The organism is Brevirhabdus pacifica (assembly GCF_002797755.1).
In the GTDB taxonomy this organism is placed as follows: Bacteria; Pseudomonadota; Alphaproteobacteria; order Rhodobacterales; family Rhodobacteraceae; genus Brevirhabdus; species Brevirhabdus pacifica.
The window spans coordinates 1,685,059-1,795,583 of sequence record NZ_PGFI01000011.1 but is presented as its reverse complement, the minus strand read 5'-3'; the positions used below and the strand labels follow the sequence as shown (position 1 = coordinate 1,795,583).

Sequence of the window (110,525 nt, the reverse complement as noted above, 5' to 3'; positions counted from 1 at the left end):
GCGACGATCTTCTCCCGCGCCGCCCGGATGCCGTCGATGAAGGGCGCGGGCGAGGACTCGGCGAAGCGGCTGAGCGCCGGGGCGGCCTCGTGCGCGAAACGGGAGGCCGCGTATTTCGAGTGCCGGATCGTGATCTCCTGGAAGTCCTCGACGCCCCAGAGGTTGCGGTTCTGACAGACCGCGCGCAGGTAGAAGCTGGCGATGCCGAGCGTCTTGGCGCCCACCTCGGAATTCCAGCAATAGAACCCCCGGAAATAGAGGTCGGGCGAGCCGTCGGGCAGCAGCCCCGCCTCGATTGGGTTCAGGTCGTCGACGAGGAACAGGAAAACGTCGCGGTCCGAGGCGTAGAGCGTCGTCGTTTCCTTCGTCACGTCCACGCGCGGGTTGTAGATGCCGGTGGACCAGTCGAGCACGCCCGGCACCTTCCAGCGCGTGTCGCCCGTGCCGTTGCCCGCGATGCGCTGCACGGCGGAGACAAGTTCGTGGTCGTAGATGCGGCCGTAGTCGGGGCCTGTCACGGCGCGCAGTTCCGTGCGACCATCCGCGACCTCCATAGTCTTGACCTGCTCCGCGCGGTGGTTCGTCAGCCCGTACTGCAGGTTGATGCCCGCCAGCGGCGCTGGAAGCTGCCGCAGATAGGCTGCGGGTGCGCCGACGAGGCTCGAAAGCTGGCCGAAGGACCAATGCGTCGGCGCGATCGGTTCATCCCCGCCCGGCAGGAGCAGCCCCAACTTCTCCGGGTTGTCGCGATGCGCCTCGACCCGGATCGCCGCACTTTCAACCGTCTGCGTCCGGCTCCGCTCCGCCCGACCTTTGACGGATGCGAAGAGATCATCGAGCGACAGATACCGCTCGTCATCCGGCCTCGAGAACCACTCCGACGAAACGCGGTCCACGTTCTCGCCGCGCGACACATCCACTTTGTAGCCGCCGCTCATGTCACGCCCGGCATCGATAATCTCGGTGTTCATGGGTTTTCTCCCGCGACGGGCGGCCGAAAGCCTCTCTCTCGACCTCCAAACCCGTCACGGGCCGGGACGGCACCCCTCTGACTCTCGGATCACTCGGCTGCGCGGGTCTCGAGCGGGGAAGGGGTGCGCGACGCGGCGAGCCGGTGCAGCGTTTCCGGGCGGATATGCGTGTACCGGCGCAGCATTTTCCAATCTTTGTGGCCGGTGACCAGCGAGACTTGTTCAATGGCGAAGCCGGCCTCGAACAGGCGGCTTGTGCCCTCATGGCGCAAATCGTGGAAATGCAGGTCCTTCACGCTGACCTCGACGCAGGCGCGCCGGAAGGCCGTTCCGACCGATTTCGAGTTGTAGGGAAAGATCCGGCCCCTTGCGTGCCCGAGTTCCTTGGCCTGTTCGATGACCAATGCCCAGGCATCGAACCCCGTGGCGGCGAAGAGTGGGATCCGCTGGTCGTTCCCGGTCTTGTTGCGCGGGTCCTTCCTATCGCGGATCATGAGCATCCGGCGGTCGACGTCGAGATCGGTCCATTCGACGCGGCAGATTTCGTCGAGCCGCATGGCCGTGGCCACCGCGAACTTGACGATCCGCGTCATCGGCAGGGTCAGGCGTTCGTTGTCATCGAAGCAGCGGAAGAGGCGGTTCAACTCGTCCGTGGTAGGGCGACGATCCCGCTCTGTGCCCTTGCCGATCAGGCCGAGACGTTTGAGCGCCACGCGCGCCAGATCGACGGGTTCCGGAGAGATGTCGAGCCCGTGCACAGCCGCGGCATGGGTGATGATCATCTTGATCACGCCGATATCGATCCCGAGAGTGACCGGGCCCGCACCTTGCTCCGCACGCATCTTGCCGTAGTCGATCAGCTTCTGCCGGTCGAGGTGCCCGATCTTCTCCTTGCCCAGATCGCGCTTGAGCGTCGTGAGCGTGGCGGCCTTGCTGCGACGCGGCGGTTTCCCTACCTCGCACATATCGGTTATATGAATATCGATGAGGTCGCCAAAGGTCTGGAGGCGGGAAACGGACGTGCTTGTAGGCGCCAGCCCCTGATCGACCCGGGTCTCCGCCTGGCGGGCCCAGCGATGGGCGTCGTCGCGGCGGAGGAACGTCTCGCTCGCGTAGCGGCCCTTTCGTCTGATCTGGACCCGGTAGGCACCGGAGGGGAGCTTGGTGATGGAGGCCATTTTCGTGTGCGCTGTGTGTGCAATGAGTCGTCGTAGAGGGGCAAATTCGGGGATATTGGGGCGTGTTCCTGCGTAGCAGCATCCGCCGCCAACAGTTTGAAGATACACAAAAAATGCAAATAAATCAACACGCTAGATTATCTATTGCGCCGATGATGGACTGGACCGACCGCCATTGCCGCTATCTGCACCGGGTGATGAGCCGTCGCACGCTGCTTTATACCGAAATGGTGACCGCGCCGGCCGTGGTTCACGGCAAGCGCGAGATGCTGCTGGGGTATGACCCGGCCGAGCATCCGGTGGCCTTGCAGCTGGGCGGCTCCGAGCCCGAGCTGCTGGCCGAGGCGACGCGCATCGCGGTGGGTTATGGCTATGACGAGATCAACCTCAATGTCGGCTGCCCTTCGGACCGGGTGCAGTCGGGGGCGTTTGGGGCCGTGCTGATGAAGGATCCGGGGCTGGTGGCGGAATGCGTCGCGGCCATGCAGGGGGCGGTGCCGGGCGGCTCGGGCCCCGATGGTCCCGAGATCACCGTCAAATGCCGCATCGGCGTTGATGAGCAGGAGCCCGAGGAGGTCCTGCCGGCCTTCCTGGAGGCGATGGTCGGGGCCGGGATCGGGCGGGTCGCCATCCATGCCCGCAAGGCCTGGCTACAGGGGCTGAGCCCGAAGGAGAACCGCGACGTGCCGCCGCTGGACTATGACCTGGTGCTGCGGATGAAGCGGGCATTTCCGGCGCTGCACATGTCGATCAACGGCGGCATCGCCGACCTGGACCAGGCCGAGCACTTCCTGGCCCAGGGGATGGACGGGGTGATGATCGGCCGCGCGGCCTATCACGCACCGGCGCAGATCCTGCTGGACGCCGATCGCCGGATCTTCGGCGAGGAGGGGGCGATCACCGCCGAGGAAACAGTGCGGCGCATGCTGCCCTATATCGAGGCGCATCTTGCCGATGGCGGGCGGCTGCATTCGATCACCCGGCACATGTTGGGGTTGTTCCTGGGCCGTCCCGGCGCACGCGCGTGGCGGCGGGTCCTGTCCGAGGGGGCCCATCGAGAAGGGGCGGGCGTGGCCCTGGTCGAGGAGGCGCTTGCCCGGGTCGAAGATGCGGCACAGCCTGCCTGCACCTAGGGGCGTCCCGAAGGTGCGCACTCTACCATCATATTAAAGAACGGCTGCAAGAGCCTTGGTCCACGGGGATTTCCAGCCCCTCGGATCCCTATCCCAGGCGGTTGAGTTTGGCGGCCCGGCCGCCCCGGCGTTTGGCGAGGCGGGGGGCACGGGCGGGCAGTTCTTTCATGATCGTGCGGCGCTCGGCCTCGGTCAATTGGGACCAGCCGGTGATTTCCTCAAGCGTGCGCAGGCAGCCGGTGCAGATCCCCTCGACGGGGTGCACCAGACACAGCTTCACGCAGGGCGAGGAAACCCTTGCCGAGCGGCGCTCTGGTCCTGCGGTGTTGTCGGTGCCGTCGCTCATGTCCTCTGCCCGCGATTTGCCTGTTGCGATCTGCCTGTATCGGAAGGCCCCTTTGGGTCCGCCCGTGTCAATGGTGTTGGCCCGGCGTGCCCCGATGCGCCCTTTTCAGGCGCGCAGGTTGCGTAGCCGGTCCAGCGCGCCTTGCAGGATATAACCCGCCGCGACGTGATCGACCACCTCGCTTCGCCGCCGGCGCGAGACATCCGCCTCCAGCAGGGCGCGTTCGGCGGCGACGGTCGACAGGCGTTCGTCCCAGAAGGTCATGGGAAGCGGCGTCAGGCGCGACAGGTTGCGGGCGAAGGCGCGGGTCTTCTGACAGCGCGGCCCCTCGCTGCCGTCCATGTTGCGCGGCAGGCCCAGGACCAGCCCACCGATGGCCCGGCGCGACAGGATCGCCAGCAGCGCCTCGGCGTCCTGCGTGAACTTGGACCGGCGGATGGTCTCCAGCGGCGAGGCCACGGAATGCATTGGGTCCGACACGGCGATGCCGATGGTCTTGTCGCCCAGGTCCAGCCCGGCGAGCGGCGTCATCGGAGGCAGGGCGGCGGCAAAGGCGGCCATGTCGTCGTGGATGTTCATGGCCGCCGTCCCGGACAGGCGGCGAACGGGCCCGCCGGGCCCGACGCGGGGATCATCGGGCGACGCCGGCCGCCTCGGCGGCGGGTCGGATCTGTGCCAGGGCGGTCTCGTCCCCGGCGAAGGTCTGGCTGGCCTCGGACCAGATGGCGGCGGCGCGGTCCTTCTGGCCCAGCACGCCCAGGGCGCGGATCAGGCGGGCCCATTCGGCGGGAGTGCCGCCCTCGGCCGCCAGCCGCTCGGAGAGCTGGCCGACCATGCCCTCGATCATGGCATTGCGATCCTCGGCGCTCATTTCGCCAGCGGCGGCGATGGCGGCCTGGTCGGGGCCGGGCAGGGTGGCACCCGCATCCGCACCGGCGTTGGGCAGCGGTGTCGACAGCGGCCCGCCCGAGCGCGGTGCCAGGCTGAACTTCTCGCCCGCAAGGCGCGCGACCTCTTCGATCTGTTCGCGGATGGGGCTCATCCAGGGCGCGTCCTCGGGACCGGCCTTGAGCTGGCGGCGCCAGATCTGGAAGCCGAGATCCGGGCGGCCCAGCTGCGAGAACATCAGGCCCGAGTAGTAGAGGGCCGGGCCATTGCGCGAATCAAGCTCCAGCGCGCGGCGCAGCGCCTCCTCCGCCTCGGGCGAGACATAGCCGCCGGCGGCCAGGATGCGCATGTCGGCAAGGTCGGCGTAATCGGCCGAGCTGGCCTCTTCGCCCTTCATCTCGATGGCGCGGGCCTTGGCGACGGCGGCGGCCGAGAACTGGCCCAGGTTGGCCTCGGATCGGGCCAGAAGGTCGTAGCCGCGCGCGTCGCCGGTGCGTTGCTTCAGCATGCCGCGCAGACGCTCGACCAGCTGAAGATAGGCCGGGTCCACGTCCTGGGGCTCTTCGGCGGGGGGGATCACCGCCTCGGCCTCGGCCTGGGAGGGGCGGTTGCGGGCGGCTTCCTGAAGGTTGGCCAGGCGGGTCGCCAGCGGCATGTCGGGATAGCCGGGTGCGCCCAGCCGGGTATAGAGCGCGGCGGCGCCCACCACGATCAGAACGGCCATGAAGGCCGCGGCGGCGGCCTTGACGCCCGGGCGCGAATGGGTCTCGGCGACGGCGCCCGCGCGGGTCACGGCGCGGTCGGCCTCGAGGATGCGGCGCGAGATCTCAAGCCGGGCGCGGTCGGCGTCGTCTGCGGTGATGACGCCGCGGGCGAGGTCGCGCTCCAGCTCCTTCATCTGATCGCGATAGACCTGGAGGTCGTTGAGCTCGGCGATCTGGACCTGCCTGGGGCGCAGCAGGGTGCGCACGAGAATGGCGGTAATGAGCAGAGAGATGGTCGCAGTCAGCACCCAGAAGAGCATGGTATTCCGATCGTTTGGCAGTGTCCCGCAACCCGTCTAGCGAAATCCCGCCGCTTACAGAAGTAACATTTCCCCCGCAGGGGCGTGAGGTCGCAGAGGGTTTCGCCGGCACCGCGTCCGTTCGTCCCCGGCCAGGCACGCGGGCGGGGGCCTATGGCGGCCCGCGCCGGGGTGGCGGCCCGACACGGCGGATGTCGCGAAAAGGACCGGGAGTGCCGCAGGGCGGCATGGACGCGGCGGCCTTCCGGCGCGATACAGGGGAGGAGAACGGGCGCCCCGCGCGCCCCGTCGAACCCTGCCTTCTGATCCTGCCCCGGGGAACCGCATGAGACGCTATTCCGCATTCGCCATCGCCCGCGAGGCCCTGCGCTTTCACAAGGGCTGGGAACGCGCCTGGCGCTCGCCGGAGCCCAAGCCGCGCTATGACGTGGTTATCGTCGGCGCCGGCGGGCACGGGCTGGCCACGGCCTATTATCTTGGCAAGAACCACGGCATCACCAATGTCGCGGTGATCGAGAAGGGCTGGCTGGGCGGCGGCAACACCGGACGCAACACGACGATCATCCGGTCGAACTATCTGCAGGATCCTTCGGCCGCGATCTATGAAAAGGCCCGCAGCCTTTACGAGACCATGAGTCAGGATCTGAACTACAACGTCATGTTCAGCCCCCGCGGCGTGATGATGCTTGCTCAGACCGAGCATGAGAAGCGCGGCTACCTGCGCACCGCCCACGCCAACGCCCTGCAAGGCGTCGCGACCGAGTTCATTGGCCCCGAGCGGGTCAAAGAACTGTGCCCCATCATCGAGACGAGCGGGCCGCGTTACCCGGTGCTCGGTGCCCTGTGGCAGCCGCGCGGCGGCACGGCCCGCCATGACGCGGTGGCCTGGGGCTATGCGCGGGCCTGCTCGGACATGGGCATGGACATCATCCAGCAATGCGCCGTCACCGGGGTGCGCAGCCAGGATGGCAAGGTGGTCGGGGTCGACACCACGAAGGGGCCAATCGATTGCGGCAAGCTGGCGCTGGTCGTGGCAGGCCATTCCAGCGCGCTGGCTGACATGGCCGGGTTCCGTTTGCCGATCGAGAGCGTGTCGCTTCAGGCCATGGTCAGCGAGCCGATCAAGCCCTGCATGGACGTTGTCGTGATGGCCAACACAGTCCACGGCTACATGAGCCAGTCCGACAAGGGCGAGATGGTGATCGGCGGCGGCACCGACGGTTTCAACAACTACACTCAGCGCGGCAGCTTCCACCATATCGAGGAGACCGTGCGCGCCCTGGTCGAAACCTTCCCGATGATCAGCCGCCTGAAGATGCTGCGCCAGTGGGGCGGGATCGTGGACATGACCGGCGACCGCTCTCCCCTGCTGTCGAAAACGCCGCTGGGCAATTGCTTTGTCAATTGCGGCTGGGGGACGGGCGGGTTCAAGGCGATCCCCGGATCCGGCTGGGCCATGGCCGAGCTGGTGGCGCGGGGCGAACCCGGTGCCCTGGCCGCGCCCTTCTCGATCGATCGATTCCGCGAGGGGCGTTTCATCGACGAAAGCGTCGCCGCCGGGGTGGCCCATTGACCGGCCTGTCCGCGTGCCCGGCAGCCGGCCCTGCAATCGGTGGTTGCGCACCCGATGGCGGGCCCGTGCCCGACCGTCGTTCGCCCGCTGACCTTTCCAATTCCATCGGCGGATTTCGCCGGTCGGTGATCACATGTGCCGGGAACAATAACTCCGTGACGGACGTTGCTAAGCAGAAGTCAATTGAAGAGGAGTTACCGCCGTGGCACAGCCTGAGCGTATCCACACGAGCCATACCGAAACCCATACCGACAAGCGTAGCGGGACGGGCCTTGCCCTCATCATCGGCGGCCTCGTCGTCGCTGTTGCTCTCATCGCCTGGTTCCTCATGGGCGGCGATGGCGCTGACCTGGGCACCGCCACCACGACTGGCGCCGGTGAGACCAACATCCAGATCGAAGCGCCTGAAGGTGGCAGCGCCACGTCCGGCGCTACCGCCGAGGGTTCGGCATCGGCTCCGGCCGAGACGACCGCACCTGACGCAAGCGCTCCGGCGGCCTCTGCCGACGCCGAAGCGACGACCGCGCAGTAATCGTGGCCCTTGTCTGACGTTTGCCCCGCTTTGCGCGGGGCACGCGCGGCGCGATCCGGTTTATTGGAACCGGATCGCGCTTTCGTGCGTTCCGCGAGTCCTGAACGATAAAAAAATTCAAGCAAGGGACAGCGGAAAAACATGGCTACTGAAGGCGGAAGCAATAACGGACTGGCGCTCATCGTGGGCGCATTGGTCGTCATCGTCGCAATCCTCGCCTATTTCTACATGGGCGGCGAGGCCCCCGATGCCGGCGGCAGCCCGGACGTCACAATCGAACTCCCCGCAGGCGACAAGTAGGGTAGGTTCGGCCGCGCCTGGCCCCCGGGCCAGCGCCGGCATTCTCAGATTTGCAGCAATTCCCGAAGGCAGGTGTCCTGTGACGCCTGCCTTTGGCGTGTCCGGAGGTCTCCCATGCTGATCCTGACCTGTCCCTATTGCGGTGTGGCCGCCGACGAGACCGAGCTGGCCCCCGGCGGCGAGGCGCACCTGCGCCGGGCGGGCCCCGCGGCCGGCGAGGCCGAGTTCGAGGCCTACATGTTCCACCGCGCCAACCCGCGCGGTGTGCATTTCGAGCGTTGGCGCCACGCCTTCGGCTGCGGCAAGTGGTTCCACGCTGCGCGCTGCACCATGACGCTGGAGGTCTTCGGCACCTATTCGGCCCAGTGCACCGCGCCGCCGGCCGCGATCTTCAAGGCAATCCTGGCCAGCCGCCCGGACTGGACGCCGACCCCGGGCCAGCCCGAACCGCCCAAGCCCGCCGCGCGCGCACGCAAATCCGCCGCGAAGCCCGTGGCTAAGGGCAAGGCCAAAGCCAAGACGCCCACCGCCCCCGCCGCCAAACCCGCCAAGGCCGATGCCAAGGGCAAAGGAGATGCCACATGAGCCGCAGACTTGCCGCCGGCCGCAGCCTCCTGGGCCGCCGGATCGACCGCGAGAGCCCCGTCACCTTCCGCTTCGACGGGCGCCGGATGGACGGGTTGAAGGGGGACACCCTGGCCTCGGCCCTGTTGGCAAACGGGCAGACGATGGTTGGACGCTCGTTCAAGTATCACCGTCCGCGCGGCATCATGGCCGCCGGCCCCGAGGAGCCGAACGCGCTGGTCAACCTGGGCAGCGGCGCGCGGCTGGAGCCGAACCAGCGGGCAACAACCACGCCGCTTTTCGACGGGCTGGAGGCCGAAAGCCAGAACCGCTGGCCCAGCTTGGGCTTTGACGTGGGGGCGATCAACGCGCGGTTGTCGCGCTTTCTGCCTGCGGGTTTCTATTACAAGACCTTCATGTGGCCGCGCAGCTTCTGGAAACATGTCTACGAGCCGATCATCCGCGCCTCGGCCGGTCTGGGCCGGGCACCGCAGAAGCCCGATGCCGACACGTATGAGCATTACCACGCCCACGTCGACCTGCTGGTGGTCGGCGGTGGGGTCGCGGGTCTTCAGGCGGCGCGCCTTGCCGCCGTGGCCGGCGCGCAGGTCCTGGTGATCGAGCAGCAGGATCATTGGGGCGGCCGCGCCGCCGTCGATGGCGGCACGATCGAGGGCGAGCATGCCGAGTACTGGGTGCAGCGCACGGTCGAGGCCCTGTCGGCCCTGCCCAACGTGGACATGCGCACGGGCTGCGTCGGCAGTGGGGTCTACGACCACGGCTATGCCCTGGCGGCCGAACGGCTTGCCCCCGCGGAGCGACCGGGCGCGGTCGCGGGGCCGCGTCAGCGCCTGTGGCGGATCCGGGCGCGCCGCATCGTCACGGCGACCGGCGCGATCGAGCGCCCGCTCAGCTTTGCGGGCAACGACCTGCCGGGGGTAATGCTGGCCTCTGCGGTGCGGGATTACCTGGTGGATTACGCCGTGACCCCCGGCGATGCGGTGGTGGTCGTGACCAATAACGACGACGGCTATCGCACTGCGCTGGCCCTGTGCGATGCGGGCATTCAGGTTCCGGCGATCATCGACGCGCGCAGCCGCGTCACGGGCGATCTGCCCAGCCAGGCGCGCGCCGCCGGCCTGCGGGTCGAAACCGGCAGCGCCATCGCGCGGGTGACCGGTCAGCGCCGGGTGACCGGGGTGGACATCTGCCCCCAGGGCAGCGACGGCACCCAGGCCGAGCGGCTTGCCTGCGACGCGGTCGCCATGGCCGGTGGCTGGTCGCCGGTGGTGCACCTGTGGTCCCATTGCGGCGGCAAGCTGCTGTGGGACGAGGCGACGGCGTCCTTCCGGCCCGACCCGGACCGCCCGCCACTGGGCGCCGATGGGCAGGGCTTCGTGCTGGCGGCCGGGGCCGCCAATGGCGAGGGGCGACTTGGCCCCGCGCTGGTCGATGGCGATGCCGCGGGCCGGGCGGTGATTGCGGCGCTGGGGCTAAAACTGCCCCGGGGGACGGCCCCCGCACCTCAGGCCCGCGCCCCCGAGGAGGAGCCACTGGCGCCCGTCTGGATCATGCCGCGCGAAGCCGATGCCGCGCGCCGCTCCAAGATGTGGCTGGATTTCCAGAACGACGTGAAGGTCAGCGACGTGCAACTAGCCGCGCGCGAAGGCTACGAAAGCGTTGAACATACCAAGCGCTACACCACGCTTGGCATGGCGACGGATCAGGGGAAACTTAGCAACATCAACGGGCTGGCGGTTCTTTCTGATGCGCTTTCCGCAGCCATCCCCGAAGTGGGGACGACCACGTTCCGCCCGCCTTACACGCCCCTGACCATCGGCGCGATCGCCGGCGAGGCCCGGGGCGATCTGTTCCAGCCCGTGCGCCGCACGCCCATGCACGACCTGCTGGATGCCGCTGGCGCCGAGTGGGAACCCGTCGGTCACTGGCGCCGGCCCTATGCCTTCCCGCGCGCCGGCGAAAGCACCCATGACGCGGTCATGCGGGAGGTGAGAAACACCCGCGAAGCCGTTGGTTTGCTTGACGCATCCACGCTGGGCAAGATCCTCGTCAAGGGGCCTGACGCCGGGCGTTTCCTGGACATGCTCTACACCAATATGATGAGCAGCCTGAAGCCCGGACGCTGCCGCTACGGGCTGATGTGCTCGGAAAACGGGTTCCTGATGGACGACGGCGTCGTCGCCCGGATCGATGACGAGACGTTCCTGTGCCACACCACGTCTGGCGGGGCCGACCGCATCCATGGGCACATGGAGGAATGGCTTCAGACGGAATGGTGGGACTGGAAGGTCTACACCGCCAACCTGACCGAACAGTTCGCTCAGGTCGCCGTGGTCGGGCCGCGGGCGCGCGACCTGCTGCAATCTCTGGGCGGCGACATCGACCTGAGCGCCGAGGCGCTTCCCTTCATGGGCTGGGCCGAGGGGCGCATCGGCGATTTCAAGGCGCGGGTCTTCCGCATCAGCTTCTCGGGCGAGCTGAGCTTCGAGGTGGCCGTGCCGGCCGGAAGGGGCGCCGAGTTCTGGCAGGCCCTGATGCAGGCGGGCGCGCCGCTGGGCGTGATGCCCTACGGCACAGAGGCGCTGCACATCATGCGCGCCGAGAAGGGGTTCATCATGATCGGCGACGAGAGTGACGGCACGGTCATTCCCCAGGATCTGGGGCTGGACTGGGCCATCTCGAAGAAGAAGGACGACTACCTGGGCAAGCGCGCGCAGGCGCGGATGCACATGGCCTCGGACGAGCGCTGGCGCCTGGTCGGGCTAGAGACGCTGGACGGCTCGGTGCTGCCGGACGGGGCCTACGCGGTGGCCCCGGGGCATAACGACACCGGGCAGCGCAACATGATCGGACGCGTCACCTCGACCTACCACTCGCCGACGCTGGGGCGGGGCATTGCCATGGGACTGGTGCTGCACGGGCCCGAGCGTATGGGAGAGACCCTGAGTTTCGCCAAGGTCGACGGCAGCACCGTGGAAGCGCAGATCGTCGATCCGGTGTTCTACGACCGGGAAGGAGCACGCCAGAATGTCTGAGCATGAGCACGTAACCGGAGGTCCGCGCCTTCTGTCGCCACGCGGCATGGTGACGATCCGCGCCGATTTTTCCGAGTTGAAGACCGGGGACGCGGTCGCCGCGGCCCTGGGCCCGGCGTTCCCCGACACCAACTGTGCCACCAATGCCAAGGGGCGCAGCCTGCTGTGGATGTCGCCCGACGAGCTGCTGCTGATCTGCCCGGCCAAGGAGACCGAGGCGCTGATCGTGGCGGCACGGGACGCGCTGTCGCGGCTGCCGGGCGGGCACCACCTGGTCGTCGATGTCTCGGACGCGCGGGTTGCCTTCGCGATCGAGGGGCCCGGGGCGCGCGACGTGCTGGCCCGGCTGACGCCCGCCGACCTGCGCCCGGGCGTCTTCGACGCGCCGCAGCTGCGCCGCACCCGGTTGTCGCAGGTGGCCGCCGCGATCTGGCAAAGCGCGCCCGACCGGTTCGAGATCCTGTGCTTCCGCTCGGTCGCGGGCTATGTGGCGCGGCTTCTGGAAGGGGCGGCCGGACAGGGTGCCCCGGTGGGGCATCTGGACAGGGACGCACGGGCAGGATCGCGGGCGCGCTGAGGGTCCGCGCGCGCCCTTCAAGGGGCGGCCTGGCGATGGGTGACACGGCCCGGACAAGGCGGATCGGCGCCGCCCGGCGGGGTGCCGCGCGGGTCTGCGGGGCGGGACGGGCCTTGACGCGGGGGGCATAAGGCCTCTTATCTCTGGCGGAACGAAATTCATAAAAAGGGGGCCGACCCATGGCTTTTGAACTTCCCGCACTCCCCTACGCTCATGACGCGCTGGCCGATGCCGGTATGTCCAAGGAGACGCTGGAGTATCACCACGATATTCACCACAAGGCCTATGTCGACAACGGCAACAAGCTGCTTGAGGGTTCGGGCCACGAGGGCAAGACCCTCGAGGAGATCGTCAAGGCGACCTACGACGCCTCGGGCGTGCCCCAGTCGGGCCTGTTCAACAACGCCTCGCAGCACTGGAACCACACCCAGTTCTGGGAGATGATGGGCCCCAACGGCGGCTCGATGCCCTCCGAGCTGGAAAAGCGCATCACCGACGCCTTCGGCTCGGTCGACAAGTTCAAGGAAGAATTCCAGACCAAGGGCGGCGGTCAGTTCGGTTCGGGCTGGGTGTGGCTTGTGGTCGACGGCGGCGAGCTGAAGGTCACCAACACCGCCAACGGCATCAACCCGCTTTGCTTTGGCCAGACCGCGCTGCTGGGTTGCGACGTGTGGGAGCATTCCTACTACATCGACTTCCGCAACAAGCGTCCCGCCTATCTGCAGAACTTCCTGGACAACCTGGTGAACTGGGAAAACGTGGCCGAGCGCCTTTCCAACGCCTGATCCGGGCCGCGCGCCGGGGCAGCAAAAAGGCCCCCGGTGCCTTTCCGAAGGAACCCGCAACCCCCTTGGGGCTGCGGGTTTTTTCTTGTCCGCGCGTCGCGGGGGCATGCCGCACGCCATGTTTTTGGCACCTTCATGCCATTGAAAGATGCCGCGCCGGTCAGACTTTGCCCACCAAATCCTGTCAGTTTCGCCCGGAAGAAGAACCGGGAAGGACCATTTTTCCGGCAGGCAAGGACAGATTATGAACGCGGTGACCACAGCCCCCGGGGCCATCAAGGCCGAACCCGTCTTCCGGCGTTGGGCCGAGGTGATTGCCGGTGCCCTGACTCAGGGGAAGCCCGGAAAGACCCTTGATTTCAAGCTTCTGAAATCCTCGCACACGGCGGTGAGCTACCGGGCCGAAACCGGCACGGAGCGCGGTTTCGTCAAGCTGTTCGATCCCTTCTCCCGCGCCGCCCGCGAGGCTTATGCCCGCGAGCGCGACGCGCTGTTGATGCTGCGCGAAAGCGGGCTGGTGCCCCGGCACATCGGCCATAGCGACGATGATTGCATGGTCCTGGTCGACTATGTCGAACCGGCGGAGGATCCCCTGGCGGGAGAGAGCCGCGCCGATTGTGTGAAGCTTGCCCGGCGCTGCGGCGCGTGGCTGGCCGAGTACGAGGCCATCGCCCCCTCTCGCCGCCAGTCGGGCAACTGGTTCGACTACCTCGTCGCTCACGACCGCTACAGCCAGCTTTTGTCGCTGGCCCAGATGCAGCCTTGGTTGCAAGAGATCCCCCTTTGCGGGTCGATCCTGTCGCGTTGTGACGGCAGCCTCAGCAACTTTCTCTTCGCCGCCGACGGCTCGATCGCCGGCTGCGATTTCGAGCAGGCCCGATTCAAGCCCCGGGGATACGATTTCGCGGTGACCTACCTGGCCTTCGCCTCGCGCTGGCCGCTGCACCACGAGGTTGCACTGGAGGCGATGGCCGATGGCTTCTCGTCGCGCCATCGTGGTGTCCTTGACCCGCAGGAACTGATGGCCGTGGCCCGCGCCCTTTTCATTCTGGAAGCCGATACCGCACGGGGGAGGATCTGACATGGCACGCGAAGACGTCACAATTGCCCTGGACGGCTCCAACGTCAACGGAAGCGATTTTTACACGGGTCATGCCAATGACACGCAATTCGTGACCTTCACAGACGGCGGCGATCTGGACGGCAAGACCATCACCCTCAGCAAGTTCGGCAAGGGCCGCCCGACCGAGCCGGGCGAGGGGCCCGGCGGCAACGACCGCTTCGACCTGGACCTGTCGAAGTTCAACGACAATTTCGGCTTTGCCTTCCAGTCGCTCCAGAACGGCGACACGATCGCGGTCTATGGATATGACTCGGTCGTCCAGGAGGGGACGGTCTACACGTACCAATATACGGGCACGGACGGCCAGAAATACACCTTCACGATGGATACGGCGTCGAAGAATTCCCAGACCGTGAACGTGGTCTGCTTTGGCGGGGACACGATCATCCAGACGCCGGCGGGCTGCCTGCCGGTTTCGCAGCTTGAGGTCGGTGACCCGGTGCTCTGTGGCGATGGCCAGGTCCGCAAGATCTGCTGGATCGGCGAACGCTGGTTGAGCCCGCGTGAGCTGGAGCGCAGCCCGCACCTGCGGCCGGTGAAACTGTCGCCCGACGCGCTGGGGCGCGGCATGCCCGAACAGGAGCTTCTCGTCTCGCCGCAGCACCGGCTGCTGATCGACGACTGGCGCGCTGAGATGCTGTTCGGCGAGGCTCAGGTCCTGGTGGCGGCGATCCACCTCACCAACGACACCAGCATCCGCCAGGTCCTCCCCGAGGAGGGCATCGACTATTACCACTTCATCCTGGAAGAGCATGCCACCGTCTTTGCCAACGGGTTGCGGGCCGAAAGCCTGCTGCCGGGCGAGGAGGCGCAGGCCGCTCTGGGTGGTGCGGCAAGGTCCGAGATCGCCGATATCTTCCCCGAGCTTCCGGCGGACTTGGAAAGCTATGGCGGGACCTGTGCCCGCACCCTCAAGGCGTTCGAGGGGCGGCTTCTGAGAAACGGCTACTGAACATCGGCTAACAGGATGGTCCCGGATCGCCCGGGTCCATTTGAGCGATCGTTCTAGCGGACGTCGCGCCCGGTAGGCGGGGTGATCCGGCCCGTGGGCGGCAGCAGCCGCCCGATCGTGCCCCGCAGCCCGCCGCGAAGCCCGGAATGCGGCTGGACCGCAGCCCCCCCGATATCCCGCAACATGATCTCGACCGTGCCCATCGGATGGCTGCCCGAGGGCGGGCGCAGCCGGATGTCGCCCGCGGGCCAGCCCGGCAGGTCCAGCGCCTTTCCCGGCGTGGGGCGGGTGTCGCTGGCCATCCAGCGATCGATCAGGGCCGCGGCCAGCGCGCAGGCGCGATCGAGCGGCAGCGCCGATTCATGCATGATCAGAAGGCGGCCCAGCAGATCCTCGGACCCCTTGGCGCGGAAACCCGTCAGGCGCCGCCCGTGGTGCCGCGATCCGCTGGTGAAGACCTGCGGGACAAAGCAGATGGCGGCGGGAAGGGTATCGGCGACGAAGTCCCCGATCGGCAGCAGGCGGTCCGACTGGCCCCAATGGGCGGCCGTCGCATCGACCTGCCGGGCGCAGAGGGTGGCTATCCGGTGGGCCAGGGCAAGCATCATCCGCCGCAGGGCAATTTCCCGGTCCCGATGCCCGCCGCGCAGGCCGTCGTGGGGCATCTCCTCGGGGTGGTTGAGCTGGGGGGCGGTGGTTCCAGCCTGATCCGCTGCATTGTCCGACACGGAGATCATCAGCGTCGCGCGGTGGCCCGCCGCGGGGTCTGCCGGGGCGGAGGGGCGCGACAGGCGCCGCAGGCCCGTCAGCGTATCGCCCCCCTCCGTGGCGATGCCGAAGGGCGAGGTGCCCGATTGCGCGGGGCCCTGGGCGATGTCGATGGCGAAGCGGCCGCAATGGAAGCGCCGGGCGCGCAGGCTCTGGCGGTCGTCGAGACGCAGGGCGGGCAGGCCGGCGGGACGGGCGCCGTTGAAACCGGCCAGCAGCCGCGCCGGCACGATATCGGCCGGGCGGGGCAGGAAGAGGGTGGTTTCAACAGGTGGACAAGTCATGCCTGGGATCCTTGCGGTGTCCGATCATGCCACGATGCGGGATGAGTTTGGGTAAATTGGGTCTGTGGTGGGGATCGTTTGCGGCACCGGGGACATGCGGGGCCGTCATGGGGGCACCCCGCGGCACGTGACGGCGCCTCAATGATAAAGGCACCGCCCCGGGCGGGGGCAGTGCCTTGAAATGCTGGGCGCCCTGCAGGCGCCGCGCGGGGATCAGATCATCTGAAGGATCTGGCCGAAATCGGACATCACGCCGGTGCCCAGGAAGGCGCCGGTCAGGGCGGTGACCTGGGCCGTCAGGCGGAAATTCTCGCCCCCCAGCATGTTGTAGGTCATCAGCGCGGCGCCGACGGGCATGGCGGTGATCAGAAGGGTGGTGTTCATGGCATAGGTCGCCAGGCGGGCCGTGGTCTCGGACCGGTCCAGGCGATCCTCGGGACGCCCGGGCCCGAAGAGAACGGTCGTGGCGCCGGATTTCTTCTGGGTCGGCGTCTCGGGGTAGAGGGCCTTGCGGATCTGGTCGCGCATCTCGGCCTCTTCGTCGATGCGGGTCGCGGCCTCAAGTTGCTCGGCGATCTCGGGGAAGAGGATGGCGCGGGAATCCTTGGGCTCGGCGGCTTCCTTGCGCACGGTGATCTTGCGCACGAAGAAATCGTCCAGACGCTCGTGGGTGGAGCCGACGCTGAGGAAATCCTCGCCGAAGATGTTTTCGTTGACGGGCTCGGGCTCGGGCATGATGGGCCCCTGGGAGGTGTCCAGCGCGATGCGGGCCTCGAACCCTTCGGCGGTGTAGCACTTGCCGGTGTAATGCCAGTAGACGCTATCCGCGCGCTCGATCGTCAGAAGGTGGCGCACCACGTGGTAGCAGGCGGCCAGACGGGTCTGCAGGTCTGCGCGGTTGATGCCTGTGCCTTCCTCGACCCAGATCAGGATGTCATCCTTGTCCCGTGCGATGCTGAGGCAAAGCTGCTCGCCGAAGAAGTTGGCGTGCTTGCGCACGACGGCCTCGGTCTGCTCGAACGGAAGCATGATATTGCGGAATATATGGGCAATATCCTTTTCCAACGCCTTGAAGTCGATGGGCGGGAACCCGTCGTATGCGAGCGTTGCCCGGATTGCTGTATTGCTCATTCTCTCGGCCACTTTTTTTATTTGGTGCGATGACGAGACCGATACTGACCCCGGAATGTGAAAACACTAGGTCAGGGTGGGGCAATCCAAAGGCATTGGCGCCACAATTGGGCCGTGAGTAATCTTATTTCTCTGCAAATTTGTGAAACCCGGCTTCTCAAAAACGCATACCGACCCTCTGAGCGAAACAAACCGACGCAGATTCGCGGGAATGTTGAATCACATCTACCCGTTGGTGTGCTGCGCGCGGCCAGATCGCCCGCCGGAGTAGAAGGTCCTCCAGCCAAATGCGAAAAGGGCGCCCCGAGGGGCGCCCTTCCACTGTTCCGATGATCCGTGGATCAGCAGCTGTAGTACATCTGGAACTCGATGGGGTGGGGGGTGTGCTCGTAGGCATAGACCTCTTCCCACTTCAGGTTCACGTAGCCCTTGATCTGGTCGCGGGTGAACACGTCACCGGCCAGCAGGTACTCGTGATCGGCTTCCAGCTCGTCCAGGGCCTCGCGCAGCGATGCACAGACGGTCGGGATCTGCGCCAGCTCCTCGGGGGGCAGGTCGTAGAGATCCTTGTCCGAGGCCGCGCCCGGGTCGATCTTGTTCTTGATGCCGTCAAGGCCGGCCATCAGCAGGGCCGAGAACGCCAGATAGGGGTTGGCGGCGGGATCGGGGAAGCGGGCCTCGACGCGCTTGGCTTTGGGCGACTCGGTCCACGGGATCCGGACGCAGCCCGAGCGGTTGCGGGCCGAGTAGGCGCGCAGCACGGGAGCTTCGAAGCCGGGGATCAGGCGCTTGTAGCTGTTGGTCGAGGGGTTGGTGAAGGCGTTCAGCGACTTGGCGTGCTTGAGGATGCCGCCGATGAACCACAGAGCTTCCTGGCTGAGGTCGGCATACTTGTCACCAGCGAAGAGCGGCTTGCCGTCCTTCCAGATCGACATGTTGACGTGCATCCCGGTGCCGTTGTCGCCGGCGATCGGCTTGGGCATGAAGGTCGCCGTCTTGCCGTAGGCGTGGGCGACGTTGTGGATGACGTATTTGTACTTCTGGATCTCGTCGGCCTGCTTGGTCAGCGAGCCGAAGATCAGGCCCAGCTCGTGCTGGCACGACGCCACCTCGTGGTGGTGCTTGTCGACCTTCATGCCCATGCGCTTCATGGTCGAGAGCATTTCGGACCGCAGATCCTGCGCCGCGTCGGTCGGGTTCACGGGGAAGTAGCCGCCCTTGACGCCAGGACGGTGGCCCATGTTGCCCATCTCGTACTCGGTGCCGGTGTTCCACGAGGCGTCGGCGGCGTCGACTTCGTAGCTGACCTTGTTGATCGAGTTGGAGTAGCGCACGTCGTCGAACAGGAAGAACTCGGCCTCGGGACCGAAGAACGCCTCGTCGCCGATACCGGAGGACTTGAGGTAAGCCTCGGCCTTCTCGGCGGTGCCGCGGGGGTCGCGGTCATAGGGCTCGTTGGTGTCGGGCTCGACCACGGTGCAATGGATGCACAGGGTCTTCTCTGCGTAGAACGGGTCGATGTAGGCGCTGTCGGTGTCGGGCATGAGTTTCATGTCCGACTGGTCGATCGACTTCCAGCCGGCGATCGAGGAGCCGTCGAACATGAAGCCTTCTTCCAGGAAATCCTCGTCGATCTCGTCGACGATGATGGTCACGTGCTGCAGCCGGCCACGCGGGTCGGTGAAGCGGATGTCGACATATTCGACTTCCTCGTCCTTGATGGTCTTGAGTACGTCCTGGTTGCTCATGGCGACGTATTCCCTTCTTTTCGTGTGAAAACTGGTCTGGTGGTCAAAGGCGCGGGGGCAGGGCCCTTAAAGGGCGTCTTCCCCGAACTCGCCGGTGCGGATGCGGATCGCCTGCTCGATGGTCGAGACGAAGATCTTTCCGTCGCCGATCTTGTCGGTCTTGGCGGCGGCGGCGATGGCCTCGATCGCGGCGTCGAGCTGATCGTCGTTGAGCACGACCTCGATCTTCACCTTGGGCAGGAAGTCCACGACATATTCCGCGCCCCGATAAAGCTCGGTGTGGCCCTTCTGCCGGCCGAAACCCTTGACCTCGATAACGGAGAGGCCCTGGACCCCGACGTCCTGAAGCGCTTCCTTAACCTCATCGAGCTTGAAGGGCTTGATGATCGCTTCGACTTTTTTCATTTGGCGACTCCTCCGCTTGGTCTTGGTTGCGTGTCTGACCACTTTCCTCGTGGGGCGACAATTGGCTAGGGTTGGCGGGGCCGCGCGCAACACCGGATTCGATATGTGTTGCCTATTATTTGTGCGGATTGGCGTCAATCTGGGCAGAGTGAAAACTTGGGGGTCCGATGGGCTGGCTTTTGACGGCGGATCAGATGCGCAAGGCCGAAGAGGAGGCCGTGCGCCGCGACGCGCTGGCCCCCGGGGTCCTGATGGAGCGGGCCGGGTCGGCCGTGGTCGAAGCCATCTTCTCCCGCTGGCCCGCGCTGGCCGCCGGGCGGCTGCGGGTGCTGGTGCTTTGCGGGCCGGGCAACAACGGCGGCGATGGCTATGTCATCGCGCGGCGCCTGGCCGACTGGGGCGCGAACGTGCGCATCCTAGAGATGTCGGACGATCCCGGCTCGCGAGAGGCCGCGCTGCACCGGGAGCGCGCGCTGGCGGCCGGCGTGCCGGTTCTGGGCATTGACGAATTCGGGGCGCCGGAGGTCGAGGCGGTCGACCTGGTGGTCGACGCGCTGTTCGGGATCGGGCTTTCGCGCCCGCTGGAGGGGGTGATTGCCGAGCTGGTGCGCGGGATCGGGCAGAGGACGGGCGCCGCCCGGGTGGTGGCGGTCGACATGCCCTCGGGACTTGATGGGGACAGCGGCCGCATCCCGTCGGGCGGCGTGGCGATCCGCGCCGATCTGACCGTGACCTTCCACACGGCCAAGCCCGGTCATTACCTGGCCCGGGGGCCCGAGCATTGCGGCGCCCTGGTCGTCGCCGACATCGGGATAGGTCCTTCCGCGCCGGGCCCAGGGCTGGTCGCGCGGCTGGCGCGCCCGGACGCGGCACGGCTGGCCAAGGGCGGGGCGGGGCACAAGTACAGCCACGGCCACGCGCTGATCCTGGGCGGCCCGCCGGGGGCGGGTGGGGCCGCGCGCTTGGCGGCGCGGGCGGCCTTGCGGGTTGGGGCGGGGCTGGTGACGCTGGCCGTACCGAAGGGGGCGCTGGCCGAAAACGCCGCCCGGCTTGACGCGGTGATGCTGGCAGGGCTGGGCGAGGGGCGCGATCTGCCCGCGCTTTTGGCAGACGCGCGCATCGCTTCGGTCTGCGCGGGGCCGGGCCTGGGCATGGGCAATGGGACAGGGCCGGGCAGCGCCGTGGCTACGCGGGCGCTGGTGGGCGAGATCCTTGCCGACGGGCGGGCGGCGGTGCTGGATGCCGACGCGCTGAGCGCCCATGCCGATCATGCCGAAGCGCTGTTCAGCCGGCTCCACGACAAGGTGGTTCTGACCCCCCACGGGGGCGAGTTCGCGCGGCTTTTCCCGGACCTCGCGGCGATGCTGGACGATCAGGCGGGCAAGGGTCGCGCACCCAGCTCGCGCCTTGCGGTGGTGCGGGCGGCGGCGGCGCGGGCGGGATGCTGCGTGCTGTTGAAAGGGCCTGACACGGTGATCGCAGATGCGACCGGCGCCTCGGTCATCAACGCGGCGGCTTACGAGCGCGTGGCACCCTGGCTGGCGACGGCGGGATCGGGCGACGTGCTGAGCGGGTTGATCGCGGGGCTCATGGCAAGGGGGTTCGCGCCGCTGGCGGCGGCCGAGACGGGCGCCTGGCTGCATGTCGAGGCGGCGCGCGAGTTCGGCCCCGGTCTGATCGCCGAGGATCTTCCCGAGATGCTGCCGATCGTGTTCAGGCGGCTGTTTGCAGAGTGAGATTTTTTCGGTGACGGGTGGTCTGTCGGCCTGTTCGAGGGCGTTTGCGGACAAACCTGTCCCGTTCCGAAGCATGATCGCTTCGGCAGACCCCGGCACAGCGCGAGGCGCGTTTCAGGCGCGCATGGTCTCCGGCCCGGCCGCGGGGGCGGGAAGGGGGCACAGCACCTCCACCCCGTCGGCGTATGCGATGTGCGCCGCGCCCAGGTCCAGGGTGAAGATGTCCAGGCTGCGTGGGCCCGTGTCCCAGCGGATGTACTGGCCGTCGATCATGCGGCGGACGGGGACGATGGCGCGTGTCTCGCCGAAAAGGGCCTCCGCGCGCCAGTCGCGGACCAGGATCGCCTGTTCCGGCAGCATCGAGATCGCCTCTTCCGGGCGGTCGAAGCCGAGGGAGCTGGCCGAGACCAGAACCGGTGTCAGGCGCACGCGGCGATGGCGCACGGCGCGCAGGCGCACCGAGCCCGCATCGCGGGTGATGATCCGGTCGCCCGGAAGAAGGTATTCGATGGGAAGGCACCCCTCCAGCGTATAGATGGAGGTGCCCAGGGTCAGGCCACTCCCGCCAATGGCGGGATCGGTTTGACCTGATTGCGCACAGGGGCGCGAAGCGGGTCTACGGGTCATGGGACTGCTCTTTTTTATTGTCTTCCATGTCTGTGACCCCAGGGTAAGCGCAGATTCACGCATCCGGAAAGGAATTTCCCCCCATCTTGCGCTCTTGAAGTTTACGGGATGCTAAAATGTCGCGACGCGCCAGCGCCGGACGACGTCGACTGGCCCAAGGGCGCGCGGATGGGAGGGGGGGCGCAATCATGCAGCGAAAAGCGTGTTAGATCAGGTTCGTCGAAATCTACACCGCGCCTCTTCGCCCCCTGCGGGCGCAAAGCACCCCTCGACGTGGCCCATGGCCTGGCAACTTTGTAGACGTCGAATCGTTCGCCAACTCAGCCCGGAAACTCCGGATCTGGGCCAGACCAGCGATACCTGGTTCGGCCATCCGATCCGGTGGACAGGTCTTTCACGCCACAACCTTCAGAAACGATAGACGGGCGTCAGTTCGCGCGGGTGCGACATGCTGGATATGCGGCGTCGCGATCCCCTCGCGGACAAATGGATCCGCTGCCACTCGGGCCTCCAGATCCATTCTGTCTTCCGCGACAGCCAGGATTGCGCCTCCGCCTTGGGGTTTGAGGCTGCCGACCAGGAGGAAAACCCCATCCTCGAACCCTTGCGCAATCCATGCGTTGTGGGCTGCCATATGGGCCGGGGCTTCGGTTCTCTTGTCCGTCAGGTCGAGGGTGATAATGTACATGTCCAACTCCTTTCACGTTTCAATGGTTGCGCCGTCGGCCACGGCATCTAGCCAAGCCAGCATCTGTTTCACTTCTTGTTCCAGAAACGGTTCCTGCGGGTAGGCATTGGCAAGGCTCGCGGCACCCTGGCTTCGCGCCAGAATATGCATGGCCAGCGCGTCAGCATCCTCCGACCTGCCCATTTCCGCGAACCTCCGGACGAGCCAGATACGAAAAAGATCATACAGATCCCTCGCACCGGAAACGGCTGGATGGTTCAATTTTGCCAGTTCCGAGAAGAGCGTTCCGATGGGACAGCCGTATGCCCGGATCTTCTGATTGTTCATCAGCAGGATGCGAATGAAGTTTGCGATACAATGCTTGGGTGACTGGCCGGCTTCCACCCAGTCGTCCAACATCTTTGCCCTGTCGAGTATCCTGCGCTCAATCACGGCATCCAGGATCTCATCCTTGGTCTTGAAGTGGTAGTAGAAGTTGCCCCGTGAGATCCCGACAACCTGAGCGATGTCCGCAAATGAAGTGAACTCGAACCCACGCTCGTAGATGAGTTTGTCCGCTGCCGCGACGATGGTCTGACGCGTTTCCAAGGCCTTCATGTCGCACCTTTTCTGAGGGATCGTTCTGGCATCCGGCGCGCGATCTCGGCAACTTTTAGGACAAATGTCCTATCGAGTCAATTTATAAGTAGACCGTTGAATGCGCACTATGGCCCTTCGCGAAGCGGATGTGGTGAAGCGGTGCCTATGCTAAGTCGACGCGTCGTGAAGACGATGACGCGCAGTTGCGGAGTGTATACTCCGGGCCGCTTTAAAGGATCGCAGCAACTCGGCGGAGGAGGAGACCGGGCGCCCCGCGGCGAGGGAGCGGCAACCCGAAGCCTCGAAAACGACTCATCTTCTCAGAGTGTTACGACATCCTGGAGAGTCGGGATCCGAAGTGGTGCGGGTGAAGGGACTCGAACCCCCACGCCTTGCGGCGCCAGAACCTAAATCTGGTGCGTCTACCAGTTCCGCCACACCCGCACTCCGGGCGTGTTAGCAAACCGCGCGCGCGCAGGCGAGGGCAAATGCGCCCCGGCGGTCGGGATCCCGGCTTTTGACTTGCAACCGATGGGGGGCGCCCCTAGAAGGACCCCTGATTTTCAAGCCATCCGCGCGCAGGATCATCATGCGTGCGCGCCGACCTATGGGGTTACGACATGCAGGTCACCGAGACCAAGAACGAAGGCCTGGAGCGGGCATATACCATCACTGTGACGGCCAAGGAGCTGGACGACAAGGTCGGCGAGAAGCTGGTCGAAGCGCAGCCCGAGGTCGAGCTGAAGGGCTTCCGCAAGGGCAAGGTGCCGATGGCGCTGCTCAAGAAGCAGTTCGGTCAGCGCCTGCTGGGCGAAGCCATGCAGGAATCGGTCGATGCGGCCATGGCCAAGCATTTCGAGGACAGCGGCGACCGCCCCGCGTTCCAGCCCAAGGTCGAGATGACCAACCAGGACTGGAAAGAGGGTGACGATGTCGTCGTCGACATGTCCTACGAGGCGCTGCCCGAGGTGCCCGACGCCGACTTCAGCAAGATCAAGCTGGAGAAGATGGTCGTGAAGCCCGAGGAATCCGCCGTCGACGACGCGCTGAAGAACCTGGCCGAGTCGGCCCAGAACTTCACCGACCGCGACGCCAAGGAGAAATCGCAGGACGGCGACCAGGTCGTGATCGACTTCCTGGGCAAGGTCGACGGCGAAGCCTTCGAGGGCGGCGCTGCCGAGGACTATCCGCTGGTGCTGGGCTCCAACTCGTTCATCCCCGGTTTCGAGGAGCAGCTGGTTGGCAAGAAAGCCGGTGAAGAGGTCGAGGTGAAGGTCTCGTTCCCCGGGGAATACGGTGCCGCGCACCTGGCCGGCAAGGACGCCGTGTTCGAGTGCAAGGTGAAGGCCGTGAAGGCCCCCGCCGCCGCCGAGATCGACGACGAGCTGGCCAAGAAATACGGCTCGGAAAGCCTTGACGCCCTCAAGGAGCAGATCCGCGAACGCCTGGCCGCCGAGTATAACGGTGCCGCCCGTGCCGTCATGAAGCGCAAGCTGCTGGACGAGCTGGACGAGCTGGTCAGCTTCGAGCTGCCGCCGACCCTGGTCGACGCCGAGGCCAAGCAGATCGCCCATCAGCTGTGGCACGAGGAAAACCCTGACGTCCAAGGCCACGATCACCCCGAGATCGAGACGACCGACGAGCACAAGAAGCTGGCCGAGCGCCGCGTCCGTCTTGGCCTGCTGCTGGCCGAGCTGGGCCGCAAGCAGGAGATCACCGTCAACGATCAGGAACTGACTCAGGCCATCATGAACCAGGCCCGGCAGTACCCCGGTCAGGAACGCCAGTTCTTCGAGTTCGCGCAGCAGAACGCCGAGTTCCGCCAGCAGATCCAGGCGCCGATCTTCGAAGACAAGGTCGTCGACTACATCTTCGAGTTGGCCAAGGTCGAGGAAAAGGAAGTCACCAAGGAAGAGCTTGAGAAAGCCGTTGAGGAGCTGGAGCAGGAGTGATCCTGACCGGTTCCCCCTTCCGGGGGTGACAGAGTTTGAAAGGCCGCCCCTCGGGGCGGTCTTTTTCGTTGGGGCGGGGGTTCAGTGGCGGCGCGTGTGCTGCTTGGGGCGCGGCCGCGGATGGCTGCGGGCTGTGTAATGCTGCCGCCTCACGCGCCCCGCGGGGCCCAGAGGATCACCGCTGCCCCGATCAGGCACAGCGTGGCCCCCAGCATGTCCCACGGATCGGGGCGCTGCCCTTCGACCGCCCAGAGCCACAGAAGCGACGAGACGATGTAGATGCCGCCATAGATCGCATAGGCGCGCCCGGCATGCTCGGCGGGGCTGAGGGCCAGCAGCATGGCGAAAATCCCCAGAGAGGCCATTCCGGGTAGCAGCCAGAGGGGCGAGTGGCCCAGGCGAAACCAGGCCCAGAAGGCAAAGCTGCCGGCGATCTCGGCCAGGGCGGCCGCGAAATATGTGGCGATGGTGATCATGGCGCGATCCGATGAAGGGGAGAGGGGGGCGAAAGCCCGGACAGTGCCGCACCGGGGGAAAAGGCGCAAGACAGGGCCGGGACGGTGTGGATTGGGCGGAATGGCAAGGCATTTCGCGGCCTTACTCCGTCGATGGGCGACGGCGGCCGGGTCGGCTCAGAGGCCGCTCCAGCCCGCGGGATCGACGTAGAGGCCGAACCAGATCGACCAGAGGCCGAGCGCGATGAAGACCAGCCCCAGCAACCAGCCGCGCCCGCGCATCCACCGTCCCAAACCCCCTACCGCCCGGCGGGCGGGGGGCCATAGCAGCATCGGCAAAAGCGGAAGCGACAGGGCCGCGGCGAAGACGCCCATCGCAAGCGCCCCGGCCAGCGGGTCGGCGGCCCCCGCCGTCACCCCCAGCATCGCGAAGATCAGCGGCGCGGCGCATGCGGGGATGTTCAGCCCGAAGGCAGCGCCCTGCAAGGCGGGGTTGCGTGCCAGCCGCCACGCGCGTGGTCCCAGCGGGATGCGCTGTCGCAGGGCGCGGCCGCGCCCCGACAGGATCAGCCCGCCGATCGCAAGGTAAAGCAGACCGAAGACCAGCCAGAACCCGGTCTGCACCCCGACCAACGCCGCGCCCACCAGTGCCACCAGCGCACCGAACAGGGCCATGACCGCCACACGCGCCAGCAGGAAGACCGCGAAAGCCACGCCGCGTGCAGCCCGCGACCGCTCGGTCTGGGTGCCGACGAAGAGCATGTGCGCGCCGATGGTGCAGGGTTCGACAAAGCCCAGAAGTCCCAGCCCGGCGGGAAGAAGGACAAGGCTGGTGAGGCTGAAATCCATGAGGATCAATCCCTTGGTGGTTGCGGTTGCGGCAGGGTGGCACGGGCGAAAGGGCGGGCGCAACGCACAAGGGCGGGAGCCTTCACCCGTTCCGTGCCCAAGGGGGCACAAAGCAAAAAGGCCGCCCCGAGGGGCGGCCTTTCGCGATCATTGCCCGAGGGCGGAAGATCAGTTCTCTTCGGTCTCGTCGTCGCTGTCGCGCTCGTCCGAGCCGCGATCATCGTCGTCGTCGAGGCCGGCGGCTCCGATATCGTCGAAGAGCTCGGCGATCTCGAATTCGGCCTCGGCCTCTTCCTCGGCTGCCAGTTCCTGGATCGACTTGCCCGACGCCTGAAGCTCGGCCTCTTCGGGCGAGCGGGCGACGTTCAGCTTGACCGACGCGGTGACCTCGGGGTGGAGGACGACGGTGACGGTGTGCAGGCCCAGATACTTGATGGGCTCGGACAGAACGATCTGCTTGCGGTCGATCGACACGCCGTCTTCGTTGATTGCGTCGGCAGCGTCACGGGTGGTGACCGAGCCGTAGAGCGCGCCGGCGTCGGAGGCCGAGCGAATCACGACATACTGCTGATCGTCGATCTTGGCGGCGAGGCTATCGGCCTCTTTCTTGGTCTCGAGGTTGCGGGCCTCGAGCTGGGCCTTCTGCTCTTCGAACATCTTGAGGTTGGCATCGGAGGCGCGACGGGCCTTGCCCTGAGGCAGCAGGTAGTTGCGCGCATAGCCTTCCTTGACGGAAACGACTTCGCCCATCTGACCCAGCTTGGCCACACGCTCTAGAAGGATAACGTCCATTGGTTCGCTCCTTATTTCACGGCGTAGGGAAGCAGGGCGAGGAAGCGGGCGCGCTTGATCGCACGGGCCAGCTCGCGCTGTTTCTTGGCGGAGACTGCGGTGATCCGCGAGGGCACGATCTTGCCACGCTCGGAGATGTAGCGCTGCAGCAGACGGGTGTCTTTGTAGTCGATCTTGGGTGCGTTGTCGCCCGAGAAGGGGCAGACCTTGCGGCGGCGGAAAAACGGTTTTGCGGCCATGGTTTAGCGTCCTTTTCTGACTTAGTTGCGGGGGCGACGTTCGCGCTCGTCGCGCTTTTGCATCTGCACCGAGGGACCTTCGGCGTGCTCGTCGACCTTGATGGTCAGAACGCGCATCACGTCGTCATGCAGGCGCATCAGGCGCTCCATTTCCTGCACGGCAGGGGCGGGGGCGTCGGTCCGCAGGAACGCGTAGTGGCCCTTGCGGTTCTTGTTGATCTTGTAGGACATCGTCTTGACGCCCCAGTACTCGCTTTCGATGACCTTGCCACCGTTGTCCGAGAGGACGGTGCCGAAATGTTCGACGAGGCCTTCGGCCTGCGTGTTCGACAGGTCCTGACGCGAGATGAACACATGCTCGTAAAGCGGCATGTTAGCTCCAGTTCTGTTGCAGGGCGTGTTTCATAGGACAGGGCCGTTCTTCCCGCCCCCTGTCCACGAGAGGCCACGCCGGTCAAATTGCCTGCGGGAAGATTGGCGTCTTATACGGGCGCGGGGCGGGATTGCAAGGGTGCGGGGACGCCGCCGGGCGGCAAAGCATTTGCGCCGCCCTCTGGGCCGGGGTATCCCGTGCGGAACGAATTCCAGAGAGGGAGTGGAAATGCGGGCTTTTGTTTTTCCCGGACAGGGAGCGCAGACGATCGGCATGGGCCGGGATCTGGCGCGGGCCTATCCGGCGGCGCAAGCGGTGTTCGACGAGGTTGACGAGGCGCTGGGTGAGGAACTGAGCGCGCTGATCTGGGAGGGCGACCAGGACGAGCTGACGCTGACCCAGAACGCGCAGCCGGCGCTGATGGCGACCTCGCTTGCCGCGGTGCGCGCGCTGGAGGCCGAGGGTGTCGACATGAGCGTGGCTTCCTACGTGGCGGGCCACTCGCTGGGCGAGTACTCGGCACTGGCGGCGGCGGGCGCGCTGAGCGTGGCGGACACCGCGCGGCTGCTGCGCCTGCGCGGGCAGGCGATGCAGAAGGCCGTACCTGTGGGCCAGGGCGCGATGGCCGCGATCCTGGGGCTGGACTATGCCGCCGTGCGCACGCTGGCGGCGGCCGCCGCCGCGGGCGGCGAGGGCGACGTCTGCCAGGCCGCGAATGACAATGATCCCGGGCAGGTCGTCGTCTCGGGCCACCGCGCGGCGGTGGAGCGGGCGGTGGACCTTGCCAAGGAGCAGGGCGCCAAGCGAGCGCTGCTGCTGCCGGTGTCGGCACCGTTCCATTGCGAATTGATGGCGCCGGCCGCCGAGGCCATGGCCGAGGCGCTTGCCGGGGTCGAGATCAAGCGCCCCGCCGTGCCGCTGGTGGCCAATGTGCGCGCCGAGGCCGTGAGCGATCCCGACCTGATCCGCAACCTGCTGATCGAGCAGGTGACCGGCGCGGTGCGCTGGCGGGAGTCGGTGCTGTGGATGGCGGCCGAAGGCGTCAAGGAGATCTGGGAACTGGGCGCCGGCAAGGCGCTGATCGGCATGGTGCGCCGTATCGACCGCACCGTGGGCACAAGGGCCGTCGGCAGCCCCGAGGACGTGGTGGCGGCGGCTCAGTCGCTGACCCCGGACGAGGACCAGGACGGCGATGACACGGATACCGGCGCCGCCGGCAACAAGGAGTAAGCTCATGTTCGATCTGAGCGGCAAGAATGCGTTGATCACCGGCGCCTCGGGGGGGATCGGCGGATCCATCGCGCGGGCCCTGCACGGCGCCGGGGCAACCGTTGCCCTTTCGGGCACCCGCGAGGCCCCGCTGCAGGAGCTGGCGCAGGAGCTTGGAGAGCGCGCCCACGTGCTGCCCTGCAACCTGAGTGACGCCGAGGCGGTCGAGGGGCTGCCCAAGGCGGCCGCTGCGGCGATGGGGTCGGTCGACGTGCTGGTCAACAACGCCGGCATCACCCGAGACAACCTGTTCATGCGCATGTCCGACGAGGAATGGGCCAGCGTGCTTGAGGTCAACCTGACCTCGACCATGCGCCTGTGCCGTGGTGTCATGCGTGGCATGATGAAGGCCCGCTGGGGCCGCATCGTGAATATCTCGTCTGTTGTGGGGGCCACGGGCAACCCCGGTCAGGCGAACTATGCCGCGTCCAAGGCCGGCATGGTCGGCATGTCGAAAAGCATCGCCTACGAGGTTGCCAGCCGGGGCATCACCGTCAACTGCGTGGCGCCCGGCTTCATCACGACGCCGATGACCGAAAAGCTGACCGACGACCAGAAGGCAGGGATCCTGCAGCAGGTGCCGGCGGGGCGCATGGGCGAGGCCGACGAGATCGGCGCGGCCGTGCTTTACCTGGCTAGCCCCGAGGCGGCCTATGTCACCGGCGCCACGCTGCACGTGAACGGCGGCATGGCGATGATCTGAGCCCTGCGCGGGTTTGCGCAGGGGCTTGATTCTGGCGTATCGTGAGGCGTGCGACGAGGGAGGGAAGTTGGTCGCATTGACCGGGGAACATTCCCGCACCGCGGGGGTTTGTCGGGAGTGCGGGTGCAGCCCGCGGCGACCGGAGTGGCGCCGTTTTGGGCCATCCCGAAAGCGTTTGCCTTCGTCTTTCGATATGCTATAGGCCGCTCAGTTTCGCCGGGGGCGCTGTTGTGACCAGAGGCGATGCCGTGCATGCGGCGCCTGGATTGCCCCCAGGGGGCAGGGACAAGAAACCACGGGATGTTCCCGAAACCGAATGAGGAATAGTCATGAGCGACGTTGAAGACCGCGTTAAGAAGATCGTTGTCGAGCACCTCGGTGTCGAAGAAGAGAAAGTAACCGAGAACGCTTCGTTCATCGATGATCTGGGCGCAGACAGCCTGGACACGGTCGAGCTTGTGATGGCGTTCGAAGAAGAGTTCGGGATCGAGATCCCCGACGACGCCGCCGAGACCATCCAGACCTTCGGCGATGCGGTCAAGTTCATCAAGGAAGCCCAGTAAGGGCCCTTGCCGGCGGTTCGTTTCGCCGGATCGAGTTTAGCGAGCGGCCTCCTTCACGGGGGCCGTTTTGCATTTGGGGGCCGGGTTTTCGTCCGGCGACCTAGTGTTCCGAGCCGCAGTGGGCGTGATCGGCCAGCGAGGCCATGACGTAGCAGGTGTCGGCCACGCCTGTGCCCGAGCATCCCTTGGCGATACGCGACAACTCGGCCTCGAGCCGGGTCAGACGCTCAAGCTTTTCGCGGACATCCTCCAGCTGGCGCTGCGCGATTTCGGCGGCCTGGGCGCAGGAGCGGTCCGGATGCTCGGCCAGGTCGATCAGGGCGGCGATCGCCTCGATCGGGAAGCCGAGGTCGCGGGCGTGCTTGATGAACCCCAGCCTTTCCACCTGATCCTTGCCATAGCGGCGCTGGTTGCCCTCGGTCCGTTCGGGCGCGCCCAGGAGGCCCACCTGTTCGTAATAGCGGATCGTGGGCACTTTCAGCCCGGTCTGCCGGGCGACGGTGCCGATGGAAAACATGGAAAACCCCTCTTGAAGCTCTAGTCGCTAGAGACATTAGAACAGGCACCTGACCGAGCGAAAGGAGATTCGGATGGCAGGTTGTTGCGGCCACGAGGCCAGGTTTGACGGGGTGTCGGCGGATTACCGGCGGCGGCTGTGGATCGTCATCGCCCTGAACGGGGGCATGTTCCTTGTCGAGATGGGGGCAGGGCACATGGCGCGGTCGCAGGCGTTGCAGGCAGACGCGCTGGATTTCCTGGGCGATGCGTTGACTTACGGCATCTCGCTGGCGGTGATCGGAGCCTCGGTCCGGGTGCGGACCAACGCGGCGCTGGTGAAGGCCACGAGCCTTCTGCTGATGGGGCTGTGGGTGTTCGGCGCGACCCTGTGGCGGGTGTTTCATGCAGGCGTGCCCGAGGCAGAGATCATGGGCGCGATCGGGGTGCTGGCGCTGGCGGTGAACCTGGCCAGCGTGGCGCTTCTGGTGCGCTACAAGGACGGGGATGCCAATGTCCGATCAGTCTGGCTGTGTTCGCGCAACGATGCCATCGGCAACGTGGCGGTGATGATCGCGGCGCTGGGGGTTTGGGGGACGGCGACGGGCTGGCCCGACCTGATCGTGGCCGCGATCATGGCGGGGCTTTTCCTGTCCTCGGCATCGCAGATCGTGGTCCAGGCGCTGCGGGAACGGCGCCACGAGCGGGAGCATCGGCCCGAGGTGGCCTGAGCCAGGCGAGGGGGCGCCCGGGGACGGCGCTTTCACGCCGCCCGGCGCGGCCCGCGCGCCCCGGCGGGGCCTTTCGACCAAGCCCCGGGGAGGGCTTTGGCAATTTCGGAAAGTGGACTTGCCCATCCCCCCGCCCACGCGGTATCACGAAGCGCAACAAAATGAGGCCTTTCATGGGTGAGCAGATGCGTCGTGTCGTCGTAACCGGCCTTGGGGCCGTCACTCCGCTTGCGTGCGGGGTCGAGGAAACCTGGTCGAAGATCCTGGACAGCCAGTCCGGCGCGGGTCCGATCACGCGGTTCGACGCCAGCGGCCTGGCCACCACCTATGCCTGCGAGATCCCGCTGGGCGACGGCAGCAACGGCACGTTCAACGCCGACGACTGGATGGAGCCGAAGGAGCGCCGCAAGGTCGATGACTTCATCCTTTACGGCATGGCGGCCTCGGTCCAGGCGGTGCGGGATTCCGGCTGGGAGCCTGCCAACGAGGACGAGCGTCAGCGCACCGGCGTCATGCTGGGGTCCGGCATTGGCGGTCTGAGCACGATCGCCGACACGGCCGTTCTGATCAAGGAACGCGGGCCGCGCCGTGTTTCGCCCTTCTTCATTCCGGGGGCGCTGATCAACCTGATCTCGGGTCAGGTCAGCATCCGCTTCGGGTTCAAGGGGCCGAACCACTCGGTCGTTACCGCCTGTTCGACCGGCGCCCACGCCATCGGCGACGCGGCGCGGCTGATCATGCTGGGCGATGCGGACGTGATGGTCGCCGGCGGCGCGGAAAGCCCGATCAGCGAGATCGGGATCGCCGGGTTCAACGCCTGCAAGGCCTTGAGCACCAAGCGCCCCGACGCGCCCAAGACCGCCAGCCGCCCCTATGACATCGACCGCGACGGTTTCGTGATGGGCGAGGGTGCGGGTGTCGTCGTCCTTGAGGAATACGAGCATGCCAAGGCGCGCGGCGCCAAGATCTATGCCGAGGTGCTGGGATACGGTCTGTCGGGCGACGCCTATCACATCACCGCGCCAAGCGAGGACGGGGAAGGGGGCGAGCGTGCGATGCGCGCCGCCATCAAGCGTGCGGGCATCGAACCGGGCGCCATCGACTACATCAACGCCCACGGCACCTCGACCATGGCCGACGTGATCGAACTGGCCGCCGTCGAGCGGGTGCTGGGCGACGCGGCCGAACGGGCGACCATGTCCTCGACCAAATCCGCGATCGGGCACCTGCTGGGCGCCGCCGGTGCGGTCGAGGCGATCTTCTCGATCCTGGCGATCCGCGATCAGGTGGCACCGCCGACGCTGAACCTGGACAATCCGGCCGTCGAGACGCCGATCAACCTGGCGCCCAAGGTCAAGCAGCCGCGCGAGATCAACGTGGCGCTGTCCAACTCTTTCGGTTTCGGGGGAACGAACGCCTCTCTCGTGCTGGGCAAGGTCTGAGCCATGTGGCGCAACATTGCCTCCAACGGCCTGACGATGCTGATCCTGGCATTCGCCGGGATCGCCGGGCTGATCGCCTGGGGCCAGAACCGTTTCATCGCCCCCGGACCGTTGGCCGAGGCGATCTGCGTGCGCGTGGCGCCCGGATCGAGCATGGCCGCCCTTTCCGAGGATCTTGAGACACGGGGTGCTGTCACCAACGGCTGGATCTTCCGGGTCGGGGCCGATTACACCGAGCGGTCGAGCAAGCTGAAGGCGGGATCGTTCCTGATCCCCGAGCAGGCCTCGATGGACGAAATCGTGACCGCGGTGACGCGGGGCGGTGCCTCCACCTGCGGCACCGAGATCGTTTATCGCATCGGCGTTGCCAAGGCCGAGATCCAGATCCGCGAGATGGATCCGACCACAGGCCGTTTCAGCGCCGACACCAAGTTTGTGCCGGGCGAGGGCGAGGTTCCGAAGGAATACACCGACCTCGTCTCCCAAAGCGACACGCGCTTCCGGGTCTCGACCGCGCCGGGGGCGACCAGCTGGCAGATCGTGGATTCGCTGAAGAAGGCCGATTTCCTCAGCGGCGAAATTTCCGAGATCCCGCCTGAGGGCCTGCTGGCGCCCGACAGCTACGAGATCCGTGCCGGGGCCGACCGCGCCGCCCTGCTTGCCAAGATGCAGGACGCGCAGGAAAAGCGCCTGGCCGATGCCTGGGAGCGTCGCGCCGACGATCTGCCCTATGACACTGCCGAGGAGGCGCTGATCATGGCTTCGATCATCGAGAAGGAGACCGGGGTGCCGGACGAACGCTCGCTGGTGGCGTCGGTCTTCATCAACCGGCTGCGGCAGGGCATGAAGCTTCAGACCGACCCCACGGTGATCTATGGCGTGACCAAGGGCGAGGGTATCCTGGGCCGGGGCCTGCGCCGCAGCGAGCTGCGCGAGAAGACCCCCTACAATACCTACGTGATCGACGGTCTGCCGCCGACACCGATCGCCAACCCCGGCCGCGATGCGATCGAGGCCGCGGTGAACCCGGGCGAGAGCGATTTCGTCTTCTTCGTCGCCGACGGCACGGGCGGCCATGCCTTCGCCAAGACCCTGAGCGAGCATAACGCCAACGTGCAGAAATGGCGCAAGCTGGAGGCGGACCGGGCCGCCGAGCCTGCGGAGCCCGCCGCCCAGTAAGGCGGGGGTGCCGGCCGGTCGCCCGGGACTCGGGTTTCAGGTTAAGGCATCGTTATCAAGTGGTTAATGGCCCCTTTCGGCAGCGTGCGCTGTCCGGCGGGGGCCGGTTTGCCTTGACTCTGCGAACGGTCGAATGTAGAAGACGGGCAAGCTGACAGAAGTGGGCGAAGCGGCCGGGGTTTTCCCGATGCCGCTTTTTTCATGTCCGCATTCCGGATCCCGAAACCCGCGCGCGTGACAGGGCGGTGTCCACGGCTTGGTGCCTTCGGGGTGCTGCGCGGGGGGCGCCTTGGTCCGCGGCGGAGAACGAACGCGGGTCATCTGGCGCGCGCGCGGACCGGGGACGGTGCCGGCCGGGGGAACACAGCATGACAGACCAAGAGGACCGGTCCGGGCGCATCGCGGCCCGGCTGGACGCGCTTACCTATCTACAGGAGCGGCTGTGCGAGACCTTCGTGCAGAAGCTCAGGCGGGCCGAGGCGGACGCCTCGCTGGATCCCGCCGACCTGGACCGCCATTTGCAGGTCGTCTCGAAACTGACAGTCAAGACCATCGAGGAGGGCGAACGCCTTGAAATCTTCCGCAATCGCTTGGCAGGGGACGGCGGAGGCGGATGCCTCGACCTTGCCGCAGCCCGGGATGAGGTGTGCCGCCGGCTGGCTGGCCTCAGAGCCGCCCGAGGTGGTGGAACCCTTTCTGACGGGGCTGAGTGACGCCACCGTCGCCGCCTTGCCCTGGATGTTCGAGTTCTGGGCGATGCCGCACCAGTTGCCGCCGCTTGACGAGGATTGGGACAGCTGGCTGATCCTGGGCGGCCGGGGGGCCGGCAAGACCCGCGCCGGCGCCGAATGGGTCCGCTCGGAGGTCGAGGGCGCGCGGCCGGAGGACAAGGGCCGGTCGGCCCGGGTGGCCCTGGTGGGCGAGACCTTCGATCAGGTCCGCGACGTGATGATCATGGGCGAAAGCGGGATCCTTGCATGCTCGCCACCCGACAGGCGGCCCGAGTGGCAGGCGACGCGCCGGCGCCTTGTCTGGCCCAACGGTGCGGTGGCGACAGCCTTTTCCGCGCGCGAGCCCGAGGCCCTGCGCGGGCCCCAGTTCGACGCCGCCTGGGTGGACGAGCTGGGCAAGTGGAAGAAGGCCGAGGAGGTCTGGACCCAGTTGCAGTTCGCGCTGCGGCTGGGACCGCACCCGCGCCGGGTGGTTACGACGACCCCGCGCAACCGCGGCGTGCTGAAGGCGCTGATGAGCGACCCGCGCACCCGCGTGACCCAGGCCCCGACCCGTGCCAACCGCGCCAACCTGGCGGCGAGTTTCCTGCGCGAGGTGGAGCGGCGGCACGGTGGCACGCGACTGGGCCGGCAGGAGCTGGATGGCGAGATGATCGAGGATGTCGAGGGCGCGCTTTGGCAATCCTCGGCGCTGGAGGCCGGGCGGCTGGAGCGGGCGCCGGCGCTGGACCGGATCGTGGTGGCGGTCGATCCGCCGGTGACGGGGCACGCGGGATCGGACGAATGCGGGATCATCGTGGCCGGAGCCTCCACCCAGGGGCCGCCCCAGGACTGGCGGGCGGTGGTGCTGGCGGACCTGAGTCTGCGCGGCTCACCGGACGGGTGGATCCGGGCGGTGGTCGAGGCCGCGCGGCACCACCGGGCCGACCGCGTCGTCGCTGAGGTCAACCAGGGGGGCGACCTTGTCGAGACGCTGCTGCGCCAGCACGACGCGCTGATGCCCTATCGCGGGGTGCGGGCCAGCCGGTCCAAGGGCGCCCGGGCCGAGCCGGTGGCGGCGCTTTACGAGCAGGGGCGGGTCGCCCATCTGCGCCACCTGGCGCGGCTGGAGGACCAGATGTGCCAGATGACGGCCCAGGGGTTCCGGGGCGACGGCAGCCCCGACCGGCTGGACGCGCTTGTCTGGGCGCTGTGGGACCTGCTGGTGGAGCCGGGGATGCGCTGGCGCGAGCCGCGCACGCGGCTTCTGTAGGGACCACCGGTCAGCGCACGGAAGATCCGGACCGGTGGCGGGATGCACGCCGGGGGCCGGAGGGCGATGCATTTCCGGGCGTCAACGGGCGTCTTGTCAATCTTGAACCGAAAGGACCCGTCATGGTGTTCGATTTCTTGCGGCGCGATCAGCGGCCCGCGGAGCGGAAATCCTCTGTCTCCAAGCCCTTGCTGGCCTATCATGGATCGGGGCGGGTGGCCTGGTCGCCCCGGGATCCGGCCTCGTTGACGCGGGCGGGATACGCGGGCAACCCAGTGGGGTTCCGGGCGGTCAAGCTGATCTCGGAGGCGGCAGCGGCCGTGCCGTTGGTCCTGCAGGATGCCGAGCGGCGTTATGAGGAGCACCCGGTCTGGGACCTGGTGCGGCGGCCCAACACCGGACAGGGCCGGGCCGAGTTTCTGGAAGCGCTTTTCGCCCATCTGCTGCTGACGGGGGATGCCTATGTCGAGGCGGTGGGCGGCGAGCCGGGGGAATTGCCGCGTGAGCTGCACGCCTTGCGGCCCGAACGGATGCGGTTGGTGCCGGGGGCGGATGGCTGGCCGTTGGCTTATGAATACACGGTAGGCGCGCGCCGGCATCGCTTTGACGCGCAGGGCACGCCGCCCGCGATCTGCCATGTGCGCCAGTTCCATCCCCAGGACGATCACCACGGCCTGTCGCCGATGCAGCCTGCGGCCTCGGCGGTGGATGTGCACAACGCGGCCTCGCGCTGGTCGAAGGCCTTGCTGGACAATGCGGCGCGGCCCTCGGGGGCGCTGGTCTTCAAGGGGCCGGACGGGCAGGGCAGCCTGAGCACGGCCCAGTACGACAGGCTGGTCGCCGAGATGGAGGGGCATCATCAGGGGTCTCGCAACGCCGGGCGGCCGATGCTGCTTGAAGGGGGGCTCGACTGGAAGCCGATGGGGTTCTCGCCTTCGGACATGGAGTTCCAGAAGACCAAGGAGGCCGCCGCGCGCGAGATCGCCGTGGCCTTCGGCGTGCCGCCAATGATCCTCGGCATCCCTGGCGACGCCACCTATGCCAATTACCAGGAGGCAAATCGCGCCTTCTACCGGCTGACGGTGCTGCCCCTGGCAAGCCGGGTGCTGGCGGCGCTGTCGGTCTGGCTGTCGGATCACGGGGCGGGGCGCGTATCGCTTTTGCCCGATCCCGACCGGGTGCCGGCGCTGGCGGCCGAGCGCGACCAGCTTTGGGCGCGGGTCAGCGGCGCGGATTTCCTGAGCGACGCCGAGAAGCGGCGCCTGCTGGGCCTGCCGGCGCAAGCCGATGCGTGAGGCCCCTATGCGCGAGCGTGATTTGTCCGAGCGACGGGGCGGCGGGCGGCCCGCCCCCGAGGGCGCACCGGCGCGGCCGGGGGCGGGGCAGGCTGGATCGCGCTTTCTTTACGAGCCGTTCGAGGGGCGGCGGGGCCAGGGCCCCGAGATCCTGGAGCGGGTTCTGGAGGAACGCTGGGCGGCGCTGGAATACCGGCTGGGCGTGATCGACACGATGCTGGTCCGGCTGGACCGGCGGCTTTGGCTGACGGTCTTCGGCGTGCTGGGGGCGGTTCTGACCGAGGCGGTGCAGGGTCTGGTGGCCCGATGAGAGGAGAGCGCGAATGAGTGATACGGGTCCCCCCGGGGAGATGGAACACAAGTTCCGGCGCTTTGACGCCGGGCTGACGGTCAGCGACGGGACGGTGATCTCGGGCTACGCGTCGGTATTCGGTGCGGTCGACCAGGGCGGCGACATCATCCAGAAGGGTGCCTACGCGGCCTCGCTGGCGCGGATGGCGGCCCAGGGCGGGCGGATCCGCATGTTGTGGCAGCACGACCCCGCCCAGCCCATCGGCACCTGGGACGAGGTGCGCGAGGACGGCATGGGTCTTTACGTGAAAGGCCGGCTGCTGACCGAGGTGGCGCGGGGCCGGGAGGCGGCGGCGCTGATTGAAGCGGGGGCGCTGGACGGGCTGTCTATCGGGTATCGCACCTTGCGCTCAGAACGGGATGGCAAGGGCCGGCGGCTTTTGTCCGAACTGGAGCTGTGGGAGGTCTCGCTTGTGACTTTCCCGATGCAGACCGAGGCGCGGCTGGGCGCCAAGGCGCAGTCGCAACGGGGCGCGATCGCGGCCCTGCGCGAGATGACCGGACAGCTGGCGCAAATGCGGCGGGAATTGCCGGGGCGCTGAGCCGGGCGGCTGGGCGCCGGGCTTTCGCCACACTTGGCCGGTGCCCCGGCGCCGCGCTGCCGCCACGAGTTCCAACCAACACAGGATCGACACATGACAACACCCGCAGCAACGCCGCGGGCCGGCCAGGCCGTGCCCGTCGAAAGATCACCGGCCCCGCCCTGGGAGCTGTCCCACGGGGCGCCCGATGGGGACAGCCCCGAGGTGCGGGCCGCCCGCGAGGGGTTCACCGCCGAGCTGACGGCCCTTCAGACCGACATCAAGACCATGTTCACCAAACAGGAAGAGCGACTGAAAATGCTGGATCGCAAGATGATTTCCCACCGCCGTCCGCCCCTGGCCGCGGCCGAGCCGCAGGGGGCCGCGCCCCATCGCAAGGCCTTCGAAAGCTACGTCCGCTCGGGTGACGAGGATGCGCTGCGGGGGCTGGCGCTGGAGGAGAAGGCGCTGGGCACCAGCGTCGCGGCCGATGGCGGCTACCTCGTTGATCCGCAGACCTCGGACCGGATCGAGAGCGTTCTGCGCTCGGCCGCGTCGCTGCGCGCGATCTCGAACGTGGTGGCGGTGGAAAGCACGTCCTATGACGTGCTGGTGGATCATACAGACGTGGGCTCGGGCTGGGCCACGGAAAGCGCCGCTGTGGCCGAGAGCGACACGCCCCAGATCGAACGCATCTCGATTCCCCTGCACGAGCTGTCGGCCCTGCCCAAGGCCAGCCAGCGGCAGCTGGACGACAGCGCCTTCGATATCGAGGGCTGGCTGGCGGCGCGCATCGCCGACAAGTTCGCCCGCGCCGAGGCGCAGGCCTTCGTTTCGGGCGATGGTGTCGACAAGCCCAAGGGCTTTCTGTCCTATACCGTGGTGTCGGATGATCTGTGGAACTGGGGCAACCTGGGCTACGTGCCGACGGGTGCTGCGGGGGATTTCGCCGCCATCAACGCCGCCGACGCCATCGTCGATCTGGTCTATGCGCTGGGCGCGCGCTACCGCGCCAACGGCAGCTTCGTGATGAATTCGCGCACGGCGGGGGCGGTGCGAAAGATGAAGGATGCCGATGGGCGCTTCCTGTGGACCGACGGGCTGGCGGCGGGGGAGCCTGCGCGGCTGATGGGCTATCCCGTGCTGATCGCCGAGGACATGCCCGATATCGCCACCGGCGCCCATGCCATCGCCTTTGGCGATTTCGCGGCCGGTTACACCGTGGCGGACCGGCCCGACCTGCGGATCCTGCGCGATCCCTTCTCGGCCAAGCCGCACGTGCTGTTCTACGCCACCAAGCGGGTCGGCGGGGCGGTCAGCGACTTTGCCGCGATCAAGCTGCTGAAATTCTCGACCTCGTGAGCAGGGGCCGGCGCGGGGACTGTCCCCAAGGGGGCAGCCCGCGCCGGTACGCGATCTTGACACATTCAACTGACGGGGGCGGGGAATGGTACTTGTCGAAGACACCGCGGTCGCGGCCGGGCTTCTGCCGATCGGGGGGCTGCGCGAGCATCTGCGCCTTGGCACGGGCTTTGCCAGCGACAGCTTGCAGGACGGGCTGTTGGAGGCCTGCCTGCGGGCGTCGCTGGCCCAGATCGAGGGGCGCACGGGCCAGGCCCTGCTGCGCCGGAGCTTTACCTGGCGGATCTGGTCCTGGGCCACGCGGGAGGGGCAGCCGATCCCCATCGCGCCAGTGGTTTCGCTGACGCGGCTTGAGGAGGTCGCGGGCGACGGCACGGCCACCGAGATCGGTGCCGAACGCTATGGGCTGGGGCGGCTGGGCGGTGTCCCGGTCCTGCTGGGGCGGGGCGCAGGCCTGCCGGAGGTGCCGGTCGATGGACACCTGCGGCTGGTGTTCGAGGCGGGGCTGGGCGCCGATTGGGCCGGGGTGCCCGTGGATCTTCGCCAGGCGGTGATGATCCAGGCGGCCCGGTTCTACGAGGATCGCGGCCTCGGCGCGGACGCGGGCGGCGGCGGGGGGCTGGCGCCCGCGGTGCTGGCGCTGATCGGACCTTACCTGCCGGCCCGCCTTGGTGCCGCGCGGGGCCTGGCATGAGCGGCGTGGCCCTGAGCCGCCTTCTGACCCTCGAGGGGCCCGAGGCGGTGCCCGACGGCGCGGGCGGGCAGAGCCGCGCCTGGGTGGCGCTGGGCACGGTCTGGGCGGCGGTGAGGGCAGGCCCCGGGCGCGAGGCGGGCGGGCGCCTGCGGGGCGATCTGCCCCGGGCGCTGCAAAGCTTTCGCGTGGTGGTGCGGGCCGCGCCCGTGGGCGACCCGGCCCGGCCGCGACCCGACCAGCGGTTTCGCGAGGGCGCGCGCATCTTCCACATCCTCGCGGTGGCCGAGGACGACCCCGCCGGGCGCTACCTGACCTGTCACGTCCGCGAGGAGGGGGCCGCATGAGCTATGGCGTTTCGCTGGCCCTGCAGCGGGCGGTCTTTGCGGCGCTGGAGGCGGATGCGGGGGTGCAGGCGCTGGTGCCGGGGCGGATCTTCGATGCCGCCCCTTCGGGGCCGGTGCCCGAGCTTTACGTCACGCTGGGCCCCGAGAAGGTGCGCGACCGCTCGGACAGCACGGGCGCGGGTGCGTTGCACGATCTGCAGATCAGCGTGATCGGCGGGCCGGAGGGCTTTTCGGCCGCCAAGCAGGTGGCGGTGGCGGTCACCGATGCGTTGACGGGCGTGTCGGGCGCGGGGCCCGGGCCGCTTGAGCGGGGGCGGCTGGTGGCGCTGCACTTTCTGCGGGCGGTGGCCAGGCGCGAGAGCGGCGGGGCGCGCCGCCGCATCGACCTGAGCTTCCGCGCCCGGGTCGAGGATTGAACATTTCCAAGGAGCGACTTTCATGGGCGCACAGAACGGCAGAGATCTTCTTATCAAGCTGGACCTGACCGGGGCCGGCCAGTTCGAGACCATCGCGGGGTTGCGGGCGACGCGGCTGAGCTTCAACACCTCGCCGGTGGACGTGACATCGCTGGAAAGCGCGGGGGGCTGGCGCGAGCTTCTGGCCGGCGGCGGCGTCCGCTCGGCCAGCCTGTCGGGATCGGGGGTGTTCAAGGACGCGACCACGGACGAGCGGGCAAGGCAGGTCTTTTTCGACGGCGAGACCCCGGATTTCCAGATCATCATTCCTGACTTCGGCGTCATCGAGGGGCCGTTCCAGATCAGCGCGATCGAATATGCCGGCAGCCATGATGGCGAGGCCACGTTCGAGCTGAGCCTCGCGTCGGCGGGCGCGCTGAGCTTTGCCGCCGATGCGCCGGTTGCCTGATGGGCAATCCCTGGAGCGGCGAGGTCGATATCCGCATCGACGGCGAGCGGCGGGTCATGAAGCTGACCCTCGGTGCGCTGGCCGAGCTGGAGGGTGATCTGGGTGCCGAGACGCTGGTGGACCTGGTGACGCGCTTCGAGGGGGGCGCGTTTTCCAGCGCGGACGTTCTGCGCCTGATCGTGGCGGGGCTGCGCGGGGGCGGCTGGCGCGGCGGGGCGGCGGATCTGCTGAGCGCCGAGATCGACGGCGGGCCGGTGGCGGCGGCGCGGGCGGCGGCGCAACTTCTGGTGCGCGCCTTCCAACTGCCCGAGCCGGGCGACGGATGAGCGGGGACAAGGGCCCGGGCGGCAGTGGGGCCTTCGATTGGCCGGAGCTGATGCGCGCGGGCTGCCGTGAACTGGGGCTGAGGCCGTGGGATTTCTGGCGCCTGACCCCGGCCGAATTGACGCTGTTGCTGGGCGGCGGGTCCGGGGCGCCCGCCGCCGGGGTGGTCGGGCGCGCCCGGCTGGACGAGTTGGCGCGGCTTTATCCGGATCATGGGGGAATGGGCGAATGAGCGACGGGGGCGAGGCGCTGGAGCGCCTGGAGGACGAGATCGAGACGCTGGAGAAGTCGCTGGGCGGTGCGGCGGCGTTGACGGCGGCCTTCAACGGAGAGCTGGACCGCATGCGTGACAGCATGACCTGGACGGCGCAGGAGACGGCCAGCCTGTCACGGGGGATCGGAGGCGGGCTGCGGCGGGCCTTCGACGGGTTGGTGTTCGACGGGCTTCGGGCCTCGGACGCGCTGCGGATGGTGGCGCGGTCGTTGATCGACAACGTCTATTCCGCCGCGATGAAGCCGGTGCAGAACGCCCTGGGCGGGGCGCTGGCGCAGGGGTTGAACGCGGTGTCCTCGACATTGTTGCCGTTCGCGGCGGGGGGCGGGTTTGCCCAGGGACGCGTGATCCCCTTTGCGGGGGGCGGCGTGGTGACGGGGCCCACGACATTCGCGATGCGCGGTGCGACAGGACTGATGGGAGAGGCCGGCCCCGAGGCGATCATGCCCCTCAGCCGGGGGGCGGACGGGCGCCTGGGGGTGCGGGCCGAGGCGGGCGGGGCGCGCGCCGTCTCGGTCGTGGTCAATGTCAGCACACCCGATGTCGAAGGGTTTCGACGCTCCCACAGTCAGATCGCCGCCGCGATGGGCCGCGCCCTGAGCCGGGGCGAGCGCAACAGGTAGACAGCAGGAGAAGCGGATGGCGTTTCATGACGTTCGATTTCCCGCGCGGCTGAGCTTCGGCTCGGTCGGCGGGCCGGAGCGGCGCACCGAGATCGTGACCCTGACCAGCGGCCACGAGGAACGGTCGAGCCCCTGGGCGCATTCGCGCCGGCGGTATGACGCGGGGGTCGGCCTGCGCTCGCTGGACGATGTGGAGGGGCTGCTGGCCTTTTTCGAGGCCCGCCACGGGCGGCTGCACGGGTTTCGCTGGAAGGATTGGGCGGATTTCAAATCCTGTGCCCCCTCGGCCGATCCGGCCGCGGGCGACCAGGTGATCGGCGTGGGAGACGGGGTGATGCGCAGCTTTGCCTTGAGCAAGGGCTATGTCTCGGGCGGGGTCCGGTATGCCCGGCCCATTTCCAAGCCCGTGTCGGGAACAGTCCGGATGGCGGTGGACGACGTGGAACTGGTGCAGGGCGCGGGGTTCGAGGTGGATATCGACACCGGCCTCTGCACCCTGCCGGCGCCGCCCCATTCGGGGGCGCAGGTGACGGCGGGGTTCGAATTCGATGTGCCTGTGCGCTTCGACACCGACCTGATCCAGGTCTCGGTCGCAAGCTTCCGCGCCGGAGAGGTGCCCAACGTGCCGGTGATCGAGGTGCGGCTTTGACGGGCGAGGCGGCGGCACGTCTGTACGCGCACTTGGCGGGCGGCGCGGCGACGGTCGCGCGCTGCTGGGCCCTGGCGCGCAGCGACGGGCGGGTGCAGGGGTTTACCGAGCATGATCGGCCGCTGGAGTTCGACGGCATTTGCTTCGAGGCGGCAAGCGGGCTTTCGGCGACGGCGCTGGCGCAAAGCACGGGGCTGGCGGTCGATAATCTGGAGGCCTTGGGCGCCCTCAGTCACGACAGTCTGACCGAGGCGGACATCGCCGCCGGTCGGCTGGATGGGGCCGAGTTGCGGGCGTGGCTGGTGAACTGGGCGGACCCTGCGGCGCGGGTTCTTCAGTTTCGTGGCACGGTGGGAGAGATCAAGCGCAGCGGCGGCGCGTTCCAGGCCGAGTTGCGCGGCCTGGCTGAGGCGCTGAACAAACCCCGGGGGCGGGTCTATCACCCGCGCTGTGCGGCGGTTCTGGGGGATGGCGCGTGCGGGTTCGACCTGAGCCAAGAGGGATACTCGGTTGAGCTGACCCTGACCGCCAGCAGCCTGGAGCGGGGCGCGGGCGTGCTGTTGTCCGAGGGGCTGGAAAGCTTTGAGCCCGGGTGGTTCACCGGCGGCCGTCTGCGGGCGCTGGACGGGGTGGCTCAAGGGCTGGAGACCGTGGTGCGAAGCGACAGTCAGCGCGAGGGGCTGCGCGAGTTGGCCCTTTGGGCCGAGCTGCGTGCGCCGTTGGCTCCGGGCGACCGGGTGCGCCTGGAGGCGGGTTGCGACCGATCACTCTCGGACTGTCGCTACAAATTTGCCAATCTTCTGAACTTCAGGGGCTTTCCGCACCTGCCGCCTGACGAGTGGATCATGGCGGGACCGCGGGCCGAAGGGCGCCTTGACGGGGGAAGTCTGATGTCCGAGGCGGGCGGATGAGCGGTGCCGAAGCCCTGGGGGGGAGGAATTGCGCCGACGGCTCGGCCGTGGCGCACGAGGCACGGCGCTGGCTGGGCACACCCTACGTGCATCAGGCGGCCCGCCGGGGCTTGGGTGCCGATTGCCTGGGGTTGGTCCGGGGGGTCTGGTCCGCCGTCGTAGGACCCTGGCCGGAACGGGTGCCGCCCTATACCGCCGACTGGTCCGAGGCCAGTGGCGAGGAGGTCCTGTGGCGGGCCGCGCGCCGCCACCTGTTGCCGGCCCGGGGGGCGGTGCCGCAGGCGGGCGATGTGCTGTTGTTCCGTATGCGTCGGGGCGCCGTGGCAAAACACCTGGGCATCGTGGTGTCTGGGGCGGAGGCGATCCGCTTTGTCCATGCCTATAGCGGGCACGGAGTGGTGGAAAGCAGCCTGTCGCCGGCCTGGCAGGCGCGGGTGGTGGCGCGGTTCTGCTTCCCTGGCGGGGCTGGGTCCGGATCCGCGATGCGGGCGAAGGCGCCCGGGGGCGAATTCGCGTCACGGAGGAAGGGGGCCACGGAAGCCTCAAGGCCTGTGGGTCACCCGCGCCTTGGGGCGAGGGTCGGGAATTTGGCAACGATCGGAAAGCGGGGCGCGCGATGGCAACCTTAGTCTTGTCGGCCGCGGGGGCGGCAGTAGGTGCGGGGATCGGTGGCTCGTTTCTGGGGATGTCGTCGCTGGTTGTCGGGCGGGCCATCGGGGCGACCGCCGGGCGGGTGATCGACGGCTACCTGCTGGGAGGCGGCTCGGAGCCGGTGGAGACGGGGGCGATCGACCGCTATCGCATCGGTGGCTCGGGTGAGGGGGCCCCGCTGGCCGATGCCGCGGGCCGCATCCGCCTTCGCGGGCAGGTGATCTGGGCCACCCGTTTCGCCGAGACCGTGACGACCAGCGGCGGTGGCAAGGGACAGCCATCGACCCCGACCACGACGCGCCACAGCTATTCGGTCAGCCTTGCACTGGCGCTGTGCCGTGGAGAGATCCTTCGTGTGGGGCGGGTCTGGGCCGACGGTCGCGAGATCGCGGCCGATGAGCTGAACATGCGCGTCTACAAGGGGGGCGATGACCAGCTGCCGGACGCCAAGATCGAGGCGGTCGAGGGCGAGGGGATGGTGCCCGCCTATCGCGGCACCGCCTATGTGGTGATCGAGGACCTGGCGCTTGAGCCATTCGGCAATCGGGTGCCCCAGTTCTCGTTCGAGGTGGTGCGCCTGGTGCTGCCGGAGGGGCGGGACCCCGAAACCACCGTGGCGCTGGGCACAAAGGCGGTGGCGCTTATCCCCGGCACGGGGGACTACGCGCTGGCGACGACGCCGGTACACATTGACGACGGGTTGGGTGAGCGCCGGGCGCTGAATGTCAGCACACCCCAGGGAGGCAGCGATTTCACCGTCGCGACCCGGGCGCTGGGCGAGGAGTTGCCGGGATGCGAGGCGGTGTCGCTGGTGGTCAGCTGGTTCGGCGATGACCTGCGCTGCGGGGTGTGTAGCCTGCGCCCGAAGGTGGAACAGGCCGAAAGTGACGGGGAGGAGATGCCTTGGACCGTCTCGGGGCTGGGACGCACGACTGCGGAGGTCCTGACGCGGGACGAAGGCGGGGGGCCGGTCTATGGCAGCACGCCCAGCGACCAGTCGGTGGTGGAGGCGATCCGGCATCTCAACGCCGAGGGCAAGGCGGTGATGTTCTATCCCTTCATCCTCATGGAGGTGACCGAGGGCAACGCCTTGCCCGATCCCTATGGCGGCGGCACCGGTCAGCCGGCCCTGCCGTGGCGCGGGCGGATCACCCTTGATGTCGCCCCGGGGCAGGAGGGCAGCGTCGACGCGAGCGCCGCGGCCACCGATCAGGTGGCGGCGTTTTTCGGGACGGCGGTCGCTGCCGATTTCACCGCTGGCGAGATGACCGTCGGGTGGACTGGCGGGGAAGACTGGGGTTATCGGCGGATGGTGCTGCATTACGCCCATCTTTGTGCGCTGGCGGGGGGCGTTTCGGCCTTTTGCGTGGGATCGGAGATGCGCGGGCTGACGCAGATCCGGGGGGAAGGGGGCAGCTTTCCTGCGGTGGCGCAGATGATGGCGTTGGTCGAGGAGGTCCGCGCGATCCTGGGGCCCGAGGTCAAGATCGGCTATGCCGCCGACTGGTCCGAGTATTTCGGCTACCATCCCCAGGATGGCAGCGGCGACATTCTGTTCAACCTCGATCCCCTGTGGGCCCATGCGGACGTGGATTTCGTGGGCATGGACAATTACATGCCGCTTTCGGACTGGCGCGACGGCGACGAGCATGCCGACGCGGCCTGGGGGGCGATCCATGACCCGGCCTACCTGGCGGCGAATATCGAGGGGGGCGAAGGGTATGATTGGTACTACCCCACCGATGCCGCCCGTCGCCAGCAGAACCGGGAGCCCATCGCCGACGGTGCCCATGGCGAGGACTGGATCTACCGCTACAAGGATGTCCGCAGCTGGTGGAGCCTGCCCCATCATGAGCGGATAGGCGGGGTACGCCAGGAAAGCGCTACCGCCTGGCAGCCACGCATGAAGCCAATCTGGTTCACCGAGATCGGATGTCCGGCCATCGACAAGGGCACCAACCAGCCCAACAAGTTCATCGATGCGCGTTCGTCCGAAAGCGCCATGCCCTATTACTCGACAGGGGCGCGGGACGACCTGATCCAGCTGCGTTACCTCGAGGCGCTTTATGCCTATTGGAAGGCGCCCGCCAACAATCCTTATTCCGAGCTTTACGACGGGCCGATGATCGCGATGGACCGGGCCTTTGTCTGGGCCTGGGACGCGCGGCCCTACCCGGCGTTCCCGGCGCTGGGCTCGCGCTGGGCCGATGCGCCGAACTACGGGCGGGGGCATTGGATCAGCGGGCGCAGCACGGTGCAGGATCTGGGCGCGGTAGTGGCGGCGATCTGCGAGGAGGCGGGCCTGTCGGCCCATGACGTGAGCCGGTTGCACGGCAGCCTGAGGGGGATGGTGCAGGAAGAGGGGGGCACGGCACGGGCAAGGTTGCAGTCCCTATTGATGTCCCAAGGCGCCGACGTGGCCGAGCGGGAGGGCGCGCTTGTTTTCTCCGACCGCGGGGCGCGGGTGGCGGCGCGGCTGGGCGCGGGGGATCTGGCGCTGGAGGGGCCGGACGGCACGGCGGTAGAGCGCGTGCGCCGTCCCGACGCCGAGACCGCCGGCCGCCTGCAATTGAGCTATATCGAGGCTGACGGTGACTTTGGCGCAGGCGTCGCCGAGGCGATCGCGCCCGACGAGGGGAACCTGACCGTGAGCCGGGTCGAGCTTCCGCTGTCGCTGTCGCGGGCCGCGGCGCGGGCACGGGCACGGCGGTGGCTGGCGGAGGCGCGGGTGGGGCGTGACGGGCTTAATCTCGCGCTGCCGCCGTCGCGGATGGGGTTGGGCGCGGGGGACGTGATCGAGCTTTTGCCCGACGACGGGCCGGGCGGATTGCCCGAGGGGGCGCAGGGCCGGTACCGGATCGACCGGCTGGAGGCTGACGGCCTGTCTCGGATCGAGGCGACGCGGGTCGAGCCCGGCCCCTACCGGCCGGTCCCCCATGACGACGACAGGCCCCGCGTCAGCGAATACGTGGCGCCCGTGCCAGTGTTGCCGATCTTCATGGACCTGCCTCTGTTGACCGGCGAGGAGATCGCCCACGCACCGCACTTGGCAGTCACGGCGACGCCCTGGCCCGGATCGGCTGCGGTCTACAGCTCGGCCGAGGCGGAGGGCGGTTTCGAGCTGCGCGAGGTGTTGGAGGAACGCTCTGTCATCGGTCGCACGCTCAGCGTGCTGCACGCTGCGCGGCCGGGGCTTTTCACCAATGGCACGGCGCTGCGGGTGCAGGTACGGGGGGGCACGCTGTCCTCGGCCGGGCGGGGGGCGGTCTTGAACGGAGCCAACGCCTTGGCGATCGGCAGCGGCAGCACCGGCACCTGGGAGGTGATCCAATTCTGTCGCGCCGAGCTGGTGGGCGAGAACACCTATGATTTGTCCGAGCTTCTGCGCGGGCAGAAGGGGACCGACGGGGTCATGCCCGAGGCCTGGGAAGAGGGGGCCACAATCGTTCTGCTGAATGGCGCCCCCAGGCAGGTCGCGCTGGGCGAGGAGACGCGGGGCCTGGCGCGCCATTACCGCATCGGACCGGGTCAGCGGGGCGTCTGGGATCCGACTTATGTTGCGGAGCAACTGGCGTTCGATGGGGTTGGCCTGCGGCCCTATGCGCCGGCGCATCTGCGCGTGCGGCGCGATCCGGCGGATGGGAGCCTGAACATCTCCTGGATCCGGCGGACCCGCATTTCGGGCGACAGCTGGGAGGGGGAGGAGGTCCCGCTGGGCGAGGCGCGCGAGGCTTACCGTGTGGAGATCCGCCAGGGCGGTGCTGTCCTTCGCCGGGCCGAGGTGAGCGCCCCGGTCTTTACCTACGCCAGCGCCGAACAGGCCGCCGACGGGCTTGCCGCCGGCGCAACGATCCACGTGGCCCAGATCTCGGAGACATTCGGGGCCGGCCCTTACAGGAGTATCTCGCTGGATGACTGATACACCCAATCTTGGCCTTCCGCTGATCGAGGCGTCGCAGGCACAGAAACATGTCACCGTGAACGAGGCGCTGGTGCGGCTGGACGCATTCTCTCGGCTGGTCCTGGCCTCGCGCAGCCTGGGCACGCCGCCCGAGGTGGTGGCGGAGGGCACGGCCTATTTCCTGCCGCCAGGCGCAGTCAACGCCTGGTCGGGGCAGGACGGGACCATCGCGATCGGGGTCAACGGCGGCTGGATATTCCAGCAGCCGCGCCGGGGCTGGTCGGCCTGGATCGAGGATGAGGCGACCGAGGCAGTCTTCGACGGTGTCGGCTGGCGCGCGGGCGCGCTGGCCCTGTCGCCGGGCGGGGCGGGTCTGTCTGTCCGACTGGTCGAGGCGGACCATGTGCTTGCGGCGGGCAGTGCCACGACGACGGGGCTGATCCTGCCTGCGCGCGGCATCGTCCTGGGTGTCACCGGCCGGGTGATCGAGGCTGTCACCGGTAGCCTGACGGGATGGTCCGTGGGCGTGACGGGCGCGGTCGATCGCTATGCCAACGGCGTCGGGCTTGCGGCGGGAAGCCAGTTCACGGGGCCGTCGGGCACGCCGATGACCTATTGGTCGGATACCGCCGTGGTTCTGACGGCCGAGGGCGGAAGCTTTGCCACCGGCACTCTGCGCCTCGCGGCCCAAGTGATCGAGCTTGCGCCGCCCGACGCCACGCCGTGAGGCCGATCCTGCATGCCGACATTTTGCGTGTGGCGCGATTGTTGCTGGCTTTTCCGCCGGCGGCGCGACCCGGGCTGGTGGCACGGCTGCTGGTGCGGGCGGATGCGGCGGACCGCTATCGCAAGCGTTTTCGCCGCGCCCACCCGATGTGGGGCAACGGCAGTCTTGGCGGGGCAGCGGCCCTGTCGTGCACCGCGCGGCAGAGGCTGGCACCCGAGCGGCAGGCCGGTGATCCGGATTTTGCCGCCTGCATGGCGACGGTATTCTCGGCCGTGGTGGAGTGGCGAGCGGCACAGGCAGGGCGGGCCGGCGACGGTCGCGATGAGGCGCCCGGGGACTGAGGCGGGAAGGGCGCGGTCAAATTCGCGCGAAACCCTGCCGTGAAGCTTTGCGTTTGGCCCGGAGCACCTATCTGTTATAGGACGCGGACGAAATCGAAGGATACCGCCATGGCCACGCCCCGCCCCCAAGTGTCAGAAGTCGATCCCGTATGGCGTCGGATCCGCGAGGAGGCCGAGCAGGCCATCCGCGACGAGCCGCTGATCGCCGGCATGGTGCATTCCAGCCTGTTGCACCACGACAGCCTGGAACGGGCCATGTCCTACCGGATCTCGACCAAGCTGGCCTCGCCGGACATGGACGCGCAGCTTCTGCGCGAGATCGTCGAGGAGGCATTCGCAAGCTCGGCCGACGTGGGCTGCGCTTTGCGCGCCGACCTGGTGGCCATTCTTGAACGCGATCCCGCCTGCCACCGGTTGTTGCAGCCGATCCTTTATTTCAAGGGATTCCAGGCGGTTCAGGCCTATCGCATCGGTCATTGGCTGTGGCAGCAGAAGCGTCATGACCTGGCCTACTACTTCCAGATGCGGGTGAGCGAGGCTTACGGCGTCGACATCCACCCGGCCGCGCGGATCGGCAAGGGGCTGATGATTGACCACGCCCATTCGGTGGTGATCGGCGAGACGGCCGTTGTCGGTGACAACGTCTCGATGCTGCATTCGGTGACCCTGGGCGGCACCGGCAAGGATGAGCAGGACCGCCACCCCAAGATCGCCGATGGCGTGCTGATCGGGGCGGGCGCCAAGGTGCTGGGCAACATCAAGGTTGGCCATTGCTCGCGCATCGCGGCGGGGTCGGTCGTGTTGCAGGAGGTGCCGCCGTGCAAGACCGTCGCGGGCGTGCCTGCGCGGATCGTGGGCGAAGCGGGCTGTGACCAGCCGTCGGTCACGATGGACCATCTGTTGCGCGGCTCCTGCTAATCTGGTCGAAAATACCAAAGAAAAAGGCGCCCTTGGGCGCCTTTTTTTAATGTTCTGGCTGAGGCCCGATCAGGCGAGCATGGCGATCGGTGCCTCGAGGTTTTCGGCGATCGCCTTCAGCAGCACCGCGCCGCGCGCCCCGTCGATCACCCGGTGGTCCACCGAAAGGGTCATCGACATGACCGTTGCGACCGTAAGCTCGCCGTCCGCGCCCACCACGGGTTTGCGCACCCCGGCACCGACGGCCAGGATCGCCCCGTGGGGCGGGTTGATGACAGCGTCGAAATTCTCCACCCCGAACATACCCAGGTTGGAGATCGAGAAGGAGCCGCCCTGATACTCATGCGGTGCCAGCTTGCGGTCGCGGGCACGGGTCGCCAGGTCGCGCATCTCGGTCGAGAGGGCCGAGAGCGATTTCTGCTGAGCGTCGCGCAGGACGGGCGTGATGAGCCCGCCATCGATGGCCACAGCGACGGCGATGTCCGAGGGCTTGAGCTGAAGGATGCGGTCACCGGCCCAGACGGCGTTGGTGTCGGGCACCTGTTGCAGCGCATTGGCGCAAGCCTTGATGACGAAGTCATTGACGCTGAGCTTGATGCCCCGCTCGGACAGCTGTTCGTTCATCTGGGCCCGCAGGTCCATCAGTCGGTCGATGCGGACCTCGCGCCGCAGGTAGAAATGCGGGATCGTCTGCTTGGCCTCGGTTAGGCGGGCGGCGATGGTCTTGCGCATCCCGTCGAGGCGAACCTCCTCGTATTCGCGGTCCTTGAACATGGCGGCCACGGCCTCGGCACTGGCGCCGGTGGGCATGGCGACGCCCTTGGCGGCGCCGGAGGCAGCCGGTTTGGCCTGGCTGGCGGCGGGCTCTGCGTTCTCGACATCCGCTTTGACGATGCGCCCGCGAGGACCGGAGCCCTGGATGGCGGCGAGGTCAAGGCCGCGGTCGGCGGCGATGCGGCGCGCGAGGGGGGAGGCGAAGACGCGGTCCCCCTTTTCGGATTTAGTCGAGGTAGAGGATTGAGCCGACCCTTGGGCCGCCGTGCCGCTCTTGGGTTGTTCGTTGGCGGGGGCGGACCCCGCGTCTGAGCGGGCGGCATTCTCGGACGGGGCGGCGCGGTCGTCGGCCTTCTTGGCCTTCTCATCACCGCCCTTCTGGGGGGCGGTGTCGATATCGTCAGCGCTTTCGCCTTCCTCGAGCAGGATGGCGATGGGGGTGTTGACCGCAACGCCCTCGGTGCCCTCGGCGATCAGCAGCTTGCCGATCCGGCCCTCGTCGACGGCCTCGAACTCCATCGTGGCCTTGTCGGTTTCGATTTCGGCCAGCAGGTCACCGGAATTGACGGTGTCGCCCTCCTTCACGAGCCACTTGGCAAGCGTGCCTTCCTCCATCGTGGGGGAGAGGGCGGGCATGAGGATTTCGGTGGGCATTATTCAATCTCCTCGACGAGCACGCGGTTCCAGGGTTCCTTGACATGGCCGCCCCTTGTGCGGGCGGTATAGGCCGAGAGTATCCCGGCCAGGTTGGCGTGCAGCCACTCGAGGCGCTGTCCCTCGGTTAGGCCCGCGCCGGCCTCGTCCTCGACCATGTCGGCGGGGACCACGATGCGGAACCCGTCGTCGCCCTCGGGGCCCGACAGGATGTAGGCGCCGCGCTCGCTTTCGAAACGGAATACGTTGCTCATGTTCGGGCCTCAGCGATAGGTGACTTGCTTTGCCACATCGACCACTTCCTGGGTGGTGACGAGGGCCAGCTTTTCAAGATTGGCGGCGTAGGGCATGGGCACGTCCTTGCCGGTGCAATTGAGGACCGGCGCGTCGAGGTGATCGAAGGCTTCGGTCATGATCCGTGACGACAGGTAGCTGCCGATGGAGCAGACGGGGAAACCTTCCTCGACGGTGATGCAGCGGTTGGTCTTGCGCACCGAGTTCAGCACCGTGTCCATGTCCAGCGGGCGCAGCGTGCGCAGGTCGATCACCTCGGCGTCGATGCCTTCTTCGGCCAGCTTTTCAGCGGCTTCCAGCGCGTATTGCATGCCGATGCCGAAGCTGACGATGGTGACGTCATTGCCGGGGCGGGCGATGCGGGCCTTGCCGAAGGGGACGGTGTAATCGTCCAGCACCGGCACATCGAAGGAGCGGCCGTAAAGGATCTCGTTCTCCAGGAAGACGACCGGGTTCGGGTCGCGGATGGCCGTCTTCAGCAGGCCTTTCGCGTCGGCGGCGGTATAGGGCATCACGACCTTGAGGCCGGGGACGCTGGAATACCATGCCGCGAAGTCGTGGCTGTGCTGGGCGCCGACACGGGCGGCGGCGCCGTTGGCACCCCGGAAGACGATCGGGCAGCCCATCTGGCCGCCGGACATGTAAAGCGTCTTGGCGGCCGAGTTGATGATGTGGTCGATGGCCTGCAGCGCGAAGTTGAAGGTCATGAACTCCACAATCGGACGCAGGCCGCCGAAGGCCGCGCCTACACCGATGCCGGCAAAACCATGCTCGGTGATGGGGGTGTCGATGACGCGCTTTTCCTTGAACTCGTCCAGGAGACCTTGGCTGACCTTGTAGGCGCCCTGGTACTCGGCCACCTCCTCACCCATGAGGAAGACCGTCTCGTCGCGGCGCATCTCCTCGGCCATGGCGTCGCGAAGGGCTTCGCGGACGGTCATGGAGCGGGTCTCGGTCCCTTCGGGATAGTCAGGCTCGGCCGAGGGGGCGGGGGTGCGGGGGGCGGCGGGGCTACGCTCGGGCGTGTCGGGGGCCTGGGTGGGCTGCTCTTCCTTGGCCTTAGGGGTGGCGCTGGCGGCCTGGGGTTCGGCGTCACCTGCGTCGTCCATCTGGGCGTCGTCGGCGCTTTCGCCTTCCTCGAGGAGGATGGCGATGGGGGTGTTGACCGCTACGCCCTCGGTGCCCTCGGCCACGAGGATGCGGCCCAGCGTGCCCTCGTCGACGGCCTCGAACTCCATCGTTGCCTTGTCTGTCTCGATCTCGGCCAGGATGTCGCCGGAGCTGACCTTGTCGCCCTCCTTGACCAGCCATTTCGCCACGGTGCCTTCTTCCATCGTCGGGGAGAGTGCGGGCATAAGTACCTTGATTGCCATGTCGTTCTGTCCCCTTACGCGTTCTGCGGCGCCTGGTCGGCGTAAATGTCGGTATAAAGCTCGGAAAGATCGGGTTCGGGGCTTTCCTTGGCGAATTCGGCGGCCTCGTTGACGACGGCCTTGATGTCCTTGTCGATGGCCTTGAGGTCATCTTCGGAGGCGTGCTTGCCCTGAAGCAGCAGCTCGCGCACGTGGTCGATGGCGTCCCGCTCGTCGCGCATCTTCTGGACTTCGTCCCGGGTGCGGTATTTGGCGGGGTCGGACATGGAATGTCCGCGGTAGCGATAGGTCATCATCTCGAGGATATAGGGGCCTTTGCCTGCGCGGCAGTGGGCGACGGCCTTCTCGCCAGCGGCCTTGACGGCCAGCACGTCCATGCCGTCCACTGCCTCTCCGGCGATGCCATAGGCGGCGCCGCGTTCCCAGAGCGAGGGTGACTTGGTCGAGCGCTGGACGCTGGTGCCCATCGCATACTGGTTGTTCTCGATCACAAAGACGACGGGCAGGGACCAGAGCTGGGCCATGTTGTAGGTCTCGTAGACCTGGCCCTGGTTGGCGGCGCCGTCGCCGAAATAGGTGAAAGTGACGTTGTCGTTGCCGCGATACTTGTCCGACAGGGCCAGGCCCGCGCCGATCGGCACCTGCGCACCGACGATGCCGTGACCGCCGTAGAAATGCCGTTCCTTGGAGAACATGTGCATCGAGCCGCCCTTGCCGCGCGAGTAGCCGCCCTCGCGGCCCGTCAGCTCGGCCATGACGCCCTTTGCGTCCATGCCGCAGGCCAGCATGTGACCGTGGTCGCGGTAGGAGGTCAGGCGCTTGTCGCCTTCCTTGGTGACGGCCTCGAGGCCGACGACCACCGCTTCCTGTCCGATGTAGAGATGGCAGAAGCCGCCGATCTGTCCCATGCCGTAGAGCTGACCGGCCTTTTCCTCGAATCTGCGGATCAGCAGCATCTCCCGGTAGAAGTGCAGCAATTCGTCCTTTGAGAGGTTGGACGTCTTCGCTGTTTTCTTTGGCGGCATGTGGGGACTCCGTCGTTCAGCATAAAATAGTTTAGCGTTAAACTAATTTATAGCGCAAATCCGTCAAGCATGCGAGAGGCATTCTGAGGCCGTCCCATTTCAGGCATTCGGAAAGTGCGAAACGGCGGCTAGGGCGCTCGCTGTGGTTCAGCGAATGACGATCTCGTCGGGGCGCACATAGCCCAGGACATCGCGCACGCGCTCATCCAGCAGATCGACATCCAGGTAGGCGTCCGAGAGGCGATGGGTCTTGTTGGACACGTCGGCAAGCTGCCGTTCGAGGCGCGTGACCTCGCGCCGGAGTTGCACGGCTTCGGCGTCGATCTGGATGCGTTGAAACAGGCCGAAATTGCCTTGAACGGCCCCGAACATGAAGTAGATGGCCAGCGAAAACACGACCAGCGTGTAGATCGAGGCGCCCACATTCGTGCGATTTCGGTTGTCTGCCATCATTTGCCTGCGCTTGGGGCCTCTTGCCGGGCCCATGGTCAGACGACCTTGCCACAACACGGCCCGGGTGAGAATCCCCCCCAAGGGAATTTTTCCAGCAATAGCGCGGGTTTTCGCCGATTCGCTGAGACTGAGGACTCTGCGCATCGGTCGAAGGGCGCTATGCTGACCGGGATCGTCAGCGAGGGAGGATGCGCCATGAGCGAGGCCCGCCGATCCATCAGCGATACCGCCCCAGGCCGGCCCGAGGGGGGCGCGGGGGGCGAGCCCCTCAACCAGCCCACCTGGCCCGATGGTGGGGACCTCTGGGCGGGGGACCCGGTGCTGCGCTGTCACGCGCTGGCGGCAGGGGCGGATGCCGGGATACTTGAGGCAAGCGGCGCGCGGCTGGGGAGTGCCCCCCTGCGCCAGGCCGGGCGCGAGGCCGAGGCCAATCCCCCGAAGCTTGAGCGGTTCGACCGGCGCGGCGCGCGCATCGACCGGATTGCGTTTCACCCGGCCTATCATCTGCTGATGGAAGAGGGGATCGCGGCAGGTTATGCGGCCCTGCCGTGGGAGGGCGGTCCCGGGGGTTACGCGGCCCACGCGGCGCTGGTCTATCTGATGACGCAGGTGGAGCCCGGGGTGTGCTGCCCCATGACCATGACCTGCGCGGCCGGCGCCGTGTTGGGGCCTCGGCCGGAGCTGGTCCGGGGCATTACCGCACGCCGATATGACGGACGAGAGCTACCGTGGGGGCAGAAGGACGGGCTGACCTTCGGCATGGCGATGACCGAGAAGCAGGGCGGATCGGATGTGCGGGCCAATCTTTGCCGGGCCGAGTCCGATGGCGAAGGGGTCCGTCTTTGGGGGCACAAGTGGTTCTGCTCGGCGCCCATGAGCGACGGGTTGGTGACCCTGGCGCAGACGGACGCGGGGCTTGGCTGTTTCCTGGTGCCGCGCATCCTGCCCGACGGGGGGCTGAACGAGGTGCATCTGGTCCGGCTGAAGGACAAGCTGGGCAACCGTGCCAACGCCTCGGCCGAGATCGAGTATCACGGGGCTTGGGCGCTGCCGCTGGGGGCGCCGGGCGACGGGGTGCGGACGATCATTCCGATGGTGCACCATACACGCCTCGACACGGCCATGGCGCCGCCGGGGCTGATGCGCGCGGCCCTGTTGCAGGCGGTGCATTGGTGCCGGGGGCGCGCGGTTTTCGGGCGCAACTTGGTTGATCAGCCCCTGATGCGGCAGGTCCTGGCCGAGATGGTCCTGGACTGGGAGGGGGCCACGGCGCTGGGGCTGCACGTGGCGGCGGCCTACGACAAGGCCGGCACGGACCCCGAGGCCGCGGCCTATGCGCGGGTGGCCGTGGCGCTGGCCAAGTTCCTGTCGAACAAGCTGGCGCCGCAACTTGTCTATGAGTGCATGGAGTGCCTTGGGGGCATGGGCTATGTCGGCGACACGCCGCTGCCGATGCTTTATCGCGAGGCGCCCTTGAACTCGATCTGGGAAGGGTCGGGGAACGTGATCTGCCTCGACATCCTGCGTACGCTTCAGAAAGAACCCGCCGCGCGCGAGGCGTTGGACCGCAGCTTGGACGCGGCGCGCGGGGGCGACCGGGGCTACGACCGTGCGCTGGAGGCCTTCAGGGACCGCTGGGATGCGGCGGTGGAGGAGGGGCGTGCCCGCGCCTTCGCCGAGGAACTGGCGCAGCTTCTGACAGCCTCGGTCCTGTTGCGACAGGCGCCGATGGCGGTGGCCGAAAGCTATGTCGCGTTGCGGCTGGGCGGTGGATGTGGCCGGGCCTACGGGACCGGGCCGGCCGGGGCGGTGGCCACCGACGCGCTGCTGGAGCGCGTCGGCGGGTTCTCATGAGGCAGGCGCCCGGGCAGGGCGCCTCCGTGGCTCAGGCGCGGCCCTTGTAGATGTCCACCAGCTTGCCCAGCATGTCGAGCGCATCGGCGCGGTCGCGCTGGAAGCTGTTGCGCCCGATGATCGAGCCGTTGCCGCCGCCGTCGCGGATGGCGCGGGCATCGTCATAGACGCCGTCGGCCCCTTTCTTGGCACCGCCCGAGAAGACCACGATGCGGCGGCCGTTGAAGGACGCCTGCATGCAGTGGCGAACGCGGGCGGCCTGATCGGCGATCTCGATCTTCTCGGCCTCGTAGACCTTCTTGGCCTCGCCCAGCGACAGATGGTCGGTGGACAGCTTGATCTTGATGATATGCGCACCCAGCAGGGCCGCGATCTGGGCGGCATAGGCCGCGATGTCGATCGCCGTCTCGCCGTCCTTGTCCAGCGACTCGCCGCGCGGGTAGGACCAGATCACCGTGGCCACGCCCTTGGCGGCAGCCTCTTCGCGCATGGCCGAAATCTCTTCGAACATGTCGAGCGCGGTCGAGGAACCCGGGTAGATGGTGAAGCCTATGGCCGCACAGCCCAGCCGCAGCGCGTCGTCCACCGACGCGGTGATCGCCTGGTCGTTGGGCGCGTCGCCGGGGACCAGCGAGTTGGAGGAGTTGACCTTGAGGATGGTCGGGATCTGACCGGCGAAGGTGTCGGCCCCGGCCTCCAGCATGCCCAGCGGGGCGGCATAGGCGTTCAGGCCCGCGTCGATCGCAAGCTGATAGTGGTAATGGGGATCATAGGCGGCGGGATTGGCGGCGAAGGAACGGGCGGGCCCGTGTTCGAAGCCCTGGTCGACCGGCAGGATGATCATCTTGCCGGTGCCGCCCAGCTTGCCGTTCATCAGCATCTGGCAAAGCTTGCCTTTGACGCCGGGGGTCTCGCCCTCGTAGTTGGCAAGGATCTTCTGGACTGTCCTGGTGGCTTTCATGTCGTTTCCCGAAATTTGCTGGTGTTTGATAGTGGCATAGAAATCTTGCCGCCCGGACGCAATGGGCGGGGTGGTTTTTCCCGCCGGGCTCAGCCCCCCAGGGCGGCGACGCCGGGCAGGGTCTTGCCCTCCATCCATTCCAGGAAGGCGCCCCCCGCGGTCGAGACATAGCTGAAGCCATCGGCGGCCCCGGCCTGGTTGAGGGCGGCCACCGTGTCGCCGCCGCCGGCGACCGAGACGAGTTGCCCGGCGGCTGTCAGAACCGCGGCCTCGCGCGCGGCGCCGTTGGTGGCGGTGTCGAAGGGCGGGATCTCGAACGCGCCCAGCGGGCCGTTCCAGACGAGGGTCTTGCAGCGGCCCAGAAGCTCAACGATGGCGCGCACGCTTTCGGGGCCGGCATCGAGGATCATCGCGTCGGGCGGGCACTCGTCGCGTGCGACGATCTCGTGCGGGGCCTCGGCGCGGAATTCGCGGGCAACGACCAGGTCTACGGGAAGGTGGATGGTGCAGCCGGCGCGCTCGGCCTCGTCGAGGATGCGGCGGGCGGTGTCGGCAAGATCCTTCTCGGCCAGCGACGTGCCGATGGCGACGCCTTGCGCATGCAGGAACGTGTTGGCCATGCCGCCGCCGATGATCAGGTGGTCGACCCGTGTCACCAGGTTCGACAGCAGGTCAAGCTTGGTCGAGACCTTGGCGCCGCCGACCACGGCGGCGACGGGGCGGGCGGGCTTGCCCAGGGCGGCCTCCAGCGCCGAAAGCTCGGCCTCCATCAGCCGGCCGGCGCAGGCGGGCAGGCGGCGGGCCAGCCCCTCGGTCGAGGCGTGGGCGCGATGGGCGGCAGAGAAAGCGTCGTTGCAATAGACGTCGCCCAGGGCGGCCAGGGCATCGCAGAACCCGTCCTCGTTGGCGGTCTCGCCGGGATAGAAGCGCACGTTCTCCAGCAGGATAACCGGCGCGTCCGCACCGTCCTTGGCGCGGATAGAGGCGATCTCTTCCCTGGCGCCGTCGCCGATCGGGGCCTCGACGAAGAAGACCCCGCGGCCCAGGGCGCGTTCGAGGGCCGGCAGGACAACGCCCAGCGACAGGGCGGGGTCGGGCCGGCCTTTGGGGCGGCCGAAATGGGCCAGCAGGATCGGCGTGCCTCCAGCCTCGAGAATGGCATTGACGGTGGGCACGATCCGCTCGATCCGGGTGGCGTCGCTGACGCGCCCGTCGCTGACGGGGACATTGATGTCCACCCGCGTCAGCACGCGCTTGCCGCGCAGATCCATCTCCTCGAGACGTTTCCAACCCATGATGAATTTCCCTCGCAGCTTGGCCCCGGACCACCGGCGCGGCCCGTCCCGGGCCGTCGCGGCGGCCGCTCCCCGGCCTGATCCCTTGCGCGCGGGCCGCAGAGGCGCCGCGCCGCGCCTTTAACATACGATCCGGGCGCGGCGGTCAAGCGCCACGCCCCTCTCCGCCGGTGCGACGGGCTTCTTCCATTCCTCCCTTTCCCTTTCCCATCGGGCGACATAGGTTCTGCACAAACCTCAGAAGGAGAGCCCCATGGCCGAGATCAAGGATCCCGAGAACACCGTCATCGTCGAGCTCAAGGACGGCCGCGTCGTCATCGAGCTGCTGGCCGATGTCGCGCCCAAGCACGCAGAGCGCATGAAGGAGCTGGCCCGCGCCGGCGCCTATGACAACGTCGCCTTCCACCGTGTCATCGACGGCTTCATGGCCCAGACCGGTGATGTCCAGAACGGAAACATGGAGAAGGATTTCAACATCCGCATGGCCGGCACCGGCGGCTCGGACCTGCCGAACCTGCCCGCCGAATTCTCCAAGCTGCCCCATGATCGCGGCACCCTGGGCGCGGCCCGTTCGGCCAACCCCGACAGCGCCAACAGCCAGTTCTTCATCAACTTCAGCGACAACCATTTCCTGAACGGTCAATACACCGTCTACGGTCGCGTGATCGAGGGGATGGAGCACGTGGACAAGATCGCCCGCGGCGAGCCGCCCGCAAGCCCGGACCGCATGATCTCGGTCAAGGTGGCCGCAGATGCGTAGCGCCCTCGCGATCCTGCTGCTGAGCGCGGCACCTGCCTTTGCCACCGGCCTCGAGATCGAGGTCGCGGGCGAGGCCAACGGCACCATCAAGATCGACCTGCTGGAGGACGTGGCCCCCGCCCACGTGGCCCAGATCACCAAGCTGGCCGAGGACGGCGCCTATGACGGCGTGGCCTTCCACCGGGTGATCGAGGGGTTCATGGCCCAGACCGGTGATGTCGAGTTCGGCGGCCCCGATGCAGAGCCCGGCCGCGCCGGCACCGGCGGTTCGGACCTGCCGGACCTGAAGGCCGAGTTCTCGGACATCAACTATGACCGCGGCGTCGTTGGCATGGCCCGTGCGGCCAACCCCGACTCGGCCAACAGCCAGTTCTTCATTATGTTCCAGCCCGGCCCCTTCCTGAACGGCCAGTACACGGTCGTCGGCAAGGTGACCGAGGGTATGGACGTGGTCGACGCCATCAAGCGCGGCGCCCGCGACACCGGTGCCATCACCGGCGAGCCGGACCGCATGGTCTCGGTCAAGGTCACCGAGTAAGGGGCGATGCCCTGGCCCTTGCCGCGCCTTCCGGCGTGGTAAGAGCTTTTCAAAGCGGCGTGAGGGGGGCTATCGGCCCCCCCGCCATCCTGTCAGCCTGTGGAGGACGGCCGCGCATGCGGTGATCCGGCCCGGGCGCTTTCATCCTTCCCGTGGCATTTCCGGATCAGCCGCCGCCCGCTGCCGGACCGGCATGGGAGGTGCTGTCATGACATCAGGAACGGACGAGACGAAGGTTGCGCGACCCCTTGGCGTCGCGCGAAGCCACGCTGTTGCGCACCCGGGGCGCCGCGCGCTTATGGGCGGTGCGCTGGCCACAATCGCGGTTGGCGGCCCGTTGGCGCGCGAGGCTCGGGGCCAGGCGGGCGGGGCACCACCCTTCTGGCGGGCCGAGTGGCCGAGGACGGATTTCAGCCGCAGCGATGTGCCCTTCACGGAGATCATGTCGGGGGGCGTGCCGCGCGACGGGATCCCGGCGTTGAGCAATCCGAAGTTCGTGAAGGCCCGCGCCGAGCGCCGCCTGTCCGACAAGGAGCCGGTGATCACCCTTGAGCTGAAGGGGGCAACGCCACGGGCCTATCCCCTGCGCTACATGACCTGGCACGAGATCGTCAACGACAGCGTCGGCGGTCGGCCTGTCGCGGTCACCTTCTGTCCGCTCTGCAATTCGGGCATCACCTTTGACCGGCGGCTTCAGGGACGGGTGCTGGACTTTGGCGTCACTGGCAAGCTGCGCAACTCGGACATGGTGATGTATGACCGCCAGACCGAAAGCTGGTGGCAGCAGGCGGTGGGGCTGGGCATCGTCGGCGAGTTCACGGGCCAGAGCCTGCGGCAGCTGCCAAGTTGGATGGAAAGCTGGGAGAAGTTCCGTGCGCGCAATCCCGAGGGACTTGTGATGGACCAGCCCGGCGCGGGGCGGGCTTACGGGCGCAACCCCTATGCCGGCTATGACAGCAGCACGCGCCCCTTCCTCTACCGGGGCGAGATGCCGCCTCACGGCATCAAGCCGCTGGCCCGGGTGGTCAAGGTGGGCACCCGGGCCTGGCCGCTCGACCGGCTGCGGGCCGAGACCCGGATTAGCGAGGCGGGCGTGACCCTGAGCTGGGAGGCGGGGCAGGTCTCGGCGCTGGACAGTGCCGAGATCGCCCAAGGGCGTCAGATCGGCGACGTGCGGGTGCGCGACGCGGCGGGGCGGGATCTGCCCCATGACGTGATGTTTGCCTTCGCCTTCCATGCCTTTCACCCGAAGGGGACCTGGATGCTGCGTTGAGCGAGGGGGCCGGGGGGCGCCCATGCCCCGGGCCGCGCCTCCGGCGCCGAGGCGGGAACGCCGGGATCGGCTCGGCCCTCGGGGCGGGATGCTTTGAAGGGGGGGCGGTGCGGCGACGGGCCGATTTGGGCCCGCCCGGTTCGCGGCCCGGCGCGGGTGGGCGAAAGGGCGGCGCGGGGCCGCCCTTTGTTCGATCTACGCCCGGGGTCAGTCGGCCAGGGTGACCAGGGCGTGGCGCTTTCTGCCGGCCGAGAGCTTGACGGGGCGGGCCAGATCCGCGGCGGTGAAAAGCCGGGCCGGGTCGTCGGCGGGCGCGTCGTCGATGCGCGCGCCACCCTCGGCGAAGAGGCGTTTTGTGTCCTTGCCCGACTTGGTCAGCCCGGCGGCCACAAACATCTGCTGGGCCGAGATGCTGTGCCCGTCGATGGGAAAGTCGCCCGGCGCCAAGGTGACGGTGGGCAGGTCGTCGCCCACGCCGCCCTTTTCGAAGACCTCGCGGGCGGTGGCCTCGGCGGCGGCGGCGGCCTCGGGACCGTGGGCGAGGGTCGTGACCTCGTTGGCAAGGCGGATCTTGGCGGCGTTGATCTCGGATCCCTCCAGCGCGCCCAGACGGTCGCATTCCTCGACCGGCAGTTCGGTGTAGAGCTTGAGGAAGCGGCCCACATCGGCGTCGTTGGTGTTGCGCCAGAACTGCCAGAACTCGTAGGGCGCGCGCATATCGGCGTTGAGCCAGATCGCGCCGTCGGCGGTCTTTCCCATCTTCTTGCCGTCCGAGGTGGTCAGCAGCGGCGAGGTCAGACCGTAGATCTCGTGGTCCAGCACCCGGCGGGTCAGGTCGATGCCGTTGACGATATTGCCCCACTGGTCCGAGCCGCCCATCTGAAGCCGGCAGCCGTAGCGGCGGTTCAGCTCGAGGAAGTCGTAGGCCTGCAGGATCATGTAGTTGAATTCCAGAAAGCTCAGCGACTGTTCCCGGTCGAGGCGGGATTTCACCGACTCGAAGGCCAGCATGCGGTTGACCGAGAAATGCCGGCCGATATCGCGCAGGAACTCGAGGTAGTTCAGATCCTCGAGCCATTCGGCGTTGTTGAGCATCAAGGCGCCGGTGGGCGCGTCCCCGAAGTCGAGATAGCGCGAGAACACCTGCCGGATGCCGGCGATGTTGTCGTCGATCTGGGCGGGCGTCAGCAGCGGGCGCTCGTCGGCGCGGAAGCTGGGATCGCCCACCTTGGTGGTGCCGCCGCCCATCAGCACGATGGGCTTCTGGCCACATTTCTGCATCCAGCGCAGCATCATGATCTGGATCAGGCTGCCCACGTGCAGCGACCGGGCCGTGGCGTCGAACCCGATATATCCCGGCATACCCCCTTCAAGAAGCGCCTCGTCCAGCCCCTGATAATCGGTGCAGTCGGCCAGAAAGCCGCGCTCGATCATGATCCGCAGGAACTCCGATTTCGGGTGGTATGCCATGTGATTTGCGTCCATTCTCTGAATGGATGCTTCTATATCCGGGCAGTGCAGCAAGGGAAAGTCCATGTTGAAACAGGGGCCGGTCTGGGCCTTGGGCACGATGTCGGGCACCTCGCTGGACGGGGTGGACGCGGCGATGCTGCGCACCGACGGCGAAGAGATCCTGGAGTTCGGGGAGAGCGCCTACCTTGAGCGCGGCGAGGCCGACCGGCGCCGGATCGCGGCCGCCTTCGGGCGCTGGCCCGGCGAGCCGGGGGTCGAGGCGGTGGCCGAGCTGATCGAGACCGAGCATGCCCGCCTTCTGAGCCGCTTCGAGGGCTACGAGCTGGTGGGGTTTCACGGCCAGACCCTGGCCCACGAGCCACGCGGACGCGGCACCCACCAGGCCGGTGATGGGCAGGTGCTGGCCGAGGTGCTGGGCCAGCCGGTGGTGTGGGATTTCCGCAGCTCGGACGTGGAGCTGGGGGGCGAGGGGGCGCCGCTGGCGCCGTTCTTCCACCATGCCTGCGCCCGCTGGATCGGCGCCGAGGGGCCGCTGGCCTTTCTGAACCTGGGCGGGGTCGGCAACCTGACCTGGGTTGACCCGCGGCCTGGTTCGCCGCTGGCCGAGGGGGCGATCCTGGCCTTCGACACCGGGCCCGCCAACGCGCCCCTCAACGATCTGGTGCAGGCGCGTCTGGGTCAGGGGTATGACGCGGGCGGCGCGCTGGCGGCGACGGGCGTGATCGACGAGGAGATCGTCGCCCGGTTCCTGCGCCATCCCTTCTTCTTCAAGCGCCCTCCCAAGTCCCTAGACAGAAACGATTTTCCGGACCTGGCGCGGTGGCTGGACGGGTTGGACGACGGCGACGCGGCGGCCACGCTCTGCGCGGTGGCGGCGGCCTCGGTCGCGGTTGGGCTGGAGCATTGCCCTGAGGCGCCGGGCGAGATCCTGGTGACCGGCGGCGGGCGCCACCATCCGGTGATGATGTCCGAGCTTTCCCGCCGCTGCGGCTGCCCGGTGCGGCCGGTCGAGGCGGTGGGGCTGGATGGCGACATGCTGGAGGCGCAGGCATTCGCCTATCTCGCGGTGCGGGTGGCGCGGGGATTACCGACGAGCTGCCGGGCCACCACGGGTGTCGCGGCGGCGGTGGGCGGCGGGCGGATCAGCCGGCCGGACGGCGTGCAACTGGCCGGGGACCGGCCCGGCCTCGGGCGACCGGTTACCTCCGGCGGGGATATTTGAGCGACAGTGAAGCTGGGGGCGGGGCGGGCCAGCCCCGGTAGTGGCCGGCGGTGGCGGTCGGCGGCGGGGCCGCCGACCGGGTTGTGATCAGCCGCGGCGCAGGATCGAGCGACCGGCGTAGAGGGCGGTTTCGCCCAGGGCCTCCTCGATGCGGATCAGTTGATTGTACTTGGCCAGCCGGTCCGAGCGGGCGAGGCTTCCGGTCTTGATCTGGCCGCAGTTGGTGGCGACGGCGAGGTCGGCGATGGTGGCGTCCTCGGTCTCGCCCGAGCGGTGGGACATGACGCAGGTCATGCGCGCGCGGTGGGCCATGTCGACGGCCGCCAGGGTTTCGGTCAGCGTGCCGATCTGGTTGACCTTGACCAGCAGCGAGTTGCCGGCCCTTTCCTCGATGCCACGCGACAGGCGCTCGGGGTTGGTGACGAAAAGATCGTCGCCCACAAGCTGCACCCGATCGCCCAGGGCGCGGGTGAGGCTGGCCCAGCCGTCCCAGTCATCCTCGGCGCAGCCATCCTCGATCGAGATGATGGGGTAGTCGTTCACCAGCGCCTCGAGCCAGGCGACGTTCTCGTCGGGGGTGAGGGACTTGCCTTCGCCGGTCATCTCGTAGCGACCGTCGCGGAAATACTCGGTCGAGGCGCAGTCGAGGGCGAGGTAGATGTCCTCGCCGGGGGTGTAGCCGGCCTTCTGGATGGATTTCAAAATGAAATCGAGCGCATCGCGGGTGGAGCTGAGGTTGGGGGCGAAGCCGCCCTCGTCGCCGATGCCGGTGGAGAGGCCGGCGGCGGAAAGCTCTTTCTTGAGGGTGTGGAAGACCTCGGCGCCCATGCGCACGGCCTCGGCGATCGAGCTGGCCGAGACCGGCATGATCATGAATTCCTGGATGTCGATCGGGTTGTCCGCGTGCTCGCCGCCGTTGATGATGTTCATCATCGGCACCGGCAGGACGCGGGCGGCGGTGCCGCCGATGTAGCGGTAGAGGGGCTGGGTCGTCATGTCGGCGGCGGCCTTGGCCACGGCCATGGAGACGCCGAGGATGGCGTTGGCGCCCAGACGGCCCTTGTTGGGGGTGCCGTCAAGTTCGATCATCGCCATGTCGATGGCCGTCTGCTCGGTGGCATCAAAGCCAACGAGCGCCTCGGCGATCTCGCCGTTGACCGCGGCCACGGCCTTGAGCACGCCCTTGCCCATGTAGCGGCTGGCATCCCCGTCGCGCATCTCGACCGCCTCGTGGGCGCCGGTGGAGGCACCCGAGGGAACGGCGGCGCGGCCCATGGTTCCGTCCTCGAGCAGGACATCGACCTCGATGGTCGGGTTGCCGCGGCTGTCGAGAATTTCGCGGGCGTGAATGTCGATGATATGGGTCATGGCGGCTCCTAAGCGCGACGGTGTCGCGGCGGATTTAGCAGAGCCGGCCGCCGGAGGGAACGCCTTGGGCAGCGGTTTGGTGTCACGCGGCGTCGATGTCGGGCCAAAGAGGGGTATTTCGACCCAAGTTCAGGGAGCAGGGGGCCCCGAACGCAGCCGGCCGCCGCCGTCGCCCGGCGCGAAGGCATTGGCCGTGGCAAGGCGCCGACGGCCCAGCCGCAGCTCCCGCATCAAGGTATAGAGGCCCGAGCCGATGATCAGGGTGGCGCCGCCGAGGGTCCAGAAATCGGGCGCCTCGTCGAAGACCAGCACGCCGATCACCAGCGCGAAGATCAGCCGCGTATAGCGAAAGGGGGTGACGACGGCGACTTCGCCCACGCGCATGGCCGCCACGATGGCGTAATAGGCCAGCACGCCGACGAAAAGCCCGCCGCCCAGCTGTGCCAGCGACACCGCGTCGGGCAGGTGGGCGCCGCCCGAGAAGGCCAGCAGGATCAGCCCCGTCGGCACCAGCATCGCGAAGGCATAGGTCGAGAGCACCATTGACGAGACGCTGCGCGGAACGGCGCGGGTGGCCAGATCGCGCGTCGCGAGGCCCGCAACCCCGAGGACGGCGAAAAGCGAAGCGGGGCGGAACCCCTCCATGCCCGGGCGGATGATCATCAGCACGCCGGCAAAGCCGATGGCGATGGCCAGGCTGCGGCGCCAGCCGACGGCCTCGCGGAAGAAGAGGGCCGCGCCGAAGGTCACCATCAGGGGCGTGGCCTGCAGGATGGCCGAGGCCGAGGACAGCGGCGTCAGCACGATGGCGGTGACAAAGCCCATGGTGCCGATCACCTCGGCCAGGTTGCGCAGCATGACGGGGCGCAGGAAGAACAGCGGCGAGAAGACCGTGTCGCCCCGGCGCGTGGCAAGGGCAGCAAAAATGAGCGCGCCACCCAGGCCCAGCATCGCCAGGATCTGGCCCGTCGGCAGCACCGCCGAGACGGATTTGATGAACATGTCCTCGAGGGCGAAACCCGCCATCGCGGCGACCATCAGGATCATCCCGCGCAGATTGTCGGACATGGGCGGGGCTCCAGGGGTGGGGACGGGGGGTGCGGATCGTGGGGCGGTGCGGGACGGTGTCGGGGAAGGGGCCAGTCAGCCCTTTTCAAGGGGCACGGCGTAGAGTTCCAGCCGGTGCCCCTTCAGGCGGTAGCCCAGCTTCTCGGCGATGCGCTCCTGAAGCTTCTCGATCTCGGGGTCGACGAATTCCACCACCTCGCCCGAATTCAGGTCGATCAGGTGGTCGTGGTGGTCGCGGTCGGCAGGCTCGTAGCGGGCGCGGCCGTCGCCGAACTCGTGCTTTTCCAGGATGCCCGTCTCTTCGAACAGTTTGACCGTGCGGTAGACCGTGGCGATGGAGATGCGGGCGTCGCGCGCGGAGGCGCGGGCGAAAAGCTCTTCGACATCGGGGTGGTCGGTGGCCTGTTGCAGCACGTCGGCGATGACGCGGCGCTGTTCGGTGAGGCGAAGGCCGCGGGCTTCGCAGCGGGCGATGATGGTCTCGGTCATGGTCTGCCTGCGATGGAGAGGGGGCGGAACGGAGGCACCGCGGCCCGGGAGCCCCCAATTCTGGTCCGGGGGCGCCGCGACCGCAAGGGGGCATCGGCCCGTCGGCGGGGCGGGGCCGTCGTGCAACGCTCCTGGGTGCGTTTCGCTGCCGCCGGGTCCGCGCGCGCCCCGGCCCGCGGCGACGGGGGCGGTTGACACGGGCGTCAAAAAGCCCCATCTGCACCGGGACCGACGCCTTCTGCCGCGTGAGCAGACAGCTGAATAGCCGGGGATCACCGGCCCGCAGGGCGTCGCACCCAATTCCAGGTACCCATATCACGCAGGGTCCGGCGCAGCGGCGGTTTCGCGGACATACGGTCCCGGGATCAGCGTCCTGCGCAACCCGTGCGGAGATCGCCCGCGCCCGAATTGCGACCTATCGGTCGTGATGCGGGGCAGGGGCTCTGCGTTCATCTGCCGGCGGACAGCCGGCCGAAAGGATAAACATTGAATTATTTCGAGGAACTCGGGCTGACCGAAGCCCTGGCCAAGCGCGTCACCGACGCCGGTCTGACCGATCCCACCCCGATCCAGGCCAAGGCGATTCCGCTGGTGCTGGAAGGGCGTGACGTCATGGGCCTTGCCCAGACGGGCACCGGCAAGACCGCGGCCTTCGGCCTGCCCCTGATCGACCAGCTGTCGCGCATCGGCAGCAAGCCCGACGCCCAGACCTGCCGCGGTCTGATCCTGGCCCCCACGCGTGAGCTGGCCAAGCAGATCTCGGTCTCGCTGGAGCAGTTCACCCGCAACACCCACATGCGGGTGGAGTTGGTCGTTGGCGGCGCGTCGATCGGCGCACAGATCAACCGCCTGCGCCGGGGCACGGATGTCCTGGTCGCGACCCCCGGTCGCCTGCTGGATATCCTGGATCGCCGGGCGCTTCGCCTGGACCAGACCCGTTTTCTAGTGCTGGACGAGGCCGACCAGATGCTGGACCTGGGCTTCATCCACGCCCTGCGCAAGATCGCGGCCCTGCTGCCGAAAGAGCGCCAGACGCTGCTTTTCTCGGCGACCATGCCCAAGCAGATGGCCGAACTGGCCGAGACCTACCTGACCAACGCCGCGCGCGTGCAGGTAAACCCCCCGGGCAAGGCCGCCGACAAGATCCTGCAGTCGGTCCATTACGTGCAGAAGGGCGACAAGCCCGCGCTGCTGATGGATTATCTGAAAAAGCATCCCGGCGAGCTGGCGATCGTTTTCGGCCGTACCAAGCACGGCTCGGAGAAGCTGAAGAAATCGCTGGTCGCGGCCGGCTTCTCGGCAGTGTCGGTCCACGGCAACAAAAGCCAAGGCCAGCGTGAGCGGGCCATCGCGGCCTTCCGCTCGGGCGAGGAAGAGATCCTGGTGGCAACCGATGTCGCGGCCCGCGGCCTCGACATTCCCGAGGTGCGCCACGTCTACAACTTCGACCTGCCCAACGTGCCCGAGAACTATGTACACCGGATCGGCCGCACGGCGCGCGCCGGGGCCGACGGCAAGGCTGTGGCCTTCTGCGCACCCGACGAGATGGGTGAGCTGAAGCAGATCCAGAAGGTGATGAAGATCACCATCCCGGTGGCCGGCGGCACCCCCTGGGAAGGCGGCGCGGTCGAAGAGGGCAGCAAGAACGGTCGTCGCGGCGGCGGCGGCGGGGGCGGTGGCGGACGCCGCCGGTTCGGCGCCGGGGGCGGCAACGGCGGCCCCAAGGGCGGCAACGGTGGTGGCGGCAACGGCGGCCAGCGCCGTCAGCAGCAGCGTCGGCGCCGCACCGCGGCCTGATCGCGGCCCTCTACGGACCCATGAATGAAAAGGCCCGCCCGGTCATCCCGGGCGGGCCTTTTTCACGTTCTAGCGGGACGAACCTTAGTCGGAAGCCTCGCCCAGGTTGTCGGCCTTCTCGGCGCCGCGCTGCCCCATCGGCTCGCTTGGGCCGGTGGTGGTGTCATAGCGCGTCTGCGCCTCCAGCTCGGCATCCAGCTCGGCGCCCAGCAGAACGATATAGGCCGAGAGCCACAGCCACATCAGCAGGATGATCGCACCGCCCAGGGTGCCGAACGTCTCGTTGTAGCTACCGAAATTGGCGACGTACCAGGCAAAGCCGGCCGATCCGATCAGCCACAGCACGCAGGCCACGGCGGCCCCGGGCGTGACCCATCGCCACTCGGGCTTGTCGCGCGAGGGGCCGTAACGGTAGAACACCGCCAGCCCGAAGATGGTCAGCGCAAACATCACCACCCAGGTCAGGCCGCCCAGCAGAAACTCGACCATGGCGCCCAGGCCGATGGCGCTCAGGATCGCGGGCACGACGAGCGAGGTCGACAGGCCCACCAGCAGGCCGAACACCAGCATCACGGTCAGCCCCAGCGTCACCAGCTTCAGTTTTACAAAACCGCGCTTCTCGCTCTCGTCATAGGCGACGTTCAGCCCTTCGATAAGGCTGCCGACCCCCTTGGAGGCCGACCAGATCGCCAGGGCGATACCCAGCACGGCGGCGAGGCCCAAGCCGCCTTCCTGGCTGCCGGCCACGTCGCGGGCCTGGGTGATGATGATGCTGGCGGCCTCGGGCGGGAGGAGCTGGCCGATGCGGTCAAGCTGATCGACGATGGTCGTGGGCTCGGTCAGCAGGCCGGCGATGGCCATGCAGGCGGTGATGCCGGGAAACAGGGCCAGCAGACCGTAGAAGGCGACGCCGGCCGCGATCAGCCCGACGTGATCCTCGCCGATCTCGTCCTTGATGCGGAACAACGTGTCCTTCCACCCGGCGGGGGGAATCTGCCAGGGGGAGCGGGCGTTGCGACCACGGGCCATCGGGAAATCCTTTCGCTAATGCAAAGCGCTAACCCGCGCCCGCAAGGTTTGTTCCCGAACGGCGGGAACCTGCCTGCGGCCGCCCGGGGGTCAGACCAGATCCGGCTCGCGCCCCACCCGGTTGGCCAGGCGTGCCACCGTCAGGCCCTGAACGATGATCGAGAAGATCACCACCATGTAGGTGCAGGTCAGGATCAGCGGCTTCCACTCGGAGTCGGGTAGCGCCAGCGCCAGGGCGACCGAGATGCCCCCCTTCAGCCCGCCCCAGGTCATGATGGGCACGACCCCGCGCGAGAACTCGCGGAAGGGGCGCAGCAGCATGACCGGCACAGCGACTGCCGCCAACCGGCCCATCAGCGCCAGCCCGATCGAGGCCACGCCCGCCACCAGCGCATCGGCGCCGAAGCTGACGGCGAAGACCTCGAAGCCGATCATCAGGAACAGGACCGCGTTCAGGATCTCGTCGATCAGCTTCCAGAAGGCGTCGACATATTTGCGCGTCTCCTCAGACATGCCGTGCTTGGAGCCGATGTCGCCGATCAGCAGGCCCGCGACCACCGCCATGATCGGCGCCGAGACATGCAGGAAGACCGACAGCTGGTAGCCGCCGAAAGCCAGGCCGAGGGTGATCAGAACCTCGAGGGAATAGTCATCGATGCGGCGCATGATGCGGAAGGTCAGCCAGCCCAAAACGCCGCCCAGGATCGCGCCGCCACCGGCTTCCTGGACGAAAAGGATCGCAGCCTCGGTCAGGCCGGAGGCGTGCTCTTCCCCGCCGGCGGGAAAGGCCAGGCCCACCAGCACTAGGTAGACCACGTAGCCGACGCCGTCGTTGAACAGCGACTCGCCCGCGATCTTGGTTTCCAGCGACTTGCGCAGGTTGGCCTCTCGCAGGACGCCGAGGACCGCCACCGGGTCGGTGGGCGAGATCAGCGAGCCGAAGACCAGCGCGATCAGCAGCGGCATGCCCGTCAGCCAGGAAAAGCCCACGCCCACGACCACCGTGGAAAGGCCTACGCCGATGGTGGCCATCAGGAAGACCAGCTTCCACTCGGCCTTCAGGTCCGACAGCTTGACGTGCAGCGCCCCGGCAAAGAGCAGAAGGCCCAGCATCCCCTCAAGCAGGGTCTCGTCGAAATCGAGCCCTGTCACCATGCCGCGCACTTGGTCCGACACGCCCAGTCCCGGCGCCGCCCAGTCCAGCACCATCAGCGCGATCGAGGCCAGCAGCGCCACGACAAGGATGCCGATGGCCGAGGGAAGCTTTAGAAACAGGTAGTTGATCGCGCCGAAGGCTCCGGCGAGGACGATCAGAAGCGAGGCGATCTGAAGCAGGGTCATGATGTATTCCGTCAAAAGGTTCCCGCTTGGGTAGCACGCGAGCCTTCATCGGGAAACGGTCGAGATTGCCACGCATGGCCGGCGCGGGGTCCGCGCGCACCGCATCCGGCGGGGGCGGAACCCACGGCGCGGCGGTGGTTCAGGGGGCGCGGGGCGGGGCCGGCGCCCGTCCTCAGGTGCCGCAGAAGGTCTGGCGCACCTCTTCCTCCGGCGCCGGCGCATGGCGCAGCCAGTCATGCTCGGGCGCCGGATCGAAGGGACGCGCCAGCGCGTCGTCCAGTTGACCGAAGGGGGCCATGTCACCGCCGACGGCGGCCGCGATCACGGCCTCGATCCGGTGGTTGCGGGGGATGACGGCGGGGTTGGTGTCGCGCATCTGCTCTTGCGCGCGGGCAAGGGCGTCGGCCCCGCCCAGCCGCTCGTGCCAGCGGGTTTGCCAGGCGGCGAACCCCTCGATCTCGTCAGGGCGGGCAAGATTGGCGGCCTTGGCGTCGCCCGACAAGGCGCGGAAAATGTTGGTGAAATCCGCATTGGCGGCGGTCATCACATCCAGCAGCGAATGGATCAAGGCCACATCGTCCTGGGTCGGATCCTCGATGCCCAGCTTGGCGGCGAAACGGCCCGCCCAAGCGTCCTGGAAACGCTCGGGGAAGGTGTGGATCACCTCGGTCGCGCGTGCGACGGCCTCTTCGCCCTCGGCCTCGGTCGCGTCCGCGCCGGCGATGAGGGGCAGCAGGCTGGTCGCAAGCTGCGCCAGGTTCCACATGGCCACATCGGCCTGGCGGTTGAAGGCATAGCGCCCGTGGCGGTCGATGGAGGAAAAGACCTTCTCGGGGTGGTAGCCGTCAAGAAAGGCGCAAGGACCGAAATCGATGGTCTCGCCCGCGATGGACATGTTGTCGGTGTTCATCACCCCGTGGACGAAACCCACCGCCATCCAGTGGGCGATCAGACGGGCCTGGGCGCCGACCACGGCATCCAGAAGGCCCAGCGGTCCGTCAGCCTCGGGGTAGTGCCGGGCGATGGCATGATCGCAAAGCGCCTGCAACGCATCGCGGTCCTGGCGGGCGGCAAAGAACTGGAACGTGCCGACGCGGATGTGGCTGCGGGCGACGCGGGTCAGGATGGCGCCGGGCAGGGCGGTTTCGCGCATCACCTGCTCACCCGAGCCAACGGCGGCCAGCGCGCGCGTGGCGCGGACGCCCATCCGGTGCATCGCCTCGGAAACCAGGTATTCGCGCAGGACCGGCCCCAGCGCCGCGCGCCCGTCGCCCATGCGCGAGAAGGGGGTCGGCCCCGCGCCCTTCAACTGGATGTCGCGGCGGGTGCCCGTGCGGTCCACGACCTCGCCCAGCAGGATCGCGCGTCCGTCGCCGAGTTGCGGCACCCAGCCGCCGAACTGGTGCCCGGCATAGGCCATGGCCAGAGGCTCGGACCCCGGGGGCGGGGTATTGCCCGACAGCATCGCCACGCCCTCGGGCCGCGCCAGCGCCTCGGGGTCGAGGCCCAGCTCCTGCGCCAGCGCGTGGTTGAGGCGGATCAGGGCGGGGGCACGGACCGGCGTCGGGTCGAGCCGCGCGTAGAAACGCTCGGGCAGGCGGGCATAGCTGTTGTCGAAGGCGATGTTGAGGCTCATGCGGCGACGATCCTTGTGGGGCAGTCCTTGGTCGATCCGTGAGTGTGGGCCGCGCCGTGCAGGCGGGCCACCCCTAGAGATAAGCACGCCTGCCGCCGGTGACCAGCGCGCCCGTCCTTCAGAGGGCGCGGGTCAGCACGCGCTGCCCGGCGGCCTCGCGGAAGCCAAGGCGGCGGAAAAGGCCCGCGCCGGGGGCGTCGGCCTCGGTCTCGACGCGCAGGGCGCGCAGCCCGTGGGACGACAGGGCCCGCAGAAGGTTGCCCAGCACCTCGGTGCCGATGCCGCGGCCCCGCAGGGCGCGGCGCAGGTAGAATTCCTCGACCGAGCCGATGATGCCGCCCCGGGCGATGGAATGGCCGAAGGACAGGGCGATATAGCCAATCGGCGACCGGCGCGGCCCGATGAGGTAGATCACCCCCAGCGGCGTGCCGCCCAGAAGTTCCAGCAGCGCCTCGTGGCGGGCCTCGGCCTCGGCGGCTTCAGCGGCCTGCACCCGCGGCGAGATCTTGACGGCCGCGTTGCCGGCCACGGCAACGGCGCCGCCATCGGCCGCGGATTTGGCGGCGGGCGGGGTCATCCCCTCCTGCCGGCAGGCATCGACGAGGGGTAGAAGGCGGTCCATGTCGTCGGAATTGGCAAGATGCAGGGCGGCGCTCACAGGCGGGCGATCCTTTCGGTCAGAAGGCGGAAGAAGCCATCGGCATCGACATCGCCGATGAAGGTTGCGTTTGCCGGGCGGTCGGTGACCCCCCACCAGTCGGCGACGGTCATGCCCATCGTCAGCTCGGACCCGGTCTCGACCTCGACATTGACCAGCCGACCCGAAAACAGGCTGGGGTCCAGCAGGTAGGCGATGACGCAGGGGTCGTGCAGGGGCGCGCCGGGGCTTGCGTATTTTTCCTTGTCGAACCGCTCGTAGAAATCGGTCCAGGCGGCGCAGGCCCGGCCCACTTCGGTGCCCAGATCGCGGAACGCCTCGACCCGGTCGGCGGTGGTCAGCGCCTTGTGGGTCACATCCAGCGGCATGACCGTCATCGGAATACCCGCGTCGAAGACGATCTTGGCGGCATGGGGATCGACGTAGATGTTGAATTCGGCCGTCGGGGTGATGTTGCCGACGGCGAAATAGGCGCCGCCCATCATCACGATCTCGGCGATGCGGGGGGCGATGTCCGGCGCGCGCTGCAGGGCGGTGGCGATGTTGGTCAGGGGGCCGACCGGGCAGAGGGTGACGCTGCCCTCGGGCTCGGCCCGCAGGGTGTCGATCAGGTAGTCGACGGCATGGGCCGGGGCCAGCGGCATCGTCGGCTCGGGCAGCTCGGGCCCGTCGAGGCCGGTGCGCCCGTGGACATGCTCGGCCGTGACCAGCCGGCGTTCCAGCGGGCGGTCGCAGCCGGCGTAAACGGGCAGGTCGCGGCGGCCCGCCAGTTCGCAGATCTTGCGGGCGTTCTTCTGGGTCAGCTCCAGCGGGACGTTGCCGGCCACGACGGTCAGCGCCATCACGTCCAGCTCTTCCGGGCTGGCGAGGGCCAGCAGGATGGCGATGGCGTCATCCTGCCCGGGGTCGGTGTCGATGATGATCTTGCGGCGGCTCATGGGGGATCCTTCGGTCTGGGCGGAGAGTGACGGCGCCGCGCGGTCTTGTCCAGCAGGGCGGCCGGGGTGGGCAAGGATATGCCCACCGCGACCGGGCGCCTTGTTGTGCGCGACTAGGGGTGATCGCGGGTCCGCGGCGGGGACGCGATCCCCTGTGCAGCGGTGCCCGGGGGTAACGGTGGGCGGGGGTCAGATCACCCGCTCGACGAACCAGAAGGCGCCGACCAGCGCGATCAGCGCCGAGGCGGGGATCGTCACCCGCCGGCGATACCAGGGCTTGTGGCCGAAGGGCTGCGCCAACAGCAGCCAGGCCACCGCGATGACCGCAAGCTGGCCCAGTTCCACGCCGATGTTGAACCCGATCAGACCGCTTGCGAACCGCGCCGGGTCCAGCCCGATCTCGCCCAGCACCGAGGCAAAGCCAAGCCCGTGCAACAGGCCGAACCCGAAGACCAGCGCCGGGCGCCAAGGGCTGAGCTTGCGCATCAGGATGTTCTCGACCGCGACGTAGACGATCGAGGCGGCGATCAGCGGCTCGACCACCTGGGCCGGCAGGTTGACATAGCCCAGGATCCCCAGTGCCAGCGTCACGGTATGGGCCAGGGTGAAGGCGCTGATCTGCATCAGCAGCGGCCGCAGGCGCAGCGAAAGAAGGAAAAGCCCCAGCACGAAGAGGATGTGATCGAGGCCCTTGGGCACGATATGCTCGAATCCGATGTAGACGAACTCGGCAAAGGCGCGAAGGCTGCTTTGCCGGGCCGAGCCGTTGCGCGGGATCGGTGGCGTCAGCTCGCCCCCGGTCAGGTAGCCGGTATAGGCGGTCTCTTCCGGGCCTTCCTGACGCAGGACCAGCGGGCCATAGGCCGCGACCCAGCCAAGCTGCACGGCCGGGGCACCGTCGGGCAGGGCGACGCGAAGCTGGATGTTGCTGTCGCGTGCAAGGCTCAGGTCGCCGGGGCCGGGGACCTGGATGTCGACCAGCTCGATCGGCAGGTCGGCACCGGCGGCGCGGGCGACAAAGCCCTTGCCGATCCGCTCCCACTGGGCGCGGAACCTTTGCTGGATGTCCTCGGCCGGCAGGGCGCGCAGGCTGTCGTAGGTGGCGGCATTGGCATCCTCATCGGTGTCGAAGATGCCTTCCATGTCGATATCGGCCAGCAATGCCTCGGCGCTCAGGCGCAGCTTCCACTCGACCGTGTCCTCGCGGATCGCGAAATCGCCGACCGCCGGGCGCAGCTCGTGGGCGGCGGCAAGGCCGGCCAGGCACATCAGCCAAAAGGTCGTGAACAGGGCAAGCAAAGCCGCGAGATGGCTTGACGAACGGGTCCCCCGCGCCATTGTAAGGCCCGAAGAAAAAGGATTATTCATGCGTATCTTGCCTGTTGTCACTGCTGCGATCTTGTCGGTGCTTAGCACAGTTTCCGCGCAGGGCCACGAGTTCTGGATCGACCCGGTCGACTATCAGCCCGCGCCCGGCGACCGGATCGTCGCCAACGTTCGCGTCGGCCAGGACTTCAAGGGCAGCGCCTACAGCTACCTTCCGCGCAGCTTCACGCGGCTGGACATTGCCCAGGGCAACCGCCTGCGCCGGGTCGAGGGGCGTCCGGGGGACATTCCGGCCATCGACACCGCGTCCCTGGGCGAGGGGCTGAACGTGCTGATCGAATCCACCAACGACACCAAGCTGCGCTACAAGGACCTGGAGACCTTCACCTCCTTCGTCACCCACAAGGATTTCGCCTGGGCGCTGGAGCGTCACGCCGAGCGGGGCCTGCCCGACGCGGGCTTTGTCGAGCTTTACTCGCGCCACGCCAAGTCGCTGGTACAGGTGGGGCAGGGCGGCGGCGCGGATCAGCATTACGGTCTGGTGACCGAGATCGTGGCCCGCGCCAATCCTTACGTGGACGACATGTCGGGCGGTCTGCCCGTCACGGTCTATTACAAGCGCGACCCCCGCGCCGACACCCAGGTCGAAGTGTTCGAGAAGGCCCCCGACGACAGCGTCACCAGCTTCATGCTGCGCACGGACGCGGCCGGCGAGGTCACGGTGCCGGTCAAGCCCGGCCATCGCTATCTTGTGGACGCGGTGGTCATGCGAGAGCCCGACCCGATCAAGGCCAAGGCGCTGGAGGCGGTGTGGGAATCGCTCTGGGCCAGCCTGACCTTCCGGGTGCCCGGCTAGGCCCCGGCGGGGCGCAGAATCTCGGCGCAGCCCGTCAGGGCGGCGAAGTCGTCGTCCAGCACCGAAATCGAGAACTGTTCCATGAACGGGCCGAAGCGGCCCTTGTCGCGGAAGGCATCGGCCAGGCCGCAGGCGGCCAGGTGCGGCGCCATGGCCCGCGCGACGCCCCCTGCCAGGACAATGCCGCCGCGGGGAAGCTGGACCAGCGCCAGGTTTCCCAGAACCGCGCCAAGCTGACGGGTGAAAAGCCGTGCCGCGTGGAGGGCAGGCGCCTCCGCCCGGCCGATGGCGGCGACGGTCTGGGCGGCCTGCCAATCGTCGGGCAGGGGCGCGCCCGCGCGTTCGGCGGCAAAGCGGTGCACCGCGGCCAGGCCCCGGCCCGACAGCACATCCTCGGCCGAGGCAAAGCCACCGGGACCGGCCAAAAACCGTGCCAGGGCCAGATCATCCTCGTCCTGCACCACCATGTTTACGTGACCGGATTCCGAGGCGGGGCTGAAGGCGCCCCGCCCGGGCCGGGCGCCGAACAGCATGGCGGCGTTGAACCCGGTGCCGATGCCCGCGACCAGCCGCTCGCCCCGCAGCGCCGGTGCCGGGGGGCGGGCGGCGGCCAGCAGGGGGCGCAGCGCGCCATCGTCAAGGCGCGGCAGGGCCAGGGCCTGGGCCTGAAGGTCGTTCATCAGCTCGGCCCGCTCCAGCCCGAATTCGGCCATCAGCCCGTCCGCATCAATCTGCCAGGCAAGGTTTGTCATCGCGCCGTGCCGCCCCTCGACCGGGCCGGCCAGGGCCACGGCCAGAGCGCGCGGGCGCGGCCCCGTCTCTTCAGCCAGGTAGCTGTGCAAAACCGAGGCAAGCGAGGGGTGATCGCCATTGGCGATGCGGCGGATGCTGTCGTGGATCAGCACCCCGTCCCGCGCCAGCCCGACGCGGGAATTGGTTCCGCCCAGATCCACAAGCAGGTCGGGCCGCGTGTCGGCCTCCGCCCGGTCCGTCATTGCCGAGGGTCCTTCCGTCATCATGTCGTGCCTTCTGCCCGGTCGCGGGCCGGGCCGGTGGAGCGGCCGACCAATAGCTGGGATTCCCACAGCTCCTGCACCGGTGGCGTGGGCTGATCCTCCTGCCGGGAGGCGATCAGGCCCAGCAGGATCTCGGCACAGCGGCGCCCGGCCTGCCGCACCGAAGAGCGGGTGGCGGTAAAGCTGGGCACATCGCCCCGGTTGCCAAGATAGGACAGGTCATCGTCATGGGTGACGATCGACACGTCGCGCCCCACACTCATCCCCCGCGTCTCGACCGCGCGGCGCACGCCAAGCGCGGTGATGCACGAAGACACCAGGAAGGCGGTCGGCGGTTCGGACCCGTCCAGCAGGCGGGCGGCGACATCATGGCCGAAATCCTCAGTCATCTCGTCGCTGTGCATCAGTTCGGGGCGCATGGTCAGCCCCGCGTCGGCCAGGCCCTGAAGGTAGCCCTCGCGCCGCCGCTGGGCGAAATCCATCCATTCCAACCCGTTGAGAAGGGCAATGCGCCGGTGCCCCAGGTCGGTCAGCAGCCCGGTCGCCCGCCGGAAGGATCGGGTGTTGTCGATATCCAGCCACGAGAAAGCAGGATCTGTCGCCAGGGTGCGCCCGTGAACCACGAAGGGCAGGCCCAGCGATTGCAGCAGCGGCACGCGGGGATCCTCGTGCCGGGGACCGTGGACGATGACGCCGTCGACGATGCCATCCTTGGCCAGGCGGCGGTAGGTGCGGGCCTCGTCGTCGTCGGTCACGACCGACAGCAGAATGTCATAACCCGCGCGGGTGTAGCATTCGCCGGCGCCGGCGATGAAATCCATGAAGACCGGGTTCACCATCTCGTGCCGGTCCGAGACGGGGATGACGTGGCCCACGATCATCGAGTTGCCGGTCGCGAGGCTGCGGGCGCGGGCGTTAGGGCGATAGTTGAAACGCTGTGCGGCCTCCTGCACCCGGCGGCGGGTGGCGTCGCTGACCTCGGGGTAGCCGTTGAGGGCGCGGCTGACGGTGGTCTGGGAAAGGCCCAGCTGTTCCGCGAGTTGCTTGAGGTTCATCGGGACACCCTGCTCAAAGCGATTTGGAATCGGTCAATGAAATCCACGTGCTCCGGGGATGTGCGCAGGTTCCGGGAAAGGGTGCGGCGGCGAGGGGCGGGCATGGGATCGTTGTGTAAACTGGCATTTGTAAGGCTCTTTGCTTGTTATCGTTTGACAGCAACCATCGAGTAAGGCAACGGTTACGCGACCAAAGCGCTTTGAAAAGTTTGGCGCGCCCCGTCATCGGGGATCACGGGATCAGGGAGGGAGACTCATGAATCGACTGTTTTGGACGGCCGCTGCCGTCGCCGCGCTGGGAACCGGCATGGGGGCGCAAGCCGCCCTGGCCGAGCAGCATCTGCCGTTCGCGCCGGGCGAGGGCGCCTTCAACTGGGACAGTTTCGAGGGCCTCAAGGACCTGGGCGTCGAGGGTGAGGAGATCCGCATCTTCGGTCCGTGGATGGGCCCCGACAAGGACCTCTTCGATTCGGTGGTGTCCTATTTCAACGCCGCCACCGGCGCCAAGGCGACCTATTCCGGCTCGGACAGTTTCGAGCAGCAGATCGTGATCGACACCGGCGCCGGCTCGCCGCCCAACGTGGCGATCTTTCCCCAGCCGGGCCTGGCTTCGGATCTGGCCGCGAAGGGCCACCTGACCCCGCTTGCCGAAGGGACCGAGGATTGGGTGCGCGAGAACTACGCCGCCGGGCAGTCCTGGGTCGACCTGGGCACCTTTGCCGGCCCCGACGGGAACGAGGATCTTTACGGCTTTTTCTACAAGTCCGACGTCAAATCCCTAGTCTGGTACGTCCCCGAGAATTTCGAGGACGCCGGCTATGAGGTGCCCGAGACCATGGAAGACCTGAAGGCCCTGTCCGACCAGATCGTCGCCGACGGCGGCACGCCCTGGTGCATCGGCCTCGGGTCCGGCGGTGCGACCGGCTGGCCCGCGACCGACTGGGTCGAGGATCTGATGCTGCGCACCCAGTCGCCCGACGTCTACGACAAGTGGGTCAACCACGAGATTCCCTTCGATGACCCGGCCGTCGTGGCCGCCATCGAGGAATTCGGCGCCTTCGCGCGTAACGAGAAATATGTCGACGGCGGCTCGGGTGCCGTGGCCTCGACCGATTTCCGCGACAGCCCCAAGGGCCTCTTCTCCTCGCCGCCCAAGTGCTACATGCACCGCCAGGCAAGCTTCATCCCCGCCTTCTTCCCCGAGGGGACGCTGGTGGGCGAGGACGCCGATTTCTTCTACTTCCCCGCCTATGCGGGCAAGGACCTGGGCAAGCCCGTTCTGGGCGGCGGCACCGTCTTCGGCATCACCGAGGACAGCAAGGGCGCGCAGGCCTTCATCAAGTTCCTGCAAAGCCCCATCGCCCACGAGGTGTGGATGGCGCAGAAGGGCTTCCTGACCCCGCACAAGGGCGTCAACACCGAGGTCTTCGGCGATCCGACCCTGAAGAAGATGAACCAGATCCTGCTGGAGGCTGACACCTTCCGCTTTGACGGCTCGGACCTGATGCCCGGTGCCATCGGCGCGGGCGCCTTCTGGACCGGCATGGTCGACTATGCCGGCGGGGCCGACGCCAAGGCCGTCGCGACCCAGATCGAGGAAACCTGGAAGTCGGTCGAGTAAACCCAAAAGGGGCCGCGCGCGCTGCTTGGCGTGCGCGGCCCCGATCACGACAACTCCCGCAGAACACTCTGCGGAACACCAGGTGACAGGCATCGTCGTCACGGCAACCGGCACCCCGGCGAGGAGGGCTGATGGAACAGATCATGTGGGCCCTTTTCACGATGACGGCGGGCGTCTTCGGCTGCGTGGCCTATTTCTTCGTCGCCAACCGGGTGCTGGACGCGGCATTGCCCGCCCGGGGCGAGAACGCGGGTCGCAACATCAACCGCGCCAATGCCATCCGCCCCTGGCTTTTCCTGTTCCCGGCGCTGGCCGTGCTTGGCATCTACCTGGTCTACCCGGTCCTCAACTCGATCTGGCTCAGCTTCACCGACGCCAGCGGCACCCGTTTCGTCGGCGGCGACAACTGGCGCTGGCTGGCGGGGGACGAGAAATTCCGCGAGTCGCTGGGCAACAATGCCCTTTGGCTGATTGTGGTGCCGGCGGCCTCGACCTTCTTCGGCCTGATCGCGGCGGCGCTGACCGACCGCATCCGCTGGGGCAGTTTCGCCAAGGCGCTGATCTTCATGCCCATGGCCATCAGCTTTGTCGGCGCCTCGGTCATCTGGAAATTCGTCTATGACTATCGCGGCGAGGGCAGCGACCAGATCGGCCTGCTGAACGCGGTGGTGGTGGCCCTGGGCGGCAGCCCCGAGGCGTGGATCACCACGCCCTTCTGGAACAACTTCTTCCTGATGGTCATCCTGATCTGGATCCAGACCGGCTTTGCCATGGTCATCCTGTCGGCCGCCCTGCGTGGCATCCCCGAGGAGACGATCGAGGCGGCCGTGCTGGACGGTGCCAGCCCGCTACAGATCTTCTGGCGCATCAAGGTGCCGCAGATCTGGGGCACCATCGCCGTGGTCTGGACCACCATCACCATTCTGGTGCTGAAGGTCTTCGACATCGTTCTGGCCATGACCAACGGCCAGTGGGGCAGCCAGGTGCTGGCCAACCTCATGTTCGACTGGATGTTCCGGGGTGGCGATTTCGGCCGCGCCTCGACCATCGCGCTGGTCATCATGCTGCTGGTGACGCCGATCATGGTCTGGAACATCCGCAACGTCCGCAAGGAGGAGCGCCGGTGAGTGCATCCAACGCCATTGCCGGGCGCAGCCCGGCGCTTGCCTGGGCGGTCCACCTGTCGGTGGTGCTGCTGGTGGTGCTGTGGACGATCCCGACGGCGGGTCTGCTGATCTCGTCCTTCCGGGACCGGGACCAGATCTCGACCTCGGGCTGGTGGACCGCCCTGGCCCCGGCCGAGCGCAACCTGGTCGCCCGCTCCAAGGCCCCCGACGCGGCCCGGCAGGAAGGCGGCGAATGGATCATCGAGGGCAATGTCTTCGACGAGGAGGAGGGCGCCGGCACCGTCACGGCCTTCGGTGTCTCGTCGCGCAGCCCGACCGCCTTTGCCCCCGGCGACGTGGCCGAGCGGGGAGATGCGCGCATAACCGTGCAGGCCGACGGCCAATACCGCATCGCCAGCGAGCAGCAGCCAGAGGGTCGGCGCGGCACCCGCCTGTTCGTCACCTCGAAAGAGCCGCCGCGCTGGACGGTCGAGAACTATCGCACGGTCCTCTTCTCGGAAGGGATCGGACGGTCCTTTCTGAACACGATGACGGTGACGATCCCGGCCACGGTGATCCCGATCCTGATCGCGGCCTTCGCGGCCTACGCCCTGGCCTGGATGGAGTTTCCGGGCCGCGCGCTGCTTCTGGCGGTGGTGGTGGGGCTGCTGGTCGTGCCGCTTCAGATGACGCTGATTCCGCTTCTGCGGCTTCACAACAGCATAGGGATCGGCAAGGCCTACCTGGGGATCTGGATGGCGCACACGGCCTTCGGGCTACCCCTGGCGATCTATCTTTTGCGCAACTATATCGCGGGCTTGCCCCGCGAGATTATCGAAAGCGCGCGGGTCGACGGGGCCACGGATTTCCAGATCTTCCTGCGCATCGTGCTGCCGCTTTCCTATCCCGCGCTTGCCTCCTTCGCGATCTTCCAGTTCCTCTGGGTATGGAACGATCTGCTGGTCGCGACCGTGTTTCTTGGCAACAACGAGGACCAGCTGGTGATGACCGGCCGCCTGCGCGAGCTTCTGGGCTCCAAGGGGGGTGAGTGGGAGATACTGGCGGCCTCGGCCTTCGTGTCGATCGCGGTGCCGATCGCGGTCTTTTTCGCAATGCAGAAATATCTGGTGCGCGGCCTGCTGGCCGGCTCCGTCAAAGGTGGATGAGTATTCCCATGAACAAGATGGCTTCTATCGAGCAGAACGACATCCTGGCAAAGGATGCGGATTGGTGGCGCGGCGCGGTGATCTATCAGATCTACCCGCGTTCGTTTCAGGATAGCAACGGCGACGGCATCGGCGATTTGCAAGGCATCACCCGGCGGCTGCCTTATGTGGCGGGGCTGGGGGTGGACGCGATCTGGATCTCGCCCTTCTTCACCTCTCCGATGAAGGACTTCGGCTATGACGTCAGCGATTATCGCGGCGTCGACCCGATGTTCGGCACGATCGACGACTTTCGCGAGCTGGTGCGCACGGCCCATGAGCTGGGCCTGAAGGTGATGATCGACCTGGTGCTCAGCCACACCTCGGACCAGCACGCCTGGTTCAAGGAAAGCCGCCGGTCCCGCGACAACCCGAAATCCGACTGGTATGTCTGGGCTGATCCCAAGCCCGACGGCACACCGCCCAACAACTGGCTGTCGATCTTCGGCGGACCAGCCTGGCAATGGGATGGACGGCGTTGCCAATACTACCTGCACAACTTCCTGGCCTCCCAGCCGGACCTGAATTTCCACGCGCCCGCGGTGCAGGACGCGCTGTTGGACGTGACCCGCTTCTGGATGGGGCTGGGGGTCGATGGTTTTCGCCTGGACACCATCAACTTCTATTTCGCAGACAAGGACTTGCGGGACAATCCTCCGCTGGCGCCCGAACTTCGAAATTCGTCCATCGCGCCGGTCGTGAACCCCTACAACCATCAGGAGCATCTCTATTCCAAGAACCAGCCCGAGAACCTGGAGTTTCTGCGCCGGTTGCGGATGGTGCTGAACGAACATGGCGCCGCCGCCGTCGGCGAGGTGGGAGATGCGCAGCGCGGAATGGAACTTCTGGGCGCCTACACCACGGGCAACGACTTCGTTCAGATGTGCTATGCCTTCGAGTTTCTGGCCCAGGAACAGCCTGTGGCCGCGCGCTTTGCCTCCGTCTTCGCCGAGATGGACCGCCTGGGACCGGACGGCTGGGCCTGCTGGGCCTTTTCCAACCATGACGTGGTGCGCCACGGCTCGCGATGGAACCTGTGCCCGGCCGGGCTGCGCCAGTTCACCTGCCTGCTGATGAGCCTGCGCGGCTCGGTCTGCATCTTCCAGGGCGAGGAGCTGGGCCTGCCCGAGGCCGATGTCGCCTTCGAGGATCTGAAGGACCCCTACGGGATAGAGTTCTGGCCCGAGTTCAAGGGGCGCGACGGGTGCCGCACGCCCATGGTCTGGGAAGGCGACACCCCCCAGGGCGGCTTCACCACCGGCACGCCCTGGCTGCCCGTGGCCCAGCCCCACCTGGAGCTGTCGGTGGCGCGGCAGGAGGCCGATCCGGCCGCGATCCTGCACCATTACCGCCGGATGCTGACGTTCCGCCGCGGCCAGCCGGCCCTGATCAAGGGCAGCCAGGGCAAGGTCGAGGCCACCGGCGACATCCTGCATTTCACCCGCTCGCACGCGGGCCAGACCCTGTTTTGCGCCTTCAACCTGTCGGGCACCGAGGCCGAGGTCGCGCTGCCGCCCGGGCGCTGGCGCCAGGTCGGCACCGAGATCGGCGGCCAGGCCTGGAGCGCCGAGGGCCGCCTGCATCTAGCCGGCTGGCAGCCATGCTATATGCTGGCCGAGGAGGAGGGCGCCGATGGCTGATGTCACCCTGAGCGGGGTCGCGAAATCCTATGGCGACGTGCGCGTGCTTCGCGACATCGACCTGGATATCAAGACCGGCGAGCTGATCGTCTTTGTCGGGCCCTCGGGCTGTGGCAAGTCCACCCTGCTGCGGATGATCGCGGGGCTGGAGCGGATCAGCGCCGGCAGCCTGCATATCGACGACCGGCTGGTCAACGACGTGCCCCCCGCACAGCGTGGCATCGCCATGGTGTTTCAGTCATACGCGCTTTACCCGCACATGACGGTGCGCGAGAACATGGGCTTTGCCCTGCGCATTGCCGGCATGGCGCGCGACGACATCGCTGCCGCCGTGGAGAACGCGGCCGCCATCCTGCAACTGACCCCCTATCTCGACCGCCTGCCCAAGGCGCTGTCGGGCGGGCAGCGCCAGCGCGTTGCCATCGGCCGCGCCATCGTCCGCGATCCCAAGGTTTATCTGTTCGACGAGCCGCTCTCGAACCTCGACGCAGCCCTGCGCGTCGCCACGCGGATCGAGATTGCCCAGCTGAAGGAGGCGATGCCCAATTCCACCATGATCTACGTCACCCACGACCAGGTCGAGGCGATGACGCTTGCCAGCCGCATCGTCGTGCTGGCAGGCGGCGGGATCAGCCAGGTGGGCACGCCGCTGGAACTTTACGAGCGGCCCCGCAACGAGTTCGTGGCCCGCTTCATCGGCTCGCCCGCGATGAACCTGCTGCCTGGGTCGATCACCCAGACCGGCACGCGCACGCAGGTCGAACTGATCGGCGGCGGCCGGGCCTGGGTCGACATTCCCACAACCGCCGACCGGATGCGCCAGCGCGTCAACCTGGGCGTCCGCCCCGAGCATCTGGTCCCCGCCGCGCCGGGCGACGAAAGCTTCCTATATCGCGGCAAGGTCGCGATCACCGAGGCATTGGGCGAGGTGACGCTGCTCTACCTCGACCGGCCCGACGCGCCCGAGAGCGGTGTCGCCGCCGCGATCGAGGGGGAGGCCGCCGATTCCGGCACCACCGCCCAGATCGTCGCGAAACTGCCGGGGATCCACCGTGAGCTGCGTGGCTCCGAGGTGACGCTGAGCGCCGCGGCCGAGCATCTGCACCTCTTTGCCAATGGCGAGACGCTGCGCCCCCTTTGAGTTGCTGCGGCAGGGCGCGCCCGCCGAGGGTCGGGTGCCACGGGCCGGGAAAATCCGGCACGGGCGATCAAGGCGCAGGTTCCGGGTCGCGCCGCCCGCGCGCGGGGCGTAAGAGGCGGTAAAAACCGTCAGGACCCCGCATGACCGACCAGACCGCCCCGCCGCCCCCCGGTGGCTTGCCGACCCCCGCCGCAACCGCCCATGTTTCCGTCCCGCAAGCGCCGCGCCTTGCGATGAGCGGCGGCGACTGGGCCGTGCTGCTGTTTCTTTCGCTTATCTGGGGCGGATCCTTCTTCTTCGTGGCGGTGGCCGTGCAGGAGCTTCCGACCCTGACCATCGTGCTCTTCCGCGTCACCGTGGCGGCGCTGGTGCTTTGGACGGTGGTGGCCCTGCGCGGCGCGCCCTTGCCGCGCGATCCCCGGGTGTGGCTGACCTTCCTGCTGCTGGGGCTGGTCAACAACGCCATTCCCTTCGGCCTGATCGTCTGGGGCCAGCAGGTGCTGGACTCGGGTCTCGCCTCGATCCTCAACGCGACGACGCCGCTGTTCACGGTTGTGATCGCCGGGGTTTTTCTGGCCGACGAACGGTTGAGCCTGGCGCGCGTATTGGGGGTGCTCACGGGCTTTGCCGGGGTCGTCCTGATGATCGGTTTCGACTCGTTGGCCGGGCTTGCGGGCCATGCCATCGCCCAGGTCGCCATCCTTGGGGCGGCCTGCGCCTATGCGGTCTCGGCGGTGCTGGCGCGGCGTTTCGGCTCGCTGGGGCCCGACCCGGTGGTGACCGCGGCGGGGCAGGTAACCGGTGCGGCGCTGTTCCTGGCGCCGGCTGCGGCTGTGATCGACCGGCCCTGGCAACTGGCCGTGCCCTCGGCGCCGGTCTGGGCCTCGCTGCTGGCGCTGGCCGTGGTGTCGACCGCGCTGGCCTACACGCTCTACTTCCGGCTTCTGCGTCGGGCCGGGGCGACCAACCTGGTGCTCGTTACCTTCCTGGTGCCGGTGACCGCGATCCTGATGGGCGTGCTTTTCCTGGACGAGCGGCTGGCCTGGGTGCACGGGCTGGGCTTGGCGCTGATCGCGGCGGGGCTGGTGGCCATCGACGGGCGGCTGCTGCGCCGGGGCGGCAGGCAGGGCGGCGGGCAGGGCGGCCGCTAGGGGCCGATCTGCCCGCCCGTCAGGTCTTCGCGCCTGGGGCGGGCGTGGCGGAAACCGCCCCCGTCGATCGGGGCGCCTTGCCCCTGCCGAACAGCTTTTCGCCCAGCATCAGCATGGCCGGTGTCAGGATCAGCGTCAGCAGCGTCGCCACTACCAGACCGCCCACGATGGCGCTGCTGAGTTCGGTCCAGTACTGGGTCGAGGGGGCGCCGAACACGATCTCGCGGCTGAAGAAGTTTAGGTTGGCGCCCAGAACCATCGGCAGAAGGCCCAGGGCCGTCGTGACCGAGGTCAGCATCACCGGCCGCAGGCGCTGTGCGCCGGTGCGCAGCGCCGCCTCGCGCGGGGGAAGGCCCGCGCGTTTCAGATCATTGTAGGTGTCGATCAGCACGATGTTGTTGTTCACCACGATGCCCGCCAGCGCGATCACCCCGATACCGCCCATCACGACCCCGAAGGGCCGCCCGGTGATCACCAGACCAAGCAGCACGCCCGCGACCGAGAAGATGATCGCGCTCATAACCACCAGGGCCTGGAAGAAATTGTTGAACTGGAGAACGAGGATGATCAGCATGAGCAGGATCGCCGAGGCGAAGGCGCCGGCCAGGAAGGTCATCGTCTCGGCCTGATCCTCGGCCTCGCCGCCGAAGCTGTAGCTGACCCCCTCGGGCAGATCGGTGCGGTCCAGCGCGGCCCGCAGCTTGGTGATCTGGTCGTTGACCAGCACGCCCGCCCGGACGTTGGCCTCGATAGAGACGACGCGCTGCTCGTCGATGCGGGTGATGGTGCCGGTGCGCTCGGACGGGGCGAAGGTCACGAAGTTCGAGATCGGCACCAGCCCGGCCGAGGTCGGCACCCGCAGGTTGCCCAGGGCCGAGAGGGAGCGTTCCTCGGCCGGGAAGCGGACGCGGATGTCCAGTTCACCGTTGGCGTCCTCGGGGCGGTAGTCGGCGACCGCGATGCCCTGGGTGAGAAGCTGCACCGCCTGTCCCAGAAGGCTGACATCGGCGCCGTAGCGCGCGGCCTCGGCCCGGTTGACCAGGATCGAGACCTCGACCCCCGGCAGCGGCCGGGTGTCGGTCACGTCGGTAAAGCCGCCGATCCCCTCCATGATCGACAGCACCCGCTCGACCGCGGCGTCCTGCACGGCGGGGTTGCGCGCCGCGATCTGAAGGTTGACGGGCTTGCCGCTGGTCGGCCCGCCGCTCTCGGTCTGGACCTGCACGTCGATGCCGGCGATGTCGGCGACCTCCTCGCGGATCTGCGCGCCGATCTCGGCGGCGGGGCGGCGGCGGTCCCAGTCGACCAGCTCAAGCTGGAGGGTGCCGATCGTCTCCTCGTCGCCCTGGCCCGCGCTCATGGTCGAGCGGGCATAGACCGTGGCCACCCCGTCGTGACCCAGAAGACGCTCCTCGACCCGGCGGACCAGCCGGTCGCGTTCGTAGATCGAGAAATTGTCCCGGGCGCGGACCTGCACCTGCATGAACTCGGGCTCGACCGAGGGAAAGAAGGTCAGGCCCTTGCCGAACTGACCATAAAGGCCAAAGCCGCCCAACAGCAGCGACAGCGCCAGCAGGACCGTGGCACCGGGGCGCAGGATCGCCCATTCCAGCAGGCGGATGTAAACCCCGGTCAGCCCGCCCGTGCGCCGCGGATCGCCCTTTTCGGCATCATGCAGGGCACGCTTGGCGACGGCCTTCTGGGGCGGGCGCTTGCCGATCAGACCGCCGAGGACGGGAATGAAGACCAGCGCCATGAACAGCGACGCCAGCAGCGTCAGGATGACGGTGATGGGCAGGAACTTCATGAATTCGCCGACCATCCCGGTCCAGAAAAGAAGCGGAAAGAAGACCGACAGGGTCGTCGCGGTCGAGGCCACGATCGGCCAGGCCATGCGTTTGGCGGCATAGGCGTAGGCGATGCGGGGCGGATCGCCTTCCTGCAGGCGGCGGTCGGCAAGTTCGGTCGTGACGATGGCGCCGTCGACCAGCATGCCCACCACCAGGATCAGCGAGAAAAGGACGACGATGTTCATCGTGAACCCCATCGCCCAAAGCGCGATCACCCCGGCCAGGAAAGCGCCCGGAATGGCAAGCCCCACCAGAATGGCCGAGCGTGCGCCAAGCGCCGCCACGATCACGATCATCACCAGGATCACCGCCGCGATGACGTTGGCCTCAAGATCCGAAAGAAGCGTCTCGACCTGCTCGGACTGATCCTGGAGGAACGTGACCTCGACGCTTTCGGGCCAGTCGCGGCGCAGTTCGGCCAGCGCGGCCTTGGTGGCGGCCACGGTGTCGATGATGTTGGCGCCCGAGCGTTTCTTGACCTCAAGCGCCAGGGCGGGCTGACCGTCGATGCGGGCAAAGCCGGTCGGATCCTGGAACGCGCGGCGCACCGTGGCCACGTCGCCGAAGGTGACGACGGTGTTGCCGCGGACCTTGACCGGGATCTCCATCACGTCGTCCAGGTCCTCGATCAGGCCGGGCACCTTCAGCACGATCCGTCCGCCCCCGGTTTCGATCGCGCCCGCCGCGATCAGGCGGTTGTTGCGCTGTAGCTGGTTGATCAGCTCGTCGAAGCCCAGGTTGTAGGTCTGGAAGACGGTGGGATCGATCAGCACCTCCAGAAACTCGTCCCGGGCGCCGCCGATGTCGACCTCCAGCACCCCGGCCAGCCCCTCGATGGCCTCCTGCGCGTCGTCGGCCAGGTCGTTCAGCTTCCGCTCGGGCACGGGGCCCGAGATGATGGCGGTGATGATCGGGAAGAGGGCCGTGTTGATCTCGGTGATGGTCAGGGCATAGGCATCCTCGGGCAAGTCGCCCTCGGCCCGGTCGGCGGCCTCGCGCACCTTGTCGAGCGCCTCGTCGATGTCGCCGCCGGGGGTGAATTCCAGCTGCACGCTGGCAAAGCCTTCCGAGGCATGGCTTTCCATCTTCTCAAGCCCGGTGATCGCCGCGAACTCGCTTTCCATCGGTTCGATCAGAAGACGCTCGGCATCGGCGGGGCTGATCCCCTCAAGCCCGGTCGAGACATAGACCAGCGGCAGAGGCACCTCGGGGTTGGCCTCCTTGGGGATGGAGACATAGGCGTAGGCACCGACGCCCAGGATCATCACCAAGGCCATCAGCACGACCCGGCTGCGCGAGAAGGCGGCGTCGATCAGCGCGTTCATTGGGCGGTCCCCGGGGCTTGGGTAGGCTTGGCGGAGGTCGCCGCAGGGGCCGGGGCGGGGGCAGGGGCCTGACCCACGGCGTCGTCCACGGCAGGCGGGTTGCCGGTGGAGGGGGGGGCCGACGGCTCTGCCGGGGCCTCGGCGGGCTCGGCCGCGTGCGGCGCGGGGCTGGGGCGCACCTGGTCGCCCGCGTTCACGAAGCCCTGGCCGACGGTGATGATCCGGGCCGCCTCGGGCAGGCCGACGACCCAGACGCCGTTGATCTCGGCGCGCACGATCTGGATCGGGGTAAAGACCACACGGTCGTCCTCGGCGACCGTCTTGACGCCCAGCCGCCCCTCGGGGCTGAGCGAGACGGTCGAGGGCTGGACGAAATGGGCCTGGGCCTGGCCCGTGGGAATGCGGATCTCGGCCGAGATGCCGGCGGGGATGGCCCCGTCGGCATTGGGCACGTCGATCTCGGCCAGGAAGGTGCGGGTCTCGGCATTGGCCGAGGTGCCGACAAAGCTGACGGTGCCCTGGCGTTCCTCGCCGGTGATGAAGTTGACGGTCGCGGTCTGGCCGTTGTCGATCCGGCGCAGGGCCTGCTGGGGCACCTGGATGGCCACGGTCAGGGGGCGGTTGTCGACGATGCGCCCGACCTGGGCGCCGGCCTGCACATATTCGCCCGCGTCCAGCGACAGCGTCTCGATCCGGCCAGCGAAGGGGGCGACGATGTTCAGCGAATCCAGCGCGTCCTCGGCCGATGCGACCGCCGCCTCGGCGGCTGCCAGGGTCGCGCGGGCCTGGGCCTGGCGGTCGGCGGTGGCCACGCCCCGCGACAGCAGCTCGCTGGCGTTTTCGAACTCGCGCCGGGCGCGGGTCAGCTCCTCGCGGGCGCGGGACAGGTCGGCATCGGCCTTGGTGGCCGACAGGCGGGCGATGACCGCGCCCTCGGCGACCTCCTGCCCCTTGGCGACCAGCACCTCGGCCACGTCGCCCGAGCTTTCGGCGCGGACCTGGGTGTCGCGGTCGGGCTGGGCCTGGCCCTCGGCCTGGAAATAGAGGGTCACGGGCCGGGCGGAGGATGTCTCGACCGTGACGGCGACCGGGGCGATCTCGGGCTCGGAGATCTGTTCCTCGGCCTTTTCCTCAGGGAAGACAAAGCCGCTGCCCATCCAGGCGACGATGGCCACGACCAGGGCCGCGGCGATCCATGTGGAGCGCGACGCGCCCTTGTCGTCGCTGAATTCCAGTCGTCCGGTCTCATCGTTCATGGGTTGGTTCCTTGTCCCGTCGCCGCCGTCAGCCCGACGAGCATGCGGCGATAATCCTTGGTATTTGACAACAGCACGCTGCCGGGCGGCAGGCCCAGAAGGCGGTCGCAGACCGCCCCTTCGGCGCGCATCCGCGCGTCCAGCGCCTCGGCCCCGCGGTCCAGCTTGCCCGCCGCCGCCAGCGTCATGGCCTGGCTCAGCACCTCCTGGCGCCCCTCAGCCAGGCGCACGATGACCTCGGCCGTCAGACGGGCGTCGGCCACGTTGAACGTGCCCTCGGCCACGCCCTCGTCGACCAGGCGCTCCAGCACCGGCACCACCACGCCGGCGGTGGCGTCGAAGATCCGGCGGTGCAGAAGATCGTTGCCGGGCCGGGTCAGCAGTTCGGCAAAAAGGCGCATTTCCCGCACGTTGTCGGCCTTCCAGCGGATGGACCCGGCAAGAAAGGCGTTGAGCCGCGCCAGCGCGTCGCCCCGGGTTTCGGCGCGGACAACCTCAGCGGCGGCCAGGGCCTGGCCCGTCATGCGGGTCACGATCCCGGCCAGCAGGTCATCCTTGGCGGTGAAATGGTGATAGAAGCCACCCTTTGAAATGGCGGCGGCCTTCAACACGTCGGCGACGGTCACGGCCTCCCAGCCCCGCTCCATGAAAAGCGCCTGGGCGGCGTCGAGGATCGCCTCGCGGCGGTCGTCGGGCGCCATGCGGCGCGCTCTGGGCTCGTCACTCATACTGTCATCCCGCTTACAGACCGACGGTCGGTATGTAGCTTTCACTTCCAATTGGCGCAAGAGGGAAGGCAGGCGACGTGGCGGCAGCAAGAAAAAGCCCGCCGCGATTGAACGCGGCGGGCCTAGGTTCTCAGATCGTCCCGTCCGAGGGGAGCGTCACATCAGGCTTGGCAGCCACAGCACGATGGACGGGAAGGCGATCAGCACCCCGATCGTCGCCACGTCGGCCACGAAGAAGGGCGAGGCGCCCCGGAACACGTCCTGGACCGAGATCGGCAGCTTGCTGTCCTGGGCGACGCCGGCCACGACGAAACAGTTCAAGCCGATGGGTGGCGTGATCAGGCACAGCTCGGCCATCTTGACGACAATGATGCCGAACCAGATCGCCACCTCCTGCGAAGTCATGCCAAGCGCGCTGTCGGCGCGCAGAACACCCTCGCCACCGTTCAGGGCGATGACGGCGGGGAAGGTGACCGGCAGGGTCAGGATCAGCATCCCGATCGCATCCATGAACATGCCCAGGATCACATAGGCCCCCAGGATTGCCAGAAGCGTCAGCATCGCCGGCTGTTCCAGGCTGGCGATCCACGACGCGAAGGCGTCGGGCAGGCGCGCGAAGCCCAGGAAGCGCACGTAGATCAGCACGCCCCAGATCATCGAGAAGATCATCACCGTCAGCTTGGCCGCCTCCATCAGCGCGCCGCGCAGCTGCCCCCAGCGCATGCCGCGCCACAGGGCCATGCCCAGCACCACGAAGGCCCCGAGCGCCCCGGCCTCGGTGGGCGTCGCCCAGCCGAAGTAGATCGAGTAGATGATGATGAAGACCACCACGAAGATCGGCGAGGCGCCGGGCAGCGAGGCAAAACGCTGTTTCCAGGTGAAGCCGCCCACCGGCGGGCCTAGGGTCTTCTTCCACTTCGCCAGGCCCACGATCAGACCGGCATAGATCAGCGCCGAGACGAGGCCCGGCAGGAAGCCGGCGAGCAGCAGCGCGCCCACCGACTGCTCGACGATGATGGCGTAGATCACCAGGATGGCCGATGGCGGGATCAGCGAGGCCAGCGTGCCCCCCGCCGCCACCACACCGGCGGCAAAGGCCTTGTCATAGCCCAGCTTCAGCATCTCGGGGATGGCGATGCGGGCAAAGACGGCCGAGGTCGCGACCGAAGCGCCCGAGACGGCGGCAAAGCCCGCGGTGGCAAAGACGGTGGCCACACCCAGGCCGCCGGGCATCCAGCCAACCCAGCGTTTTGCGGCCTCGAACAGATAGCCGGTCAGGCCTGCGTAATAGGCCAGGTAGCCGATCAGGATGAAGGTCGGAATCAGGCTGAGCGAGTAGGTCGTGGATTTGGAATGCGGAACCTGGCCGGCCAGCTTCATGGCCGTGATCAGACCTTTGTCGAAGCCCTGTTTCTGCATGAAGAACAGGCACAGGCCCAGAAAGCCGATCAGCGCCGTGGCAAAAGCCACCCGCACGCCGATCAGCACAAGCACCAGCAGCGCGCCGGTCAGCCAGAGCGACATGTTGAATACATCGACACCGTCCAGCAGCGCCTTCATGTCGATGAGATCATTCATCGGCACCCTCCACGGTGTGAGCTTCTTTATTGGCGATCTCGGCCGCGCTTTCGATCAGCGGGACGGCCACGGGTGTGGCGGTGTTCTCGGCCCAGGCGCGCAGGTATCCCCAAAGCTGCAGCGCAAGGCGCAGCCACAGCACACCCATCGAGAAGGGGATCAGGAACTTGGCCGGCCAGAGCGGCAGCGCCACGTCGATCGAGCTGTCGCGCGACCACATCGGCGAGCCCCAGTCGAAGCTGCGTTCGAAATGGAAATAGGCGCCGTACATCAGCGCGGTGACGATCACCAACATGGTGATGGTCGACAGGGCCTCGGCGGTCCACAGAAGCCGGCCCTTGAGCTGGCCGATCAGGATGTCCATGCGGATGTGCCCGCCCTCGCGCTGGCAATAGGCCAGGCCCAGAAAGGCGAAAGTCGCCATGAACTGCTCGGTCCAGTCGACATAGCCGGGCACGGGTGCGTTGAAGAACTTGCGCGCCAGCACGTTGTAGACCGCCAGGCCGACCAGCGCGAAGATCACGATGCCCGACAGCAGGTTCAACATGCTTTCGAAGCGGAACCACAGGCGGTCGAGGCGCGATAGCGTCGAGCCGTCCTCCAGCACGGATGAAGTTGACATGAGAGGTGTCCCCGAAATTGGTCTGGCCCCGGACGATGCCGGGGCCAGCAGAGTTCCCTGACGGCGCTTAGTTGGTCTTGGACTGCTCTTCCAGCGTCTTCTGGACCAGGTCGTAAAGTTCCTGGGCGGGAAGGCCCTGGGCCGTCATATCGGTGATCCACTGCTCGCGGATCGGGTCGGCCGCGGTCTTGCGGAACTTGGCGATCTCATCGTCGGAGAACGAGACGCGCTTGACGTCCTTCTCTTTCAGGATGGCATCCCACTTCTCCAGCAGCTTGCCGTAGTTCGCGACGTAGAAGTCGATCGCCTCGGGCACGCTCTCGTCCAGCGCCTTGCGCTGGTCGTCGGGCAGGTCGTTGTAGGCGTCGATGTTGACCACGACGGGGCAGTTGACGGTGCCGGGGTTCAGGTCCTCGGTCCACCAGTCGGCGATGTCGATGGTGCGGTAGCTGAGGTGCGCGTGCTGGGCGAAGGCCACGGTGTCGACCACGCCCGATTCCATCGAGTTGTAGGCCTCGGTCGCGGTGACCGAGGTCGGCACGGCGCCGACGGCCTCGAAGGCCTGGCCGATGCCGCCGGTGGCGCGAACGCGCATGCCGTCGAACTTCTCGAGCGTGTCACGCGGCTCGCCGGTGCCGACGATGTTGTACTGCGGCATGGGCGAGGGCATCAGCAGCTTGGCGTTCCAGCGGGCCAGATCCTTTTCCACCGCGGGGTGGCTGTAGACGGCATTGCTGACGGCGACTTCCTGCTCGAGGTTCTTCACGCCCAGGAAGGGCAGTTCCAGAACGGTGATCGAGGGGTTCTTGTCGCGGTGGTAGCCGGCGCAGAACTGGGCCATCTCGAAGGCACCGATGGAAATGCCGTCGAGGTTCTCGCGGTTCTTGCTGAGGCCGCCGTAGCTGACGTTCATGGTGAACTCGCCGTTGGTCTTCTCTTCGACCAGCTCGGCCAGCTTCTCGATGCCCTCGGTGAAGGCGCGGCGCTTGCCCCAGACCGAGACGTTCCACTCGGTCGCGCCCGCCTCGACGGCGAAGGACGCGATCACGGCAGCGATTACCGCCTTTCCGACAATGTGTTTCATGTTTCTCTCCCTTGGTGTTTTCAACCTGAGGGGGAGCCTAGCCAAAGGGCGCGGGCGGGTCCAACCCAAAAGGGCAGCCTCGGGGGACAAAATCCGGATTTCGGAACTGAATTTCATTTTCGCGCGAAATTGCCCGCGCGATGGGCAGGGGCGCCTCGCGCGCCCCCCGGATCGGTCCATTCCGGGGCCTGCGGGCCGATCGCGGGGCAATTCGCTGCCAAATGGCCTTTTCATTTGGGGCGGGCCGTGAAATAGCAAACTGCCAAACGATCCCTCCCAAGGAGACCAGGATGGAGATTCGAGAGGCCCTCACTTTTGACGACGTTCTGCTGGTGCCGGCGGCATCCAGCGTTCTGCCCTCCACGGCGGAAACCGTCACCCATGTCACCAAGTCGATCAAGCTGAACATCCCGCTGCTCAGCTCGGCGATGGACACGGTGACCGAGGCCCGCATGGCCATCGCCATGGCCCAGGCCGGCGGCATGGGGGTCGTGCACCGCAACCTCGGCGTGGACGAGCAGGCGGACCAGGTCCGCCAGGTCAAACGCTTTGAAAGCGGCGTCGTCTACAAGCCGATCACCCTGCGCCCCGATCAGACCCTGGCCGATGCCAAGGCGCTGCAGGAACGCTATCGGGTCACCGGCTTTCCGGTCGTCGACGAATCCAACCGTGTCCTTGGCATCGTGACCAACCGCGACATGCGTTTCGCCCATGATCTCGACACGCCCGTCCACGCGATGATGACCTCCGAGCGGCTGGCCATGCTGCAAGAGCCCGCCGATCTGGACGAGGCCCGGCTTCTGATGAAGGAGCGCCGGATTGAGAAGCTGCTGGTCGTCGATGGCACCGGCAAGCTGACCGGCCTGCTGACCTTGCGCGACAGCGAACAGGCGGTCCTGAACCCCCAGGCCTGCAAGGATGAGTTGGGGCGCCTGCGGGTTGCCGCCGCCACCACCGTGGGCGATGCCGGGTTCGAACGGTCCGAGGCCCTGATCGACGCGGGTGTCGACATGATCGTGGTCGACACGGCCCATGGCCATTCGGCATCGGTCGCCGAGGCGGTCGAGCGGATCAAGCGCGTCTCCAACAAGGTGCAGGTCGTGGCGGGCAACGTGGCCACGGGGTCGGCCACCAAGGCGCTGATCGACGCCGGTGCCGATGGCATCAAGGTCGGGATCGGCCCCGGCTCCATCTGCACCACGCGGATGGTCGCGGGCGTCGGCGTGCCCCAGCTGACGGCGATCATGGATTGCGCCGAAGCCGCGATGCAGGCCGGCGTGCCGGTCATCGCGGACGGCGGCATCAAGTTCTCGGGCGATTTCGCCAAGGCGATTGCGGCCGGGGCCTCCTGCGCCATGGTCGGCAGCATGATCGCGGGCACCGACGAAAGCCCGGGCGAGGTCATCCTGTACCAAGGCCGCAGCTACAAGAGCTATCGCGGCATGGGCAGCCTTGGCGCCATGGCGCGCGGCTCGGCCGACCGGTATTTTCAGAAGGACGCGGCCAGCGACAAGCTCGTCCCCGAGGGGATCGAGGGGCAGGTGCCCTACAAGGGCTCGGCCGGCACGGTCATCCACCAGCTGGTGGGCGGCCTGCGCGCGGCGATGGGCTACACCGGCAACCGCACCGTCGAAGAGATGCGCCGCAACTGCCAGTTCGTGCGCATTACCGGCGCCGGGCTGAAGGAAAGCCATGTGCACGACGTGCAGATCACCCGTGAATCGCCCAACTACCGGATCGGCTGATCCGGTGACGGCGGGCGGGGTCCCCTTGATGGCCGTTCCGGCCCTGGCGGCGCGCCGATGACCCCGGCCGCGCGGGTGGCCTCGGCCGCCGCGATCCTGGACCGGGTCGCGGGGGGCGAGCCTGCGGAACGGGCGCTGACCAACTGGGCGCGGTCCAACCGCTATGCCGGGTCGGGGGACCGCGCCGCGATCCGCGACCTGGTGTTCGGTGTCCTGCGCCGCTGGCGCAGTGCGGCGGCACATGGGGCCGCCCCCGACGTGACGCCGGACGCGGGTCAATGGGCCGACCATCGCCCCGATGGTCGCCGCCTGATGCTGGGCGATCTGGTGCAGACAGGCGAGGATCCGGCGGCCTTCTTCACCGGCGACCGCTTTGCCCTGGGGCCGCTGAGCGACGAAGAGACCGCTGCAATCGCCGATCCGCCCGCCATGGAGCGGGGCCAGCGCCTGGATTGCCCCGACTGGATGCTTCCCATTCTTGACGCCGACATGGGCGATCGGGCCGACGAGGTTCTGTTGACCCTGCGCGAGCGTTCGCCCGTCGGGCTGAGGGTCAACCTGGCGCGGATCAGTCGGGAGGAGGCCATCACGGCCCTGGCGCAGGAGGGGATCACCGCGCAGGCGCATCCCCTCTCGCCCTCGGCGCTGGTCGTCGATGGCTTTCCGCGCGGGCTGGCGGCCAAGGCGCCGCTGCGCGACGGGTTGATCGAGATGCAGGATCCGGCCTCGCAGGCGGTGGTCGATCTGCTGCCCCTCGATCCGGGGATGCGGGTGCTGGACTATTGCGCCGGGGGCGGCGGCAAGACCCTGGCCATGGCCGGCCGGGCACGGGCCGAGTTTCACGTCCATGACGCGGATCCGGGCCGGATGGCCGATCTCGCCCCCCGAGCCGAGCGCGCGGGCGTGCCCATCGCCGGGACCTGGGGGCCCGCCGCGCCGCCCGAAGGCGACTTTGATCTGGTCCTCTGCGACGCGCCCTGTTCCGGCAGCGGCGCCTGGCGCCGCTCGCCCGAGGGCAAGTGGGCCCTGACGCCCGCGCGTCTGGACGCGCTGCGCCAGATCCAGGGCGAGATCCTGGACAGGGCCGCGGCGCTGACACGCAAGGGCGGCACGCTGGCCTATGCGACCTGTTCGCTGTTGCGCGCCGAGAACGAGGAGGCGGTCGCCGCCTTCCTCTCCCGCGATGGCCGCTTCCGACAGACGGGGGGACGACGCTTCTCGCCGCTGGAGGGGGGCGACGGGTTCTTTGTCGCTATCCTTGAAAGACAATCTTAATCATTTAGTTGACGCGCAATCTTGATGTTGCGTTGCAACCCTCTTCCCGGGATCGCTGACAGGGCGGCCAAATTCGGTTAATTTTGCGTTAACCTTCCTGGGCGACACTCGTGCGGAGTTCGACGCTCATCCCCTCACGAGAGGCGCGTCCCGTGTCCCGATGGCCTGCCCATGCGTTTCTGCACGACCTGGCCCACCGGCTTGACCGGCGGTTGTGGGGACTGCTGGCGGCCTCGATTGCCCTGCTGGCCGGGGCGCATCTGCTGTCGGGGGGGCCGGCGCAGATGTTGATCTCGGCGGCGATGGTGCTGGCGATCCTGGCCTTCGTGCTGCGCCTGGTCCTCACGGCGGCGCCCCGGGTCGGGGACGTGGACGACGTGATCGACGCCACGCCGATCGACGCGGACCCCGGGGCCTGTGTCATCAGTGATGCCGAAGGGAACGTGGCCCTTCTGAATGCGGAGGCGCGCCGCCTTTTCGGTGAAGCCGATGGCGCCACCCTGTCCGACCTGCTGCGCGACGGGGTGGAGGATCGTGCGGCGGTGCTTTTCCGCCTGCGGGCAAGGGCCGGCAGCCGCGGCTCCGGGCAGGAGGATCTGCACTTTCGGGGTCGTCCGGCGCGGCTTTCGGTGCGGCACCTGTCGGGCGCGCGCCTGCTGTGGCGGCTGGACTGTCCCGGCGCGCCCGGGGCCGAGGTCGCCGAGTTTTCCGGCCCGCCCAATCCCGGCGACAATTGGGACATCCTTGAAAGCCTGCACATCGCCTATGTGAAGATAGCGGCCAACGGGCAGGTGATGCGGATGAACCCCCGCGCGGCCTCTTTGCTGGGGTGCCACGAAGGCGTCGGGGGGCTGCGCCTGTCGGACCTGGTCGAGGGGTTGGGCCGACCGGTTGCTGACTGGCTGGAGGCCGCCGCCAAAGGGCAGGGTGCCAGCAGCACCGAGGTCGTGCGCGCCCGCCGCCCGGAGCGGGAGACCTACCTTCAGGTTTCGCTCATTGCGGTGGACGAGGGGGACGAGGTCGTGGTCGCCGCCGTGCTGAACGACGCGACAGAGCTCAAGACCCTCGAGGCGCAGTTCGTCCAGTCCCAGAAGATGCAGGCGATCGGCCAGCTCGCGGGCGGCGTCGCCCATGACTTCAACAATCTTCTGACAGCGATTTCAGGATATTGCGACTTGTTGTTGCTGCGCCATGACATCGGCGATCCGGATTATGGCGACCTTCAGCAGATCGCCCAGAACGCCAACCGGGCCGCCAGCTTGGTGGGGCAGCTTCTGGCGTTTTCGCGCAAGCAGAACCTGCGGCCGCAGGTGCTGGACCTGCGCGACCTGCTGGATGACCTGACCCACCTGCTGAACCGGCTGGTGGGCGAGAAGACGGTCCTGTCGTTGCAGCACGACCCGGGCCTGCGGGCCATCCGCGCCGACCGGCGGCAACTGGAGCAGGTCATCATGAACCTGGTGGTCAACGCCCGCGACGCCATGCGCGATACTGGCGGCGAGATCACCGTCGCCACCGCGAACCTGTCCCTCCGCAGCCCCGAGGAGCGGGACCGCGCCAAGATCCCGCCCGGGGACTACGTGCGGGTGACGGTGACGGATACCGGCTCAGGCATCCCCGCCGACCGCCTGCAAAAGATATTCGAGCCGTTCTACACCACCAAGAAATCGCGCGAGGGAACGGGGCTGGGCCTGTCGACGGCCTACGGTATCGTCAAGCAGACGGGCGGCTTCATCTTTGCCGACAGCGTCGTAGGCCGTGGCACGACCTTCTCGATCTACCTGCCGGCCGCCTCGGCCGAGGAGGCCCGGGCCGCCCGCAGCGCCGGGCCGGAGGCCGGCGGCCCGACAGCCGCTGACGGGCGGCGGATCGAACAGGCGCCCTCGGCCGACGGCGTCGTGCTGCTGGTCGAGGATGAGGCACCCGTGCGCGCCTTCGCCTCCCACGCGCTGCGGCTGCGCGGGTATACGGTGCTGGAAGCTGCCAATGCCGAGGAGGCGCTTTTCATGCTTGAGGATGACGACCTGCGGGTGGATCTCTTCGTCTCGGACGTGATCATGCCGGGGATGGACGGGCCAAGCTGGGTGCGCAAGGCGCTGGAAAAGCGGCCCGGGGTGGGGACGGTCTTCGTGTCGGGCTATGCCGAGGAATCCTTTTCCGACGACCAGCGCCAGATCCCCAACTGCGTCTTCCTCCCCAAACCCTTCTCATTGGCAGAGCTGACGCGCACCGTGGGGCAGCAGTTGGGCTGAGGCGAAGGCCCGGCCCCTGTGCCGGCCCGGGTCACTCTTCTTCGGCGCCGGCCTCTGCGGGGCCCAGCATCAACCGCCCGCCTGCGGTGCGCAGGGCGTCGTGGATCGCATAGTCGCGTTCCAGATGGGCGCGCAGGCGGTCCTCCAACTCCAGGGGCAGGGGCGTCTGGGCGGGGGGTGAGCCGTTCTGCCGCTTCAGCCGGACCGGCACGCCCAGACGTTCCTCGAAGAACTCGGTCAGAAGGTGCAGCGCCTCGTAGGCAAAGAGGTGGGTGATCCCGACCTCGCCCTTCAGATCCATGAAGAAATGCTGGCTGCCGACGTTGCTGCGCGGCGGGGGCGCGTCGGACAGGTATTCCTCGATGAAGCGGGCATAGGGGATATCGCGTGTGGAATTGCGATGACCCGACAGCTCGTCGCGCTGGCGATACCGGTACCAGCTTGCGATCCAGGACGCGGGTTCGCGCATCACGGCGACGGTTTCCCAGGCGCGCGGCTCGACCCGGTCCAGCAGGGGGCGCACGAAGGTCTCGAACCGGTAGAGGTGTGAGTGCTTCAGCCCCGGCGGATTGCGGAACACCGCGTCGGCGTGGGGGTCCAGCGCGGCGTGGATCGCGGTGGTCCCGGTCTTGGGGGTGGCCAGGTAGACCAGGGAATGTTTCCAGAAAACAAGCATTTGGATCCAATCGCGCCCGGTGCATTGCCGTTGCAACGGATCATTAACCCCCGGGCGCGCAAGATCAATAGCGAGAATTCGACTTGAAATGTTCCCGTTTCGGTCCCATAACATCCAGAACAAGAGGCGAACATCGGCAGTTGTTGCCGCCCCCCTCGGGGTGTGAAATAAGGAAACCAACCAATGGCCAGCGCAGATCTTCTCACCATGACAAGCAAGACTTCCCCCGACAAGCAGAAGGCCCTGGACAGCGCGCTCGCGCAGATCGAGCGGCAGTTCGGCAAAGGCTCGATCATGAAGCTGGGCGCCGACAACCCGGTGCAGGAGATCGAGGCCACTTCGACTGGCTCTCTGGGGCTGGATATCGCCCTGGGCATCGGCGGCATCCCCAAGGGGCGCATCGTCGAGATCTACGGCCCCGAAAGCTCGGGCAAGACCACGCTGACGCTGCATTGCGTGGCGGAAGAACAGAAAAAGGGCGGCGTCTGCGCCTTTGTCGATGCCGAGCATGCCCTTGATCCGCAATATGCCAAGAAGCTGGGCGTCGACCTGGACGAGTTGCTGATCTCGCAGCCCGACACCGGCGAGCAGGCGCTTGAGATCGTCGACACGCTGGTGCGTTCGGGGGCCGTCAACATGGTCGTCGTCGACAGCGTCGCGGCCCTGACGCCGAAGTCCGAGCTTGAGGGCGAGATGGGCGATTCCAGCGTCGGCGTCCACGCCCGCCTGATGAGCCAGGCGATGCGCAAGCTGACCGGGTCGATCAGCCGCTCCAAGTGTACCGTCATCTTCATCAACCAGATCCGCATGAAGATCGGCGTCATGTTCGGCAGCCCCGAGACGACGACGGGCGGCAACGCGCTGAAATTCTACAGTTCGGTTCGTCTGGACATCCGCCGCATCGGCGCCATCAAGGACCGCGACGAGGTGGTCGGCAACACCACCAAGGTCAAGGTCGTCAAGAACAAGGTGGCCCCGCCGTTCAAGCAGGTGGAATTCGACATCATGTATGGCGAAGGCATCTCGAAGATGGGCGAGCTTCTGGACCTGGGCGTCAAGGCCGGCGTGGTCGAGAAGTCGGGCAGCTGGTTCAGCTATGGCGATGAGCGCATCGGTCAGGGCCGCGAGAATGCCAAGGCCTTCCTGAAGGCCAACAACCGCATCGCCCTGTCGATCGAGGACAAGATCCGCGCCGCCCACGGGCTGGAATTCGACATGCCCCCCGAAGAGGCGGGCGACGACGTGGTCGAGGCCTGATCGCCCTTCGTCCAGCCCACGCGGGAGGGACGGGGACAAGCAGACGTGACAAGTTTACAGGGGCCGGCACCGCAGTGTCGGCCCTCTTGCTGTGGACAGGCCCCAGCCGCAGGGATAAACGTGTCGCGATATACGTTTCCCAGATCGCCGGGCCCCCCAGCGCCCGCCGCTCGAAAGCCCGAGAAGTCAGCCGCCATGCCCAGCCTGAACGAGATCCGATCCACCTTCCTGAACTACTTCGAACGCCAGGGTCACCAGGTCGTGCCCAGCTCTCCGCTGGTGCCGCGCAACGACCCGACGCTGATGTTCGCCAACTCGGGCATGGTGCAGTTCAAGAACCTGTTCACGGGGGTCGAAAAGCGCGACTACACCCGCGCCACCACGGCCCAGAAATGCGTGCGCGCCGGCGGCAAGCACAACGACCTGGACAACGTGGGCTATACCGCCCGGCACCACACCTTCTTTGAGATGCTGGGGAATTTCAGCTTCGGCGATTATTTCAAGAACGAAGCCATCCCCTTCGCATGGGAGATGATCACCAAGGAGCTGGACATCCCCAAGGACCGGCTGGTCGTCACCGTCTACCACGACGATGACGAGGCCGCCGAGATCTGGAAGAAGGTCGCGGGCATTTCGGACAACCGGATTATTCGCATCGCCACCGACGACAATTTCTGGATGATGGGGCCGACCGGGCCCTGCGGACCCTCGTCCGAGATCTTCTTCGACCACGGCGACCACATCTGGGGTGGCCCTCCGGGCAGCCCCGAGGAGGATGGTGACCGCTTCGTCGAGATCTGGAACCTGGTCTTCATGCAATATGAGCAGTTCGAGGACGGCACCCGTGAGCCGCTGCCGAACCAGTCCATCGACACCGGCATGGGGATCGAACGGGTGGCGGCCCTGTTGCAGGGCACCAACGACAACTATGCGACCGACCTCATGCGCTCGCTGATCGAGGCTTCGGCCCACGCCACCTCGACCGACCCCGATGGGCCCGGCAAGACCCATCACCGGGTGATCGCCGATCACCTGCGCTCGACCTCGTTCCTGATTGCCGACGGGGTGATGCCGTCGAACGACGGGCGCGGCTATGTCCTGCGCCGGATCATGCGCCGCGCCATGCGTCACGCGCATCTGCTGGGCTCGCAGGATCCGGTGATGCACCGTCTGGTGCCGGCGCTGGTGCAGCAGATGGGCGCCGCTTACCCCGAGCTGGGCCAGGCCCAGGCGCTGATCCAGGAGACCCTGCGCGCCGAGGAGACCCGTTTCAAGCAGACGCTTGAGCGCGGCCTGCGCCTGCTGGACGACGAGCTGTCGGACCTGCCCGAGGATGCGCCGCTGCCGGGCGAAGCTGCCTTCAAGCTTTACGACACCTTCGGCTTTCCGCTGGACCTGACCCAGGACGCCCTGCGTGAAAAGGGCCGCAGCGTCGATACCGATGGCTTTGACGCCGCCATGGCCGAACAGAAGGCCAAGGCGCGCGCCGCCTGGTCCGGTTCGGGCGAGACGGCGGATGCCTCTCTTTGGTTCGATCTGGCCGAAAAGCACGGCACGACCGAGTTCCTGGGCTATGACACCGAAGTGGCCGAGGGCCAGTTGCTGGCCATCGTGCGCGATGGTGCCGCGGTGAAGACGGCCGAGGCCGGCCAGGAGGTGCAGTTCGTCCTGAACCAGACACCGTTCTACGCCGAATCGGGCGGCCAGGTCGGCGACCAGGGCGAGATCCGCACCGAAACGGGCGCCGCCCGCATCACCGACACCCGCAAGACCGCCGGTGTCTTCATCCACATGGGCCAGGTTACCGAGGGCACGATCGAGACGGGGCAGGGCGCCGAGCTGGAGGTGGACCACTCCCGCCGCAGCGCCATCCGCGCCAACCACTCGGCCACGCACCTGCTGCACGAGGCCCTGCGCCGGACGCTGGGCGATCATGTGGCGCAGCGCGGATCGCTCAACGCCCATGACCGGCTGCGGTTCGATTTCAGCCACGGCAAGGCCCTGAGCCGCGAAGAGCTGGATCAGGTCGAGACCGAGGTGAACGAGTTCATCCGCCGCAACGAAAAGGTCGAGACTCGCATCATGACCCCCGACGACGCCCGCGCGATCGGCGCGCAGGCGCTTTTCGGCGAGAAATACGGCGACGAGGTGCGCGTGGTCTCGATGGGCTCGCTGTCGGGTTCGGGCAAGGGCGCCTCGGGCGATACCTATTCGCTGGAGCTTTGCGGCGGCACGCACGTTCGCCAGACCGGCGACATCGGCATGTTCGTCCTGCTGGGCGACAGCGCCTCAAGCTCGGGCGTGCGGCGGATCGAGGCCCTGTCGGGGGCCGATGCCTTCCGCTACCTGGCCGATCAGGGCAAGCACCTGTCGGACGCAGCATTGGCCCTGAAGGCCCGGCCCGACGAGGTGCCCGAGCGTGTCCGCGCCCTGCTGGATGAGCGCAAGGCGCTGACCAACGAGCTGGCGCAGCTGCGGCGTGAACTGGCGATGGGTGGCGGTGGCGCCGGCGGCGCGGCGCAGCCCGAGGCGCAGGAGGTCAACGGCATCCGCTTTGCGGCCCATGTGGTCAATGGCGTCACCGGCAAGGATCTTCCGGCGCTGGTGGACGAGCACAAGGCGCGGCTGGACAGCGGCGCGGTACTGCTGATCGCCGACACCGGCGGCAAGGCGGCCGTGGCCGCGGGCGTCACCAAGGACCTGACCGACCGGCTGTCGGCGGTGGATCTGGTTCGCGCGGCGGTGGCCGAACTGGGCGGGAAGGGCGGCGGCGGCCGGCCCGACATGGCCCAGGGCGGCGGCCGCGACACGGCCAATTCCGATGCCGCGATCGCCGCGGCACGCAGCCACCTGGAGACGATCTGATGGGCGCTTTGTGGATTTCCCATGTCGAGGTGACGGATGCCGAGGCCTACGGCCGCTATGCCGCCATCGCGACCGAGGCCATCGCCGAACACGGCGGCGTCTTCATCGCACGCGGCGGGCGTTACGTGCAGATGGAGGGGCGGGACCGGCCGCGCAACGTGGTGGCGCGCTTTCCCAGCTTCGAGGCGGCGGTGGAATGCTACAATTCCGACCGCTACCAGGAGGCGCTGAGCCATGCGCGCAACGCCTCGGACCGCGACCTCGTGATCGTCGAGGAGGCGCCGCAGGGCTGAGCCGCGGGGCCCATCTTCGGGCCGGCCGGGGCTCTGCCCCGGACCCCGGGATATTTTCACGACAATGAAGTGGGCTGGCGCGCATGAACGGCATGCGGTGGGGTCCTGCAGACATGTTTAGGGCCGCCCCTTGGGGCGGCCCTTTTCGCGGGTCGGCGAGGTCGGGGCTTAGCCGACCAATGCCTTGTTGAGGTTCTCGTCGATCTTCTCAAGGAAGCCCTCGGTGGTCAGCCATTTCTGGTCGGGGCCGACCAGCAGCGCCAGATCCTTGGTCATGAAGCCCGATTCCACCGTGTCGACGACGACCTTCTCGAGGGTATCGGCGAAGCGCATCAGCTCGGCGTTGTTGTCGAGCTTGGCGCGGTGCTTGAGGCCGCCAGTCCAGGCGTAGATCGAGGCGATGGAGTTGGTCGAAGTGGCCTCGCCCTTCTGGTGCTGGCGGTAGTGGCGGGTGACGGTGCCATGGGCGGCCTCGGCCTCGACGACCTTGCCATCGGGGGTCATCAGCTGCGAGGTCATCAGGCCGAGCGAGCCGAAGCCCTGGGCCACGGTGTCGGACTGCACGTCGCCGTCGTAGTTCTTGCAGGCCCAGACGAAGCCACCCGACCATTTCATCGCGGCGGCGACCATGTCGTCGATCAGGCGATGTTCGTAGGTGATGCCGGCGGCCTTGAACTTGTCGGCGAATTCCTCGTCGTAGACCTTCTGGAAGAGATCCTTGAAGCGGCCGTCATAGACCTTGAGGATGGTGTTCTTGGTGGACAGATACACCGGCCAGCCCAGAGTGAGCCCGTAGTTCATCGAGGCGCGGGCGAAGTCGATGATCGACTGGTCGAGGTTGTACATGCCCATGGCGACGCCGGCCGCGGGGGCGTCGTAGACGTCCTTCTCGATGACGGTGCCGTCCTCGCCCACGAATTTCATCGTCAGCTTGCCCTTGCCGGGGAAGGTGAAGTCGGTGGCGCGGTACTGGTCGCCGAAGGCGTGACGGCCGATGACGATGGGCTGGGTCCAGCCCGGCACAAGGCGCGGCACGTTGCGGCAGATGATCGGGGCGCGGAAGACGACGCCGCCCAGGATGTTGCGGATGGTGCCGTTGGGGCTGCGGTACATGCGCTTGAGGCCGAATTCCTCGACCCGGCCCTCGTCAGGGGTGATGGTGGCGCATTTCACGCCGACGCCGATCTCCTTGATCTTCTCGGCGGCGTCCACGGTGATCTGGTCGTCGGTGCGGTCACGCTCTTCGATGCCCAGGTCGTAGTAGAGCAGATCGACGTCGAGATAGGGCAGAATGAGTTTCTTCTTGATGAAATCCCAGATGATGCGGGTCATCTCGTCGCCGTCGAGCTCGACGATGGGGTTCTCGACCTTGATCTTGGACATGGGGCTAGGCCTTCCTTGGGTGAATCAACTGAGCGGTTGATACCCCATGACCGGAAGGCATGGAAGATAGTATGCGAAGGTATACAGCTCTTTTTCCCTGATTCCGGCCCCCTGCGGCGATAGGCGCGGCCCGGGGTGGGGTGTCGCCGGGCCTTGGGCCAGAGCGGGCGCGGGTGTCAGGCCCCGGGCACGCGGGCGCCGGGGGCCGTCGGTGTCGGGTGCGCCGGGGCGGGCCGAGGTCAGTCGGCCGACTGCTCGGCTTCTTCGCGCGCGGCCTGGCGGATCGTCTCCTCGATCCGGGCGCAGGCCCGGGCCAGGGATTCGGCGATCCGCTCGGGCGGGGCGTCGACGATGCGGTGGCGCGGGCCGCCCACCGACAGGCCCAGCACCATGCCGTTGACGACGACAGGGCAGGCCACTGCGGCGAGGTCGCTGTCGCTTTCGCCAATGTTCTCGGCCCAGCCGCGGTCGGCACCCTCGATGATGATCGCTTCCAGCGCCTCGGCGTTGGCCGGGGTGTCGGGGGTGAGCGCCTGGAACCGCATCCGCTTCATCGCGGCGGCCCGCCGCTCGGGCGAGACCGCGGCCAGGATCGCCCGGCCGATCGAGTTGGCGTGGGCCGGGCGGCTGGTGCCGGCGCCGGGGGCGTAGCGCACCGGCTGTCGCGAGGGCGAGACATGCAGGTAGATCACCCGCGCGCCGCGCAATGTGCCGAGGACGACGGTTTCGTCCAGTTCGTCGCGCAGGGCGTCCATCTGCATCAGGACGCCGGGGGTGACGGGATCGTTGGCGGTGATCTCGGAGGCCACCTGCATCAGCCGGCCCGTCGGGTAGACCGGCCCTTCGCCGCGCGGGGGCACAAGGTAGCCGCGTTCCTCGAGGCAGTGCAGCAGTTCGGCGCATTCGGGCGACGGAATGCCTGTCGCCTCGGACAGCTCGTCCAGGGTCGCGGGGCGCCCCAGTTCGGCGAAGGCTTCGAAAATATCCAGCGTGTTCTCGGCTGTTTTGACACTCATTACTCACTCATCCCCTTTATCGGCGGGCGCCTGTATGCCCCGGCCCTTGCCCCCACATTGGCACGGGACGGGGCCGGGATTCCATGGCGAAGATTGCCCCGGGCGGCACGGGAACCACACGGGCGTTGCAGATCGGCACGGGGGCGGGCCAGGGAATAGCCCGCCAGCCATTTTCGGCTCAGCCGTCTGCGCGCCAGGGGCCACCGGCATCGGGCACGAAGGTTTCCAGCGCCGCGGCGACGGTCACATGCTCGTGGCCGCCGAGGGGATCGGTGATGGCGAGGCCGCCGACACAGGGCCGGATCACCACCTTGCCCCATGGGCCGGCCTCGAGCATGTTGCGCAGGGCGTCGAGGTTGGCGGCGTAGGGATCGGGCAGGCCCAGTCCGACACGCAGCTCGGCCCGGCCGGGATCGAGGTCCAGCGTCTCGAAAATGCGCAGATCGGCGCCCTGGCGGGCATTCTCGATCGCGGCGCGGGCGGCGGCGGTGGCGTCGCCTTCGCTGTCGGTGCCCTGGCCCATCTGGATCAGCAGGCGCTTCATCTCGCTCATGACCCGTTCTCCTTGCCCTGTGCGGCACTATCCATGTCGAAGCTGACGATGATGGCGCAATTGGCGATCAGGGTCGCGCCGTTGCCGTCGGGCTTGGGCGTGTCGAGGCCGCCATGGCGGGCCCGGATCTCGGGCGCGCCGTAAGGAAAGATCCCTTTCAGCGCCTCGGTGTCCACCGCCTCGGGCTTCTGGACGCCGATCTCCACCTCGATGCGCATGTCGTCGCGGGCAAAGCCGAACAGCTCGGCCAGGGTGAGCGAGTTGCGCCACAGGGCGTTCTCGACCGCCCGGCGCGCGGCCTGGGTGTAGTCCTGCCGGCGCAGGGAGGTTCCCATGCCGTATTCGATGACCATTCTCTTGCGGGGCATCCGTGTTCCTCCGGGATAGATGTGGACGGGCCGGGGCCCGATCACTCGTGCAGGGGCAGCACCTTGGCGACCGCGGGGCGCGCGAGCATGCGATCGTAATGGGCGCGCAGGGCCGGGAAATCGTCGATGTTGGCGCCGTCGGCGATGATCCAGCGGCAGGCCAGGAAAAGGTAGGGGTCGCAGATCGAGTAGTTGTCGCCCAGCACCCATTCGCCGCGCAGGAAATGGTTTTGCATCATCTCGGCGCAATCGGTCATGTTCTGGGCGACCTTGGATTTCATCGACTCGATCGCCGCCGCATCGTCGGTCCAGCGGTGGCCGCGCACCCGGTGGGCGTGGGCCACGTGCACCGTGGCACAGACGTAGCTGTTGAATTCCTGCGCGCGGGCAAGGGTGAAGGGATCGCTGGGGATCAGCCCGGCCTCGGGGTTGGTCTGGCCCAGGTAGGTCAGGATGGCGGGCGCCTCGGTCAGGATGCCATCGGGCGTCACCAGGGCGGGCACGCGGCCGCGCGGGTTGACCTCAAGGTAGTCGGACGACTGCTGCTCGTTGGCGGCGAAATCGACGCGCCGGACCTCGTAGGGGGCGCCGATCTCCTCCAGCACGATATGGGGGGGAAGGGCGGCGGTGCCCTTGGCGTAGAAAAGAATGTTCATGGCTGGTGTTCCTGGGTCATTGGAGCGTGGGAATTCCGAAGCGTTCGATCCGGTTTTAGGGGCCCCGGGGCGGCGTGTCATCGTCTGTCATCGCATCTTCATAGGTTCAGGTCCCGGCCTGGCTGCGGCTGCGGGACAGGGCGAGGGTGCGGTAACGCGCGATCTCGGGGGGCAGCGCCTCGATCCCGAGGCCGGGGGCATCGGACAGGGCGACCGCGCCCTCGACCGGCACCGGGTCGGCGCCCGGGAAGGCATCGCGCAGGGGGTTTGGGTTCACGTCCATCTCCAGCGCGCCCGGCCCGCCGACCGCTGCCAGCAGGTGGGCCGAGGCCAACAGGCCGATGCCGCCGCCCAGAAAATGCGGGCAATAGCTGTGCCCGGCGGCGACGGCGGCGCGCCCGGCGATCAGGCAACCCGTCACACCGCCCCACTTGGCGACATCGGGCTGGATCACAGCGAGGGTGCCCGAGGCGGTGGCGGCGGCGAAATCCGCCGCGCCCGCGATGTTCTCGCCCGCCGCCAGCGGGTGGGGAATGGCGCGGGACAGACGCTGCCAATGCTCATCGGGGCTGTCGGCGGCGATCGGCTCTTCCAGCCAGCGCAGGGGAAG

At 67.7% G+C, this 110,525-nt stretch carries 106 protein-coding genes, 1 tRNA gene and 1 pseudogene (2 of these 108 only partly in view); 57 read left to right on the top strand and 51 right to left on the bottom strand.

Annotated elements, in window-relative coordinates; translation table 11 throughout:
- Positions 1–971 carry the 5' portion of a DUF932 domain-containing protein gene (locus tag CLV77_RS08700; RefSeq protein ID WP_076978360.1) on the bottom strand. Its footprint begins 220 nt before the window's first position, so only the first 971 of its 1,191 coding nucleotides appear in the window; it begins with the start codon at positions 969–971; the stop codon falls past the left edge of the window.
- An 89-nt stretch (positions 972–1,060) separates the two neighbouring features.
- Entirely contained in the window at positions 1,061–2,149 is a 1,089-nt protein-coding gene (locus CLV77_RS08695) for a site-specific integrase (protein WP_076978361.1), read from the bottom strand.
- A gap of 113 nt (positions 2,150–2,262) precedes the next feature.
- On the opposite strand from CLV77_RS08695, the gene dusA reads away from it, so the two are divergent.
- Complete coding sequence (dusA, locus tag CLV77_RS08690) at positions 2,263–3,282, top strand: tRNA dihydrouridine(20/20a) synthase DusA (RefSeq protein WP_076978362.1); 1,020 nt, start codon at positions 2,263–2,265, stop codon at positions 3,280–3,282.
- Positions 3,283–3,370: 88 nt separating this feature from the next.
- Here the strand turns inward: dusA and CLV77_RS08685 are convergent, their stop codons facing one another.
- The 3 genes from CLV77_RS08685 to ccmI all read right to left on the bottom strand — a co-directional run bounded on the left by CLV77_RS08685 (position 3,371) and on the right by ccmI (position 5,540).
- Positions 3,371–3,628, bottom strand: a complete 258-nt coding sequence (locus CLV77_RS08685) for a DUF1289 domain-containing protein (protein WP_076978363.1) — start codon at positions 3,626–3,628, stop codon at positions 3,371–3,373.
- Between the two features lie 105 nt (positions 3,629–3,733).
- Complete coding sequence (ruvX, locus tag CLV77_RS08680) at positions 3,734–4,207, bottom strand: Holliday junction resolvase RuvX (RefSeq protein ID WP_076978364.1); 474 nt, start codon at positions 4,205–4,207, stop codon at positions 3,734–3,736.
- Between the two features lie 52 nt (positions 4,208–4,259).
- Entirely contained in the window at positions 4,260–5,540 is a 1,281-nt protein-coding gene (ccmI, locus tag CLV77_RS08675; protein ID WP_076978365.1) for a c-type cytochrome biogenesis protein CcmI, read from the bottom strand.
- A gap of 325 nt (positions 5,541–5,865) precedes the next feature.
- Here ccmI and CLV77_RS08670 point away from each other — a divergent pair, with 325 nt between their 5' ends.
- The 9 genes and pseudogenes from CLV77_RS08670 (at position 5,866) to CLV77_RS08635 (ending at position 15,002) form a co-directional block, all read left to right on the top strand.
- Positions 5,866–7,113, top strand: a complete 1,248-nt coding sequence (locus tag CLV77_RS08670) for a sarcosine oxidase subunit beta family protein (protein WP_076978366.1) — start codon at positions 5,866–5,868, stop codon at positions 7,111–7,113.
- Positions 7,114–7,315: 202 nt separating this feature from the next.
- A complete protein-coding gene (locus CLV77_RS08665) occupies positions 7,316–7,645 on the top strand; it encodes a hypothetical protein (RefSeq protein WP_076978367.1) in 330 nt (109 codons plus the stop codon).
- Positions 7,646–7,786: 141 nt separating this feature from the next.
- Positions 7,787–7,945 (top strand): hypothetical protein, encoded by a 159-nt coding sequence (locus tag CLV77_RS16525; RefSeq protein WP_170043953.1) that lies wholly within the window; start codon positions 7,787–7,789, stop codon positions 7,943–7,945.
- Positions 7,946–8,059: 114 nt separating this feature from the next.
- Positions 8,060–8,371 (top strand): annotated as a pseudogene (locus CLV77_RS16720) (sarcosine oxidase subunit delta); the annotation flags it as partial.
- A 155-nt stretch (positions 8,372–8,526) separates the two neighbouring features.
- On the top strand, positions 8,527–11,565 hold the full coding sequence (locus CLV77_RS08655; protein WP_076978369.1) for a sarcosine oxidase subunit alpha family protein: 3,039 nt from the start codon (positions 8,527–8,529) through the stop codon (positions 11,563–11,565).
- On the top strand, positions 11,558–12,142 hold the full coding sequence (locus tag CLV77_RS08650) for a sarcosine oxidase subunit gamma (protein WP_076978370.1): 585 nt from the start codon (positions 11,558–11,560) through the stop codon (positions 12,140–12,142). Before CLV77_RS08655 ends, CLV77_RS08650 begins: the two co-directional genes overlap by 8 nt.
- A 179-nt stretch (positions 12,143–12,321) precedes the next feature.
- Positions 12,322–12,927: a superoxide dismutase gene (locus tag CLV77_RS08645; protein ID WP_076978371.1), complete on the top strand. Its 606-nt coding sequence runs from the start codon at positions 12,322–12,324 to the stop codon at positions 12,925–12,927.
- Positions 12,928–13,171: 244 nt separating this feature from the next.
- On the top strand, positions 13,172–14,008 hold the full coding sequence (locus CLV77_RS08640) for a phosphotransferase (RefSeq protein WP_076978372.1): 837 nt from the start codon (positions 13,172–13,174) through the stop codon (positions 14,006–14,008).
- Between the two features lies 1 nt (position 14,009).
- Entirely contained in the window at positions 14,010–15,002 is a 993-nt protein-coding gene (locus CLV77_RS08635) for a Hint domain-containing protein (RefSeq protein ID WP_076978373.1), read from the top strand.
- 53 nt (positions 15,003–15,055) lie between these two features.
- Here CLV77_RS08635 and CLV77_RS08630 read toward each other — a convergent pair whose 3' ends face one another.
- From CLV77_RS08630 to CLV77_RS08615, 4 genes are all read right to left on the bottom strand, one after another.
- Entirely contained in the window at positions 15,056–16,054 is a 999-nt protein-coding gene (locus tag CLV77_RS08630; RefSeq protein WP_076978374.1) for a hypothetical protein, read from the bottom strand.
- Positions 16,055–16,267: 213 nt separating this feature from the next.
- A complete protein-coding gene (locus CLV77_RS08625; protein ID WP_076978375.1) occupies positions 16,268–17,185 on the bottom strand; it encodes a hypothetical protein in 918 nt (305 codons plus the stop codon).
- Positions 17,186–17,526: 341 nt separating this feature from the next.
- Entirely contained in the window at positions 17,527–18,933 is a 1,407-nt protein-coding gene (gene glnA / locus CLV77_RS08620; protein WP_076978376.1) for a type I glutamate--ammonia ligase, read from the bottom strand.
- Between the two features lie 66 nt (positions 18,934–18,999).
- Positions 19,000–19,338 carry a P-II family nitrogen regulator gene (locus tag CLV77_RS08615; RefSeq protein ID WP_076978377.1) on the bottom strand — a complete coding sequence of 113 codons (339 nt, stop codon included), beginning with the start codon at positions 19,336–19,338 and terminating at the stop codon, positions 19,000–19,002.
- A 167-nt stretch (positions 19,339–19,505) separates the two neighbouring features.
- Between CLV77_RS08615 and CLV77_RS08610 the strand changes: the two genes are divergently transcribed.
- Positions 19,506–21,074 carry a bifunctional ADP-dependent NAD(P)H-hydrate dehydratase/NAD(P)H-hydrate epimerase gene (locus tag CLV77_RS08610; protein WP_076978378.1) on the top strand — a complete coding sequence of 523 codons (1,569 nt, stop codon included), beginning with the start codon at positions 19,506–19,508 and terminating at the stop codon, positions 21,072–21,074.
- 114 nt (positions 21,075–21,188) lie between these two features.
- On the opposite strand, the gene CLV77_RS08605 is transcribed toward CLV77_RS08610, so the two are convergent.
- The 4 genes from CLV77_RS08605 to CLV77_RS08590 all read right to left on the bottom strand — a co-directional run bounded on the left by CLV77_RS08605 (position 21,189) and on the right by CLV77_RS08590 (position 23,412).
- Positions 21,189–21,701: a Hint domain-containing protein gene (locus CLV77_RS08605; protein WP_076978379.1), complete on the bottom strand. Its 513-nt coding sequence runs from the start codon at positions 21,699–21,701 to the stop codon at positions 21,189–21,191.
- A gap of 394 nt (positions 21,702–22,095) precedes the next feature.
- Entirely contained in the window at positions 22,096–22,389 is a 294-nt protein-coding gene (locus tag CLV77_RS08600; protein WP_076978380.1) for a YciI family protein, read from the bottom strand.
- Positions 22,390–22,401: 12 nt separating this feature from the next.
- On the bottom strand, positions 22,402–22,986 hold the full coding sequence (locus tag CLV77_RS08595; RefSeq protein ID WP_076978381.1) for a TetR/AcrR family transcriptional regulator: 585 nt from the start codon (positions 22,984–22,986) through the stop codon (positions 22,402–22,404).
- A 341-nt stretch (positions 22,987–23,327) separates the two neighbouring features.
- A tRNA-Leu gene (locus tag CLV77_RS08590) sits at positions 23,328–23,412 on the bottom strand.
- A 176-nt stretch (positions 23,413–23,588) separates the two neighbouring features.
- Here CLV77_RS08590 and tig point away from each other — a divergent pair.
- Positions 23,589–24,920 carry a trigger factor gene (tig, locus tag CLV77_RS08585; protein ID WP_076980883.1) on the top strand — a complete coding sequence of 444 codons (1,332 nt, stop codon included), beginning with the start codon at positions 23,589–23,591 and terminating at the stop codon, positions 24,918–24,920.
- A 149-nt stretch (positions 24,921–25,069) separates the two neighbouring features.
- On the opposite strand, the gene CLV77_RS08580 is transcribed toward tig, so the two are convergent.
- The 5 genes from CLV77_RS08580 to rpsF all read right to left on the bottom strand — a co-directional run bounded on the left by CLV77_RS08580 (position 25,070) and on the right by rpsF (position 27,627).
- Positions 25,070–25,396, bottom strand: a complete 327-nt coding sequence (locus CLV77_RS08580) for a YnfA family protein (protein ID WP_076978382.1) — start codon at positions 25,394–25,396, stop codon at positions 25,070–25,072.
- A gap of 156 nt (positions 25,397–25,552) precedes the next feature.
- The gene (locus CLV77_RS08575) at positions 25,553–26,224 is read right to left on the bottom strand and encodes a cytochrome c biogenesis protein CcdA (RefSeq protein ID WP_076978383.1); all 672 of its coding nucleotides are present in this window, start codon (positions 26,222–26,224) and stop codon (positions 25,553–25,555) included.
- 168 nt (positions 26,225–26,392) lie between these two features.
- The gene (rplI, locus tag CLV77_RS08570) at positions 26,393–27,016 is read right to left on the bottom strand and encodes a 50S ribosomal protein L9 (RefSeq protein ID WP_076978384.1); all 624 of its coding nucleotides are present in this window, start codon (positions 27,014–27,016) and stop codon (positions 26,393–26,395) included.
- An 11-nt stretch (positions 27,017–27,027) separates the two neighbouring features.
- Positions 27,028–27,255 carry a 30S ribosomal protein S18 gene (gene rpsR / locus CLV77_RS08565; protein ID WP_005982441.1) on the bottom strand — a complete coding sequence of 76 codons (228 nt, stop codon included), beginning with the start codon at positions 27,253–27,255 and terminating at the stop codon, positions 27,028–27,030.
- A gap of 21 nt (positions 27,256–27,276) precedes the next feature.
- Positions 27,277–27,627: a 30S ribosomal protein S6 gene (rpsF, locus tag CLV77_RS08560; protein WP_076978385.1), complete on the bottom strand. Its 351-nt coding sequence runs from the start codon at positions 27,625–27,627 to the stop codon at positions 27,277–27,279.
- Between the two features lie 229 nt (positions 27,628–27,856).
- Between rpsF and fabD the strand changes: the two genes are divergently transcribed.
- The 3 genes from fabD to CLV77_RS08545 all read left to right on the top strand — a co-directional run bounded on the left by fabD (position 27,857) and on the right by CLV77_RS08545 (position 30,163).
- The gene (gene fabD / locus CLV77_RS08555) at positions 27,857–28,858 is read left to right on the top strand and encodes an ACP S-malonyltransferase (protein ID WP_076978386.1); all 1,002 of its coding nucleotides are present in this window, start codon (positions 27,857–27,859) and stop codon (positions 28,856–28,858) included.
- Positions 28,859–28,862: 4 nt separating this feature from the next.
- Entirely contained in the window at positions 28,863–29,600 is a 738-nt protein-coding gene (gene fabG, locus CLV77_RS08550; RefSeq protein WP_076978387.1) for a 3-oxoacyl-[acyl-carrier-protein] reductase, read from the top strand.
- A 329-nt stretch (positions 29,601–29,929) separates the two neighbouring features.
- Positions 29,930–30,163: an acyl carrier protein gene (locus CLV77_RS08545; RefSeq protein WP_076978388.1), complete on the top strand. Its 234-nt coding sequence runs from the start codon at positions 29,930–29,932 to the stop codon at positions 30,161–30,163.
- 100 nt (positions 30,164–30,263) lie between these two features.
- Here CLV77_RS08545 and CLV77_RS08540 read toward each other — a convergent pair whose 3' ends face one another.
- The gene (locus tag CLV77_RS08540) at positions 30,264–30,680 is read right to left on the bottom strand and encodes a MerR family transcriptional regulator (protein ID WP_076978389.1); all 417 of its coding nucleotides are present in this window, start codon (positions 30,678–30,680) and stop codon (positions 30,264–30,266) included.
- Positions 30,681–30,753: 73 nt separating this feature from the next.
- Between CLV77_RS08540 and CLV77_RS08535 the strand changes: the two genes are divergently transcribed.
- From CLV77_RS08535 to cysE, 23 genes are all read left to right on the top strand, one after another.
- Complete coding sequence (locus CLV77_RS08535; protein WP_076978390.1) at positions 30,754–31,389, top strand: cation efflux transmembrane domain-containing protein; 636 nt, start codon at positions 30,754–30,756, stop codon at positions 31,387–31,389.
- A gap of 185 nt (positions 31,390–31,574) precedes the next feature.
- A complete protein-coding gene (fabF, locus tag CLV77_RS08530) occupies positions 31,575–32,831 on the top strand; it encodes a beta-ketoacyl-ACP synthase II (RefSeq protein ID WP_076980884.1) in 1,257 nt (418 codons plus the stop codon).
- 3 nt (positions 32,832–32,834) lie between these two features.
- Entirely contained in the window at positions 32,835–34,010 is a 1,176-nt protein-coding gene (gene mltG, locus CLV77_RS08525) for an endolytic transglycosylase MltG (protein ID WP_076978391.1), read from the top strand.
- 368 nt (positions 34,011–34,378) lie between these two features.
- Positions 34,379–34,723, top strand: coding sequence for a hypothetical protein (locus CLV77_RS08520; RefSeq protein ID WP_076978392.1), 345 nt, complete (start codon positions 34,379–34,381; stop codon positions 34,721–34,723).
- Positions 34,650–35,993: a DNA-packaging protein gene (locus tag CLV77_RS08515; protein WP_076978393.1), complete on the top strand. Its 1,344-nt coding sequence runs from the start codon at positions 34,650–34,652 to the stop codon at positions 35,991–35,993. Before CLV77_RS08520 ends, CLV77_RS08515 begins: the two co-directional genes overlap by 74 nt.
- Positions 35,994–36,115: 122 nt before the next feature.
- Positions 36,116–37,288: a phage portal protein gene (locus tag CLV77_RS08510; RefSeq protein ID WP_076978394.1), complete on the top strand. Its 1,173-nt coding sequence runs from the start codon at positions 36,116–36,118 to the stop codon at positions 37,286–37,288.
- Entirely contained in the window at positions 37,281–37,598 is a 318-nt protein-coding gene (locus CLV77_RS08505) for a GTA head formation protein, RCAP_rcc01685 family (protein WP_236860997.1), read from the top strand. The genes CLV77_RS08510 and CLV77_RS08505 overlap by 8 nt, the downstream gene beginning before the upstream one ends.
- A gap of 13 nt (positions 37,599–37,611) precedes the next feature.
- Entirely contained in the window at positions 37,612–38,181 is a 570-nt protein-coding gene (locus CLV77_RS08500) for an HK97 family phage prohead protease (RefSeq protein WP_076978396.1), read from the top strand.
- 93 nt (positions 38,182–38,274) lie between these two features.
- The gene (locus CLV77_RS08495) at positions 38,275–39,522 is read left to right on the top strand and encodes a phage major capsid protein (RefSeq protein WP_083707613.1); all 1,248 of its coding nucleotides are present in this window, start codon (positions 38,275–38,277) and stop codon (positions 39,520–39,522) included.
- An 85-nt stretch (positions 39,523–39,607) separates the two neighbouring features.
- On the top strand, positions 39,608–40,216 hold the full coding sequence (locus CLV77_RS08490; protein ID WP_076978397.1) for a head-tail connector protein: 609 nt from the start codon (positions 39,608–39,610) through the stop codon (positions 40,214–40,216).
- Positions 40,213–40,560 (top strand): head-tail adaptor protein, encoded by a 348-nt coding sequence (locus CLV77_RS08485; protein WP_076978398.1) that lies wholly within the window; start codon positions 40,213–40,215, stop codon positions 40,558–40,560. The genes CLV77_RS08490 and CLV77_RS08485 overlap by 4 nt, the downstream gene beginning before the upstream one ends.
- Positions 40,557–40,976, top strand: coding sequence for a DUF3168 domain-containing protein (locus CLV77_RS08480; RefSeq protein ID WP_076978399.1), 420 nt, complete (start codon positions 40,557–40,559; stop codon positions 40,974–40,976). Before CLV77_RS08485 ends, CLV77_RS08480 begins: the two co-directional genes overlap by 4 nt.
- Positions 40,977–40,998: 22 nt before the next feature.
- Positions 40,999–41,424: a phage major tail protein, TP901-1 family gene (locus CLV77_RS08475; protein ID WP_076978400.1), complete on the top strand. Its 426-nt coding sequence runs from the start codon at positions 40,999–41,001 to the stop codon at positions 41,422–41,424.
- Entirely contained in the window at positions 41,424–41,750 is a 327-nt protein-coding gene (locus CLV77_RS08470; protein ID WP_076978401.1) for a gene transfer agent family protein, read from the top strand. The genes CLV77_RS08475 and CLV77_RS08470 overlap by 1 nt, the downstream gene beginning before the upstream one ends.
- A complete protein-coding gene (locus tag CLV77_RS08465) occupies positions 41,747–41,980 on the top strand; it encodes a rcc01693 family protein (RefSeq protein ID WP_076978402.1) in 234 nt (77 codons plus the stop codon). Before CLV77_RS08470 ends, CLV77_RS08465 begins: the two co-directional genes overlap by 4 nt.
- Positions 41,977–42,645 (top strand): phage tail tape measure protein, encoded by a 669-nt coding sequence (locus CLV77_RS08460; protein WP_076978403.1) that lies wholly within the window; start codon positions 41,977–41,979, stop codon positions 42,643–42,645. Before CLV77_RS08465 ends, CLV77_RS08460 begins: the two co-directional genes overlap by 4 nt.
- A 16-nt stretch (positions 42,646–42,661) precedes the next feature.
- On the top strand, positions 42,662–43,294 hold the full coding sequence (locus tag CLV77_RS08455) for a DUF2460 domain-containing protein (RefSeq protein ID WP_076978404.1): 633 nt from the start codon (positions 42,662–42,664) through the stop codon (positions 43,292–43,294).
- Entirely contained in the window at positions 43,291–44,205 is a 915-nt protein-coding gene (locus CLV77_RS08450) for a DUF2163 domain-containing protein (RefSeq protein ID WP_076978405.1), read from the top strand. Before CLV77_RS08455 ends, CLV77_RS08450 begins: the two co-directional genes overlap by 4 nt.
- Positions 44,202–44,834, top strand: coding sequence for an NlpC/P60 family protein (locus CLV77_RS08445; RefSeq protein ID WP_076978406.1), 633 nt, complete (start codon positions 44,202–44,204; stop codon positions 44,832–44,834). The genes CLV77_RS08450 and CLV77_RS08445 overlap by 4 nt, the downstream gene beginning before the upstream one ends.
- Positions 44,822–48,775, top strand: coding sequence for a baseplate multidomain protein megatron (locus CLV77_RS08440; protein ID WP_076978407.1), 3,954 nt, complete (start codon positions 44,822–44,824; stop codon positions 48,773–48,775). Before CLV77_RS08445 ends, CLV77_RS08440 begins: the two co-directional genes overlap by 13 nt.
- Positions 48,768–49,484 (top strand): DUF2793 domain-containing protein, encoded by a 717-nt coding sequence (locus CLV77_RS08435; RefSeq protein ID WP_076978408.1) that lies wholly within the window; start codon positions 48,768–48,770, stop codon positions 49,482–49,484. Before CLV77_RS08440 ends, CLV77_RS08435 begins: the two co-directional genes overlap by 8 nt.
- A complete protein-coding gene (locus CLV77_RS08430; RefSeq protein ID WP_076978409.1) occupies positions 49,481–49,825 on the top strand; it encodes a DUF7742 family protein in 345 nt (114 codons plus the stop codon). Before CLV77_RS08435 ends, CLV77_RS08430 begins: the two co-directional genes overlap by 4 nt.
- 108 nt (positions 49,826–49,933) lie before the next feature.
- Positions 49,934–50,743, top strand: a complete 810-nt coding sequence (cysE, locus tag CLV77_RS08425; RefSeq protein ID WP_076978410.1) for a serine O-acetyltransferase — start codon at positions 49,934–49,936, stop codon at positions 50,741–50,743.
- Positions 50,744–50,812: 69 nt separating this feature from the next.
- Here cysE and CLV77_RS08420 read toward each other — a convergent pair whose 3' ends face one another.
- The 5 genes from CLV77_RS08420 to CLV77_RS08400 all read right to left on the bottom strand — a co-directional run bounded on the left by CLV77_RS08420 (position 50,813) and on the right by CLV77_RS08400 (position 55,313).
- Positions 50,813–52,171, bottom strand: coding sequence for a pyruvate dehydrogenase complex dihydrolipoamide acetyltransferase (locus CLV77_RS08420; RefSeq protein WP_076978411.1), 1,359 nt, complete (start codon positions 52,169–52,171; stop codon positions 50,813–50,815).
- Complete coding sequence (locus tag CLV77_RS08415; RefSeq protein ID WP_076978412.1) at positions 52,171–52,425, bottom strand: hypothetical protein; 255 nt, start codon at positions 52,423–52,425, stop codon at positions 52,171–52,173. Before CLV77_RS08415 ends, CLV77_RS08420 begins: the two co-directional genes overlap by 1 nt.
- A 9-nt stretch (positions 52,426–52,434) precedes the next feature.
- Positions 52,435–53,838: a pyruvate dehydrogenase complex E1 component subunit beta gene (locus CLV77_RS08410; RefSeq protein WP_076978413.1), complete on the bottom strand. Its 1,404-nt coding sequence runs from the start codon at positions 53,836–53,838 to the stop codon at positions 52,435–52,437.
- A 14-nt stretch (positions 53,839–53,852) separates the two neighbouring features.
- The gene (gene pdhA / locus CLV77_RS08405) at positions 53,853–54,863 is read right to left on the bottom strand and encodes a pyruvate dehydrogenase (acetyl-transferring) E1 component subunit alpha (protein WP_076978414.1); all 1,011 of its coding nucleotides are present in this window, start codon (positions 54,861–54,863) and stop codon (positions 53,853–53,855) included.
- A 147-nt stretch (positions 54,864–55,010) separates the two neighbouring features.
- Positions 55,011–55,313 (bottom strand): FtsB family cell division protein, encoded by a 303-nt coding sequence (locus CLV77_RS08400; protein ID WP_076980886.1) that lies wholly within the window; start codon positions 55,311–55,313, stop codon positions 55,011–55,013.
- Between the two features lie 198 nt (positions 55,314–55,511).
- Between CLV77_RS08400 and CLV77_RS08395 the strand changes: the two genes are divergently transcribed.
- Entirely contained in the window at positions 55,512–57,170 is a 1,659-nt protein-coding gene (locus CLV77_RS08395) for an acyl-CoA dehydrogenase family protein (RefSeq protein WP_083707870.1), read from the top strand.
- Between the two features lie 31 nt (positions 57,171–57,201).
- Here CLV77_RS08395 and CLV77_RS08390 read toward each other — a convergent pair whose 3' ends face one another.
- Positions 57,202–58,131: a class I fructose-bisphosphate aldolase gene (locus tag CLV77_RS08390; protein ID WP_076978415.1), complete on the bottom strand. Its 930-nt coding sequence runs from the start codon at positions 58,129–58,131 to the stop codon at positions 57,202–57,204.
- An 89-nt stretch (positions 58,132–58,220) separates the two neighbouring features.
- Positions 58,221–59,426, bottom strand: a complete 1,206-nt coding sequence (locus CLV77_RS08385; RefSeq protein ID WP_076978416.1) for a phosphoglycerate kinase — start codon at positions 59,424–59,426, stop codon at positions 58,221–58,223.
- A 253-nt stretch (positions 59,427–59,679) separates the two neighbouring features.
- Here CLV77_RS08385 and CLV77_RS08380 point away from each other — a divergent pair, with 253 nt between their 5' ends.
- The 3 genes from CLV77_RS08380 (at position 59,680) to CLV77_RS08370 (ending at position 61,997) form a co-directional block, all read left to right on the top strand.
- Positions 59,680–60,186, top strand: coding sequence for a peptidylprolyl isomerase (locus tag CLV77_RS08380; RefSeq protein ID WP_076978417.1), 507 nt, complete (start codon positions 59,680–59,682; stop codon positions 60,184–60,186).
- Positions 60,179–60,724 (top strand): peptidylprolyl isomerase, encoded by a 546-nt coding sequence (locus CLV77_RS08375; RefSeq protein ID WP_076978418.1) that lies wholly within the window; start codon positions 60,179–60,181, stop codon positions 60,722–60,724. Before CLV77_RS08380 ends, CLV77_RS08375 begins: the two co-directional genes overlap by 8 nt.
- 208 nt (positions 60,725–60,932) lie before the next feature.
- The gene (locus CLV77_RS08370; RefSeq protein WP_233128083.1) at positions 60,933–61,997 is read left to right on the top strand and encodes a DUF3179 domain-containing protein; all 1,065 of its coding nucleotides are present in this window, start codon (positions 60,933–60,935) and stop codon (positions 61,995–61,997) included.
- Between the two features lie 207 nt (positions 61,998–62,204).
- On the opposite strand, the gene tyrS is transcribed toward CLV77_RS08370, so the two are convergent.
- Positions 62,205–63,467: a tyrosine--tRNA ligase gene (gene tyrS, locus CLV77_RS08365; RefSeq protein WP_076978419.1), complete on the bottom strand. Its 1,263-nt coding sequence runs from the start codon at positions 63,465–63,467 to the stop codon at positions 62,205–62,207.
- 64 nt (positions 63,468–63,531) lie between these two features.
- Between tyrS and CLV77_RS08360 the strand changes: the two genes are divergently transcribed.
- Positions 63,532–64,692 (top strand): anhydro-N-acetylmuramic acid kinase, encoded by a 1,161-nt coding sequence (locus CLV77_RS08360; RefSeq protein ID WP_076978420.1) that lies wholly within the window; start codon positions 63,532–63,534, stop codon positions 64,690–64,692.
- An 87-nt stretch (positions 64,693–64,779) separates the two neighbouring features.
- On the opposite strand, the gene eno is transcribed toward CLV77_RS08360, so the two are convergent.
- From eno to CLV77_RS08345, 3 genes are all read right to left on the bottom strand, one after another.
- Positions 64,780–66,060 (bottom strand): phosphopyruvate hydratase, encoded by a 1,281-nt coding sequence (gene eno / locus CLV77_RS08355; RefSeq protein ID WP_076978421.1) that lies wholly within the window; start codon positions 66,058–66,060, stop codon positions 64,780–64,782.
- Positions 66,061–66,189: 129 nt separating this feature from the next.
- Positions 66,190–67,128 (bottom strand): DMT family transporter, encoded by a 939-nt coding sequence (locus CLV77_RS08350; RefSeq protein ID WP_076978422.1) that lies wholly within the window; start codon positions 67,126–67,128, stop codon positions 66,190–66,192.
- A 75-nt stretch (positions 67,129–67,203) separates the two neighbouring features.
- Positions 67,204–67,617, bottom strand: coding sequence for a Fur family transcriptional regulator (locus tag CLV77_RS08345; protein ID WP_076978423.1), 414 nt, complete (start codon positions 67,615–67,617; stop codon positions 67,204–67,206).
- A gap of 486 nt (positions 67,618–68,103) precedes the next feature.
- Between CLV77_RS08345 and CLV77_RS08340 the strand changes: the two genes are divergently transcribed.
- Positions 68,104–69,414 (top strand): DEAD/DEAH box helicase, encoded by a 1,311-nt coding sequence (locus tag CLV77_RS08340; RefSeq protein ID WP_076978424.1) that lies wholly within the window; start codon positions 68,104–68,106, stop codon positions 69,412–69,414.
- An 84-nt stretch (positions 69,415–69,498) separates the two neighbouring features.
- Here CLV77_RS08340 and CLV77_RS08335 read toward each other — a convergent pair whose 3' ends face one another.
- The 6 genes from CLV77_RS08335 to CLV77_RS08310 form a co-directional block, all read right to left on the bottom strand.
- Entirely contained in the window at positions 69,499–70,443 is a 945-nt protein-coding gene (locus CLV77_RS08335) for a YihY/virulence factor BrkB family protein (RefSeq protein WP_076978425.1), read from the bottom strand.
- A 90-nt stretch (positions 70,444–70,533) separates the two neighbouring features.
- Complete coding sequence (locus CLV77_RS08330; RefSeq protein ID WP_076978426.1) at positions 70,534–71,784, bottom strand: cation:proton antiporter; 1,251 nt, start codon at positions 71,782–71,784, stop codon at positions 70,534–70,536.
- A gap of 172 nt (positions 71,785–71,956) precedes the next feature.
- On the bottom strand, positions 71,957–73,420 hold the full coding sequence (locus tag CLV77_RS08325; protein ID WP_076978427.1) for a protein adenylyltransferase SelO: 1,464 nt from the start codon (positions 73,418–73,420) through the stop codon (positions 71,957–71,959).
- 118 nt (positions 73,421–73,538) lie between these two features.
- Positions 73,539–74,078 carry a GNAT family N-acetyltransferase gene (locus CLV77_RS08320; protein ID WP_236860998.1) on the bottom strand — a complete coding sequence of 180 codons (540 nt, stop codon included), beginning with the start codon at positions 74,076–74,078 and terminating at the stop codon, positions 73,539–73,541.
- Positions 74,075–75,016 carry a nucleoside hydrolase gene (locus CLV77_RS08315; RefSeq protein ID WP_076978428.1) on the bottom strand — a complete coding sequence of 314 codons (942 nt, stop codon included), beginning with the start codon at positions 75,014–75,016 and terminating at the stop codon, positions 74,075–74,077. Before CLV77_RS08315 ends, CLV77_RS08320 begins: the two co-directional genes overlap by 4 nt.
- A gap of 189 nt (positions 75,017–75,205) precedes the next feature.
- A complete protein-coding gene (locus CLV77_RS08310) occupies positions 75,206–76,315 on the bottom strand; it encodes a HupE/UreJ family protein (protein WP_244901589.1) in 1,110 nt (369 codons plus the stop codon).
- A 67-nt stretch (positions 76,316–76,382) separates the two neighbouring features.
- Between CLV77_RS08310 and CLV77_RS08305 the strand changes: the two genes are divergently transcribed.
- Positions 76,383–77,198, top strand: a complete 816-nt coding sequence (locus tag CLV77_RS08305) for a DUF4198 domain-containing protein (RefSeq protein WP_076978430.1) — start codon at positions 76,383–76,385, stop codon at positions 77,196–77,198.
- Here the strand turns inward: CLV77_RS08305 and CLV77_RS08300 are convergent.
- Positions 77,195–78,193 carry a glucokinase gene (locus CLV77_RS08300; protein ID WP_076978431.1) on the bottom strand — a complete coding sequence of 333 codons (999 nt, stop codon included), beginning with the start codon at positions 78,191–78,193 and terminating at the stop codon, positions 77,195–77,197. The two genes, CLV77_RS08305 and CLV77_RS08300, sit on opposite strands and share 4 nt — an antisense overlap.
- Positions 78,194–78,213: 20 nt before the next feature.
- On the bottom strand, positions 78,214–79,269 hold the full coding sequence (locus CLV77_RS08295; protein ID WP_076978432.1) for a LacI family DNA-binding transcriptional regulator: 1,056 nt from the start codon (positions 79,267–79,269) through the stop codon (positions 78,214–78,216).
- 256 nt (positions 79,270–79,525) lie between these two features.
- Here CLV77_RS08295 and CLV77_RS08290 point away from each other — a divergent pair, with 256 nt between their 5' ends.
- The 6 genes from CLV77_RS08290 (at position 79,526) to CLV77_RS08265 (ending at position 87,133) form a co-directional block, all read left to right on the top strand.
- Positions 79,526–80,890, top strand: coding sequence for an ABC transporter substrate-binding protein (locus tag CLV77_RS08290; RefSeq protein ID WP_076978433.1), 1,365 nt, complete (start codon positions 79,526–79,528; stop codon positions 80,888–80,890).
- A gap of 131 nt (positions 80,891–81,021) precedes the next feature.
- The gene (locus tag CLV77_RS08285; RefSeq protein WP_076978434.1) at positions 81,022–82,017 is read left to right on the top strand and encodes a carbohydrate ABC transporter permease; all 996 of its coding nucleotides are present in this window, start codon (positions 81,022–81,024) and stop codon (positions 82,015–82,017) included.
- A complete protein-coding gene (locus CLV77_RS08280) occupies positions 82,014–83,162 on the top strand; it encodes a carbohydrate ABC transporter permease (protein ID WP_100053036.1) in 1,149 nt (382 codons plus the stop codon). The genes CLV77_RS08285 and CLV77_RS08280 overlap by 4 nt, the downstream gene beginning before the upstream one ends.
- An 8-nt stretch (positions 83,163–83,170) precedes the next feature.
- Positions 83,171–84,841, top strand: coding sequence for an alpha-glucosidase (locus tag CLV77_RS08275; RefSeq protein ID WP_416171600.1), 1,671 nt, complete (start codon positions 83,171–83,173; stop codon positions 84,839–84,841).
- Entirely contained in the window at positions 84,834–85,982 is a 1,149-nt protein-coding gene (locus CLV77_RS08270; protein ID WP_076978435.1) for an ABC transporter ATP-binding protein, read from the top strand. The genes CLV77_RS08275 and CLV77_RS08270 overlap by 8 nt, the downstream gene beginning before the upstream one ends.
- A 140-nt stretch (positions 85,983–86,122) precedes the next feature.
- A complete protein-coding gene (locus CLV77_RS08265; RefSeq protein WP_236860999.1) occupies positions 86,123–87,133 on the top strand; it encodes a DMT family transporter in 1,011 nt (336 codons plus the stop codon).
- Positions 87,134–87,152: 19 nt separating this feature from the next.
- On the opposite strand, the gene CLV77_RS08260 is transcribed toward CLV77_RS08265, so the two are convergent.
- The 6 genes from CLV77_RS08260 to CLV77_RS08235 all read right to left on the bottom strand — a co-directional run bounded on the left by CLV77_RS08260 (position 87,153) and on the right by CLV77_RS08235 (position 95,576).
- A complete protein-coding gene (locus CLV77_RS08260; protein ID WP_076978436.1) occupies positions 87,153–90,308 on the bottom strand; it encodes an efflux RND transporter permease subunit in 3,156 nt (1,051 codons plus the stop codon).
- Complete coding sequence (locus CLV77_RS08255) at positions 90,305–91,564, bottom strand: efflux RND transporter periplasmic adaptor subunit (protein ID WP_083707615.1); 1,260 nt, start codon at positions 91,562–91,564, stop codon at positions 90,305–90,307. Before CLV77_RS08255 ends, CLV77_RS08260 begins: the two co-directional genes overlap by 4 nt.
- A complete protein-coding gene (locus CLV77_RS08250) occupies positions 91,561–92,292 on the bottom strand; it encodes a TetR/AcrR family transcriptional regulator (RefSeq protein WP_233128114.1) in 732 nt (243 codons plus the stop codon). The genes CLV77_RS08255 and CLV77_RS08250 overlap by 4 nt, the downstream gene beginning before the upstream one ends.
- Positions 92,293–92,448: 156 nt before the next feature.
- Positions 92,449–93,870: a TRAP transporter large permease gene (locus CLV77_RS08245; RefSeq protein ID WP_083707616.1), complete on the bottom strand. Its 1,422-nt coding sequence runs from the start codon at positions 93,868–93,870 to the stop codon at positions 92,449–92,451.
- Positions 93,863–94,492, bottom strand: a complete 630-nt coding sequence (locus CLV77_RS08240) for a TRAP transporter small permease subunit (protein ID WP_076978438.1) — start codon at positions 94,490–94,492, stop codon at positions 93,863–93,865. The genes CLV77_RS08245 and CLV77_RS08240 overlap by 8 nt, the downstream gene beginning before the upstream one ends.
- A gap of 67 nt (positions 94,493–94,559) precedes the next feature.
- Complete coding sequence (locus tag CLV77_RS08235; protein WP_076978439.1) at positions 94,560–95,576, bottom strand: C4-dicarboxylate TRAP transporter substrate-binding protein; 1,017 nt, start codon at positions 95,574–95,576, stop codon at positions 94,560–94,562.
- 290 nt (positions 95,577–95,866) lie between these two features.
- On the opposite strand from CLV77_RS08235, the gene guaB reads away from it, so the two are divergent.
- From guaB to CLV77_RS08220, 3 genes are all read left to right on the top strand, one after another.
- On the top strand, positions 95,867–97,321 hold the full coding sequence (guaB, locus tag CLV77_RS08230) for an IMP dehydrogenase (RefSeq protein WP_076978440.1): 1,455 nt from the start codon (positions 95,867–95,869) through the stop codon (positions 97,319–97,321).
- A gap of 57 nt (positions 97,322–97,378) precedes the next feature.
- Positions 97,379–98,596, top strand: a complete 1,218-nt coding sequence (locus CLV77_RS08225) for an RsmB/NOP family class I SAM-dependent RNA methyltransferase (protein ID WP_076978441.1) — start codon at positions 97,379–97,381, stop codon at positions 98,594–98,596.
- Positions 98,597–98,748: 152 nt separating this feature from the next.
- A complete protein-coding gene (locus CLV77_RS08220) occupies positions 98,749–100,848 on the top strand; it encodes a hybrid sensor histidine kinase/response regulator (protein ID WP_076978442.1) in 2,100 nt (699 codons plus the stop codon).
- Positions 100,849–100,879: 31 nt separating this feature from the next.
- Here CLV77_RS08220 and CLV77_RS08215 read toward each other — a convergent pair whose 3' ends face one another.
- Entirely contained in the window at positions 100,880–101,524 is a 645-nt protein-coding gene (locus CLV77_RS08215) for a hypothetical protein (protein ID WP_076978443.1), read from the bottom strand.
- 183 nt (positions 101,525–101,707) lie between these two features.
- Here CLV77_RS08215 and recA point away from each other — a divergent pair, with 183 nt between their 5' ends.
- The 3 genes from recA (at position 101,708) to CLV77_RS08200 (ending at position 105,939) form a co-directional block, all read left to right on the top strand.
- Complete coding sequence (recA, locus tag CLV77_RS08210; protein WP_076978444.1) at positions 101,708–102,781, top strand: recombinase RecA; 1,074 nt, start codon at positions 101,708–101,710, stop codon at positions 102,779–102,781.
- Positions 102,782–102,976: 195 nt separating this feature from the next.
- A complete protein-coding gene (alaS, locus tag CLV77_RS08205; RefSeq protein WP_076978445.1) occupies positions 102,977–105,646 on the top strand; it encodes an alanine--tRNA ligase in 2,670 nt (889 codons plus the stop codon).
- Entirely contained in the window at positions 105,646–105,939 is a 294-nt protein-coding gene (locus CLV77_RS08200) for a DUF1330 domain-containing protein (protein WP_076978446.1), read from the top strand. The genes alaS and CLV77_RS08200 overlap by 1 nt, the downstream gene beginning before the upstream one ends.
- A 168-nt stretch (positions 105,940–106,107) precedes the next feature.
- Here the strand turns inward: CLV77_RS08200 and CLV77_RS08195 are convergent, their stop codons facing one another.
- The 6 genes from CLV77_RS08195 to CLV77_RS08170 all read right to left on the bottom strand — a co-directional run.
- Positions 106,108–107,322, bottom strand: coding sequence for an NADP-dependent isocitrate dehydrogenase (locus tag CLV77_RS08195; protein ID WP_076978447.1), 1,215 nt, complete (start codon positions 107,320–107,322; stop codon positions 106,108–106,110).
- Positions 107,323–107,561: 239 nt separating this feature from the next.
- On the bottom strand, positions 107,562–108,338 hold the full coding sequence (locus tag CLV77_RS08190; protein ID WP_076978448.1) for an IclR family transcriptional regulator: 777 nt from the start codon (positions 108,336–108,338) through the stop codon (positions 107,562–107,564).
- Between the two features lie 178 nt (positions 108,339–108,516).
- Positions 108,517–108,891: a Lin0512 family protein gene (locus CLV77_RS08185; RefSeq protein WP_076978449.1), complete on the bottom strand. Its 375-nt coding sequence runs from the start codon at positions 108,889–108,891 to the stop codon at positions 108,517–108,519.
- Positions 108,888–109,259, bottom strand: a complete 372-nt coding sequence (locus tag CLV77_RS08180; RefSeq protein WP_076978450.1) for a Lin0512 family protein — start codon at positions 109,257–109,259, stop codon at positions 108,888–108,890. Before CLV77_RS08180 ends, CLV77_RS08185 begins: the two co-directional genes overlap by 4 nt.
- A 41-nt stretch (positions 109,260–109,300) precedes the next feature.
- Complete coding sequence (locus CLV77_RS08175; RefSeq protein WP_076978451.1) at positions 109,301–109,915, bottom strand: glutathione S-transferase family protein; 615 nt, start codon at positions 109,913–109,915, stop codon at positions 109,301–109,303.
- A gap of 106 nt (positions 109,916–110,021) precedes the next feature.
- On the bottom strand, positions 110,022–110,525 hold the 3' portion of the coding sequence (locus CLV77_RS08170) for a mandelate racemase/muconate lactonizing enzyme family protein (protein ID WP_076978452.1). 666 nt of this gene lie beyond the right edge of the window; only the last 504 of its 1,170 coding nucleotides appear in the window; its start codon lies off the right edge, out of view — the gene reads right to left on this strand; it ends in the stop codon at positions 110,022–110,024.

Bases quoted from the DNA above. Each gene is read 5' to 3' on its own strand.
- CLV77_RS08695 (WP_076978361.1), bottom strand. From the start codon at position 2,149: ATGGCCTCCATCACCAAGCTCCCCTCCGGTGCCTACCGGGTCCAGATC.
- dusA (WP_076978362.1), top strand. From the start codon at position 2,263: ATGCAAATAAATCAACACGCTAGATTATCTATTGCGCCGATGATGGAC.
- CLV77_RS08685 (WP_076978363.1), bottom strand. From the start codon at position 3,628: ATGAGCGACGGCACCGACAACACCGCAGGACCAGAGCGCCGCTCGGCA.
- ruvX (WP_076978364.1), bottom strand. From the start codon at position 4,207: ATGAACATCCACGACGACATGGCCGCCTTTGCCGCCGCCCTGCCTCCG.
- ccmI (WP_076978365.1), bottom strand. From the start codon at position 5,540: ATGCTCTTCTGGGTGCTGACTGCGACCATCTCTCTGCTCATTACCGCC.
- CLV77_RS08670 (WP_076978366.1), top strand. From the start codon at position 5,866: ATGAGACGCTATTCCGCATTCGCCATCGCCCGCGAGGCCCTGCGCTTT.
- CLV77_RS16525 (WP_170043953.1), top strand. From the start codon at position 7,787: ATGGCTACTGAAGGCGGAAGCAATAACGGACTGGCGCTCATCGTGGGC.
- CLV77_RS08655 (WP_076978369.1), top strand. From the start codon at position 8,527: ATGAGCCGCAGACTTGCCGCCGGCCGCAGCCTCCTGGGCCGCCGGATC.
- CLV77_RS08650 (WP_076978370.1), top strand. From the start codon at position 11,558: ATGTCTGAGCATGAGCACGTAACCGGAGGTCCGCGCCTTCTGTCGCCA.
- CLV77_RS08645 (WP_076978371.1), top strand. From the start codon at position 12,322: ATGGCTTTTGAACTTCCCGCACTCCCCTACGCTCATGACGCGCTGGCC.
- CLV77_RS08640 (WP_076978372.1), top strand. From the start codon at position 13,172: ATGAACGCGGTGACCACAGCCCCCGGGGCCATCAAGGCCGAACCCGTC.
- CLV77_RS08635 (WP_076978373.1), top strand. From the start codon at position 14,010: ATGGCACGCGAAGACGTCACAATTGCCCTGGACGGCTCCAACGTCAAC.
- CLV77_RS08630 (WP_076978374.1), bottom strand. From the start codon at position 16,054: ATGACTTGTCCACCTGTTGAAACCACCCTCTTCCTGCCCCGCCCGGCC.
- CLV77_RS08625 (WP_076978375.1), bottom strand. From the start codon at position 17,185: ATGAGCAATACAGCAATCCGGGCAACGCTCGCATACGACGGGTTCCCG.
- glnA (WP_076978376.1), bottom strand. From the start codon at position 18,933: ATGAGCAACCAGGACGTACTCAAGACCATCAAGGACGAGGAAGTCGAA.
- CLV77_RS08615 (WP_076978377.1), bottom strand. From the start codon at position 19,338: ATGAAAAAAGTCGAAGCGATCATCAAGCCCTTCAAGCTCGATGAGGTT.
- CLV77_RS08610 (WP_076978378.1), top strand. From the start codon at position 19,506: ATGGGCTGGCTTTTGACGGCGGATCAGATGCGCAAGGCCGAAGAGGAG.
- CLV77_RS08605 (WP_076978379.1), bottom strand. From the start codon at position 21,701: ATGACCCGTAGACCCGCTTCGCGCCCCTGTGCGCAATCAGGTCAAACC.
- CLV77_RS08600 (WP_076978380.1), bottom strand. From the start codon at position 22,389: ATGTACATTATCACCCTCGACCTGACGGACAAGAGAACCGAAGCCCCG.
- CLV77_RS08595 (WP_076978381.1), bottom strand. From the start codon at position 22,986: ATGAAGGCCTTGGAAACGCGTCAGACCATCGTCGCGGCAGCGGACAAA.
- tig (WP_076980883.1), top strand. From the start codon at position 23,589: ATGCAGGTCACCGAGACCAAGAACGAAGGCCTGGAGCGGGCATATACC.
- CLV77_RS08580 (WP_076978382.1), bottom strand. From the start codon at position 25,396: ATGATCACCATCGCCACATATTTCGCGGCCGCCCTGGCCGAGATCGCC.
- CLV77_RS08575 (WP_076978383.1), bottom strand. From the start codon at position 26,224: ATGGATTTCAGCCTCACCAGCCTTGTCCTTCTTCCCGCCGGGCTGGGA.
- rplI (WP_076978384.1), bottom strand. From the start codon at position 27,016: ATGGACGTTATCCTTCTAGAGCGTGTGGCCAAGCTGGGTCAGATGGGC.
- rpsR (WP_005982441.1), bottom strand. From the start codon at position 27,255: ATGGCCGCAAAACCGTTTTTCCGCCGCCGCAAGGTCTGCCCCTTCTCG.
- rpsF (WP_076978385.1), bottom strand. From the start codon at position 27,627: ATGCCGCTTTACGAGCATGTGTTCATCTCGCGTCAGGACCTGTCGAAC.
- fabD (WP_076978386.1), top strand. From the start codon at position 27,857: ATGCGGGCTTTTGTTTTTCCCGGACAGGGAGCGCAGACGATCGGCATG.
- fabG (WP_076978387.1), top strand. From the start codon at position 28,863: ATGTTCGATCTGAGCGGCAAGAATGCGTTGATCACCGGCGCCTCGGGG.
- CLV77_RS08545 (WP_076978388.1), top strand. From the start codon at position 29,930: ATGAGCGACGTTGAAGACCGCGTTAAGAAGATCGTTGTCGAGCACCTC.
- CLV77_RS08540 (WP_076978389.1), bottom strand. From the start codon at position 30,680: ATGTTTTCCATCGGCACCGTCGCCCGGCAGACCGGGCTGAAAGTGCCC.
- CLV77_RS08535 (WP_076978390.1), top strand. From the start codon at position 30,754: ATGGCAGGTTGTTGCGGCCACGAGGCCAGGTTTGACGGGGTGTCGGCG.
- fabF (WP_076980884.1), top strand. From the start codon at position 31,575: ATGCGTCGTGTCGTCGTAACCGGCCTTGGGGCCGTCACTCCGCTTGCG.
- mltG (WP_076978391.1), top strand. From the start codon at position 32,835: ATGTGGCGCAACATTGCCTCCAACGGCCTGACGATGCTGATCCTGGCA.
- CLV77_RS08520 (WP_076978392.1), top strand. From the start codon at position 34,379: ATGACAGACCAAGAGGACCGGTCCGGGCGCATCGCGGCCCGGCTGGAC.
- CLV77_RS08515 (WP_076978393.1), top strand. From the start codon at position 34,650: ATGAGGTGTGCCGCCGGCTGGCTGGCCTCAGAGCCGCCCGAGGTGGTG.
- CLV77_RS08510 (WP_076978394.1), top strand. From the start codon at position 36,116: ATGGTGTTCGATTTCTTGCGGCGCGATCAGCGGCCCGCGGAGCGGAAA.
- CLV77_RS08505 (WP_236860997.1), top strand. From the start codon at position 37,281: ATGCGTGAGGCCCCTATGCGCGAGCGTGATTTGTCCGAGCGACGGGGC.
- CLV77_RS08500 (WP_076978396.1), top strand. From the start codon at position 37,612: ATGAGTGATACGGGTCCCCCCGGGGAGATGGAACACAAGTTCCGGCGC.
- CLV77_RS08495 (WP_083707613.1), top strand. From the start codon at position 38,275: ATGACAACACCCGCAGCAACGCCGCGGGCCGGCCAGGCCGTGCCCGTC.
- CLV77_RS08490 (WP_076978397.1), top strand. From the start codon at position 39,608: ATGGTACTTGTCGAAGACACCGCGGTCGCGGCCGGGCTTCTGCCGATC.
- CLV77_RS08485 (WP_076978398.1), top strand. From the start codon at position 40,213: ATGAGCGGCGTGGCCCTGAGCCGCCTTCTGACCCTCGAGGGGCCCGAG.
- CLV77_RS08480 (WP_076978399.1), top strand. From the start codon at position 40,557: ATGAGCTATGGCGTTTCGCTGGCCCTGCAGCGGGCGGTCTTTGCGGCG.
- CLV77_RS08475 (WP_076978400.1), top strand. From the start codon at position 40,999: ATGGGCGCACAGAACGGCAGAGATCTTCTTATCAAGCTGGACCTGACC.
- CLV77_RS08470 (WP_076978401.1), top strand. From the start codon at position 41,424: ATGGGCAATCCCTGGAGCGGCGAGGTCGATATCCGCATCGACGGCGAG.
- CLV77_RS08465 (WP_076978402.1), top strand. From the start codon at position 41,747: ATGAGCGGGGACAAGGGCCCGGGCGGCAGTGGGGCCTTCGATTGGCCG.
- CLV77_RS08460 (WP_076978403.1), top strand. From the start codon at position 41,977: ATGAGCGACGGGGGCGAGGCGCTGGAGCGCCTGGAGGACGAGATCGAG.
- CLV77_RS08455 (WP_076978404.1), top strand. From the start codon at position 42,662: ATGGCGTTTCATGACGTTCGATTTCCCGCGCGGCTGAGCTTCGGCTCG.
- CLV77_RS08445 (WP_076978406.1), top strand. From the start codon at position 44,202: ATGAGCGGTGCCGAAGCCCTGGGGGGGAGGAATTGCGCCGACGGCTCG.
- CLV77_RS08440 (WP_076978407.1), top strand. From the start codon at position 44,822: ATGGCAACCTTAGTCTTGTCGGCCGCGGGGGCGGCAGTAGGTGCGGGG.
- CLV77_RS08435 (WP_076978408.1), top strand. From the start codon at position 48,768: ATGACTGATACACCCAATCTTGGCCTTCCGCTGATCGAGGCGTCGCAG.
- cysE (WP_076978410.1), top strand. From the start codon at position 49,934: ATGGCCACGCCCCGCCCCCAAGTGTCAGAAGTCGATCCCGTATGGCGT.
- CLV77_RS08420 (WP_076978411.1), bottom strand. From the start codon at position 52,171: ATGCCCACCGAAATCCTCATGCCCGCCCTCTCCCCCACGATGGAGGAA.
- CLV77_RS08415 (WP_076978412.1), bottom strand. From the start codon at position 52,425: ATGAGCAACGTATTCCGTTTCGAAAGCGAGCGCGGCGCCTACATCCTG.
- CLV77_RS08410 (WP_076978413.1), bottom strand. From the start codon at position 53,838: ATGGCAATCAAGGTACTTATGCCCGCACTCTCCCCGACGATGGAAGAA.
- pdhA (WP_076978414.1), bottom strand. From the start codon at position 54,863: ATGCCGCCAAAGAAAACAGCGAAGACGTCCAACCTCTCAAAGGACGAA.
- CLV77_RS08400 (WP_076980886.1), bottom strand. From the start codon at position 55,313: ATGGCAGACAACCGAAATCGCACGAATGTGGGCGCCTCGATCTACACG.
- CLV77_RS08395 (WP_083707870.1), top strand. From the start codon at position 55,512: ATGAGCGAGGCCCGCCGATCCATCAGCGATACCGCCCCAGGCCGGCCC.
- CLV77_RS08390 (WP_076978415.1), bottom strand. From the start codon at position 58,131: ATGAAAGCCACCAGGACAGTCCAGAAGATCCTTGCCAACTACGAGGGC.
- CLV77_RS08385 (WP_076978416.1), bottom strand. From the start codon at position 59,426: ATGGGTTGGAAACGTCTCGAGGAGATGGATCTGCGCGGCAAGCGCGTG.
- CLV77_RS08380 (WP_076978417.1), top strand. From the start codon at position 59,680: ATGGCCGAGATCAAGGATCCCGAGAACACCGTCATCGTCGAGCTCAAG.
- CLV77_RS08375 (WP_076978418.1), top strand. From the start codon at position 60,179: ATGCGTAGCGCCCTCGCGATCCTGCTGCTGAGCGCGGCACCTGCCTTT.
- CLV77_RS08370 (WP_233128083.1), top strand. From the start codon at position 60,933: ATGACATCAGGAACGGACGAGACGAAGGTTGCGCGACCCCTTGGCGTC.
- tyrS (WP_076978419.1), bottom strand. From the start codon at position 63,467: ATGGCATACCACCCGAAATCGGAGTTCCTGCGGATCATGATCGAGCGC.
- CLV77_RS08360 (WP_076978420.1), top strand. From the start codon at position 63,532: ATGTTGAAACAGGGGCCGGTCTGGGCCTTGGGCACGATGTCGGGCACC.
- eno (WP_076978421.1), bottom strand. From the start codon at position 66,060: ATGACCCATATCATCGACATTCACGCCCGCGAAATTCTCGACAGCCGC.
- CLV77_RS08350 (WP_076978422.1), bottom strand. From the start codon at position 67,128: ATGTCCGACAATCTGCGCGGGATGATCCTGATGGTCGCCGCGATGGCG.
- CLV77_RS08345 (WP_076978423.1), bottom strand. From the start codon at position 67,617: ATGACCGAGACCATCATCGCCCGCTGCGAAGCCCGCGGCCTTCGCCTC.
- CLV77_RS08335 (WP_076978425.1), bottom strand. From the start codon at position 70,443: ATGGCCCGTGGTCGCAACGCCCGCTCCCCCTGGCAGATTCCCCCCGCC.
- CLV77_RS08330 (WP_076978426.1), bottom strand. From the start codon at position 71,784: ATGACCCTGCTTCAGATCGCCTCGCTTCTGATCGTCCTCGCCGGAGCC.
- CLV77_RS08325 (WP_076978427.1), bottom strand. From the start codon at position 73,420: ATGAGCCTCAACATCGCCTTCGACAACAGCTATGCCCGCCTGCCCGAG.
- CLV77_RS08315 (WP_076978428.1), bottom strand. From the start codon at position 75,016: ATGAGCCGCCGCAAGATCATCATCGACACCGACCCCGGGCAGGATGAC.
- CLV77_RS08305 (WP_076978430.1), top strand. From the start codon at position 76,383: ATGCGTATCTTGCCTGTTGTCACTGCTGCGATCTTGTCGGTGCTTAGC.
- CLV77_RS08300 (WP_076978431.1), bottom strand. From the start codon at position 78,193: ATGACGGACCGGGCGGAGGCCGACACGCGGCCCGACCTGCTTGTGGAT.
- CLV77_RS08295 (WP_076978432.1), bottom strand. From the start codon at position 79,269: ATGAACCTCAAGCAACTCGCGGAACAGCTGGGCCTTTCCCAGACCACC.
- CLV77_RS08290 (WP_076978433.1), top strand. From the start codon at position 79,526: ATGAATCGACTGTTTTGGACGGCCGCTGCCGTCGCCGCGCTGGGAACC.
- CLV77_RS08285 (WP_076978434.1), top strand. From the start codon at position 81,022: ATGGAACAGATCATGTGGGCCCTTTTCACGATGACGGCGGGCGTCTTC.
- CLV77_RS08275 (WP_416171600.1), top strand. From the start codon at position 83,171: ATGAACAAGATGGCTTCTATCGAGCAGAACGACATCCTGGCAAAGGAT.
- CLV77_RS08270 (WP_076978435.1), top strand. From the start codon at position 84,834: ATGGCTGATGTCACCCTGAGCGGGGTCGCGAAATCCTATGGCGACGTG.
- CLV77_RS08265 (WP_236860999.1), top strand. From the start codon at position 86,123: ATGACCGACCAGACCGCCCCGCCGCCCCCCGGTGGCTTGCCGACCCCC.
- CLV77_RS08260 (WP_076978436.1), bottom strand. From the start codon at position 90,308: ATGAACGCGCTGATCGACGCCGCCTTCTCGCGCAGCCGGGTCGTGCTG.
- CLV77_RS08255 (WP_083707615.1), bottom strand. From the start codon at position 91,564: ATGAACGATGAGACCGGACGACTGGAATTCAGCGACGACAAGGGCGCG.
- CLV77_RS08250 (WP_233128114.1), bottom strand. From the start codon at position 92,292: ATGAGTGACGAGCCCAGAGCGCGCCGCATGGCGCCCGACGACCGCCGC.
- CLV77_RS08245 (WP_083707616.1), bottom strand. From the start codon at position 93,870: ATGAATGATCTCATCGACATGAAGGCGCTGCTGGACGGTGTCGATGTA.
- CLV77_RS08240 (WP_076978438.1), bottom strand. From the start codon at position 94,492: ATGTCAACTTCATCCGTGCTGGAGGACGGCTCGACGCTATCGCGCCTC.
- CLV77_RS08235 (WP_076978439.1), bottom strand. From the start codon at position 95,576: ATGAAACACATTGTCGGAAAGGCGGTAATCGCTGCCGTGATCGCGTCC.
- guaB (WP_076978440.1), top strand. From the start codon at position 95,867: ATGGAGATTCGAGAGGCCCTCACTTTTGACGACGTTCTGCTGGTGCCG.
- CLV77_RS08225 (WP_076978441.1), top strand. From the start codon at position 97,379: ATGACCCCGGCCGCGCGGGTGGCCTCGGCCGCCGCGATCCTGGACCGG.
- CLV77_RS08215 (WP_076978443.1), bottom strand. From the start codon at position 101,524: ATGCTTGTTTTCTGGAAACATTCCCTGGTCTACCTGGCCACCCCCAAG.
- recA (WP_076978444.1), top strand. From the start codon at position 101,708: ATGGCCAGCGCAGATCTTCTCACCATGACAAGCAAGACTTCCCCCGAC.
- alaS (WP_076978445.1), top strand. From the start codon at position 102,977: ATGCCCAGCCTGAACGAGATCCGATCCACCTTCCTGAACTACTTCGAA.
- CLV77_RS08200 (WP_076978446.1), top strand. From the start codon at position 105,646: ATGGGCGCTTTGTGGATTTCCCATGTCGAGGTGACGGATGCCGAGGCC.
- CLV77_RS08195 (WP_076978447.1), bottom strand. From the start codon at position 107,322: ATGTCCAAGATCAAGGTCGAGAACCCCATCGTCGAGCTCGACGGCGAC.
- CLV77_RS08190 (WP_076978448.1), bottom strand. From the start codon at position 108,338: ATGAGTGTCAAAACAGCCGAGAACACGCTGGATATTTTCGAAGCCTTC.
- CLV77_RS08185 (WP_076978449.1), bottom strand. From the start codon at position 108,891: ATGAGCGAGATGAAGCGCCTGCTGATCCAGATGGGCCAGGGCACCGAC.
- CLV77_RS08180 (WP_076978450.1), bottom strand. From the start codon at position 109,259: ATGCCCCGCAAGAGAATGGTCATCGAATACGGCATGGGAACCTCCCTG.
- CLV77_RS08175 (WP_076978451.1), bottom strand. From the start codon at position 109,915: ATGAACATTCTTTTCTACGCCAAGGGCACCGCCGCCCTTCCCCCCCAT.